Raw genomic sequence first — 107,847 nt, 5'->3', positions numbered from 1 at the left:
CGCCAATGGCGGCTTCGGTACGGTTGCCTTTCTTCGCAGCTACAGCACTACCGGCTGCACCGCCGACACCGGCGCCGATGGCTGCGCCAGTGCGGCCGCCCATTTGCTGGCCGACAACGTTGCCCAGCACACCACCCAGGCCGCCGCCGATGGCGGCAGTGCCGTCACCGGCGAACGCGCCCTGGCACAGCAGCAGGCCCAGGGCAATGGAAGGCAGAGTCAGACGCATGATTTGAACCTCAAAGGAATCATCAGGTTAAGGTGCCGCACGGTTGGGCGGCGGGTCAGGGTAGGGGAGACGCTTCAGCGGTAGTAACGGTCACCGCGCCATTGGCGGTCGTCGTCATCGTCGCGGTCGTGCCGATGGTGGTGTCGGTGGCCGCGATCGTCGTCGCGCCAGCCGCCGTCATCACGGTAGTGGTCGTGATAGCAGCCCGACAGCAGCAGGAAGGCAGCGATCAGCGAAAAGCTTGCAAGGCGGGTCATCTCGATATAGGTCCTTGATCCGCATAGGTTTACGGGACACTGAATGAGACTGGGATCGATCCATTTGGTTTCCCCGGCGGGCAAAAAAATGCCGTGCGAGCGATGAGTGGCATGCTTGCACGGCGGCGGTTGGATCAGCTCAGATCAAGCGGCGGGTAGCTTCAGGACGCGGGATGGATCGCCAGCACCACGCCATTGGTGATCTGGATCAGCACATAATGCTCACCCATTCGCACCCAGTGGCTTTCCTTTTCCGGGGCGGGCAGCCCCTTGGCCTTCCAGTCGCTGATGGCCTGGTCATCGCGTTTGTACTGGTCGGGGGCCTTGTCGCCGACCTTGAGTTCACGGTTGTGGGTTTCCGGCGCTTTGATGCTCTCTTCTGCCGAGGGGGCAGCGAAGCTCAGTGCGGGCAGGCTGGCAATCAGCAGTGCAGGCAACAGGTGTCTGGCTTGCATGGGGCTCTCCTTGGTTGCATTCCCTATTTGCGACAGCGGCCCGCTTGGGACAATTCATTCGCAATGCTAGAGTCGCTTTCTTTTTGCCCCGAGGATGGAACATGCGAGCAATTCTGCCGATGGCTGCGGCGCTGGTGTTGGTCGGTTGCGCGAGCGCGACCATGGATGCGGCGCGCGGTGGCAAGCCGACGGCCCGGCTCGATTCGCGCAAGGCGCCGGAGCTGGTGGCCCAGTGCATCCAGTTCAGCTGGCAGAAAGAGGATGTGTTCGGCGATGACGCCAGTGGCTACCTGGAGCCGCGCAAGCAGGGCGGGTTGACGGTGTATACCCGCGAGGCGGAGTCGTTCGTGGATGTGTATCCGCAGGCGGGCGGTACACGGGTGGATTACTACGCGCAGAAGAATGATGGCGTGGCCCTGCAGCGTCGGGCAGCGGCAGCGACCTGCCTGTAACGTTTCTGCGCTACCGGCCTCTTCGCGGGTAAACCCGCTCCTACAGGACCTCACTGAACCTGTGGGAGCGGGCGAGCCCGCGAAGGGGCCGGCAAGCCATGATCAGGACAGGAAACCACCGTCGACATTCAGCGCGGTGCCGGTGGTGTAGCTGGAGGCATCGCTGGCCAGGTACAGCACGGCGCCGGCCATTTCCTTGGGGTCGGCCACGCGCTTGAGCGGGATCTGCTGTAGCGCGGCATTGAGGATGGCGTCGTTCTTCACCAGTGCCGAGGCGAACTTGGTGTCGGTCAGGCCGGGCAGCAGGGCGTTGCAACGAATGCCGAATTGTGCGCATTCCTTGGCGAACACCTTGGTCATGTTGATCACCGCAGCCTTGGTCACCGAGTAGATGCCCTGGAACAGGCCCGGCGACACACCGTTGATCGACGCCACGTTGATGATGCTGCCGCCGCCGTTTTCGCGCATCAGCTTGCCGGCTTCCACCGACATGAAGAAGTACCCGCGGATATTCACATCGACGGTCTTCTGGAAGGCATTCGGGTCGGTGTCGAGCACGTTGCAGAACTGCGGGTTGGTGGCCGCGTTGTTGACCAGGATATCCAGGCGCCCGAACTGTTCGCGGATGCCGGCGAACACCTGCTGGATCTGCTCCATTTCACCGATATGGCAGGCGACCGGGGTGGCCTTGCCGCCCGCCGCGATGATGGCGTCGGCCACCTGCTGGCAGCCGTCGAGCTTGCGGCTGGAGACGATCACGTGGGCACCCTGTTGGGCCAGCAGATGGGCAATGGCTTCGCCGATGCCACGGCTGGCGCCGGAGACGAAGGCGATCTTGCCGTCGAGGTCGAACAGTGGGGTCTTGGACATGCTGTTTTCCTTGTTGTCTGGCGTCAGAGCGTGGACTTGCCGATGACCTGCAGGCTCATCTGCTCCAGCAGCCGGTTCATGTGAATGAACTGGGCGAAGCGTTTGTCCTGGGTCTGGCCGTGGTAGTAGCGGTAGTAGATCTGCTGGACGATGCCGGCCAGTCGGAACAGGCCGTAGCAATAGTAGTAATCGAAGTTGTCCAGCTGGATGCCGGCGCGCTCGGCGTAGTAGTCGACGAACTGGCGGCGGCTGAGCATGCCCGGGGCATTGCTCGGCTGGCGGCGCATCAGTTGCACCGGCGCCGGGTCGCTGGCCTCGATCCAGTAGGCCAGGCTGTTGCCCAGGTCCATCAAGGGGTCACCAATCGTGGCCATCTCCCAGTCGAGCACACCGATGATGCGCATGGGGTTGTCGGCATCGAGGATCACGTTGTCGAAGCGGTAGTCGTTGTGCACGATGCCCGGGCGAGGGTGGTCGGCGGGCATCTTCTCGCGCAGCCAGGCGATCACGGCTTCCCAGCGCGGCGCATCCGGGGTCAGGGCTTTCTCGTAGCGGCTGGTCCAGCCCTCGATCTGGCGTTGCACATAACCTTCCGGCTTGCCCAGGTCGGCCAGGCCGCAGGCGTGGTAATCCACTTGGTGCAGCTCGACCAGGCGGTCGATGAAGCTTTTGCACAGGGCTTCGGTGCGGTTGGCATCCAGGCCCAGTTCGGCCGGGATGTCCGAGCGCAGAATCACCCCCTTGACCCGTTCCATCACGTAGAACTCACCGCCGATCAGTGATTCGTCGGTGCAGTGGGCGTAGGCCTTGGGGCAATACGGAAAGCCGCTGTTGAGCTGGTTGAGGATGCGGAATTCGCGGCCCATGTCGTGGGCCGACTTGGCCTTCTGGCCGAACGGTGGGCGGCGCAACACGAATTCACGGCCTGGGTAGCTGACCAGGTAGGTGAGGTTGGACGCGCCGCCAGGGAACTGGCTGATGCCCGGCGTGCCCTCAAGGCCGGCGATGTGGGCCTTCAGGTAAGGATCGATGACGGCCGCGTCGAGTTCTTCGCCGGGGCGTACCTGGGTGGACTGGTCGGTGAGCGTCATGCGTTTTCCTTATTATCTGGCGCAAGGACTATTGGCTAATCTAATGGCCTGGCAGCTGTGGAACAAGCGTGCCAGGTGCCATATAGGCGAGGGTGTTGCTGGTCGATCACTGCACCGAATGCCGGGCAAAAAAAAACCGAAGCCGGTCAGGCTTCGGTTTTCTCATCGTGCGTCGCGCCCGTCACTCAGGAAGGGAACAGCTCGCTGAGTTTCATCGACAGCATCATGTCGCCTTCGACACGCAGCTTGCCGCCCATGAAGGCCTGCATGCCGTCGGTTTCACCACTGACGATGCCCTTGAGGGTTTCGCTGTCCAGCACCAGGGTGCAGTTGGCATCCGGGTTTTCACCTTCCTGGATGTCGCAGGTGCCGTCCTTGACGATCAAGGCGTATTGCTTGTCTTCGTCGGTGATGTTGAAGCCGAACACCAGGTCCAGGCCAGCCGCAGCAGCTGGGTTGAATTTTGCTTTCATCGCCTCGACGGCTTTAGCTACATCGCTCATGGTGTTTTCCTTGTTAAGTGATAGTCGCGTCCGCAGGGACACTATGGGCCGGGCTCAACGGTAGGTGATGAGCTCCGGCGCCCTCAACAGCTGCACATGGGCTTGGCTGTTGAAGGAAGCCAGCGCCACGTCGCGGCCGCGGAACTTAAGCTGGCTGAGCGACGTGTTGATGATCTGCCAGTTCAGCGCAAAGGCCTGACTGGGGGTGATTCGGGTAACCAGGTGGAGCAGGGCGGCGATGGTGCCACCGGAGGTGAACACGGCGATGTTGTCGCCACTGCCCGCGCTGCTCAGCACACGCTGCAGGCCAGCGTCGACCCGGGTGGTGAATGCCTGCCAGGTTTCCAGGCCGTCATCGGCATGTTCACCGGCGTGCCAGCGTTGAACCATCAGGGCGAACAGGCGCTGGAACTCGCTGCGGTTCTGTGCACCGTTGCGCAGGATATCCCGGGCGTTCGGCTCATCGGCCAGCAAGCCGGGCAGCAGGGCGCGAATCACCCCGTCGGCATCGAACTCATTGAAGGCCGCGTCGGTCTCAAGGGCCGGTACCGCGCAACCCGCCGCATTCAATGCCTGCAGCGCGTGCCGGGCAGTGTCCTGCTGGCGCCGCAGATCACCGGCCACGCAGCGGTCCAGGCGCAGGCCGAGCTGGGCGAGGTGTTCGCCGAGGGCCTGGCTCTGGCGCACACCGACGGGCGAGAGGACGTCGTAGTCGTCCGCACCGAAGGAAGCCTGGCCATGTCGGATCAGGTAGAGATTGCCCACTGGGGTATCCGGCGTTGAAGGGTTGCTGCGAGGTTAGGATGCGCCACACAGGCTGTCAACGAAAAAACATACAAGCGTTTGAAAAGGTTGTTTGAACTGTGTTGCCAGCGTTTACCTCGGCTGGCGAGGGCACGGGCGCAACGGTATGCTTGCAACAGTTTCGCGCCGATCTGGCGCAGGTTCATAAGGAGTCAACGTGGAGTTTCTTGCCGAATACGCAAGCTTTCTCGCCAAAACCGCCACCCTGGTGATTGCCATCCTGGTGGTGTTGTCCGCCATTGCCGGTTTGCGCGGCAAGGGGCGGCGCAAGGCCGGTGGGCAGTTGCAGGTCACCCGCCTCAACGAATTCTATAAAGAGCTGCGCGAACGCCTGGAAAGCGGCCTGCTCGACAAGGCCCAGCTCAAGGCCCTGCGCAAGCAGCAGGCCAAGGCGGAAAAACAGCAGAAGAAGGGCAAGGCCGAAGAGAAGGGCCGGGTGTTCGTGCTCGACTTCGACGGTGACATCAAGGCTTCCGCCACCGAAAGCCTGCGTAACGAGATTACTGCACTGCTGACCCTGGCCACCCCCCGCGATGAAGTGGTGTTGCGCCTGGAAAGCGGCGGCGGCCTGGTGCACAGCTATGGCCTGGCGGCCTCGCAGCTGGCGCGTATCCGCCAGGCCGGCATCCCGCTCACCGTGTGCATCGACAAGGTCGCCGCCAGCGGCGGCTACATGATGGCCTGCATCGGCGAGAAGATTGTCAGTGCACCGTTTGCCGTGCTGGGCTCGATCGGTGTGGTGGCGCAGTTGCCCAACGTCAACCGCCTGCTGAAGAAGCACGACATCGACTTCGAAGTGCTGACCGCCGGCGAGTACAAGCGTACCCTGACCGTATTTGGCGAGAACACCGAAAAGGGCCGGGAGAAGTTCCAGGAAGACCTGGACATCACCCACCAGCTGTTCAAGGACTTCGTCTCCCGCTACCGCCCGCAGCTGCACATCGACGAGGTGGCCACCGGTGAAGTCTGGCTCGGTGTGGCTGCGCTGAACCGCAAGCTGGTCGATGAACTGCAGACCAGCGACGAGTACCTCAGTGACCGCGCCCGCACGGCCAATCTCTTCCACCTGCACTACGCCGAGCGCAAGAGCTTGCAGGAGCGTATCGGCATGGCGGCCAGCGGCACGGTCGAGAACGCAGTGGTAGGGTTGTGGAGCAAACTCGGCCGCTTGCGCTAACACCTTGAGCCCGCTGAAATTTTTTTCTGTTCAGGGGGGTTGCAAGGTTGAAGGAATGCAGACATAATGGCGCCCATCGAAACGCAGCAAACTTTGAAAAAGGTGCGGTGTTTCAAGGAGATAGCGAAGCGCAAGCTGCTAGATCCGAACTTTGAGGCCGAGTAGCAAAGTGGTTATGCTCCGGATTGCAAATCCGTCTACGCCGGTTCGATTCCGACCTCGGCCTCCACCATTCGAAAAACCCCGCAGATGAAAGTCTGCGGGGTTTTTCATTTTGCCCAGCATTCAGCCATGACTGAGCGACAGCTCGCTGATGATGCACACCGAACCATCGCTGGCCGGCGTCGCATCGGTGTAGTCGACCTGGTTGTAGATGCCGCCATGGAATTCGAACAGGCGCGTGTCCCAGGTGTCATCCAGTTGCAGGTCGCTCGACGATTTGGAGACGCCGTTGCACCTGGCGGTCACCTTGACCACACCCGCCGAGGTGGCATGAATGATCACGTCGAACTTCGTGCCGAGCGGCACGCCCTGCAGAAGGGTGCTGTTCACCGGCTCGGCCTGGTTGTAGGAGTGGCGGAACCCCATGGTGATGTTGCCCTTGTTCCAGAACACCTTCACTGGCGGGCTGTCATCCCCCCTGACGTGCATCTGGCTGATGACCACCTTTTGCGCCGAATTGACCTTGGTCAGCGCCATGGTCTGGCGATTCCAGTGGGCCGGGGCGCTGCCCAGCGTCCAGTTCTGGGTTTCCGACCACTCGCAACGGGTTCTGTGGGTGCTCTTGCTTGAGGCCCCTTTGGTCGGCGCCGAGAACTGAACCGAGCCGTCGCTGAGCACCTTCACCACGCTCGGAAACTCGGCGATGGCTTCGGCGCCATTGAGCTCCAGCGCCACAGGGTTCGTTGAAGAGACTGCCACCGGGGTAGCGATCGTTAGATTGCTGATGTTTACGGTCATAAAATGCTCCTGACGATAAAATCATTGGCCTGGCACGATTGCCTTCCAACTGTGATGCGTTCCTCCGCATCCGGCTGTGCACTCGTGAATGCACAGCCGGATGCTTTGCCCGGCCTGTCTTTACATCGCTTTCCGACGCCTCAATACCTGTATGCATATACAGTATATGCATTGATGCATATCTGCAAGCAGATGGCAGGCGTGCGGACAAGAAAAAGCCCGGCTCGGGGCCGGGCTGGGTTCAGGCATTCGTGGATGTTTCGCCAACGCCACGGGCGCGCTTGGGTGGGTAAGCGGTGCCCGAAAAAAGAAAACCCGCCAGCAAGGGGCGGGTCAAAGAACGTATGGAGCACGGTCATGGTGCCCAAGGCGTTGTCATGAAAATGTGAAGGGTACGTAGGCGGCTCGTCGCCCGTGACTCAAGCATGGCTCAACTCGAGCGTGCTGATCACGCACACGGAGGCATCGTCCGCCGGCGTGTCGTCGCTGTAGTCCACCTGGTTGTACACCCCGCCATGAAAATTCAGCGTGCGCGTGGCCCACGATGCGCCCAGTTGCAACGTGGCCGTCGTGCCGCTGCGGCCGTTACTGCTGGCGCTTACCGTGCACGCGCCGCTTTCGCTCACCTCGATGGTGACATCGAAACGCGTCCCCAGGGGGACGTCGGCGAGCACATTGCTGCTGAGCGTTGCCGTCTGGTTGAAGTCACTGCGAAAACCCACCGTGATCTTGCCCTTGTTCCAGAACACCTTGATTGGCGGGTTGTCGTCGTCCTTCACATGCAACTGGGATATCACCACCTTTTGCGCAAAATTGACTTTTTCCAGGGTCATGGTCTGGTGGTTGCGATGGTGCGCAGCGCTGCCGAACGCCCAGTACACCGGCTCCTTCCATTCGCAGCGGGTGCGATGGGTGCTCTTGCTGGAGGCTCCCTTGGTCGGGGCGGTCATGCGAATCGAACCGTCGCTCTGGCGTGCGACCACATTGGTCAGCGTGGCAAGCGCCTGGGCGCCGGTAACCTCCAGTGCTACCGGGTTGCTGGGGGATTTGGGCACAGGGGTGGTGATGATGAGGTTGTCTATGTTCACGGCCATTTGCTTTCTCCTTGAAAAGTGAAAGTCCTGCCTCTTTGCAGAGCCTGGCCAGCACGCGTGAAGTTCAAGGGGATCGAGCCCGGCCGGATGAAGGGCGCTTGCCAACAGGCGAAAAAAAGCCCGCCATGAAGGCGGGCAACGAACGTTTTGAAGGGAGAGATTTCAGCCTGAGGTCGGTCGGTTAAGTCAGCATTAACCGTAATCCATTGACCACGACCAACGATGCGCCTATACAGGCGTGCCAGATTTCCAGGAGCCACCATGCGCGACGAAGACGACCTGCACGAGCCCGAACACGATCACCTGCTCGATCACGAATTCCTCTATGAAGACTTCGACCCTGAAGCAGACGCCCAGGGCGCCGAGGACGAGGTGGAGGAAGACGAAGACGAAGAATGGCTGGATGACCTCGATGACGAAGCGCGCGATCACCCAGCCTGGCACGATGACCTGGACGATTGAATCAGCGCCCGTCCACCGAGAAGCGCCCCGGGCCGCTGACTGCCAGCACCAGCAGGCCGCCGCAGATGCTGAGGTTTTTCAGGAACTGGGTCATGTTGGCGGCGCGCTCCGGGTCGACCATGTTCCAGAACGGATGGCCAAGCAGCCCGGTGCCCAGCACGAACAGGGCGAACAGTAAGGCCAGCGGGCGCGTGTAGAAACCGAGGATCAGCAGGATGCCGACGATGAACTCCATGAACACCGCAACCGCTGCCGCCAGCATCGGCGCTGGGGCGCCCAGCGAGGTCATGTAGCCGACCGTGCCTTCGAAGCCGGTGAGCTTGGCCCAGCCGGACAGCACGAAAAGAATCATGAGCAGCACGCGGGCGATCAGGAGAACGAAGTCGCGTTGACCATCGAGCAGGGAATAGCGCATGGCGGCATACCGGTGGACGGAGACAAGCTCCACTCTAGCAGCTGCGCGGAAGATTGCTGGCGGGCAGCAAAAAGGCGCCGCAAGGGCGCCTTTTCAAAGAAGTTTGGTGCGAGTGGCGGGACTCGAACCCGCAAGGCTCACGCCGACAGATTTTAAGTCTGCTGTGTATACCAATTCCACCACACTCGCACGCTTGAAAGGGTCGTGACGACCGGCGCGCTTCTAGGCAGAAGGGCCTGACAATCAAGTGCGCTTTATAACCCATTGTTATAGTTGAGTCAATCGCAGCACCTATGATCAAAGTAATGAGGGGTTGATCAAATGGGCAATTGACACCTTGCTGTCATTAGGCCACTGTTGCCCACTTCATTGGATCCAATGAGTGTGATGCCATGTCCCAGGCCACTCCCTCGACGCCTCCCGGGCGCACGGTTCGCCCTCGGTTGTTCTGGCGCCTGCTGTTCGCCCAGGTGTTGCTGATGGGCGCTTTTCTGTACCTGAGCCTGATCGCCCTCGGTGGCTACCTGCTGATGCTCGGCTTTGATGCCGAACACCCGCAGCCGCAGCGCTGGATGGCGCTGGCAGGTGGCGGCCTGATCGTGCTGGTCGGCCTGTGGCTGCTGAAGGTGGCGATGCCGCGGCGTATCAGCCCGGTACTGGTCGAACCCGAGCGTTGATAATCTGTTACAGCACGCGCTGTTGCAGTAGGGTACGCTTGGCTAAGCTAATCAGGTCCCTCCCGCTGTGCCTGTGGAGTTTGCATGGTTTCAGCCGACTGTATCGATCACCCTGTCATGCCCGCCAGCCGCTATGAGCAGCTGGTGCAGTCGGTGGTGGACTACGCCATCTACATGCTCGACCCCACTGGCCACGTGGTGTCCTGGAACGCAGGCGCGCAACGGATCAAGGGCTACCGCGCCGAAGAAGTCATCGGCCGGCATTTCTCGCTGTTCTTCACCCCGCAGGACTGCGCCGAAGGGCGCCCCGAGCGCCTGCTCAGGCAGGCGCTGGAGCAGGGCGTGGCGCAGGACGAAGGCTGGCGCGTGCGCAAGGATGGCACGCAGTTCTGGGCCTTGGCCGCGCTCGATGTGATCCGCGACGAGCAGGGGCAGATCGTCGGCCTGGCCAAGGTCACCCGTGACATCACCGACCGGCGCGAGTCGGCGCTGCAGCTCGACGCCGTGCGCGCCCAGCTGTTCCAGGCGCAGAAGCTCGAAGCGCTGGGCCAGCTCACCGGTGGCCTGGCACATGACTTCAACAACCTGCTGACCATCATCATCAACTCGGCGCGCCTGGCGCAGGCCAGCCAGGACCCGGTGCGGGTGGCGCGCATGCTCGAGCACATTCTCGATGCCGGGCAGCGCGGTACCGAGCTGACCCAGCAACTGCTCAGCTTCGCCCGCCACCGTCAACTCGATGTCTCGCTCATCGCTCCGGCCAGGCTGCTGGAGTCTACGCGGGGCCTGCTGGAGCATGCGCTGCCGCGTGAAATCGTGTTGAAGGCGTACCTGCAGCCCGACCTGCCACTGATCGAGGTGGATACCGGGCAGTTGCAGATGGTACTGCTCAACCTGCTGTTCAACGCGCGCGATGCGATAGGCGAGCGGGGCACCATCGACCTGGCGGTGCTCACGGTCGACCTGGCGGGCGAGGTGGAGGGGCTGCACGGCGCGTTCGTGTGCTTCGAAGTGAATGACAGTGGTGACGGTATCGACCCGCTGGTACTGCCGCGCATCTTCGAGCCGTTCTTCACCACCAAGCCGTTCGGCAAGGGCACCGGCCTGGGTCTCAGCCAGGTCTACGGCTTCGCCAAGCAGAGCAATGGCGCCATCAGTGTCGAAAGCACGCTCGGCCAAGGCACATGCATGCGCCTGTATCTGCCGGCCTATCAGCCCGTTGCGGGGGCACAAGACAACAGGTAAGCCACCATGGTGCAGGCACTCAAACGGCTGGTCACGGGGATCGAAGGGCTCGATGCGCTGCTCAAGGGCGGCTTGGTGGCGGGCGCTTCCTACATCGTTCAGGGGCCGCCTGGGGCGGGCAAGACCATCCTGGCCAACCAGCTGGCCTGCAGCCATGTGCGTGACGGTGGCAAGGTGCTGGTGGCGACCTTGCTCGCCGAGTCCCATGAGCGATTGTTCCAGTACCTGGCCACCCTCGAGTTCTTCGACCCGGCGCTGGTTGGTGACCAGATCCAGTTCGTCAGTGCATTCGACACCCTGGAGCAGGAGGGGCTCGATGCGGTGGTCAGGTTGCTGCGCCAGGAAATCGGCAAGCAGCAGGCGAGCCTGCTGATCGTCGATGGCGTGCTCAATGCCCGGGTGCGCGCGGAAACGGCGCTGGATACCAAGAAGTTCGTCTCCGAACTGCAGGGGCATGCGGCCTTTGCCGGTTGTACCGTGCTGTTGCTGACCAGTGCCCGGCTGGATGACAACAGCCCGGAACACACCATGGTCGATGGTGTGATCGAGTTGGGTGAGCAACTGGTCGGTAGCCGCGCGGTGCGCCATGTGCAGTTGCGCAAGACGCGAGGCAGCGGGGCGTTGTCCGGGCGCCACGAGTGCCTGATCGATGAGTCGGGGATGCATGTCTACCCGCGGCTGGAAGCGCTATACAGCCACCCCAGCCAGCTGGGTAGCGCGTCCTTGAACCGGGTATCCACGGGCGTTGGGGTATTGGATGAGATGCTCGGCGGGGGCCTGACATTGGGCTCGGTCAGCCTGCTGATCGGCCCCTCGGGGATCGGCAAGACCTCCCTGGGCCTGGCGTTCCTGGCGGCAGCCACTGCCGAACAGCCGGCCTTGCATTTCGGCTTCTACGAAACCCCCGCCAGGCTGCGGCTCAAGGCGGCATCGCTGGGCTACGACTTCGCTGCCCAAGAGCGTGCGGGTGCCTTGCAGCTATGCTGGCAACCGACCACCGAAGGCTTGTTGGACCAGGTGGGCGCGCGCCTGCTCGCCCAGGTCGAGCAGCAGGGCAGCAAGCGTGTGTTGATCGACAGCCTGGGCGCGTTCAGCCGCCTGGCAACCGACCCGGCGCGGCTCAATGCGTTCTTCCGGGCGCTGGCGGGCGAGCTGCGGGCGCGGGATGTCAGCGTCATGCTCACCTGGGAGATGCGTGACATTTTCGGTTCGGAAATCACCGCCCCGGCACCGGACCTGTCGAGCATCGTCGACAACCTCATGCTGATGCGCTTCGTCGAACTGGACTCCCAACTGCGGCGCATGCTGTCGATCCTGAAAGTGCGCGACAGCCATCACGACCCGGCGCTGCATGAGCTGCAGATCGGGCCGCAGGGCATCAGCCTGCACAAGGCGTTCGAGGGCGCCTGTGGTGTGCTTTCGGGTACGCCGGTGCCGCAAGGGGGTGGCTGACGGGGCCTGCCGATGAACACCATTCTGATCGTCGATGACGAATACCTGATCGCCGATATCCTCGGCTTTGCCCTGGAGGACGAAGGCTTTCTGGTGGAAAAGGCGAGCAATGGGCGCAAGGCACTGGAAGCGCTGAGGGAAAAGCGCGTAGAGCTGGTGATCACCGACTACATGATGCCGGTGCTCAATGGCGAGGAACTGGTGCGGGCGATTCGCGACGAACTGGAGCTGCCTGACCTGCCGGTGATCCTCATGAGCGGCGCCCAGGCCAGCCAGGGGCGCCCGGAGCTGTTCGCTGCGGTCTTCGACAAGCCCTTCGACATGGACAGAATGATCGCCAAGGTGCGCGAGCTGCTCGGCACCTGAGGTTCAGGGTGCGGCTTGCGCCGGCCATTCGATCAAGCGCGTCCGTGCGGCTTGAAGCGAGGCGCTCAGGTCAGTGTTGGTCGTCGTGCTTTTCCGGAGCCGGGCTGCCGGCCTGGATGCGTTTGAAGATCTCTTCACGGTGCACCTGGACATCCTTTGGTGCATCGATGCCAATCCTCACCTGCATCCCTTTTACGCCCAGAATGGTGACTTTGATGTCATCGTTGATGACGATGCTTTCGCCAACCTTACGGGTGAGTATCAGCATGTAGTTCTCCTTGGTGATATAGAAATCCGTCGGGCCACTGGGCCGTAACGGTGGGAGCGTGTCCCTCTTCCTTCTCATTAAAGACGCTTTCGGCGGATAGTAATTCCCCGAAAGACAAATTCTGTTGCGTGTCTTTAGTTGCAGGTGCCGAAGTAAATGCTGCTAAGCGGGTCGGCGAAGGTGCTCGGTGGCAAGAATAGGGGGCTTCGGCCTTTATGGGAAATTTCTCTGCATGATGGCCTGAATAGTGCGGCTCAATCATCGGCTGTTGTTTCCAGGGCTTGAAGAAACAGCAGCAAGGCCACCTCTTCGTTGTCCAGCCCCTTGCGCACGCGGCGCCCGGGCAAGTTGGCCAGGCGCCCGAGGGCGTAATGCTCGAGCACGGCTGGGTGGATGTAGCAGCGCCGGCAAACCGCCGGGGTGTTGCCCAGGCGGGTGGCCACCTGCTTGACGATGGCCGCGACCTGGCGCTTGGCTTCGCTCTCCGGTTCCCAGGCCAGCGGCCTGAGCAGGCTCAGGGCCAGGCTGCTGCCAGCCCAGGTACGGTAGTCCTTGGCGGTGAAGTCGGCGCCGGTCAGTTGCTGGAGAAACTGGTTGACCTCGCTGGAACCAATGCTGTGCCGTTGGCCATCTTCGTCCAGGTACTGGAACAGCGCCTGCCCAGGCAGCTCCATGCAGCGTTTGAGCAGGTTGGCCAGGCGCCGGTCACGCAGCGTGACGTTATGCTCCACCCCGCGCTTGCCGCGGAACTGGAAGCGCACGGTGCTGCCCTGTACCTTTACGTGGCGGTTGCGCAAGGTGGTCAAGCCATAGGACTGGTTGTCGCGCAGGTAGCGCTGGTTACCGATGCGGATCAGCGTGTGGTCGAGCAGGCTCACCACCAGCGCCATGACCTTTTCCCGATCCAGGCCAGGGCGGGCCAGGTGCGCTTGCAGTTGCGCGCGCAGTTTCGGCAGGGCCTGGGCAAAGGCCAGCATGCGCCCGTACTTGTGCTGGTCGCGCAGTTCGCGCCACTGGGCGTGGTAGCGGTACTGCTTGCGGCCACGGGCATCGCGACCGGTGGCTTGCAGGTGGCCCTGCGGATCGCTGCAGATCCACACATCGGTGTAGGCCGGCGGGATCACCAGCGCGGCGATGCGCGCCAGGGTTTCCTTGTCGCGAACGCGCTGCCCGTGGGCGTCGAGGTAGATGAAGCGGTCGCGCCAACGGCGCCGGGTCAGGCCCGGCTGGCTGTCGTCGACATAGTGCAGGCTGGGTGGCAGAGGGCAGTCAAGCATCGGCGGCAGGCCTCGATCAGGTCACTGATCAATGGACAACGTCCGCTTCGATGATGCTCAGCCCAACAGCGCCACCGACTTGATCTGCGCGAACAGTGCCTGGCCCGGGTGCAGGCCGAGTTGGTCCGCCGAGAACCGGGTGATGCGCGCCAGCAGGGCGTTACCGCCCGCATCCAGGCTCACCAGCACATGCGCCGGGTTGTCTGCCGGGCGTGTTTCGCGCACGCGCACCGGCAGGCGGTTGAGAATGCTCGAGGTGCTGTCGGCGCGCAGGGCCAGGCTTACATCCCGGGCCTGGACCTTGACCCGCAAGGTACTGCCCATGCTGTGTGCCGGGTGGGCGATGCGCAGCACCGGTGCGTCGCCGCCGGGCAGGCGCAGGTCGAGCAGGTCGTAGTGCGGATCGTGGCCGATGACCATGCCCTCGAACACCACCCCGGCGTCCTCGCCCTGGGCCAGCGACAGGTCGAGGCGGGCCAGGGTCTCGCCGATCGGCCCGCTGGCCATGGCCCGGCCTTGCTCCAGCAGCACCAAATGGTCGGCCAGCCGCGCCACTTCGTCCTGGGCATGGCTGACGTACACCAGCGGGATGTCCAGTTCGTCGTGCAGGCGTTCGAGATAGGGCAGGATCTCGCGCTTGCGTGGCCCGTCCAGTGCGGCCAGCGGTTCGTCCATCAACAACAGCCGCGGGCTGCTGAGCAATGCGCGGGCGATGCCGACCCGTTGCGCCTCGCCGCCCGACAAAGTGGCGGGCTTGCGTTCGAGCAGGTGGCCGATGCCCAACAGCTGGCAGGCCTGATCGAGGCTGACCTTGCGCTCGGCCGCGGCGATGCGCCGCCAGCCGAATTCCAGATTGCCGCGCACCGACAGGTGCGGGAACAGGCTGGCTTCCTGGAACACGTAGCCCACCGGGCGCAGGTGCGGTGCCAGGAAGTGGCCGCGGGCGCTGTCTTCCCAGACCTCGCCATTGACCTCGATATAGGCGCTGGCTGCACGCTCCAGCCCGGCCAGGCAGCGCAGGCACGACGTCTTGCCCGAGCCCGAGTGGCCGAACAGCGCGCTGATGCCGCGGCCGGGCAGGTTCAGGTCGACGTCCAGGGTGAAGTCGTCGCGCGCCAGTTTCAGGCGCGCCACAATCGATCCGCTCATTTCAGCTCCAGCCAGTCTTGCCGCGGCGCCCGGCATACAGCAGGAGCAGCACCAGGAACGAGAACACCAGCATGGCACCGGCCAGCCAGTGGGCTTGCGAATACTCCATGGCCTCGACGTGATCGAAGATCTGCACCGAGACCACACGGGTCTTGTCAGGAATGTTGCCACCGATCATCAGCACCACGCCGAACTCACCCACGGTATGGGCAAAGCCGAGGATGCTGGCGGTGACGAAACCGGGCCGGGCCAGCGGCAGCACCACATGGACGAAGGTGTCCCAGGGGCTGGCGCGCAGGGTGGCGGCGACTTCCAGTGGGCGCTGGCCGATGGCGCCAAAGGCGTTCTGCAAAGGCTGCACCACGAACGGCATGGAATACACGGTCGAGCCGATCACCAGGCCGGTGAAGCTGAACACCACCGTACCCAGGCCCATCGCCTGGGTCGCCTGGCCAAGCCAGCCGTGCGGGCCGAGGGCGATCAGCAGGTAGAAGCCGATCACTGTCGGCGGCAGCACCAGTGGCAACGCCACCACCGCGCCCACCGGCCCGCGCAGCCACGAGCGCGTGCGCGCCAGCCACCAGGCGATGGGGGTGCCGACGATCAGCAGGATCAGCGTGGTCAGGCTGGCCAGTTTGATGGTCAGCCAGACCGCGCCGAAGTCACTGGCGTCCAGTGGCATCAGATTTCATAACCGTAGGACTTGATCACCGCAGCGGCTTTCGGGCCTTTCAGGTAGTCGACCAGGGCCTTGGCGGCAGGGTTGTCCTTGCCTTTGTTGAGGATGACTGCATCCTGCTTGATCGGCTCGTGCAGGTTGGCAGGCACGATCCAGGCCGAACCTTCAGTCACCTTGCCGTCCTTGTAGACCTGCGACAGGGCGACGAAGCCCAGTTCGGCGTTGCCGGTGGAGACGAACTGGTAGGCCTGGGTGATGTTCTGGCCTTCGACGATCTTGCCCTTGGTGGCTTCGGTCAGCTTCAGCTTGTCCAGCACCTGGGTGGCGGCCAGGCCGTAAGGCGCGGCTTTCGGGTTGGCGATGGACAGGTGCTGGAACTGGTTCTTCTTCAGCACCTCACCCTTGGCATCGACATAACCCGGCTTGGCCGACCACAGGGCCAGGGTGCCGGTGGCGTAGGTGAAGCGCGAGCCCGGGACGATGTCCTTTTCCTCTTCCAGCTTCTTCGGGGTGCTGTCGTCGGCAGCGAGGAACACTTCGAACGGCGCGCCGTTCTTGATCTGTGCGTAGAACTGCCCGGTGGCGCCATAGGCGGCGACCAGCTTGTGGCCGGTGTCTTTCTCGAAGTCCTTGGCAATGGCCTGGATCGGCGCGGTGAAGTTCGCGGCGACCGCAACCTGCACCTCATCGGCCCAGGCGCTGTTGAGGGAGATCAGGCTGGCCAGGGTGGTGGCGGCCAGGTGGGACAGGCGGATACGCATGAAGACAGCTCCTTGAGGTGGTTATCGTTATGGTGCGAACTATATAGCGATAGGCCATTTGTCGGGAAGGGGCTGGAGGCAGGGTTATAGCTTGGCAGTCATGGGGTGTCAGTGCCGGCCCTTTCGCGGGCAAGCCCGCTCCCACAGGTACTGCACGGGCCCTGAGCCTTGTGCAGCCTGCGGGGCACCTGTCTTGCTCAATTTCCAGAATCTGGCGCGATCCCTGTGGGAGCGGGCGTGCCCGCGAAGAGGCAGGCGCAGTTTCAAAGCCTTACCGAGCCATCAGCGCCAACGCCCTGTCAGCCAACTCCCGGGTCAGCTGCTCAGCCGGCATGTGCCGGCCCAGGCGCAACGCCTGCCCTGACCACAGGTTGCTGAAATCGCTGTTGCCCTGCGCATCGGTAATCGCCCGCAGTGGCAACAGTGCGCCGCCGGCCAACGGGAAGCGCGGGGCCAGGTCGCTCATTGGCCCCAGCTCGCGCATGATGCGGTTGTTGATGCCACGCGCCGGGCGCCCGGTGAACAGGTTGGTGAGCGCTGTGTCGCTGGCCGCTGCGCTGTCTAGTGCATGGCGGTGGGAGGGGGAGACCTTGGCCTCGGGGCAGAACAGGTAGGCCGTACCGATCTGCACCGCGCTGGCACCCAGGGCCAGGGCCGCCACCAGGCCACGGTGGTCGCCAATGCCACCCGCGGCAATCACCGGCAGGCGCACGGCATCGGCGACCTGCGGCACCAGGGCGAAGGTGCCGATCTGGCTGGTGATGTCGTCGCTGAGGAACATGCCGCGATGGCCGCCGGCTTCATAGCCCATGGCGATGATCGCATCGCAGCCGTTGGCTTCGAGCCACTGCGCTTCTTCCACGGTGGTGGCGCTGGAGAGCACCTTGGCGCCGGTGGCCTTGACCCGCTGCAGCAGTGCGGCCTGTGGCAAACCGAAGTGGAAACTCACCACCTCCGGGCGCAATTGCTCGACCAACACGCAGGCCTGTTCATCGAACGGCGCCCGGTTGGACACCGGCGTGGGCGCATCGAAGTCGGCGCCGACTTCGGCGTAGTACGCTTTCAGGGCCTGCTTCCAGCGGGCGTCGCGCGCAGGGTCGGGCGCTGGCGGCTGGTGGCAGAAGAAATTCAGGTTAAGCGGTTGGCCAGGGCAGGCCGAGCGGAAGGCTTCGATCTCGCCACGCACCTGATCGCCCGTGAGCATGGCGCAGGGCAGGGCGCCCAGGCCACCCGCCTTGGCCACGGCAATCGCCATGGCCGAGCCGCTGGCGCCGGCCATCGGCGCCTGGAGAATGGGCAACTCGATGCCCAGCAGATCGAGGATACGACGGTCGGGCCAGTTGCTCATGCGCTTCTCCTTGTCGCGGCTGCCTTACAGCGCTTTGCTCACCTGGATGTCGCTGATCTTCTCGGCGTCTTCGCCGTGGATCTTGCGCAGCGCTTCGATGGCCTGTTCGTGCGAGGCGTCGGCCATGACCGCGAAGTCCCAGCGGCGCTGGCCGTCGAGCTTGTACTTGATGACGTATTTGATGTTCTGAGTCATGGTGGGCCTTATCCGAGTTTCGACGACGAGCGGCGGATGATCTTGATCTTGTGGGTCAGGGTCGGTTTGCGCGTTACCGAGATCGGGCGGCTGGTCACGGTATCGATGGTGATGTTCCAGAAACCGGTGCTGGGCACGGTGATCCTGGCCGGGAAGCGCTCGAAGTGGCCACCGTGGTAGGTGTGCCGGCCGCCGTTCTTGAAGCTGCGGAAATTGGCGTCGTTCATCAGGCGGATGTTGCAGCGCTGGGAGCACTCGATGACGACGATATCGTCCTCGTTGAGGTGCTCGCGCTGGTGTACGAATTTCATGGGGTGCTCCGCAAGGATTGGTTCTGCAAAGGCGAAAGATACCACGATGTCGGCTAGCGCTGCCGCGCCTGATGGCACGTGCCAGATAAATCGGCCAAAGCACGGAGCAAAACCGCCTGGCTGTGGTCCTACGCTCTCTTGTCATTCGAGGTGCGGCAAATGAAGTGGATGGTGGCGGCGTTGTTCCTGGCGCTGGGTGGTTGTGTCAGTGTTTCGGAACTTGAGCAATCCCATGAAACCCTGGATGTGATGTCTGGCAAGACGCCCCGCGAATATGCCGATTGCATCAAGACGCACCTGGCCGAGACCCGTGGCGCCTTGGTCGAGGAAGCGCGCGATGACGGCTTGCGCCTTGTCGTGCCGCAAAGGTACACGGCCGGCACCGGCCCGGCAGCGTTGGTCGACATCAGCAAGCGCGGCAGCGGCAGCAGCATCAAGCTGCATGAGCGGCTGAACAACTTCCCGCTGCGCCTGGGGGATGTGCGCACGGCAGCTACCGAGTGCATCTCCGGCAGTTGATCTGGCTCAACGGATCCACAGTTAACAGGCCAATTGTCCTCTTCAGGTCGGCTTGAGCGTTGTTGCGAATTCCCTGACGGGACTAGTATCCATTTGCTTATGTTTTTTAAGCCTAAGCTTATAACAAAAGAAATGGAGATTCGTGATGACACCGTTGAGTCGCGTCGTGATCGGCGGCCTGCTGATCCTCGCCTGGCCGGCGGCGCATGCCGCCGATGGCCAGAAAATCTTTACCCAGGGCGGGGCCAACCCCGCCGCCATGGCCTGCCTGGGCTGCCATGGTGCAGACGGCAAGGGGCTTGCCGCTGCAGGGTTTCCCCGCCTGGCTGGCCTGCCAGCCGGTTACCTGAGCAAGCAGTTGCATGACTGGCGCAATGGAAGCCGCCAACAGCCGGTCATGGCGCCGCTGGCCAAAGCCCTGAGCGAGGACGAGATCGAGGCCGTCAGCCAGTACCTGGCCGGCCTGCCGGCCGACCCTGCCCCAGGCCTGCGCCGCCAGCAGATAGCAGGCAACCCCACCGAGCGTCTGGCCCTCTACGGCGACTGGAGCCGGCAGATCCCTGGTTGCGTGCAGTGCCACGGCCCTGGTGGCAGTGGGGTCGGCGAGCACTTCCCGCCGCTGGCCGGGCAGCCCGCTGCCTACCTGATGGCTCAGCTCAACGGCTGGCGCGAGGGTAGCCGCAGCAATGACCCCAACCAGTTGATGGTGGGCGTGGCCAAGGCCATGACCGACGCCGAAGTCAAGGCGATTGCCGAGTACTTCGCCCAGCCCGCCAGCCCGGAGGTCAAGCCATGAAAGCCCTGATACCGACGTTGATGTTGCTGGCCATGGGCAATGCCTTGGCCAAGCAGGCGCCCATCGCCATGGAAGACCAGTCGCAACTCAAGGTCCCCGATGCCCAGGCCGCGCCACAGTTCGCACCGCCGGCCGAAAGCGCACTGCCGGACAATGCCTTCGGCAAAATGGTCCGCGAGGGCCACGCGCTGTTTGTCGATACCCGTCGGCTGATGCCCGAGGCCGTGGGCAACGGCATGAACTGCAGCAACTGCCACCTCGACCAGGGGCGCCTGGCGCATTCAGCACCGCTATGGGGCGCCTATCCGATGTACCCGGCCTACCGCAAGAAGAACGACAAGGTGAACACTTTTGCCGAGCGCATCCAGGGCTGCTTCCAGTTCAGCATGAACGGCAAGCCGCCGGCCGCCGACAGCCCGCAGATGACGGCGCTTGCCGTGTATGCGTACTGGCTTTCGACCAAAGCGCCCACGGGCGTGGAAATCGCCGGTCGCGGCTACCCCGAGGTGCCACAGCCCAAGGGCGGCTACGACTTCAAGCGCGGCGAGCAGGTCTACCGCGAGCAGTGCGCCATGTGCCACGGTGACAAAGGCGAGGGGCAGAAGGTGGCCGGTGAATATGTGATGCCGCCCCTGTGGGGCAAGGACTCCTACAACTGGGGCGCCGGCATGCACCGGATCAATACCGCAGCCTCGTTCATCAAGCACAACATGCCACTGGGCAAGCCGGGCAGCCTGAGCGATCAGCAGGCCTGGGACGTGGCCGCTTTCGTCAACCGCCACGAGCGCCCCCAGGACCCGCGGCTGGTGGACGGTTCGGTCGAGAAGACGCGGCTGAAGTTCCATGCCAACGATGGCGTCAACCTGTATGGCCAGCAGGTCGACGGGGTATTGATCGGGCAGGGCAGCGGCCGTTGAAACCCCATCTTGCCGGCCCTTTCGTGGCTGCCGCGCAGGGGCCGGATGACGGGTTTTTCACGAACCATTTGGAACTATCTACACTGGGTTATCTCTATGATGGCAGCGGTCGTCGCAGGTGGGGCATTGTAAGCTGCATCTCGCCTGATTAGACTGCGCCGAATTCCACAGGCCTCGCCTATGTTTAAGGATGTTTATGATCAAGAAATGCTTGTTCCCGGCAGCCGGCTACGGCACTCGCTTCCTGCCTGCTACCAAAGCCATGCCCAAGGAAATGCTGCCGGTGGTCAACAAGCCACTGATCCAGTATGGCGTTGAAGAAGCATTGGATGCTGGTCTGAACGAGATTTCCATCGTCACCGGTCGCGGCAAACGCGCCCTGGAAGACCACTTCGACATCAGCTACGAGCTGGAAAACCAGATCAAGGGCACCGACAAGGAAAAATACCTGGTCGGTATCCGTCGCCTGCTCGATGAGTGCTCGTTCTCCTACACCCGCCAGACCGAAATGAAAGGCCTGGGCCACGCCATCCTGACCGGCCGCCCGCTGATCGGTGACGAGCCGTTCGCCGTGGTGCTGGCGGACGACCTGTGCGTCAACCTCGATGGCGAAGGCGTGCTCGCGCAGATGGTTGCGCTGTACAAGAAGTACCGCTGCTCGATCGTCGCCATCCAGGAAGTCGACCCGCAGGAAACCAACAAGTACGGCGTCATCGCCGGTGAAGAGATCAAGGACGGCATCTTCCGCGTCGACGCCATGGTCGAGAAGCCGAAGCCGGAAGACGCACCTTCCAACCTGGCAATCATCGGTCGCTACATCCTGACCCCGGACATCTTCGAGAAGATCGAACAGACCGAGCCGGGCAAAGGTGGCGAGATCCAGATCACCGACGCGCTGATGAAGCAAGCGGCTGAAGGCAACGTGATCGCCTACAAGTTCAAGGGCAAGCGTTTCGACTGCGGTGGCGCCGAAGGCTACATCGAGGCGACCAACTTCTGCTTCGAAAACTTCTACAAGGCCGGCAAGGCTTACTGATTCAAGTTGCTGTTGACTGGGGCCGCTTCGCGGCCCTTCGCGGGCACGCCCGCTCCCACAGGGCCTGTGCAATACCTGTGGGGGCGGGCGTGCCCGCGAAGGGTCGCAAAGCGGCCCCAGTGCGTTATGCTGGGCGCCTGCCTAGGAGAGTGAATACATGGCCTACGATTTTGATCTGTTCGTGATTGGCGCCGGTTCCGGCGGTGTGCGCGCGGCGCGCTTCGCTGCGGGCTTCGGTGCAAAAGTGGCAGTGGCCGAGAGCCGCTACCTGGGTGGCACCTGCGTCAACGTCGGTTGCGTGCCGAAAAAACTGCTGGTGTACGGCGCCCACGTCGCCGATGAGCTGGAACAGGCCGCGGGCTTCGGCTGGACCCTGGAAGAGGGCCACTTCGACTGGGGCACGCTGATCGCCAACAAGAACCGCGAGATCGAGCGCCTCAACGGCATCTACCGCAACCTCTTGGTGAACAGCGGCGTGACCTTGCTGCAGGGCCATGCACGCATCACCGGCGCCAACGAAGTGGAAGTGGACGGCCAGCGCTACAGCGCCGAGCACATCCTGATTGCCACGGGCGGCTGGCCGCAGGTGCCGGACATTCCGGGCAAGGAACTGGCCATCACCTCCAACGAGGCGTTCTACCTCAAGGGCCTGCCGCGCCGCGTGCTGGTGGTCGGCGGTGGCTACATCGCCGTCGAGTTCGCCGGCATCTTCCAGGGCTTGGGTGCCGACACCACCTTGCTGTATCGCGGTGACCTGTTCCTGCGCGGCTTCGATGGCTCGGTGCGTACCCACCTCAAGGAAGAGCTGGAAAAGCGCGGCCTGAACCTGCAGTTCAATGCCGACATCCAGCGCATCGACAAGCTTGACGACGGCAGCCTGAAAGCCACCCTCAAGGATGGCCGCGAGCTGCTCGCCGATTGCGTGTTCTACGCCACCGGCCGCCGCCCGATGCTCGACAACCTGGGCCTGGAAAACACCGGCGTGGAGCTGGACGCCCGCGGTTTCATTCGCGTCGACGAGCAGTACCAGACCACCGCCCCGTCGATTCTCGCCATTGGCGACGTGATCGGCCGCGTGCAGCTCACCCCGGTGGCCCTGGCCGAAGGCATGGCCGTGGCCCGCCGCCTGTTCAAGCCGGAGCAATACCGCCCGGTGGATTACCAGAACATCCCGACCGCCGTGTTCAGCCAGCCACCGATCGGTACCGTCGGCCTGACCGAAGAGCAGGCGCTGGAAGCCGGGCACAAGGTGCAGATCTTCGAAAGCCGCTTCCGCGCCATGAAGCTGACCCTCACCGACATCCAGGAAAAGACCCTGATGAAGCTGGTGGTGGACGCCGAGACCGACAAGGTACTGGGCTGCCACATGGTCGGCCCGGATGCCGGCGAGATCATCCAGGGCTTGGGCGTGGCCCTGAAGGCCGGTGCGACCAAGCAGCAGTTCGATGAAACCATCGGCGTGCACCCGACTGCCGCTGAAGAGTTCGTCACCATGCGCACCGTGACCCGCTGATCAAGCCTGGCGCCGCTCCTACAAAGGAGCGGCGCCATCCTCGAAATCGTTTGCTCAGCCCATTCCCTTCTATTAATTAACTGCGGTTATAGCCAAAACCAATCGCAAGCATGAGCTTTGCCAATGAGCCTTTATCGGGACCAGCGGTTAGGATTCTCTCCATCAACTGATTCCAACCCCATGAAGGAGCGTCTCTCATGCCAATCATCAACAGCCAGGTCAAACCGTTCAACGCCACCGCCTACCACAAAGGCGAGTTCGTTCAGGTCAGCGAAGCCGACCTGAAAGGCAAGTGGTCCGTCGTGTTCTTCTACCCGGCCGACTTCACGTTCGTCTGCCCGACCGAGCTGGGTGACCTCGCCGACAACTACGCCGAGTTCCAGAAGCTGGGCGTGGAAATCTACGGCGTGTCGACCGACACCCACTTCACCCACAAAGCCTGGCACGACACCTCGGACACCATCGGCAAGATCCAGTACCCGCTGATCGGTGACCCGACCCACGTCATCTCGCGCAACTTCGACGTGCTGATCGAAGAAGCCGGCCTGGCCGATCGCGGTACCTTCGTGATCAACCCGGAAGGCCAGATCAAGATCGTCGAACTGAACGACGGTGGTGTTGGCCGTGACGCAGCCGAGCTGCTGCGCAAGGTGAAAGCTGCCCAGTACGTTGCCGCTCACCCAGGTGAAGTCTGCCCGGCCAAGTGGAAAGAAGGCGAAGCCACCCTGGCTCCATCGCTGGACCTGGTTGGCAAGATCTAAGGTCATGCATCAATCGCGGGCGGTGAGCAGCCGCCAAAGCTGAAGTACCCACCGCCCCGTAAAAACGCCCGGGCGACCTCGCCTGGGCGTTTTTGTATCCGAGTTTTGAAAAAGGAATCGCCCGTATGTTGGACGCCACGCTTAAATCGCAACTGAAAACCTACCTGGAGCGGGTCACCCAGCCGATCGAGATCGTTGCTTCCCTCGACGACGGCGCGAAGTCCCGCGAATTGCACGACCTGCTGGTGGAAATTGCCAGCCTGTCGAACCTTATCACCTTCAGCGCGGACGGCAGCGACGCCCGTCGTCCCTCGTTCTCGCTGAACCGCCCGGGTGCCGACATAGGCCTGCGCTTCGCCGGCATCCCCATGGGCCACGAATTCACCTCGCTGGTGCTGGCGCTGCTGCAAGTCGGCGGCCACCCGTCCAAGGCCAGTAGCGAGGTGATCGAACAGATCCAGGCGCTGGAAGGCGAATTCACCTTCGAAACCTACTTCTCGCTGTCGTGCCAGAACTGCCCGGACGTGGTCCAGGCGCTGAACCTGATGGCGGTGCTCAACCCCAACGTGCGCCACGTGGCCATCGACGGTGCGCTGTTCCAGGATGAAGTCGAGGCGCGCAAGATCATGGCCGTGCCGAGCATCTACCTGAACGGCGAACTGTTTGGCCAGGGCCGCATGGGCCTGGAAGAAATCCTCGGCAAGATCGACACCAATGCCGGTGCACGCCAGGCCGAGAAGATCAACGCCAAGGATGCCTTCGACGTGCTGGTGGTCGGCGGTGGCCCCGCCGGTGCCGCTGCGGCCATCTATGCCGCACGTAAAGGCATCCGCACCGGTGTCGCGGCCGAGCGCTTCGGCGGCCAGGTGCTCGACACCCTGGCCATCGAGAACTTCATCTCGGTGCAGGAAACCGAAGGGCCGAAGCTGGCCACGGCGCTGGAAGAGCACGTCAAGCAGTACGACGTCGACATCATGAACCTGCAGCGCGGCGAAGCGCTGATCCCGGCCACCGATGGCGGCCTGCATGAAGTGCGCCTGGCCGGCGGTGCCTCGCTCAAGGCCAAGACCGTGATCCTCGCCACCGGCGCCCGCTGGCGTGAAATGAACGTACCGGGCGAACAGGAATACCGCGCCCGTGGCGTGGCCTACTGCCCGCACTGCGATGGCCCGCTGTTCAAGGGCAAGCGCGTGGCGGTGATTGGCGGTGGCAACTCGGGTGTGGAAGCGGCCATCGACCTGGCCGGTATCGTCGCCCAGGTGACGCTGATCGAGTTCGACAGCCAGCTGCGTGCTGACGCGGTGCTGCAGCGCAAGCTGCACAGCCTGCCGAACGTCAAGGTGATCACCAGCGCGCTGACCACCGAAGTGGTTGGCAATGGCGAGAAAGTGACCGGCTTGCGTTACAAGGATCGCAGCACCGAACAGGTGCATGACCTGGCGCTGGAAGGCATCTTCGTGCAGATCGGCCTGCTGCCGAATACCGATTGGCTCAAGGGCACGGTCGAGTTGTCGCCGCGTGGCGAGATCATCGTCGACGCCAAGGGCCAGACCAGTGTGCCGGGTGTGTTTGCCGCGGGTGACGTGACCACGGTGCCGTACAAGCAGATCGTCATCGCGGTGGGTGAGGGCGCCAAGGCTTCGCTGGCAGCGTTCGATCACCTGATCCGCACTTCCGCGCCGGCGTAAGCCTGCACCGGCCTCTTCGCGGGCAAGTCGGGGCGCCGAACCGCCGCTCCCACAGGGATATCACAGCCTTCGAAGCCTGCGCTGTACCTGTGGGAGCGGCGGTTCGGCGCCCCGACTTGCCCGCGAAGAGGCCGGTGCTCGCAGCGCAAAAACTGGGGGTGTCTATGATTACAAGACACCCTCAGGAACCTGACCCATGACCCTGATCAGCCGCGAACCCTGGTGGCTAGTCCCCCCCAAGCCAGGGCAGAAAGAGCAGGACCTGCACTGGGGCTACCTCGAGATCTACGCCGACGGCCGCACCGTGTTCGTCGACCAGCGCCCCAGTGACCGGGAGCTGGCCGAGCGCAAGAGCTGTCGCAACTTCCCCGACCCTGAACAATAGGCGGCTCAGCCTTCCAGTTCGGCCAGTCGCGCCTCCAGCGCCGCGATCCGCGCTTCCAGGGCTTCGATACGTTCTTCCGACACGCTGCTACCACTGCTGCGAACACCACCTTCCTGCTGGCGCGCCGCCAGAATCGCCTCGATTTCCGCCGGGTCGCCGAGGGCATGGGTATAGCGGTCTTCCCGCTGCCCGGCCTGGCGTGGCAGGTGCAGGGCCAGGTCGCGCGAAATCAGGCGTTCGAGCTGATGCTGGATCTGTTCGGTGTCGTCGAAGTCGTGCAGGCGGTTGCTGCGGGTGAGCAGTTCGTTGAGGGTCTGCGGACCGCGCAGGAACATCAGGCCCATCAGCACCAGCTGCGCCGGTACCAGTTCCAGCGCCTTGTCCACCCGCTGTTCCCAGCGGTCGGCGCGGCTGCCCATCTGCAGGCGGGCCATGCCCTGGCCCTCGAGGGCGCGCAGGGCCTGGCCGACCTGGCCTTGGGTGAGGTTCATGACCGGTTCCCGGCTGGTCTTCTGGTTACAGGCCAGGACCAGGGCGTTGAGGGTCAGCGGGTAGCTTTCCGGGCTGGTGGCCTGCTTCTCGATCAGCGCGCCGAGAATGCGGATCTCGATGCTGCTGAAGCGGCCTTCGCCGGCGGTTTCGTGTTCTGACATGGCCCTGTCTCATTGCTGGGGAAAGGCCACTAGCGTAGGTAAAGCGCCTGGCTTAAGCAATCACCGCTCTCGCGGCCTCTGCAGTACCTGTGGGAGCTGGCTTGCCTGCGATAGGGCCGCAGAGCGGCCCCGGCAATCTCAAATGCTGCGCCGTTCTTCAGCCAGGCAAGCCGCCGCGGTAAACAGCACATCGGTCGACGAATTCAGCGCCGTCTCTGCCGAATCCTGCAGTACGCCAATGATGAAGCCCACCGCCACCACCTGCATGGCAATTTCGCTAGGGATGCCGAACAGGCTGCACGCCAGCGGAATCAGCAGCAGCGACCCGCCCGCCACACCCGAAGCACCACAGGCACAGATCGCCGCCACCACGCTGAGCAGCACCGCTGTCGGCAGGTCGACCGGAATGCCCAAGGTATGCACTGCCGCCAGGGTCAGCACGGTGATGGTAATCGCCGCACCGGCCATGTTGATGGTCGCGCCCAGCGGGATCGACACCGAATAGGTGTCCTCATGCAGCCCCAGGCGTTCGGACAGCGCCAGGTTGACCGGAATGTTGGCCGCCGAACTGCGGGTGAAGAACGCCGTGATGCCGCTTTCGCGCAGGCACAGCAAGGTCAGTGGATAAGGGTTGCGGCGGATCTTCCAGAACACGATCAGCGGGTTCATCACCAGCGCCACGAACAGCATGCAGCCGATCAGCACGCCCAGCAGGTGCAGGTAGCCGAGCAGGGCGCTCAGGCCGGACTGGGCCAGGGTCGAGCTGACCAGGCCGAAGATGCCCAGCGGGGCGAAGCGGATGACCACGCGCACGATCAGGGTCACGCCATTGGACAGGTCCTCGACCACGGTGCGGGTGGTCTCGCCGGCATGGCGCAGGGCCACACCCAGGCCGATGGCCCAGGTCAGCACGCCGATGAAGTTGGCGTTGAGCAGGGCATTGACCGGGTTGTCGACCGCGCTCAGCAGCAGGTTCTGCATCACCTCGCCGATGCCGCCCGGTGCGCTCAGGCTGGCCTCGCCGGTGCTCAGGACCAGTTGCGACGGGAACAGCATGCTGGCGACCACCGCCACCACGGCGGCGGCGAAGGTGCCCAGCAGGTAAAGCCAGAGGATCGGGCGGATGTGGGTTTCCTGGCCGTGGCGGTGGTTGGCGATCGACGCCATGACCAGGATGAACACCAGCACCGGCGCGACGGCCTTGAGGGCGCTGACGAACACTTTGCCAAGGAAGGCCAGGTCACGGGCGATGGCAGGCGCCAGCAGGGCCAGGGCGATGCCGGCGACCAGGCCGATGACGATCTGGGTCACCAGGCTGGTGCGGTTCAAGAGGTGGAAAACAGGCGTCATGTGCAGCGGTTTCTCGACATTTGCATAAAGGGCGCGATTTTACCATAGACCCTTGTTGGGCAGGTCTGGCCTCTTCGCGGGCAAGCCCGCTCCCACAAGATCTTCGCTAAATCAAAGAGTTATGTGTTGTTCTATGAGAGCGGGCTCGCCCGCGAAAAGGCCGCCACCACTACCAGTGAAACAGCTCCCGCCGCGCCCCCTCGGTAATCGCCACGATCCCCGGATGCTTGACCTTGCGCTCCACCGAAATGGCATAGAACGACTCATGCACCGCCTCGGTCTGGCCAATCAGCTCGACGCCATACTGCCGGCACACTTCCTCGGCAATCACGCTGGGCGCAACGAAAACCCCGCTGCCCGACTGCCCGAACGCTTGCATCAGCGCACTGTCGTCGAACTCGCCAACAATCCGCGGCTGTACCTGCTGCTCGCCCAGCCAGCGCAACAGGCGGCTGCGTACCACGGTTTCGGGGCCTGGGATCAGCAGCGGGGCGTCCTGCAGGCAGGCGGGGAAGGGGCCGGCATGCTGCCTGGCCAAGGCCGGGGTGGCGAAGAAGCTCAGGCCACATTCGCCCAGCTTCTGGCTATAACCCTTGATGTCCAGGTGGCTGGGCATCGGGCTGTCGGAAATCACCAGGTCCAGGCGCTGGATCGCCAGGTCTGCCAGCAGCCGTTCGAGTTTGTCTTCGCGGCAGTTGATGCGCAGCACCTCGTCCAGCTCCATGGTCGGTGCCAGCAGGCGGTAGACGATCGACTTCGGCACCACGTCGGCCACCCCCACGCGAAACAGGATCTGCTCCTGCGGGCCGGCCCTGAGCATGGCCTCCAGCTCGCTGCCGATCTGGAACATCTGCTCGGCGTACACCAGCGTCTGACGGCCGGTCTCGGTCAGCTCCAGTTGCCGGCCGACGCGCTGGAACAGCTCCAGCCCGTAGGTCTGTTCGAACAGGCTGATCTGCCCGCTGATGGTCTGCGGTGTCAGGTTCAGCTGTTCGCTGGCGCGGGCGATGCTGCCGGTTTTGGCCACGGCCCAGAAGTAGTGGAGCTGGCGGTAGTTGAGCACGCACGCGGGTCCCGATTCGTAAAAACCGAAGTATACACACTGGAAATACGAATTTTCCTGAACTATTGGCGTCTTTAGAATGCGACCCCATCAGGCGCTTTGCGCCGCCGGGATTTTTCAAGCGAGGACACCATGCTGCAACTCAAATCCATTGGCACTCCGCTGGTGCTGGCCCTGGCGCTGTTCACCCTGGCCGGTTGCGACCAGGCCGAGAAGTCCGCCCAGCAGATGCTCGACCAGGCTGCCAAGTCGGCCAAGCAGGCCATCGACGACACCAACAAGGCCGCCCAGCAGGCGTTGAGCGATGCCATCGGTCACGAGGGCCAAAAGCCCAAGGACGCCGACAAGAAAGCACACACCCAGGAAATCTGACCCCAACCACCGCTTCAGGATCTGAACAATGGAATACTTGCTGGAACTCGCCGCTAGCCCTACCGCCTGGGTCGCCCTGGCCACACTGGTGGCCATGGAAGTGGTACTGGGCATCGACAACCTGATCTTCATCTCGATCCTGACCAACAAACTGCCCGTGGAGTACCGCTCCAAGGCTCGCCGTATCGGTATCAGCATGGCCCTGGTCATGCGCCTGGCCCTGCTCAGCACCGTGGCCTGGATCGTGCAGTTGACCGATCCGGTGTTCGAGGTGTTCGGCAACGCCTTCTCGTGGAAGGACGTGATCCTGATTGCCGGCGGCCTGTTCCTGCTGTGGAAGGCCACCAAGGAGATCCACGAGAACGTCGACCCGCACGGCGCCAAGGAAGAAGCCAAGGTCTCTTCCACGGTCACCCTGGGCTTTGCGGCGGCGATCTTCCAGATCCTGCTGCTGGACATCGTGTTCTCGGTCGACAGCATCATCACCGCCGTGGGCATGACCGAGCACCTGCCGATCATGATCATTGCCGTGATCACCGCAGTCATCGTCATGATGGTGGCCGCCGACCCGCTGGCCAACTTCATCAACGACAACCCGACCGTGGTGATGCTGGCCCTGGGCTTCCTGATCATGATCGGCATGACGCTGATCGCCGAAGGTTTCGGCGCCCATGTGCCGAAGGGTTATGTGTATGCGGCGATGGCCTTCTCGACGGTGATCGAGATCCTCAACATCCTGGCTCGCCGGGCGCGGCTCAAGCGGGAAGCCGCTGAAGGCTGATGAAAAACAACGGGGCGCCTGGCGCCCCGTTCGCATTCAGGTGAAGTCGCCTCAGTGTACCCCGGCATGCCGCCGCGCCCTGCGCACGGGCTGCGCCTTGGCCGGGGCCGTTGGTGGCAGGTGGTGATGGGGGGAATGACGCCGCACGATACGCAGAACGCCCCACAGCATGGCGGCCGCGACGCTCAGCCACATACCCACCAGCATGAGGATTGCCATTGTCAGGCTCATGTGTGCCTCCTTCTCTTGGGCCAACCTGCGGTGAGCCCTCCAGACACTGCTTTAGTCTAGCTGCCCGGCCGTGACGTTCCATTGACCTAAGGTCGATTGCTTAAGCCGATTGGTTCCGTTCTCTTGTCGGACTATACCCGCGCAGCGCGGCGCCCTATGATCGCAGCCAGAGCCGGGCGCTGCCCGCCTGGCATCGGAACAAGCGAGTGTCCATGGAGCAACATTCCTGCAAGCGCTGGGCGAGCGTCCCACGTCAGCTGTTGGCCGCCTGCCTGGTGGCTGCGACTCTGGGCGGCTGCGCCGGCGCCCCCCCTGCAAGCCTCAAGGGCATGCCCCAGCGGGTCGAGATCAGCAGCGTGCCGTTCTACCGCGGCAATGCCAACCACAGCGGCGCGATGGCCCTGGCCGCACTGCTCTCGCAGCAAGGTGCGCCGATCACCCCGGGGCTGCTCGACAAACCGCTGAATCTGCCGAAGGGCGCCGATGCGCTTGAAACCAGCATCCCGCGCGTGGCCCGCGAGTACGGCATGGTCGTGTATCCGCTGGACAAGCAACTGGATGCCTTGCTGACCCAGGTGGCCGCTGGCAACCCGGTGCTGCTGCGTTACGAGGAAGGTTCGGCGTGGTGGAGCGAGCCGCGTTATGCGGTGCTGATCGGCTATGACAGCTTCAAGAAGCGCGTGCTGCTGCGTTCAGGGATGCATCGGCGCCAGTTGATGGCGTTCGACGACTTTGCCTCGGCGTGGGCGAAGGAGGGGAGTTGGGCGGTGCTGGTGCAGCCCCCGCGCCAGCTGCCGGCCCAGGTGGACCGCCAGCGCTGGCTGCAGGCTGCCGACGAACTGGCCCGGGCGGGCCAGGAGGTAGCGGCAAAACAGGCTGTGCGAAGCCTGAATAAGTAGTTTTACCTGCGCCGGCCCTTTCGCGGGCAAGCCCGCTCCCACACGATTTGTGCCGTGGCACAGTACCTTGTGGGAGCGGGCTTGCCCGCGAAGAGGCCGGGCCTGCTTAGATCAGAAGCCCAGACGATCGCGCAGGCTGTAGTACCAGGCACCCAGGGCGCTGAACGGTACACGCAGCATCTGGCCACCCGGGAACGGGTAGTGCGGCAGGCCGGCGAACGCGTCGAAACGCTCGGCCTGGCCACGCAGGGCCTCGGCCAGCACCTTGCCCGCCAGGTGGGTGTAGGTCACGCCGTGGCCCGAACAACCCTGCGAGTAGTAGATGTTGTCGCCGATACGGCCGACCTGTGGCAGGCGCGACAGGGTCAGCAGGAAGTTGCCGGTCCAGGCGTAGTCGATCTTGACGTTCTTCAGCTGCGGGAAGGCCTTGAGCATCTTCGGGCGAATGATCGCTTCGATGTTGGCCGGGTCGCGCGCACCGTACACCACGCCACCGCCGAAGATCAGGCGCTTGTCGCTGGTCAGGCGGTAGTAGTCGAGCAGGTAGTTGCAGTCTTCCACGCAGTAGTCCTGCGGCAGCAGGGTGCGGGCCAGTTCTTCGCCCAGCGGCTCGGTGGTGATCACCTGGGTGCCGCACGGCATCGACTTGGCAGCCAGCTCCGGTACCAGGTTGCCCAGGTAGGCGTTGCCGGCAACGATGATGAACTTGGCGCGGATCTTACCTTGCGGGGTGTGTACCACCGGGTTGGCACCACGCTCGATGCGGATGGCCGGGGTCTGCTCATAAATGATGCCGCCCAGCGATTCGACCGCGGCCGCTTCGCCCAGCGCCAGGTTCAGCGGGTGGATGTGGCCGCCGCTCATGTCCAGCATGCCGCCGACGTAGCTGTCGCAGGCGACCACTTCACGAATGCGCTTCTGGTCCATCAGCTCCAGCTGGGTGTGGCCGAAGCGTTCCCACAGGCGCTTTTGCGATTCCAGGTGGCCCATCTGCTTGGCGGTCAGCGCAGCGAACACGCCGCCGTCCTTCAGGTCGCACTGGATGTTGTACTTGGCCACGCGCTCACGGATGATGCGGCCGCCTTCGAAGGCCATCTTGCCCAGCAGCTGTGCTTCCTTGGGGCCGACGGTGCGTTCGATGACGTCGATGTCGCGGCTGTAGCTGTTGACGATCTGGCCACCGTTGCGGCCCGATGCGCCGAAGCCGACCTTGGCCGCTTCGACGATGCTCACCTTGAAGCCGTTTTCCAGCAGGAACAGCGCGCTGGACAGGCCGGTGTAGCCGGCGCCGATGATACAGATATCGGTTTCCACCTCACCCTGCAGCGCCGGACGTGGCGGCACCGGGTTGGCCGAGGCGGCGTAGTAGGACTGGGGGTAGGGGGTGTTAGCCATGCTGCAGGAACCTCGTGTTTTATATTTTTAACGAATGTACCGATGCTATCAATAATAATAAACACCCGCTAGTCGTCCGTTGAAAATCCTTTACTGACCTGCAGCCGGCCCTTCTCTATAAACAGTTTAAGATTCAGTGAGTTAGCGCGAAAAAAACTGTTGACAGGGTTTTTGGATTGCGTAGAATGCGCACCACACGACAGGCACATAGCTCAGTTGGTTAGAGCACCACCTTGACATGGTGGGGGTCGTTGGTTCGAGTCCAATTGTGCCTACCAAACAAAGTCCCGGTCTCCGGGCAGCGAAAAGGGCGATCCGCAAGGGTCGCCCTTTTTGCATTATGGGCGCATCCGGGGTTGCCGTTGCTGGCGCCCGTAGGTTTCTGAAAATTTTAGATTTTTTTAAAAAAACGCTTTACAGGTACGCATTTGATCACTAATATGCGCACCACACGACAGGCACATAGCTCAGTTGGTTAGAGCACCACCTTGACATGGTGGGGGTCGTTGGTTCGAGTCCAATTGTGCCTACCAAACAAAGTCCCGGTATCCGGGCATCAGAAAGGGCGATCCGCAAGGGTCGCCCTTTTTGCATTCCATGCCCCTCTCGAAAAAGCCCCCTCGAAGCAGCGTGTAACCTTTGGTCGCGGGCGGTGCCCCAGGCGGCCGTGGTAGAATCCGCCCCTTCGAATCTGGAGGTACACGCGTGCGCAAACTGGCAGTGGTATTGGCAGTGCTGGCCCTGGCGGGCTGTGAGAACGAGGTCGAAGGTGTGCACAAGCAGGTTGCCGAGCACCTGCACAACCCCAAGACCGCCAAGTTCGGCAACGTGCGGATCGACACCAAGGGCACCATCTGCGGCCAGGTGCGCGGCAAGGACGATGCCGGCCAGTACGAGGCTTACCGCAGCTACGTGGCGGTCAAGGGGGCCGACGGCCAATACGAGATCATCGTCGATGACGGCGGCAGCAACCTGCGTATCCGCGAATACTGTGGCGGCGCCGACCTGCAGCGTCGCGCCGAGGCGCTGGCCGACCAGCCGGCCCCTGAAGGTTGGGATGTCGAAGTGATCCAGGGCGCCAACATGGGGGCGCTGACCGACATGACCGCACGCCTGATCGAGAAGGGCATTCCGTCCTCGGTCGAATACCGCGACGGCAAACCGGTGGTGCTGATGGGCCCGTTCCCGAGCAAGGCTGAAGCCGATGCGCGCAAGGCCGAGGTGATGGCCAAGCTGGGTACCGATTCGATCGTCATCCAGCACGGTGCGCAGCGTTAACTGTAATCTGTAGTCTTCCCCGGCTATGCTTGGCCTGAGACAAGCCAAACGGGGAGGGCCTCATGTCTACACTGGAGCGGGCCATTGCCGTGGCCGCCAGGGCGCATGAAGGGCAATATGACAAGGGTGGGGCGGCTTATATCCTCCACCCGTTGCGGGTGATGATGCGGGTCAGTACACCAGAGCAGCGGATTGTCGCCGTGCTGCATGACGTGATCGAAGACACGTCGCTGACCCTTTCCGATCTGGCCCGAGAGGGCTTCCCCCTGAAGATTCTCGCCGCCTTGCTGGCTCTGAGCCGGAACAAGGGCGAAAGCTATCACGACTTCGTCGTGCGCCTGGGCAGTGACCCGCTGGCGCGTACCGTCAAGCTGGCCGACCTGGCCGACAACAGCGACCTCTCGCGTATCCCCGTTCCTGGCCCTGCCGACCTGGCGCGGCTGGCCCGTTACCGTGAGGCCAGTGCCTACCTGCAGGCGCTGGCCTGAGTTTCAGTCTTCCTTCGGCACGGTCCAGAAGATCTGCACGCCGCCGTCGTCGCGGTGGGCGAGGGTGACGTTGTCGTTCTCGGCGATTTCTTCGAGCAGGGTTTCCCAGTCATCGGGCGACTCGTGTTCCAGGCGAAAGATCAGCGCGGCGCGGCTGCGCTGGGCGAGGGGGTTGTTGATGATCTTCTGGATGCGCAGGCCCAGTTGTTGGTAGCTGCTTGCGGTTGCTTCGGCGGTGTTGGCCACGGAGGCGATTCCTTGTTGTGCTGTATGTGCGTACAGTATTTCAAGGCAACGTATTTCGCAACTGCATCGGTGCTGGATTTTTCGCGCCGGTTCGGCGCCCCGACAAGCCCGCTCTTACAGGTACTGCGCAAGATTTGCAATTGGCGCGATCCCTGTGGGAGCGGGCTTGCCCGCGAAAGGGCCAGAACAGGCAGCGCATCAGCCCCACGTCATACCAGTATCAGTATTCCCAGAAAATCCGCTGCAACTCCTTGCTGTCCTGGGTCTTGGTCATCGCCACCATCGCCAGGATCCGCGCCTTCTGCGGGTTCAGGTCGTGCGCCACCACCCAGTCATACTTGTCATCCGGCTGCTCGGCATTGCGCAGCACGAAACCACCCTGGTTGACGTGGGAAGAGCGAATGATCTGCACGCCGTTCTTGTGCAGTTCCTGCAGCGTCGGCACCACCCGTGACGACACCGAACCATTGCCGGTACCGGCATGGATGATCGCTTTCGCGCCGTTCTGTGCCAGCGCCTTGTACGCCGTATCGCTCACGTTGCCGTAGCTGTAGGCAATGTCCACCTGCGGCAGGCTGCTGATCTGCTTGATGTCGAACTCCGACTGGGTGGTGTGGCGCTTGGCAGGCAGGCGGAACCAGTACGACTTGCCTTCCACCACCATGCCCATCGGGCCCCAGGCGCTCTTGAACGCTTCGGTCTTGATGTTGACCGACTTGCTCACGTCGCGGCCGGACTGGATTTCGTCATTCATGGTGACCAGCACGCCCTTGCCACGCGACTGCTTGTCGCTGGCCACCGCCACGGCGTTGTACAGGTTGAGCATGCCGTCGGCGGACATCGCCGTGCCCGGGCGCATCGAGCCAACCACCACGATCGGCTTGTCGGTCTTCTCCACCAGGTTGAGGAAGTAGGCAGTTTCTTCCAGGGTATCGGTGCCATGGGTGATGACGATGCCGTCGACGTCCTTGCTGTCGGCCAGCTCGGCGACGCGCTTGGCCAGTTTCAGCAAATCGTCGTTGGTGATGCTCTCGGAGGCGATCTGCATCACCTGCTCGCCGCGCACGTTGGCAAGGTCCGCCAGTTCCGGTACGCCGGCAATCAGCTTGTCGACGCCAAGCTTGGCGGCCTGGTAGGTGGCGCTGTTGGCCGCGCTGGCGCCGGCGCCGGCAATGGTGCCGCCGGTGGCGAGGATGACGACGTTGGCCAGCTTCTGCTGGGTTTCGGCTTCCTTCGCCGAGGCAGTGGCGGGCAGGATCAGCAGCAAGGCGAGGGCGCTGGGGGCGAAGGACTTAAGTGCAGCATTCATGATTATTGTTCTCTCTCTTCCTAATGAGATGGTTGCTGTGTCGCACACAGGCCAACGCAGGTTTCGTACCAACCGCGTTGAAGGCCGGTGCGCGGGCCCCGCAGGGCCTATTCCATTCGGAACCCCGAACAAGCATAGGAAAAGGTGTTCGGTTTTTCGGAAAAATTCCGGATAATCTGCGCCAGCAGCGTCTTGACCCCGCCAGCGAAACGGATTTGACAAAACCAGGTCTTGTTTCCATAGTTACTCAACGCAAACGTTTGCGATCCGACAAAAAAACAAGATTCGGAGTCATCTCCCATGAAGCTGCCGTTCCCCGGTCGTCTGCTGGCGCTCGCCGTCATGTCCTCGCTGGCCCTCGCCATGCCACTGTCTGCCGCCCACGCAGAGGAAAAACCCAAGGTCGCGCTGGTGATGAAGTCACTGGCCAACGAGTTCTTCCGCACCATGGAAGACGGCGCCAAGGACTACCAGAAAGCCCACCCTGGCGATTTCGAGCTGGTTGCCAACGGCATCAAGAACGAAACCGACACCGGTGAACAGATCCGCATCGTCGAGCAGATGGTCAATGCCGGCGCCAAGGCCCTGGTGATCGCGCCGGCCGACTCCAAGGCGCTGGTCTCGGCGGTGAAGAAGGCCATGGACCAGGGCGTCATCGTCATCAACATCGACAACCGCCTGGACCCTGAACTGCTCAAGAGCAAAGGCATCAGCGTGCCCTTCGTCGGCCCCGACAATCGCAAGGGTGCCCGCCTGGTCGGCGATTACTTGGCTAAGGAGAAGCTCAAGGCCGGTGACCAGGTCGGCATCATCGAAGGCGTGCCGACCACCACCAACGCCCAGCAGCGTACCGCCGGCTTCAAGGACGCCATGGAAGCCGCGCAGATGAAGATCGTCTCGGTGCAATCCGGCAACTGGGAAATCGACAAGGGCAACGCCGTCGCCGCCTCCATGCTCAACGAATACCCTGACCTCAAGGCGCTGCTGGCCGGCAACGACAGCATGGCCCTGGGCGCGGTCTCGGCCGTGCGCGCCGCCGGCAAGACCGGCCAGGTGCAGGTGGTAGGCTACGACAACATCAACGCCATCAAGCCGATGCTCAAGGATGGCCGCGTGCTCGCCACCCTCGACCAGGCTGCCAGCCAGCAGGCGGTGTTCGGCATCCAGGCGGCGTTGAAAATGGTCAAGGGCGAGAAGCCGGACGTGGACGCCGACAACGTCATCCAGACCCCGGTCGAACTGATCACCCAGCCCTGACCCCAGCAGGAGACATGGCCATGACTGCATCGGCCAATGAAGTGGTGCTTGCCGCCAGCGCGCTGGGCAAAAGCTACGCCCAGCCGGTGCTGGCCGAGGTCAGCCTGGCCCTGCGCGCCGGTGAAGTGCTGGCGCTGACCGGCGAGAACGGCGCGGGCAAGAGCACCCTGTCCAAGCTCATCTGCGGCCTGGAAACACCGACCACCGGGCACATGACCTACCGCGGCCAGGCCTACGCCCCGGCCAGCCGCAGCGAGGCCGAGCGCCTTGGCGTGCGCATGGTCATGCAGGAGCTCAACCTGCTGCCGACCCTGACCGTGGCGGAAAACCTGTTCCTCGACAACCTGCCCAGCCGCTTCGGCTGGATCAGCCACAAGCGCCTGCGCCAGCTGGCCACGGCCGCCATGGCCCAGGTGGGCCTGGATGCCATCGACCCGGACACCCCGGTCGGCGAGCTGGGTATCGGCCATCAGCAGATGGTCGAGATCGCCCGCAACCTGATCGGCGACTGCCACGTGCTGATCTTCGACGAACCTACGGCGATGCTCACCGCCCGCGAAGTGGAGCTGTTGTTCACCCAGATCGAGCGCCTGCGCCAGCGCGGCGTGGCCATCGTCTACATCTCCCACCGCCTGGAGGAACTGCAACGGGTGGCCCAGCGCATCGTCGTGCTGCGCGACGGCCAGCTGGTGTGTGACGAGCCGATCCAGCGCTACACCAGTGCCGAACTGGTCAACCTGATGGTCGGCCGCGAACTGGGCGAGCATATCGACCTGGGCCGGCGCACGATCGGCGCGCCGTTGCTCAAGGTCGACAAGCTGTGCCGCGGCGACAAGGTGCGCGATGTGTCGCTGCAGGTCAGGGCAGGGGAGATCTTCGGCATCTCTGGGCTGATCGGCGCCGGGCGCACCGAGCTGTTGAGGCTGATCTACGGCGCCGACCGCGCCGACAGCGGCAGCATCGAGATCGGCCAACCGCTCAAGGCGGTGACCATCGACTCGCCCAAGGCGGCGGTAAAAGCCGGTATTGCCCTGATTACCGAGGACCGCAAAGGTGAGGGCCTGCTGCTGACGCAGTCGATCAGCGCCAACATCGCCCTCGGCAACCTGCCCGCCGTATCCCGCGCCGGGGTGCTCGACCGCGAGGCAGAGCAGGCCCTGGCCGAACGCCAGATCAGCGCCATGCGCATCCGCAGCGCAAGCCCTGCGCAGGCGGTCGGCGAGTTGTCGGGCGGTAACCAGCAGAAGGTGGTGATCGGCCGCTGGCTGGAGCGCGACTGCCAGGTGCTGCTGTTCGACGAGCCCACCCGCGGCATCGACGTCGGTGCCAAGTTCGACATCTATGGCCTGCTGGCCGAGCTGGCGCGCCAGGGCAAGGCCTTGGTGGTGGTGTCCAGCGACCTGCGCGAGCTGATGCTGATCTGCGACCGCATCGCCGTGCTCTCTGCCGGCCGCCTGATCGATACCTTCGACCGCGAACACTGGAGCCAGGACCAGCTCCTTGCCGCCGCCTTTGCCGGCTATCAAAAACGTGATGCCCTGCTGCACGAAGCAGCGCCCAGGATGGATGCATGAAGACCACACCCCTCGACACCCCGAGCGGCGCGCCTGTGCGCCGCAGCGGCAGCTATTTTGGCCTGGGCACCTACCTGGGCCTGGCCGGCGCCTTGCTGGCGATGATCGTGCTGTTCTCGTTCCTGAGCAGCCACTTCTGGTCGTACGCCACCTTCAGCACCCTGGCCAACCAGATCCCCGACCTGATGGTGCTGGCCGTGGGCATGACCTTCGTGCTGATCATCGGCGGCATCGACCTGTCGGTCGGCTCGGTGCTGGCCCTGGCGGCCTCCACGGTCAGCGTGGCGATCCTCGGCTGGGGCTGGGGCGTGCTGCCCGCGGCGCTGCTCGGCATGGCCGTCGCCGCCCTGGCCGGCAGCATTACCGGTGGCGTCACCGTGGCCTGGCGCATCCCCTCGTTCATCGTTTCGCTCGGTGTGCTGGAGATGGCCCGTGGCCTGGCCTACCAGTTCACCGACTCGCGCACCGCCTACATCGGCGATGCCTACGCCTGGTTTTCCAACCCGGTCGCCTTTGGCATCTCGCCGGCCTTCGTCATCGCCTTGCTGGTGATCGTGCTGGCCCAGCTGGTGCTGACCCGCACGGTGTTCGGCCGCTACCTGATCGGCATCGGCACCAACGAAGAGGCCGTGCGCCTGGCCGGCATCGACCCGCGCCCTTACAAGGTGCTGGTGTTCGCCCTGATGGGGCTGCTCGCCGGCCTGGCCGCGCTGTTCCAGATTTCGCGCCTGGAAGCCGCCGACCCCAACGCCGGGTCTGGCCTTGAGCTGCAGGTGATCGCCGCCGTGGTGATCGGCGGCACCAGCCTGATGGGCGGGCGCGGCTCGGTCATCAGTACCTTCTTCGGCGTGCTGATCATATCCGTGCTGGCCGCAGGCCTTGCCCAGATCGGCGCATCGGAACCCACCAAACGCATCATCACCGGGGCGGTGATCGTCATCGCCGTGGTGCTCGACACTTATCGCAGCCGGCGTGCAGGCCGGCGGAACTGACAACATGGCAACCATCAAAGACGTCGCAGCCCTCGCGGGCATTTCCTACACCACGGTATCCCATGTCCTGAACAAGACCCGCCCGGTCAGCGAGCAGGTACGGCTCAAGGTCGAGGCAGCCATCCTCGAGCTCGACTACGTGCCCAGCGCCGTGGCGCGTTCGCTCAAGGCGCGCAGCACGGCCACCATCGGCCTGCTGGTACCCAGCAGCGTCAACCCGTACTTCGCCGAGCTGGCCCGGGGCATCGAGGATGCCTGCGAGCGCAACGGCTATTGCGTGATCCTGTGCAACTCCGATGACAACCCGCAGAAGCAGCGCAGCTACCTGCGCGTGCTGCTGGAAAAACGCATCGACGGCCTGGTGGTGGCGTCGGTGGGCGAGGACGCCGACCTGCTGCAGAGCCTGACCAACGTGCGCACGCCGATGGTCATCGTCGACCGTGAACTGGAAGGCGTCGATGCCGACCTGGTGCGCATCGACCACGAGCACGGTGCCTACCTGGCGACCCGCCACCTGCTGGAGCTGGGCCATCGCGACGTCGCCTATATCGGCGGCCCGGCCGAAACCGGCGTCACTCAATTGCGCCTGAGCGGCTTCCGCCGGGCAATGGCCGAAGCCGAGGCCGAGGTGCTGGCTGGCCGTGTGCTGCATTGCGATTTCACCAGCCCGGGTGGCCATGCCGCCGCCGTGCAGCTGCTCGATGGCAAGCGGCCGACGGCCATCTTCGCCGGCAACGACATGATCGGTTTCGGCGTGTTGCGCGCCGCGGCCGAGCGCAACATCAACGTGCCGGGCGAGCTGTCGGTGATCGGCTTCGACGACATCGAGCTGAGCCGCTATGTATACCCGTCGCTGACCACGGTCGGCCAATCGATTCGCGAGCTGGGCGAGAATGCCGCCGCCTTGCTGCTGTCGCGTATCGCCACGCCGCGTCGCGAGGCGGCCGAGCAGCGCATCGTCGCCCCGCGCATCGTGCTGCGCGAATCCACCGGGCCGCGCCCGGACCTGTTCAACGATTACCGCTAAGGAATGCCCCATGAATGCCAAGGTAGTGGTGGTCGGCAGCCTCAACATGGACCTGGTGGCCCGCGCCCAGCGCCTGCCACGGGCCGGCGAAACACTGGCCGGGGAAAGCTTTTTCACCGTGCCCGGCGGCAAGGGTGCCAACCAGGCGGTGGCGGTGGCGCGCCTGGGGGGCAGCGTGGCGATGGTGGGCAATGTCGGGGATGACGCCTACGGCCAGCAGTTGCGCCAGGCGTTGGAAGTGGAAGGCATCGATTGCCAGGCGGTGAGCGTGTGCCCGGGCGTGTCCAGCGGCGTGGCGCTGATTACCGTGGACGCTGCCAGCCAGAACTGCATCGTCATCATCCCGGGCGGCAACGGGCTGCTGACGCCCGAGTCGGTGCAGCGTTTCGATGCCTTGCTGCAGGCGGCCGAGGTGATCATCTGCCAGCTCGAAGTGCCGGCCGAGACCGTGGCCTGGACCTTGGCCCGGGGCCACGCGCTGGGCAAGCAGGTGATCCTCAACCCGGCGCCGGCCACTGGCCCGTTGCCGGCGGACTGGTTTGCCCACATCGATTACCTCACGCCCAATGAAAGCGAGGCCGAGGCACTGACCGGCGAGCCGGTCAACGACCTGGACAGCGCCCGCCGTGCTGGCGAACGCTTGCTGCAACTGGGCGCCGGCAAGGTGATCGTCACCTTGGGCGCGCAAGGGGCCTTGTTCGTCAGCCGCGACGGCAGCCAGCATTTTCCGGCGCCCCAGGTGCAGCCGCTGGACACCACGGCGGCGGGCGACACCTTCATCGGCGGTTTTGCCGCTGCGCTGGTGCAGGGCAAGGAGGAGGGCGAGGCCATCGCGTTCGGCCAGCGTGCCGCCGCGTTGTCCGTCACCCGTGCCGGTGCCCAGCCGTCGATCCCTTATCTGGCGGAGCTGACGCCATGAAAAAGACTGCGCTGCTCAACGTCGCCCTGTCGCGCACCATCGCTGGGATGGGCCATGGCGACATCCTGGTGATCGGCGATGCCGGGTTGCCGGTGCCGCCGGGTGTCGAGCTGATCGACCTGGCGCTGACGGCGGGGATACCGGATTTTGCCAGCGTGCTGCGCGCGGTGTTGAGCGAGCTGCAGGTGGAGCGGCATGTGCTGGCCGAAGAGATGCAGAAGGTGGTGCCGCCGGCGCTGGTCGAGATCGAACGCCTGAAGGGCAAGCTGGGCAAGCGCGAGTGGCTGAGCCATGAGGCTTTCAAAGAGCTGTCGCGCAGTGCCCGGGCGATCGTGCGCACCGGCGAGTGCCAGCCCTACAGCAACATCGCCCTGGTTTCCGGCGTGACCTTCTAATCGTTCAATTTCTAAAGGCTGGCGAGGTCCTTGTGGGAGCAACTGTCTTGCTCAATTTCTAGAATCTGGCGCGATCCCTGTGGGAGCGGGTTTACCCGCGAACACGGGCGAAGCCCGTGCCATCCAGCGCGGTGGATTCTTCGCGGGTAAACCCGCTCCCACAGGGGCCAGTAATACTTTGGAAACATGTATCCAAGGCAACAGGAGTGCCCCCATGCTCAAACCCCTGCTACAAGGACTCACCCTCATGGCCGCAGCCGCTACCACCACCCTCCAGGCCGCCCCGCGTGACCTGATCATCGACACCGACCCCGGCGCCGACGATGTGGTCGCACTGTTCCTGGCCATGGCCTCACCTGAAGAGTTGAACATCCGCGCCATCACCACCGTCGCCGGCAACGTGCGCCTGGAAAAGACCTCGCGCAACGCCCGCCTGGCCCGCGAATGGGCCAACCGCGAAGACATCCCGGTCTACGCCGGGGCAGGGCGCCCACTGGTGCGCGCGCCCATCTACGCCGCCGACGTCCACGGCGAAGAAGGCCTGACCGGCATCCAGGTGCATGAGCCGAAAAAGCCATTGGCCGAAGGCAATGCCGTGCAGTACCTGGTCGACACCCTGGGTAGCGCCAAGCCCCACAGCATCACCCTCGCCATGCTCGGCCCACAGACCAACCTGGCCCTGGCGCTGATCCAGCGGCCAGAGATCGCCCAAGGCATCAAGGAAGTGGTGGTCATGGGTGGCGCCCACTTCAATGGTGGCAACATGACCCCGGTGGCGGAATTCAACCTCTACGCCGACCCGCATGCCGCCGAAGTAGTGCTGGCCAGTGGGGTGCAGCTCACTTATCTGCCACTGGACGTCACGCACAAAATCATCACCAGCGACGCCCGCCTCAAGCAGCTGGCTGCCGTGAACAACCAGGCCAGCCAGCGGGTGGTCGACATTCTGCAGGCTTACGTCAAGCACGACATGGACGTGTACGGCATGCCCGGTGGCCCGGTGCATGACGCCAGTGTCATCGCCTATCTGCTCAAGCCCGAACTGTTCAGCGGCCGGCGCATCCACATGAGCGTCGACAGCCGCGAAGGCCCGACCTTCGGCCAGACCATCGCCGACTGGTACGGCGTGCTCAAGCAGCCGGCCAATGTGCTGTGGGTCAACGAGGGTGACGCCCAGGGCTTTTTCGACCTGCTCAGCGCGCGCCTGGCTCGATTGCAATAGCCGCGTGCGGCGCGTAGCGCTCGAACACCTGGTCGATGAAACTGCGCGCCGCCTCGCCGCCGCGGTCGCGCACCAGCAGGTCGATGGCGATCAGCAGCAACTCTTCGGGCGTGCTGGGGCTGTAGGCGCTCTGGCCTTCGGCCCATTTGACCTTGATATCGGCGTCGATGCTGTGGCTGCTCATGAAAGGCTCTCGCTGGGGACCCAGGGCGGAGGGGCGAACACCGGATCCTGGCGTTCGAAGAAGGCACTATGCCTTCACTTCCTAAAGTAAATCATGACTTTGCGGCGCGCACCAAGCGCCTCGTCGGTTGAGCGGTAAAATTCGGTCACGATTGCCTTTGGCCTCGGTGCGCCGAGTTCAGGCAGACTTGCGCGGTTTTGCAACGAATTATTGAAAGAGCTGTCGGATCAGGCAGTTCCCAGATCGATTTTAGGAGGATTCATGTTCCGTACCCGTGCTTTCCTGGCAACCCTGGCGGTGGCTGCTGTGCTGGCTGGTTGCAGCACTGGCGGTAACAGCGGGGGTAGCAAGGCACCTGAGGCGTCGGCGGGCAATGATGGCCGCTGCGAGGCCAGCGGCGCCGATTTCGCCATCGGCAAGCCGGGCAGCGCCGAGCTGCTGGAGCAGGCGCGCAAGGCCAGTGGTTCGCAGATGGCGCGCATGCTCAAGCCGCACGACGTGGTGACCCTGGAGTACCGCTCCGAGCGCCTGAACCTGAACGTGGATGAGCAAGGTGTGGTGACCCGCGTCAACTGCGGCTGACCGGTACCTCTGTGGGAGCGGGCATGCCCGCGAACACCGGCAGAGCCGGTGCCAAACACCGCGGTGCCTGCTTCGCGGGCAAGTCGGGGCGCCGAACCGCCGCTCCCACAGGAATCGCGGCAGATGCTAGAAATTGAGCAAGACAGTTGCCCCCACTGGGCCGCAACAAAGGCCCATAAAAAAACCCGCCACAAGTGGCGGGTTTTTTTACAGCTGCCCGAATTACTCCGGACGAACCTGCGCAGCCTGCATGCCCTTCTGGCCGCGCTCGGCGACGAAGGAAACAGTCTGGCCTTCTTTCAGGCTCTTGAAGCCGTCGGATTCGATGGCTTTGAAGTGTACGAACAGGTCGTCGCCGCCGCCTGCTGGGGTGATGAAGCCGTAGCCTTTCTCATCATTGAACCATTTGACGGTGCCTTGTTGGCGATTGGACATGAGGTGAATCTCCAGAACATTTAGATTTTTCAGTGGTGCAATGTGGCCGAGGCTACGGAGCACGGGCAACATCATAGTCTAATTCTGCGCATCTAGCGCCTTTTACCTTCGCAGGATATTGATCCAGGGCAAATAATGCGTGGATCAGCCCCTGCACACGGCTCATTTCGGCTTGCAGGCAGCCTGCACGGTCATCTGTGCCTTCTTCATCAGGTTGGCATCCACGCCGTCGGTGCTGTCCAGGTCTGCGATCTCCTTATCGGTGAAATTCTTTTTGATGGCCTGGGCACCGCATTCGCAGTGCTTTTTCGCGGTTGCGGCGTCAACGCCCTGGCCGCTGGCCACCTGTTGGCACTGGGTCATGTAGTGGCCCTCCTTCCCGGCAGGGAAGTTGCCAGCATTGGCAGCCACGGGCAGCAGCAGGGCGCCGGCGGCCGCCAGGGCCAGAAGAGACGGTACTCGCATAACCAGTTACTCCTTGGGTTAAGGTCTCATCAAGAGTAGGTTGCTTCCCAAGGTCTGATAGGAAATTTTCCGCGTTAGTTCACCGCAGCCGCTTAATTTCCAAATATTTCTGCGTAGCGCGCAACCCCGCGTGCTAGCATGCCCGGCTTGCAGCTGACAACGCGCAGCTTGCAGCTATCTTTATTTCTTTCCAGTCACTCTGGTTCGTCCCTGGCAAGCCGAAAGGCTTCTGCCACTGTGAGGCAGGCTTCCCCCAAGGGAAGGCAGGTCGGATCTTGTACTGGCTCATCCCAACCCACGTGACCTTTGGTAGGGGTCACCACTAGGAGAGGAGGCGCCATGCCCGTTATTACTCTTCCCGATGGCAGTCAACGTTCGTTTGATCACGCCGTATCCGTTGCCGACGTCGCCGCTTCCATCGGCGCCGGCCTGGCCAAGGCCACCGTGGCCGGCAAGGTCGACGGCAAGCTGGTCGATGCTTGCGACCTGATCAACCACGACGCCACCCTGCAGATCATCACCCCTAAAGATGCAGAGGGACTGGAGATCATCCGCCACTCGTGCGCCCACCTGGTCGGCCACGCGGTGAAGCAGCTGTACCCGACCGCCAAGATGGTGATCGGCCCGGTGATCGACGAAGGCTTCTATTACGACATCGCCTACGAGCGCCCCTTCACCCCTGAAGACATGGCCGCCATCGAAAAGCGCATGATGGAGCTGATCGAAAAAGACTACGACGTGGTCAAGAAGATGACCCCGCGCGCCGAAGTCATCGACGTGTTCACCGCCCGTGGCGAAGACTACAAGCTGCGCCTGGTCGAAGACATGCCGGACGAGCAGGCCATGGGCCTGTACTACCACGAAGAATACGTCGACATGTGCCGTGGCCCGCACGTGCCGAACACGCGTTTCCTCAAGGCCTTCAAGCTGACCAAGCTGTCCGGCGCCTACTGGCGCGGCGATGCCAAGAACGAGCAGCTGCAGCGTGTGTACGGCACCGCCTGGGCTGACAAGAAGCAGCTGGCCGCCTACATCCAGCGCATCGAAGAAGCCGAAAAACGCGACCACCGCAAGATCGGCAAGCAGCTCGACCTCTTCCACCTGCAGGAAGAAGCCCCGGGCATGGTGTTCTGGCACGCCAACGGCTGGACCGTGTACCAGGTGCTCGAGCAGTACATGCGCCAGGTTCAGCGCGTCAACGGCTACCAGGAAATCAAGACCCCGCAGGTCGTCGACCGCATCCTCTGGGAGCGTTCCGGCCACTGGTCGAACTACGCTGAAAACATGTTCACCACCTCGTCGGAAAGCCGTGATTACGCGGTCAAGCCGATGAACTGCCCGTGCCACGTGCAGGTGTTCAACCAGGGCCTGAAGAGCTACCGCGACCTGCCGCTGCGCCTGGCCGAGTTCGGTGCCTGCCACCGTAACGAGCCATCCGGCGCCCTGCACGGCATCATGCGCGTGCGTGGCTTCGTGCAGGACGACGCGCACATCTTCTGCACCGAAGAACAGGTGAAGAAAGAAGCCGCCGACTTCATCAAGCTGACCCTGGACGTGTACAAGGACTTCGGCTTCACCGACATCGCCATGAAGCTGTCCACCCGTCCGGCCAAGCGTGTCGGCTCCGAAGAGCTGTGGGACCGTGCCGAAGGCGCACTGGCCGACGCCCTGAACGAGTCGGGCCTGGAGTGGGAATACCAGCCGGGCGAGGGCGCGTTCTACGGCCCGAAGATCGAGTTCACCCTGCGCGACTGCCTCGGCCGTAACTGGCAGTGCGGTACCCTGCAGTACGACCCGAACCTGCCAGAACGCCTGGATGCCAGCTATATCGCCGAAGATAACAGCCGGGTTCGCCCTGTCATGCTGCACCGTGCGATCCTCGGTTCGTTCGAGCGCTTCATCGGCATGCTGATCGAGCACTACGCTGGCGTGTTCCCCGCGTGGCTGGCACCGACCCAGGCGGTGATCATGAACATCACCGACAAACAGGCCGATTTCGCCCTCGAGGTGGAAAATGCCCTGAACGGTAGCGGTTTCCGTGCCAAGTCGGACTTGAGAAATGAGAAGATCGGCTTTAAAATCCGCGAGCATACTTTGCTCAAGGTCCCGTACCTTTTGGTTATAGGGGACCGTGAAGTCGAAACACGAACCGTCGCTGTGCGTACTCGCGAAGGCGCAGACCTGGGCTCCATGCCCGTCGCCCAGTTCGTTGAGCTTCTGACACAAGCGGTTTCCCGGCGTGGACGCCAAGAATCGGAGTAATGACTATTAAGCGTGAAATGAGAAACGATAAGCGTGCTGTACCGAAGGCCCCGATCAACGAGAATATCTCGGCCCGCGAGGTTCGGTTAATTGGCGCTGATGGCGAGCAGGTTGGCATCGTCTCGATTGATGAAGCGCTTCGTATCGCTGAAGAAGCGAAGCTGGATCTGGTGGAAATCTCTGCAGACGCGGTACCGCCTGTCTGCAAGGTGATGGACTACGGCAAGCACCTCTTCGAGAAGAAGAAGCAGGCCAACGAAGCCAAGAAAAACCAGAAGCAGATCCAGATCAAAGAAATCAAGTTTCGTCCAGGGACGGAAGAAGGGGATTACCAGGTAAAACTACGCAACCTGGTACGTTTCCTTACCGATGGGGACAAGGCCAAGATCTCTCTGAGATTCCGCGGCCGTGAGATGGCCCACCAGGAGCTGGGCATGGAGCTGTTGAAGCGGGTCGAAACCGACCTCGCCGAATACGGCACCGTTGAGCAGCATCCGAAGATGGAAGGACGCCAGCTTATGATGGTCATCGCCCCCAAAAAGAAGAAGTAATCTCCCGGGCACGGCAGGCCTGATGATTATTGTGTAATTTTATCGAATGCGGAGTTCCAACATGCCAAAAATGAAAACCAAGAGCGGTGCTGCGAAGCGCTTCCTGAAGACCGCTTCCGGCTTCAAGCACAAGCACGCTTTCAAGAGCCACATCCTGACCAAAATGTCGACCAAGCGTAAGCGTCAACTGCGCGGTGCCAGCCTGCTGCACCCGTCTGACGTGGCAAAAGTCGAGCGCATGCTGCGCGTACGTTAATTCTGGTTTAGATAGAGGAAGTTACTCATGGCTCGTGTTAAGCGTGGCGTCATCGCTCGTAAGCGTCACAAGAAAATTCTGAAACTGGCTAAAGGCTACTACGGTGCACGCTCGCGCGTATTCCGCGTTGCCAAGCAGGCTGTCATCAAGGCTGGTCAATATGCCTACCGTGACCGTCGTCAGAAGAAGCGTCAGTTCCGCGCACTGTGGATCGCTCGTATCAACGCCGGTGCCCGCACCAACGGTCTGTCCTACAGCCGTCTGATTGCTGGCCTGAAAAAGGCTTCGATCGAAATCGACCGTAAGGTTCTGGCCGATCTGGCAGTGAACGAAAAAGCGGCGTTTGCTGCGATTGTCGAGAAAGCTAAAGCCGTTCTGGCTTAAGTACCCGCGACAATCACCCGGCGGCGCTTGCGGCGCCGGGCATTGAACGTCATCGATAGGGGAAGAGCCTTCAAAGCTCTTCCCCTATTTTCGTATCTGGAGTCTGTACATGGAAAACCTGGATGCGCTGGTCTCCCAAGCCCTAGAGGCCGTCGAGCGCGCTGAAGACATCACTACCCTGGAACAGATCCGGGTTCAGTACCTCGGCAAGAAGGGCGAACTGACCCAGGTGATGAAGACCCTGGGCAACCTGCCAGCCGACGAGCGCCCGAAAGTCGGCGCGCTGATCAACGACGCCAAAGAACGCGTCACCGTCGTGCTCAACGCACGCAAGGCCGCCTTCGAAGAAGCCGAGCTCAGCGCTCGCCTGGCCGCCGAATGCATCGACGTCACCCTGCCAGGCCGTGGCCAGACCACCGGCGGGCTGCACCCGATCACCCGTACCCTCGAGCGCATCGAGCAGTTCTTCACCCACATCGGCTACGGCATCGCCGAAGGCCCTGAGGTCGAAGACGACTACCACAACTTCGAAGCGCTCAACATCCCCGGCCACCACCCGGCCCGGGCGATGCACGACACCTTCTACTTCAATGCCAACATGCTGCTGCGCACCCACACCTCGCCGGTGCAGGTGCGGACCATGGAGTCCACCCAGCCGCCTATCCGCATTGTATGCCCGGGCCGCGTGTACCGCTGCGACTCGGATATCACCCACTCGCCGATGTTCCACCAGGTCGAAGGCCTGCTGATCGACCGCGGCATCAACTTCGCCGACCTCAAGGGCACCATCGAAGAGTTCCTGCGCGTCTTCTTCGAGAAAGAACTGGCCGTGCGCTTCCGCCCGTCGTTCTTCCCGTTCACCGAGCCGTCCGCCGAAGTCGACATCCAGTGCGTGATGTGTTCCGGCAAGGGCTGCCGCGTGTGCAAGCAGACCGGCTGGCTGGAAGTCATGGGCTGCGGCATGGTGCACCCGAACGTGCTGCGCATGTCTGGCATCGACCCTGAAGAATTCCAGGGCTTCGCCTTCGGCATGGGCGCCGAGCGCCTGGCCATGCTGCGCTATGGCGTCAACGATTTGCGTCTGTTCTTCGACAACGACCTGCGCTTCCTCGCGCAATTCCGCTAGGTCAATGCCCGACGCAACTTTCAGGAGAACAGCATGAAATTCAGTGAACAGTGGCTGCGCGGTTGGGTAAACCCGCAAGTCTCCCGTGACGAACTGGTCGCCCGCCTGTCCATGGCCGGCCTCGAAGTCGACAGCGTGACCCCCGCTGCCGGCCAGTTCAGCGGCATCGTCGTGGGCGAGATCCTCGCCACCGAACAACACCCGGACGCCGACAAGCTGCGCGTGTGCCAGGTGAGCAACGGCCAGGAAACCTTCCAGGTCGTGTGCGGCGCGCCTAACGCCCGCCCAGGCATCAAGATCCCGTTCGCCATGATCGGCGCCGAACTGCCAGGCGACTTCAAGATCAAGAAGGCCAAGCTGCGCGGCGTCGAGTCGTTCGGCATGCTCTGCTCGGCCGCCGAGCTGCAGATCAGCGAAGAAAACGACGGCCTGCTGGAACTGGCAGCCGACGCCCCGGTGGGCGAAGACATCCGCCAGTACCTGAGCCTGGACGACGCCAGCATCGAGATCGGCCTGACCCCGAACCGCGGTGACTGCCTGTCCATCGCGGGCCTCGCCCGCGACGTCAGCGCCCTGTACGACGTGCCGGTCACCCGCCCGGTGGTGCCAGCCGTAGCCGCCGCCCACGACGAAGTGCGCCCGGTCGAAGTCAGCGCCCCGGCGGCCTGCCCACGCTACCTGGGCCGCGTCATCCGCAATGTCGACCTGAGCAAGCCGACCCCGCTGTGGATGGTCGAGCGCCTGCGCCGCAGCGACGTGCGCAGCATCGACGCCGCCGTCGACATCACCAACTACGTGATGCTCGAGCTCGGCCAGCCGATGCACGCCTTCGACCTCGCCGAAATCAACGGCGGCATCCGCGTGCGCATGGCTGAAGAGGGCGAGAAGCTGGTCCTGCTCGACGGCCAGGAAGTGGCCCTGCGTGCCGACACCCTGGTGATCGCCGACCACACCCGCGCCCTGGCCATCGCCGGCGTCATGGGTGGCGAGCACAGCGGTGTGAACACCGAAAAAACCCGCGACCTGTTCCTCGAAAGCGCCTTCTTCGAGCCGATTTCCGTCGCCGGTAAAGCCCGTTCCTACGGCCTGCACACCGACGCCTCGCACCGCTACGAGCGCGGCGTCGACTCGCAGCTGGCCCGCGAAGCCATCGAGCGCGCCACCCAGCTGATCCTCGACATCGTCGGCGGCGAAGCCGGCCCGGTGGTCGAAGCCGTCAGCGAGCAGCACCTGCCCAGCGTCGCCCCGGTCACCCTGCGCGCCGACCGCATCACCCAGATGCTCGGCATGGAGATGGACCCGGCCCAGGTCGAGCAGCTGCTCAACAACCTTGGCCTGGCGACTAAAGCTGAAGGGGCAGGGCAGTGGACCGTCAACGTCCCAAGCCACCGCTTCGACATCAGCCTGGAAGTCGACCTGATCGAAGAGCTGGCCCGCCTGTACGGTTACAACAACCTGCCAGTGCGCTACCCGCAAGCCCGCCTCGCGCCGCAAGCCCGCCCGGAAACCCGCGGCGAGCTGCCAAACCTGCGCCGCCTGCTGGTCGCCCGCGGCTACCAGGAAGCCATCACCTACAGCTTCATCGACCCGAAACTGTTCGAGCTGTTCAGCCCAGGCGTCGAGCCGCTGCTGCTGGCCAACCCGATCTCCAACGACATGGCCGCCATGCGCGCCTCGTTGTGGCCGGGCCTGGTCAAGGCACTGCAGCACAACCTCAACCGCCAGCAAGACCGCGTGCGCCTGTTCGAAAGCGGCCTGCGCTTCGTCGGCCAGCTCGGTAACCTGCAGCAGCAGCCAATGATCGCCGGCGTCGTCACCGGCAGCCGCCTGCCAGAGGGCTGGGCCAACGGTCGCGACACCATCGACTTCTTCGACGTCAAGGCCGACGTGGAAGCCCTGCTGGGCTACAGCGGCGCCCTGAGCGACTTCACCTTCGCTGCCGGCAAGCACCCAGCCCTGCACCCTGGCCAGACCGCTGTGATCCAGCGCGACGGCAAGGACGTCGGTTACCTCGGCGCCCTCCACCCAGAGCTTGCCAAAGCCCTGGACCTGGACCGCCCGGTGTTCGTCTTCGAGCTGGTGTTGGGTGATGTGGTCGAAGGCCGCCTGCCGAAATTCAGCGAACTCTCCAAGTTCCCGGAAACCCGTCGCGACCTGGCCTTGATCGCAGGACGTGATGTGGCTTCTCAAGACGTGCTTGAAGTAATTCGTGACAATGCAGGCGAATGGCTCACAGACCTCAGGCTGTTTGATGTCTACCAAGGTAAAGGCATTGATCCTGATAGAAAAAGCCTTGCCGTCGGCTTGACCTGGCAGCATCCATCGCGCACTCTTAACGACGATGAGGTGAACACTACCCTGCAAAACATCCTCACCTCGCTCGAACAAAGGTTGAACACCACGTTAAGGAAATAACGGCATGGGTGCTCTGACGAAAGCTGAGATGGCCGAAAGGCTGTACGAGGAGCTGGGGCTTAACAAGCGTGAGGCCAAGGAGCTGGTCGAGCTGTTTTTTGAAGAAATTCGGCACGCACTTGAAGAGAACGAGCAGGTCAAGTTGTCCGGTTTCGGCAACTTCGACCTTCGCGACAAACGCCAGCGGCCGGGCCGCAACCCCAAGACAGGGGAAGAGATCCCGATCACTGCACGGCGCGTCGTCACCTTTCGTCCAGGGCAGAAGTTGAAGGCCCGGGTTGAGGCCTATGCTGGAACCAAGCCATAACGACGAACTGCCCCCCATACCGGGCAAACGCTACTTCACCATTGGTGAAGTGAGCGAGTTGTGCGCCGTGAAGCCACACGTGCTGCGGTATTGGGAGCAGGAGTTTCCTCAGCTCAACCCTGTGAAGCGGCGGGGGAACCGGCGGTATTATCAGCGGCAGGATGTGCTGATGATCCGCCAGATCCGCGCCCTGCTGTATGACCAGGGGTTTACCATTGGCGGGGCGCGGTTGCGGCTCTCCAGTGATGAGGTGAAGGATGAATCGAGCCAGTACAAGCAGCTGATTCGGCAGATGATTGTCGAGTTGGAGGATGTGTTGGTGGTGTTGAAGAAGTAGGCTGATTTCTGATGAGTGGAAAATTTTTTGAGAAAAAGGTTTCATTTATCAGGAGGTTAGGGTACATTCTTCAACGTTCTCGGCAAGATTGAGAACATGCTTCAAGCCCAGTCGGGGCGTAGCGCAGCCCGGTAGCGCACTTGCATGGGGTGCAAGGGGTCGAGTGTTCGAATCACTCCGTCCCGACCATTATTGAAACGAAAAAGCCCAGTCGGTGACGACTGGGCTTTTTTGTTTTCAAGATTTACAGCCAGCATTAATTCAGAGAAGCTCTGATTCACTAGCTTTCGTTCTATGCTAGTGTCGGTGTGCTATCATGATTTTTTCCTTTTGGGGGTGAAGGGGCTTCGCATGTTTGATGATTATGCATTCAAGAATACTGAAACTCGTATTCGCTTCAAATTTGTACAAAAGAGAGATGAGCCTCTCTACCCTTGGGAAATTGCTAGTTTTCTTAAAGGCTTTAACACGGTTTACTATAAATTTGAGTTGTTGAACTCTATCTGTTCAGCGCTCAATCATGGTGTATCGCCTGAAGATATTATAATTTTTGATCATTCCCTGCCGCTCTATGAGCGGTACGCTGAGATGAATTTGCTGTCCGAGGCATCTGCAGCAAAGTTATTCTATCCCATAGGTCTTCCTGTGGCGCTCTCTCCAAGTGAATGGTCTGTTAACTACCATTTTCTGTATCTTGCCTTCAAAGCTATTAATTCGCTTCTTAAAATTAAGCATGTACAGCCTTTGAGATTGGAACAGATCGTCGGGCTGTACGAATCGTTAAGCGCAGAAGGGGTGGAGTGGGTACAGTCTCGGCTTGTAGATTTGGCTCTTGAACAGGCAGAAAAAAGTTATAGACTAGCAGTCGAGAAGGGCGAAAAGAAAGAAGAGTTGGTTGGAGAGGATTTTGAACGAGCTCTTACTAAAGCCATTAAGTATAAAGAGCAGTCTCGAAAAGATCTCGAATTCATTGGTGGCTTGGATGATGACGAAAAAGTTGAGCTGTTGACTTCCGATGGCCGAAATAATCTACGGCTAGCCGCGTTCTTAACATCTTTTTTTGATAAATTCGACAAGACGGTTAGGCCGCTAGTATGCGCACGAGTAGGCGGTGGAAAATTTAGAGTCCTCGGCCGATCGTTGGTGAATAAGCAAGAGCGCACAGGTTTAGAACTCAAAGAAATCAAGAAAAATAGCCCTCTTGGCGCGCTCTTCGAGGCTGGTGTCACCGCTTATCAGGCTATTCAGCAGGAGAAAAGAGCGAAAGAATTACATGAAATCGATAAGCAGATTAAGGCTAAAGAAATTGAGCTATTAGACGCAAGGATCCAGGGGGAGAAAATTAAGAATTTCGAACTCGAATTGCAAGCTGTTGGTCGCTATGCGGAAATTTCGCGAGAGTCAGATCTCAGCGCTTTAAGTGGGTTGCCTCCTTCCTTTGTTCGGCTGCAAATAAGTAAGGCTTATGGTGTCGAAATAGGTAATGCTATTGGTGTCCTCAATAAACAAGATTTGAAGCTAGATTACAGTTCAGTAACGGCGATAGATCTAAACGCTTGAACTCGCTTTTTATTTCAGGCATGTCTAATGTTTAATCTGAGGCGTGGGGGTGGCGAGGGTTTGGCGGCCACATCCCATGCCTACCCCGAGAGTTCATATAGTTTTGCCATGACAGAATTCCTTTCCGGTGATGGCGATGACCCTACAAAATTTCAGAGTTGGAGGTCTAGGAGGTTGGTGCAAAGTAGATAGCTCCACGCTTCTTGTTTTCGAGACGCGGTGCTCACAAAGCGAATGAGTTCGCCGGAGAGCTATGGGTGATAAATTTTGGCCGGCTGCAAAATTCTTCTATAAATATTTAGTTCAAATTCTTCGCTATGTGTTGATTTAAGCAAGCCAGAAGTTCTCTGCCTCGACCGATCGTGCAGTATGGATAGATAGCTTTCAGTAGTTATCGAAAGCTAGTCACTCGATCGTCAGGGATTCAATTGCTATCAGTCGTTGCTTCAACTGGGCGTTAAGCCATGCACCGTGCACACCAGAGTGAATTTCGCGATGACAGGTTGGGCAAACTGCCCCTACATAACGAGGGTGGTCGAGACCACCGTCAGAAAGTCGATTTACATGATGTGGTTCAAGGTAAGGGGTGCCATCCTTCTTAATAAAGGGCGCTGGCTTTTCGCAGCTTTCACATAGGCCTTGAGCACGCATGAGTACGTAGTGAGCGACCTTTCTGCTTCGTTGGTAAACTTTGCGAGGCGCCGATTGGCTTGTTTCATTTGTTACCGCCTTACAGGCAGCGAGTGCTGCTAGCCGAGCTGCGGCCAACGAATCTGGCAGTTCTATCTTTGTCTCTAGCTCTCCTTCGGCTTCTTGCGCAAAGCTTCCCACAGGGACCAATCGGAAAATAAGAGCAATGCGATCCTCATCATCAACGTCCTGCTGAGCTCGCTCGAATATGTCTGCGCAGCAGAATTCACCTATATAGCGGTTACCTTTTCCTTTGCCAAGCGATTGAAACAGGTGAAGTGCACGACCTGTTTCAGCATGTTCTGCGATAGCTTTGTTGCCGCGGGTCAGGGTCATAGGTCCGCGTTGCCCTTCACCGGTGTAAAGAAACGCACCACCGTCCCATCGGTCGGCATAGCCGTACTGTTCTCCGCTGTCGCCCGTGAACAGAAAAATTGCTGGATGGGTGGCGGATGCCGCTATGCCACTCTGTCGGCTGCCCCCGAATGGTCCGTTGATTTCAGTCACGCGGTCGTAAACAGTGCCTGGGGTGAAGTGTATGGCATGCTCTGGCTCAGTACTTTGGAGCTCGACTACTGTAAAGCCACGCTTTTCTAAGTAACGGTTTGTGGGATTTCCACCTGAAAACTGACTGACTGCGATGCCAGTTGCGATGGAAATGATTTTCTTTGCTGGATACGAAGTTCCTCCAGCATCAATCGCGTAGCGGTGGGCCAGGTTCGTTTCCCAGCCCAGCCACTCTCGTCTCCCTCTGAAGTCGCGATCAAATTCCTGCATAGCCTCATCAATCCGCTCCTTCGGTACCGATTTGATCGCCACGTTCTCTGCCCTTTGTCGCCAACGTGCGTAGGAAATTTCGTATCTTCACCAAATTGATCAAATAGTTCAAGGAAAACCGGCCAAACCCGACTGTGGTGGGGGGCTAGATGGGCATGCGCATTCACTCACGCGTGTGGCTAGTGTTTGACTGTGCTAGTGCATCGGAGGGAGACGTTTTGGGGCGATGTGACGAGTATGTAACTATTAGACGAGGTTTAGGATGCACATCTAGGCTGGCTGTCGGGTACCGTTCGTGGCTTAAGGCTTTTCATAGAGACTTCATGGCTGAGGTCGGCGCAAACGAGAGCGGCAGAGATGTTGAATCTTTCGACGAGCTGGCAGGGGTAAACGGGCAGTGCTCAGCTTTTGGCAAACCTGCCCTTATATCCTCTATTTAAGATACGGAATCCAGTAAATCTGGTTGCGGCGTAGATGGATCCAGGTCAACCAAGAAAGACCGTCTGCGGAAGTACTGCGAAGTCTGTTCATCGCTGGAGTAGATGTAGCAGCCCTTCATCCCTCGTGTCATCAAGGTTCTATAGGTGTTCTTGATGATGAGGTCTACCAGTTCACGGGTTGCTTCGGGTTCTGATTTCATACGAGTTTTGTACCCTCGAATGGATCGGTCCTGTCTGTCTCGCTTTCCAGGATCGGTAAACACCTGCTTGTCGCGAATCACCAGGTCTGGGCCGATGATCACGCCGATGTAATCAACCTCCAGCCCTTGGCAGGTATGAATACAGCCGACCTGCTCGATAGAGTTCTCCGCGATGATCCACAAGCTTCCATCCTGGTCAAGGTTCCACTTACGACGGTAGTGTTCGCCAATGATGATGTCATCGGCCGAAGGTTGTTTCTTGCTGGTCCAGGGCCAGCAATAGCCGGCGACGACGCGGGCCTTGTTGTGGTTGTTTTTCTGTTCAATGGCCGCGTGAAGGGCTTCGGGGGTGTCGAATACCTTGAACTCGTAGAGACTGCTGTCCAGGTGCCGGTTGGCGGTCGGACGCACTTGCAGCACGTCGTCCAGCCAAGCCAGGTAACCGTCCGAGCCGTTGCAGCGAAACTGGGAGGCGAGGGTGTACTCCTCGACCTGCGCGCCTTTAGCTTCGGCAAAGGCGCGGATTGCTTCTCGGCTGCCGATGTCGCTCAGGGTAACGCGCTGATCTTCGTCGATGAAGAAGATGGTGCAGGCCGAAGCATTGATCAGCTCTTTGATCTGGTTCTCGCCCAGGTTGCCGTAGAGGCCACTTTTCTCGTTGAGGCGATGAGCTTCGTCGACGACAAGGAAGTCATTGATATTCGCGGCGGTATCGACAAAGGCGCCCGACCCAACGAACAGGTTGGAGAAGTGGCTGCGGGTGATCGAGCCTGCCAGTTTGCTTTCGTAGACTTTGCGAGGTGCGGCGTTCTTAGAGACGTACCGTCCGTACAGGCCTTGGCCGATGAGCTTCACCAGCAGGTTGAGTGCGACCACTGTCTTCCCGGTGCCAGGGCCACCTTGAATGATCACTACCCTCGGCTTTTCAGTAGATGCGGCAGTGGCTGCGGCCATCGCTGCTTCGAAGATCTCTTTCTGATCGTCGATCAGAATGAATTCAGGTTGCGCTTTGAGCAGGCCTTTCAGAGAATCTGCCAGCGCTTTGGACGGACGGATGGGGCTGTTTACCAGTTCATGCATCGTGCTGTTCTCATCGCCGCTGGCGATGTGTTGCTTGATGAACGTGCGCAGCTGTTCCAGCTGCTCCTTGCCTCGCATGAACAGCGGAGCCTTGCTGGTGTAATCCTGATAATGCTTTGCGTTGAGTACGCCATCAGCTACGTAGTTATGCAGATAGGCGCATGCCTGCACCTGGATGCCACCGGTATGCACGGCTTCGTTGAAACCGTGCAACAGGCTGGCGTAAGACCACGCTTGATACGATGGATGAACGGTCTCGCGTTCTTTGCCACCCAGTACAGTGCGGACAATCGCATCTTTGCTGGTGGCTTTCGCTTGGCTCCATTGTTTGAGTTCAACCAATAGAACGCTGCGCTGGCCCTCGGCGTTGAAGCCGGTGAGGGTTATATCGATTCGCTTGGAGGTCTGGGGGATGTGCAGCTCAATCGCTACGCCCATTGAGTCGGGCAGCCCGGGGGCTTGAAGCACATTGGCCATTTTGCCGAGGGAATTCTTCCACGAATTGATCTCTGAGGCGGCGACCCGTTTGCCGGTCGTGGACTGGTAACTATCCAGAATCACGTCTTCGATATCGTCGTTGATGCAGTCGTGCAGAAACTGCGATTTGGTCGCTTGATAAACGATCAAGGTCCTTCTTCCTTACTCAAGCTGGCAATCAGAGTTGGTCGTACTTCTTGGCGGTATTGCGGGCTTTTTCGACCGGGTACTTTTCGCCGTTCAGGCGCAATTTGCGTTTAGCCGCTGCGTCCAGGTCCACGCCCAGGACCGAGGCCAGGCGTACCAGGTACATGAGCACGTCGGCGAGTTCTTCCTCGACGGCCTGCGCTGTATCCGGGTTATGGGCGGCGGACTTGGAGGCGTCCTCGCTGAGCCATTGGAAGATCTCGTTGAGTTCACCAACTTCGCCGCTCAGGGCCATGACCAGGTTCTTGGGCGAGTGGAACTGGGCCCAGTTGCGGTCGGCGGCAAATTGCTCGAGCGCCTGGGCCAGGCGGGTGGTGTCGACGAGCTGGGGTGAAGCGGTGGGGGTTGTCACGAGAGCGTCCTGTGTTGGCGGGCGAACTGGGCTGATGGGAGCCACCGTTTAGCCTTCATTGCAGATGCTCGACACCATACGTCCTACAGACGAAATGAGAAAGTGTGTAGGAGAATTCGGAGTAACCTGTAAGTAGATCTAGGTCAAAGCGTAGCTGTGTGCCGAGATCGGGTGGACTGCTATCACTCGTAGCGAAGGGAGAGCGACTGGAGTTCGTCGAGGGCCGCCATAGCGGCTTTCCGTGACTGGTGAAGCTCGCTGGCATGGGGCTCGGGAAGATGGGGGCCAGGGGTTGGAATGGCAGACACCGTGGCGTTGCGCCAAGCGTCATAAACAGGGTTGTTAACGAAACCAGATTCATGCTGACCTCGTAAAAGTGCCTCCTCGATCTGTTTGGCAATAGCTGGCTTTACAGTGCTGTAGGCAAACCGCGACGAGGGATGATTTACCACTGCTACCGGGATCCCTGTCGAAAGCGAGGTGATCCGTTTGCCGTTGCGGATGCTGAAACAGACAATCAACTGAGGTGCCAACACCTTCACTACCTGCGAGAAGGCAGATCTGCTCCGCTCCCACGCGCCGTCTTGCGGAGCCTGACGATTGGCACTGACGAATTCCTGCAAGTAGTTGTAGTAGGCGACGCTTTCCCAAAATGCCTGCCTGTCCAGGCTAGCAACACCAGGCTTGGCTTTCGTGACCGAGGTCCTGATCTTCGCAAAGTGCGCATGCTTGCGCAGCTTGCGAGTCGCCTGGGGATGCACCTGCCTCAGTGCAAGCGCCTTTATGATTTCCGGGGTAACGGTCGGGCGCTCATGTTCTTTGTTTCCATAGTGCGATTCGCATACCAACAGCACGCGCAATCCGTGGATGCCTTCGGTGTATCGGGCGCCCACCCAGGGTGCGAATCGAACGGGATGCTGAGGTGCTGTCATCTGCTGGTCAACCGAAGGCAGCTTATGGAATTTTGATCCCCAACGCATTCAGCGTTGGCGTATCCATCCGGCCATTCACGGTCAGTGCCCTGTCCATCTGGAAGGCCATCAACGCCCCACGTGTCGCTTTGCCCATTACCCCATCGACCGCGCCCTGATAATACTGGCGCACCATCAGCGCAGTCTGCACACGCGTGACCAGATTACTTTTCTGCTCATTGGTTGCACGTGCGGTGGACTTGCTTGCACTTGTACCGCTGGTAGTGCCAGACGATTGATATAGGCTATTGCTGCTTGAGGTAATCGGCGCGGTGTAACTGCGGGTAGTGGTAGCAGGTGGGCTGTAATAACGAGGCGAGCTGTAGCCCCCTGAGCTGCTGTAGTGAGAACTGTGCGAACTATGGGAGCTATGTGAACTGTGCGAGCGATGTGCTGCATAAATGTTCACGGCGTCTGAAGCGTTGAGCGTGTTGGTAAATACTGGGGGCTGCAGTTTGTCAGCAGGTTTCCAGTTCGCATCGGCGAGCGGCGTGTGGCCTGCCTGTGCCAAGGTGGCACCTGCCATTGGCAGCAGGCTTAACCCACTGATCAGGATTTTCCAGCGGTCTAGCAGTTTCACTGTGCACTCCTTGCGTAGGCGCTAAAGGCCTCGGGCGATAGTTGTTTTACGCCGCGGCTTTGCCAGCGGTCGGTGTGGGATTTGAAGAAGCCGGAGCAATGTTTCACGGCGGCGCATTGCTGGCAGGCATCGATGAACAGGTTCTTCCAGTCCGAGATGCTCTGGCGGGCGAAGCGCGATAGGTGGGCCGGGATCAGGCACAGGGGCAGGTTGTAGATCGAGACCGGCACACCGCGGTTGAACAGGAAGAACGTGGCCTGGCTCAACGATTCCTGATAGTCCAGTGGATCGATCCACAGCGCTTCATAGTGCTTTCTGGCAAGGCCCGTACTTTCGATACCCATCAGCGCAACATGCCGCACGAAGGGCAGGTTCCTGAACACGTAGTGGGCCAGCTCAGGTAAGCGTGGAGTGGTCAGGCGGTTCAGCACCACGCGTATCTCGATGATCTGCTTGGCGCGGGCGAGGTTGTAAAGGCCTTGCAGGGTTTCGCTGAACGCGCCTGGCGCCTGCACCACATGGTCATGGTCCTCGGCATTGTCGGCATACAGCGGGATGCCCCAGCTCAACTGCGGGTGGCCGATGGCAGCGAGTGCTTCGATCCAGCTCGGGTCCTTGAACAGGCGCCCATTGCTGAGAACATGAACGGACTTCCGCGGCAAAACGGCTTTGCACTTGGCAAGGATTTCGAGCAGGCCGTCGCGATAAAGCGTTGGTTCACCGCCGCTGATGCCCAGGTTCTCCTCAATCGGGTCCATCAGGTCGATCAACCGAAGGTTTTCCTCGATGTGCCAGCGGTCATCGATATCCTTGGGCGGCTGCGAGCACATCAAGCAGAGGCTGTTGCAGCGATCGGTCATGAACAGCAGATTGCTGTCCGAACCTCGTCGATAGAGCACGCGCGCCATTGTGTTGCCTGGTGTGATGGCGATGACATCGCCCGGCTGCACGACCTCTGCATCTTTGGGGCTGTGAAGGTGCAGCCTCTCGCTTTCGAAGTCGCCAACCAGCGGCTTCGGTGTCAGAAATCCACCCACTGGCAATGAAAGCAGGTGCGGGTTCCTTAGGCGTTCTTCGTTCGGCAGCCAAAGTAGCAGGTCATTGAAGTCGGCACTGCCGGCACACACTGCCAGGCCCTGTTCGATGAACTCGTCCAGAGTGATGACCTTTAGTAGTCTGGGTTCATGCAGGTGCTGGATTTCAAAGTGGGTATCTTTGCGCAGCATCGCCATCAGCCCCTGTAACCCGGAAGGCGAACATCGCTGTAGGCGCGCCTGTTCAACCAGGACAGCAGCACCCGCTGCACGTTGTCGTCGCCATCGCGAAGCAGGCCGAACAAATGCTTCAGCAGCCCCATGTTCTTCTTGCAGAAGCTGCTGAACGCTCTGTGCCCGATCGGGTCACCTTGGCGTGCGAAGTGCTCGACGGGGTCTGCGCCGCAGTAAGGGACCAGCGCACAATCCGAGCAGCCGGGTAATGCTTCCGCAACACCACTGCTAAGCAACGCCTCCATGACGGGCGATGCCAGCAGTTCCGGTAAAGGTTGCTGGACCCGACCAAGCCTCAAGCCATCTTCGCCCATCTCCAGCAACATGCGGGCTTCGTCCGACGGATAGACGTAACCGTCATAGTTGTAGACCAGCGCAGCAGTACCCGCGCCGGCAGGAGAGCGGAGGTCTACGTAGCCAGAGGAGAAGGGTGTGAGGATATTCTTGAGTAACAGGCTCGTGTAACTCTCCGACAAATATACGCCTTGCTGGTTGATGTCCAGCAAATAGGCCAGTGCTTTCTGGTAGAAGGCCAGATATCGCTCGATCGGGTAGTCAAGGCGATGGGCACTCTTGGTGGCGAACCCATAAGGGCTCAGTGGCCGGAGTGAGATGCTGGAGAAACCTTGGTTCACATACTCGTCGATGATCGCTTCAGGCTGTTCGAGGCTTCTTGAAGTTAGTGTGGTCAATGCCGAAACCGCCTCATGCCCTAGGCGTTCACGGACCCATTGGATGCCTTTTACAGTGCGCTCGTAGGAATCTCGCGATGGTGTTGGGCGGTTGGCATTGTGCAAAGGCGCCGGCCCATCGAGCGACGTCGAAAACTGGATGCGATGTTGCTGTGCGAAGTTGAGGATTTCTTCAGTCAGGTGATGCAGCGTCGTAGTGATGACGAACTGGATGTCCCGCTGCTCGAGCACGTTTCGCTCAACTATCCATTCGACAATCTGGCGTACGCGCTCGAAGGCCAGAAGCGGCTCGCCACCCTGAAACTCCACAGTCAGGGCGGGGGCGTTCGATTCGAAAAGGCGATCAACCGCAGCTCTGGCATCTGCCTCCGAGAGGTCGTGACCCGAGCCGCCCAGAGGAGCCCGCGACACTTGGCAGTACTGACAGGTATGGTTGCAGCGCAATGTGACCACGAACAAGTGCAGTGCCGGGCCTTGGAATAGAAAGTCCTTGCGGCTGCGATACTGCGCGGCTATTTCCGGAAACGGATCGTGGTGGCCTGGTTCGTAGATGAAGTGACGGGCCAGCAGGTCTTTGTAAAACGGTGTGCCCGCTTCAACGTCGAAGTAGCTGAGGGCCTGTAACTGCGCGTCGTTCACGTGCAAGTACTCCCCGGTATCGGCGGTGAGCAGAATGTCACGTTCATTTCCCGTGTTCATGCGCATGAATCGGAAGGGCAGCAAGCGGTAGTGCTTGGCATCGGTTGCAATCAGTGTCACTGCTAAATCCCACATCCAGCGAGTGCGGCTCGGGCTAGCACTTCGCGTAACCCCGTCGTTTCGCGGTTGATGTGGTCGCGCAGGGCGAAGTCATTCAGATGCTGGAGGATCAGCGAATGCGCCTGCTGCGGGGAAAGTGCCAGTTTTGCATTAGTGGGGAAAGCCGTGAGGCAGATCTTGCTGGCTTCAATACCGATCTGGATCGCGACGGTGTCGGCCAAGGCGTAAGCAGCGCGTTGCACCACGCCCAGCGGGTAGGCGGCGCTGTCGATTTGCAGCGTGACTGGCCATGTCATCGAAACCGGTCCTTCAAGTCCGTTGGGAACGTGTGGATTTTGCCGGTTAACGAGGCATAGTGCCATCACAATTTTTACATTTGCACACATCTAACTGACGGAGCGGATGCCGCACGCCGTGTGCACCGGCAACTGAAACGGGATAGGCCGAGGGTTGTCGCACCCTCAGTCCACCCACCGCCACAGCGGCTCATCCAGCAACCCAACCCCCCGCAACTGCGTCTGCCCCTGGTGCTTCTCCAGCTCCAGCACATTGCACCCCTCACACGCCGTCAACGCCTCAATTAGCGGCCTGCTGTGCGACACCACCCACACCTGGCTACGCTGCGAAGCGCGGATGATCAGCCGCGCCAGGGCCGGGAGCAGGTCGGCATGCAGGCTGGTTTCCGGTTCGTTGAGCACCATCAGCGATGGCGGTCGAGGCGTCAGCAGCGCGGCCATCAGCAACAGGTAGCGCAGGGTTCTGTCCGACAACTCGGCGCCGCCCAGTGGACGCAGTAGCCCGTGCTGGTGCAGCCGCACGCTGAACAGGCCGCCCGGTGGCGCGTCGATCTCCAGGCGGCTGCCGGGGAATGCATCCTCCAGCGCGGCCACGAGGTCTTCCACCTCACCAATCTCAATGATGGTCTGCAGCGCCGAAGCGAGGTTGCGGCCATCGTGATGCAGCACTGGCGAGCGGGTGCCCAGCTGGGGCTGACGGCAGGGCGCATCGCGGTCGATGCGGAAATGATCGTAGAACCTCCAGCTGTTGATGAACGCGCGTAGCTCGCCGATCTCTGGCGCCTGCCGAGGGCGTCCGACGATGTTGAAGAAGCTCTCACAACTATCGGCATGCTGATCGAGCACCGTCCAGCTGTTGCCCTCCCGGGCGCGCACCATGGCGTTCTTGCGTTCTACCAACAAAGAGGAGGGACGGTAGGCTCCTGCACCCCAGATGGCTTCAGACTTGATCTCGGGGTCGAGCATGAATGCAGTTGGATAGGGCAGGGGAATCGGCAGGCCGAGCGAGATGGCAAAGCCGAAATCCTCGGTGGCAAAGCCCAAGCGAAGGCGTTTGACGTCGCTCGGATGCTGGCCTTGGATGGGCACCTCACCGCGCTTCATGCGCGCACTCATCTCTGGCCCGGCCCACCAGGTCGAATCCAGTCCACCTTCACGGGCAAGTGCTTCGATCACGCCGCCCTGGGCGGTTTCGGCGAGCAGGCGCAGGGCTTTGTAGAGATTGGATTTACCGCTGCCATTGGCACCAGTCACCAGATTGAGTTGGCCTAGTGGCAACACAAGGTGATTGATGGAGCGGTAGTTGCCGATGGCGAGGGTGGTGAGCATCCGATGCATCTCAGCTTGTACTGAGTGGCCGATTGTGGCCGAACTGGGGCGGCGTTACTACCGATCAGCTTGGCTTCGAGAGTGGGGGAAACCGTTTTCTAGTACATCAAAAAGGGCACGAACCATCATGTTGAGGTAGTGGGAGGCAGCGACCCTTCGGTGGTCACCTAACATGACGCCGGTATGGTTGAGGTAGCGGGCGCAGTCCAACAGTTTCGTGGCTTGTTCTTTGGCTTGGGTGGTGGGTAATCCAGGGATGGCGGAGAGCAGTTGTTGTGAAGGGCCGAAGCGATGGTGCGGATGTGGGTAGCTCGAACTGCTCGGGGTGTTGATTTGGAGCATTGGGGAATTCTCCTGGTTGTTGGAGCAGGGCTTGGATTGTTGGGGCCGCTTTGCGGCCCATCGCCGGCAAGCGCGGCTCCCACAGGTACAGCGCATGCCTGGAATTTGGTGATAATCCTGCGATTCAAGGCGTCTTCATCATGCCCAGTTCGGCATCATCGAGCAGGGCCTTGGCCAGGGCGCTGAGGTAGTGCGAGGCCCAGAGCAATTGGGGTTTGTCTTCCATCAGGCCGTCGATGGTCAGGTCGCGGACGTAGCCCATTAGTTCAGAGGCCTGTTCGCGGGCGCTTTGGCAAGGGATGCCGGGTTCGATGCGGAAGAGGGGATGGGTCTGGTTCTCACCCTGGTAGAAGGTGGTTTTGCCGACTGTGAATTTGGTTTCTTCGGTGGCCATTAGTTGATCTCCCTGAAGTTGAAACTGCCTGGGCTGGCCCTATCGCCGGCAAGCCGGGATCCCACAGGTTCACCACTCGCCTAAGGGTCGTCTACAACCTCAGGGGTGGTGCTGTGCGAGGGCGTTAGCCTGCGAAAGCGTCAGGCCAGGCAAATCATGATGTGGATTAATGCAGCGTCTGCGGGTCCGCTGGTTTTTGGATTTGAACCAGCGCTGATTCGAGCAGTTTGCGCAGGGTGTCGAGCTCGTGCATTGACGTCATTATCAACAGCGACACGGGTGACTTGGGCTGCATCAACATCGCCTGCTGGGCAACGACCTCGGCACAGAGTGCGTAGTCGGCGGCCATCATCAGTGTGTCTTCAAGGGAGTGGGGATTGTAGGGCGGATCGGGAACGATCTTCAGCATGCTTACGCTCCAGCAATGGTTGAGCCGCACACCGATCAGCCGTCAAGCAGGAAAGGTGGCAGCTGTACGCAGGTTGACGGACCGAGATCGCTGGCACTCGGCGCACACAATGTGCCCGCACGTACAGCCGCCATAGGCGTATGCACACGAACAGCAATCAACGGCCCGTCAAGGTCGGTCGCTGAATTGGCAGCGACTGGGCGAGACTAGGTTCCACGTTGACCATGTGCAACGAAAAATGGACGTCGGCAGTATCTTTGGGAAAGGTCCTACAAGGAAGGGGCTAAATCTGATTTCATTAGCCAAAGGGCGTAACAATATGTGACTGCTCAGCCCCATAAACCGGCTCGAACAATCGCGGCGCTGGCCCACCCATCAAGGGTGAGCCAGCTCAGAATCAGGCCCGCTTGCGCTTGAACAGCTTGCCAATGAAGCCAGCAATGGCCACCAACCCCAGGACGATAAACTTCTTGAACGCCAGCAAGGCAACACCGATCTTGGCGAACAGGCCCGCCTTGGCGGCGATCCCTCCGGCGACCAGGGCGGCCAGGCCGTATGGCGCCAGCTTGTCGGTCTTGGCGTCGTAGTCGGCGTAGCGGTTGCCGTCGGTGAAGTTGGTGAAGGCGAGGATCTTCGGCGTTTCCTGCTTGATGGTCTGCAGGTCGGCCATCGCCGCCACGGCGTTGAGCTCCAGCACGCCTTCGCGGCCCAGCACGCGGATGCTGTAGTTCAGCGTGGTCTGGTCGGCGTCTTCGGCCTTCAACTCGCGCGCCCAGTACATCTTGTGGGTCGCCTGATCGTAGCTCGGTGGCTCGGCCCAGCCCAACAGTGTCAGGCCGGCATAGCCTTGCTCGCGACGCGCCTTGTTGTCTTCCTCGTCATCGGCCTTCATCTGCTCGAGCAGGTCGGCGTAGTCGATCTTGGCTGCGTCATCGTCGGAAATGTGGCCGTCGTTCTTGTAGCTGATGATCACGCCCCAGCCGTTGTCGGCCAGTGGGTTGACGGCGGTCGGGATGATCATGCCGAGGGTCTTGAAGCCCGGTGGGTTGCCCCAGCCTTCGGTCAGCAGGCGCTCGGTGTCGTCCGGCGACAGGTAGTAGAACTCATTGTTGAGTTGCAGGCTGGCGATGCCGCTGGGCAGGGTGATGTTGCCGTGCTGTGGCTTGAGCGTGGCCAGCCACTGTTCGGCGGTCTGTTGCGGTTGTTCGCTGCTGGTTGGCGCAGACGCGGGGGTGCTGGCGGCAATGGCGGGCAAAGTGGTTGCGCAAAGCAACACTGCCGCCAATAGTTGGCGCAGGTGTTTCATTGTAGTCCCTTACAATTTGAATCAATTTGGCCGCGCAGGATAACTGAAAGAACTGGCCAATCGCCAGAATTTCATGTTCGTGCCAAAGCGTCAGGTTTTACTGCGAGCACTGGCGCAGCTGCTGCCAATACACCGTGTTGGATTGTTCGCGAGTGAAATCGCTCCTGCAGGGCTGCGTTCCATATGCGATCCGGCCGTAGCCTTCCGCCTGCCAGTAACAGTACTCTCGGTCTACACACCTACTACCGCAAGGACCGACCAAATGACTCAACCACCGGATGGATTACCGATTTATCGGGTGCTGACCGGCCCCGATGACGCTTCCTTTTGCCACCGGGTCAGTGATGCCTTGAAGCTCGGGTATCAACTCCATGGCGGGCCTGCACTCACGTTCAATGGAAAGGATGTGATCGTAGCGCAGGCTGTGACTTGGCCAGGTGCCGTCGCAGCTTCGTCTTCATAAGTGGTCGACACTTGGCGGGAAGAAGGAGGAATCCTCAAATGGAACAGTCTTGCACCACGTATTACCTGGAAATGACCTCGGCATCCGAGCTTAACGCAAAGCCTCAGCCTCACGACCTCCAGATCATCGAATGTGAAGTGCCTCAGCCGGAACTTAATCGGTTTCTCTACCAGCTGGTTGGCACGCCTTGGGAGTGGGGCGATCTTGACGTCTGGACGCTGTCTGACTGGCAGGCACTCGTTGAGCAGGATTGCCACCGTACCTGGGTTGCCTATCACCGTGGTGCGATAGCCGGCTATTACGAGCTTTACCGCCCAGATGGGCGTAACAGCGAAATCCGCTACTTTGGGCTGGCACCTCAATTTCTGGGGTGTGGCTTTGGCGGAGCGCTGTTGAGTCACGCTGTGCGATCGGCGTGGGAGTGGCACGGGACTGAGCGGGTTTGGGTACATACCTGCACATTCGACCATCCTGCTGCACTGCAAAACTATCAGGCGCGTGGATTCCGTATTTTCAAGCAGGAGGAGGCGGAGGCCAATGGGTGAGCCGGGGGCCGCTTTGCGGCCCATCGCCACGGTTCGTCGCCACGACAAGCGCGGCTCCCACAGGGGGATGAGGGCCGCTATGCGGCCCACCGCAGCGGCTTAGAACCGAACCGTAATCCCCGCATTTACCGAATGGTAGCGGGCATCCGACCCAAACTGCCCCTGATACGACAACCCGACCTCAGTCTGGCGGTTCACCTTCACCGTCGCCCCCAATTCAGTCATCGCCACATCACGCGTCTGGGCAATGCCCCGCACCGCGAAGTCCGGCCCACCGGCAAAGGCCTGCGTACTACTAGGGTCCAGGTCACCATAAGCACGCCGCCAGCCCAACGACCCGTAGAACTGGGTGTCATGGTCAGCCACGCGGGTGCGGGTTGAAGCGCGCATGCCCACGGTCGAGAACCAGGTATCCTGCTGCTCACTGGACACATCCAGCGCCGCCGCCCCACCTTTCTCATGGAAGCTGTCGGCATCGTATTTCACGTACGACACCCCCACGAACGGCTCCAGCGCCACCGAGCCCAAGCCGATGCGGTAGGCCGCTTCGCCACTGGCCTGCAGGGTGTTGGCGTCGCGCTTGCTCTTCAGGTGGTCGCTGAAACCGGCAAAGGCCACGTTGCGTTTGCTGTCCAGCTTGTGCCAGGTGTAGCCCACGTCTGCGCTCAGGCGCAGGGCATCGAGTTGGGCGCCGGTGTACAGGCCCAGGTGGTAGTTGTCGCTGTGGCCCTTGGCATCGGTGTCGTCGGCATCGAACTTGGTGCGGCTGTAGCCACCGTAGAGGCCGGCGCGCCAGTCGGGGGTGAGGCTGCCGTCGGCGCCAATCAGCACGCCGCCGGTCCGCTGGTGCAAACCGCCGGCGCCGTTGTTGCCGTCCAGCTTCGACCAGTTGCCGAAGGCTTGCGCCCAGGCCCCGCCTTCCAGTTCAGGGGCGGTGGGCATGAAGCTCGATGCCCCCAGCGGCATGCGCACGGTGCTGCTGTCGAACAGGTTGCGCAGGCGGGTGCCCAGCACGCCGGAGACCACTTGGCTGTTGGCGATCAGCGCGGTGCCGGTGCTGCCGTGGTAGTCGCCGGCGAGCTGATCGATGGCGTTGCGGGCGCTGTCGGCATCCAGCACCAGCAGGTTGTTGTACAGGCGCAGCGGCTCGCCGCTTTGTTGCAGCTCGCTCAGGGCGCCTGCGGTGTTCCACTGGTTCTCCGTCAGCGCCACGGTCTGGAAGATGCCGGGGGTGGCTGGCCCGCCGGTTTCTGGCGGCTGGACCGGGGGTTGTACGGGGGGCTGAACCGGTGGCTCGACCGGTGGCTGTACCGGCGGTTCAACCGGTGGCTCGACCGGTGGTTGAACCGGGGGTTCCACAGGCGGCTGCACCGGGGGTTCTACGGGCGGCTCCACGGGCGGCTCGACCGGTGGTTCGACAGGTGGTTCTGGGGTGGTGGTCTTCTGCGCGATGGTCAGGTTCAGTTCATTGGCCGTGCGCTGCAGGCTGACGTTGAGGAACGCCGAGTTGGTAAATGCCTGGGCATAGGCGGTGCCGGCCGCAGCGCCGTCCACCACGCCGCCCTGGGCGGCGAGCAGGGTGTAGGTCTGCCCGGTCTGGTAGCTTTGCGCGTCGTTGAGCGTGGTGACATCGACCCGGGTGCCCCGCAGGGTCGCGGTGCCGCTGACGTTGACGCGGTCCGAGCCGCCGTCGCCGGCAATGTCGGCGGCGTAACGCGAGCCGGCCGCCATGTCCAGGTCGCCGTTGATCGCCAGGGTGCCCAACGCGCCTTCACCCGGCGACAGGCTACCGCCCGAGGCGACTTGGGTGCTGCCGACCTGGCCGGTACCGGCCAGCACGCCGCCGTCCAATACCTGGGCGCGGTTGCTGTAGTTGCCGGTGCTGTCGGTGTGGCCGACGGTGCCGTTGACCACCAGGGTGCCGTTGCCAACGCTCAGCAGCGAGGTGCCGCGTGGGTTGGTCTGGTCGACATCGCCGGCCAGCACCAGGCGCCCGCCACGTACCACCGTGCTGCCGCTCATGCCGGTCAGGTCGCCGCTCAGGGTGGTGTTGCCACTGAAGGCATACACCCGGCCCGCACCGCTGATGCTGTTGCTCACTTGCAGGTCGCTGTCGGTGTGGTTGAAGGCCAATGCCCCGCTGCCGGCGCCGAAGCGGATCGCCGTTTGCGGGTCGAGGCGCCCGGCGGCTTGTGCGGCGCCGGCGGTGATTGCGTCGATATCGGTGCGGCTGTCGTCCCTGACCACTGCGCCACCGATGCTCAGGGCGCCACGTGCGGCCGAGTTGATGCTGGTCAGCTCGCTGATGTCGATGCCGTCGGTGCTGCTCAGCTCGGCGCCGTTGGCCAGCACCAGGGTGGTGCTGGAGGTGGTGGTGCCCAAGGTCAGCGCACGCGTAGCCAGGCGCGTGCCTGCGCCGGATACGCTGACCACGGTGTTGCGGCTGAGGTTGGCCGAGCCCAGCCTCATCGTGTCGCTGGTCAGTACCGCGCCATCGCTCAGGCTGAGGTCGTTGCGGTTGGTGAAGCTGCCGGTGTTGTCCCAGCGGGTGTTGGTGCCGGACAGGTCGCTGATCGAGTTGATGGCCACGCGCTCGCTGGCAAGCTGCCCGCCATTTTGCAAGGTAATGCGCGAGTCGTAGAGGAAGGTGCCGCCAGAGGTCACGTTCACGGCATCCACCTTAGAGCCCGGGCCGCTGACCATCAGGTTCGCCCGCGACAGGGCATTGCCGGCATTGCCGTTGTCGCTGAGCTGCAGGTCGCGCACAAACACTTCGCCGCCGTCCAGCACGTTGAGGGTGCCTTGGCCGGCGCCGCCGATGACGATGGTGTTACCCAAAACGGCCGTGGTGCGCGGCACCACCCAGTGGGTGCCTGGGCCCTGGACCGTGACAGTGGCCATGGCCGTGCTGGCTTCGTTGTTGGTGGCCGAGCCACCGATCCGCCCACCTTTGCTGGTGAGTTCGGCGCCGTTGTTGACGGTCAGGGTGGCGGGCACGCCGTTGCCGGGGCGCAGCGACACCGTGCCATCGTAGGCGCGATCGCTGTTGAAAGTGTCCTCGCCGCTGTCGAGGATGTAGTCCGCGGCATGGGCGTTCGGCAACAGGGCAAGGGTGATCGAGAGTGCGAGCGGGGAGAGTCTGAATAGGGGATTCATGGCGATTCCAGATATTCCATTAGAGGCCACGCAAGTGGCTGCCAGCCCCGAGGGCGCTGGCGTTCCTTGGCTGCAACGGATAGGCGCTGGGAGTATCGGGAGGGGGCATCGCGATGAGAATAGTACGCATGTACTAGCGGCTTTCGGAACGTGACGCCGCGCACACCGTGGGCTGGGGCGACTGGCCGATGCCTTTGAATTATTGCCTGGCCGCCCGGTCAGGTAATGAGTCCCTTGCCTTTGGAGTTACGCATGCATGCCTATACCGTGCACTATCAGCTCAACGGCCAGCCTGCCTCGCATCGCTTCGAACTCAAGCAGCCCAGCTTGGCCCGGCATGAGGCCGCGCTTCATTTGATGCTGCTGCACTTCGGTGACGGCGAGAACAGCCTGGTCATGCCGCCAGCCGATGCCACGCCTGCCGAGATACTGGCCCAGGCCGAGGTCCTGGGCTTGTCGGACATCGATATCGCCTGAGGTTTCAGGCCTCAGGCTGTGCGTAGGTGGCGCATCGGCAAGTCATTCCCTGTCACGAAATCAGCGGCAATTCATCCTTTTCTGCTGCTCCCAAGCGCTGCATGGCTTATCCTTGCGCCACGCAATCAACGTAGAAGCAGTGAATTAACGATGGGTTTTGAACAACTAGCTGAGTTACGTGACCGCCTGCGGTCTGAAAAAGAGCAGCAGGCCAAGGCCGATAACCCGCGCCCTCCCAAGCGCAAGCCCGCCCCGCAGGCGAAGGCGCGTGAGGTGGACCCGGCGGTGGAAGCGATCTGGCCACTGCAAAAGCATTTCCCCTTGGCGTTCCCTGTAAACCCGGCCCCCAAGGTGCCGCTCAAAGAGGGCATCTTCAAGGATGCCGAGCAACACCTGGAGCTGCTGGGCATCACCAGCGAACAGCTCAAGCTGGGCATCTCGACCTGGTGCCGGGGCAACCGCTACTGGGCCAGCATGGTAGAGAATGCACCGCGCCTGGACTTGAACGGTCAGCCTGCAGGCATCGTCACCGCCGGCCAGGCGCTGTATGCCAAGCAGCAAGCTTCGCGCCAGCGCGGCAAAGGCCGTAAAGACCGTGCCAAGGCCAAAGCGGCTGCTCCGGCACCCGTTGCCGATACCGCTGCGGAACAGGCGGCGGACTGAGTCAGTCGCACTCGGCCCGGCGCCTGGCAGTTGGCTGGCGCTTGGGCCGAGTGGTCCGCCCATGGCGGGCAATTTGCGCAGCGTTCATCAGGGCAGGGCGCGGATGCAGGCCCGATTCGCCACGCAGCCCATCACCTGATGATGTTCAATCCTCCCTCCATTACGCATTCTCTGTGGTCCCCTCCCATGTCCTCCGGCAAGAAAGCCGAAAGGTCGTAAGGCAACAACAGCGTGTCCAGCGCAAACGAGAATGGCGTGTCGATCAGAAATGGCCAGCCACTCAGCGTATCGGGATGATTCGCCCAGGCCCAGGACGCGCGGGTGCCGTGATACACGCAACGCTCTCCGGTCATGTGGCCAATAATGCTGAAACAGCCTGTCAGCGATAGCGCGATTGCAAACAGCAGAGTTCGTGCGGGCATACATTCCCTTGTTGATGTCATCCATGGATTGGTGACTCGATCAGGTCGAGCCAAGCGCATTTGTCTGGAAGGGGTATCGGATCAAAGCAACGGCAGCAGCCCAATTACTGCCACTGCCCCCTGAACCGCAATCGCCACCAGCAGCCATTTCGGCCACCTGCGGATAAACCAGTAAATCGTGTTCATCAGCAAGGTGATCAGGTTGGTGAGCCACAATACGCCCAGCGCAAGAGCGCCTGAGATATTGACGGGCGAGGAGGTGGGTGATCGCAGTACGTACAACGCCAGTAGCACACCGAGGATCACGGTGGCGATAGAGAAACCGGCGACCCAGCGGGTAAATCGTAAAGCGTCATGTGGCATCATGCCGGATAACTTCCTTGAACGAACTGGCTTGGGATTCTGCCTGCGAACCTTGAGTTCGACGAGCATTTTGACGGGTTCGACTATGAGGGTGGAAATGGAATTCAAGACATGGAAGGTCGAACAATGAAAGGTGTACGCAAATCCTTACTGCAGCATCTTGTAGCCGGCGTCAAAAAGCATCGCTTGATGACTGTTTTGCTCTGCTTAGCCTGCTTTTCCATCTTTGCATACCTGATAAAACCGCAATTCCCGTCTGAGATTGTCCTGGAGCAAGCCTTCATTCCGGGGCAGTCGATCTACATCGTTCAGGCTGCCAGGGATCCCGATGAATCCAAGAAGCTGAGGTTCTACGTCTACGACGGCGGCGGTAGGAGTAAAGAGGCGATCAAGGTGCTTGTTGCCAAGACCCCGCCCTTTTTGGTCTCGGACACCGATTTGAAAGACGTGGTAATCCAGCGTGTCGCCAACGGCCTGCACATCAAGCTCAAAGGCGCAGTCTCGGATTACCGCAGCAACCTTTATCTGCAAGACGGCGATACCTACACCACCTACCGTGTAAGCCTTGAACAAGTCGAAACACGACCGCCCTTGCCGAGCGGTCGGTGAGCTTGTTCCAGTAAGGCAATCAATGCGCAGATGACCGCTGCCGACCCAGAGGTGCCAGTGAAGTTGGCAGTGATTCTGTGGGAGCGGGCTTGTCCCGCGAAGAGGCCGGCCCACGCAATGGCGTTACCTGGCACGGGCTACGCCCGTGTTCGCGGGGCAAGCCCGCTCCCACAAATATCGCCTCTGAGTTCATCGGCAGCAACGGGTCGATTGCGGTCAGTCGCGACCGGCTGCTTTCGACCCATAGCAGCCCTTGAGCAATCTATGACGAAGCAGTAGCGTTGGCAGCAAGGTTGACGAGTAATACTCTGGTAAAAGAATGTCCTTCAATTCGCATAAGAAAAAGCTGCTGGATGAAACCGAGCCACTCCCGCACCGTGCGTCACATGCGCGCTCATGCGCCCTGCTGGTAGCTCAAAAAATAGGATTGCCTCGTGATGCTGTAATTGAGCTGGTGGCGCGTCAAACTGGCGTCAATCTCCATAAGCCACAGTCTGTTGCCGAACTGCTGATCGCTTTAGCGGAGCTGGAGAAAATACGCCTGGATCAATAGTGGCTATCCCAGCCTGCAATCTTCGTCTGAGGCTGTCATAGGAACTGGCCGCTATGGGTCGAAAGCAGTCATCCACGACCAGCAGCTTTAGACCCAGAGCGGCCGCTCGACGAACTCTATCTTCAGCCTCCCAGCAGGCGTTTGAGCCACGAGTTGTCGTAAACTGCTCAAAGCCTTGGGCTGCCTGCACATAAGGAAAAGTGAATTTTATGACAACACTTCTTGAATGCTCAAATGAGGTTTTCAGTCGTGGAACCGTATTCAGAGCCAAGGGTTCCTACCCGTATGAAGATGTTGTCGATTTCATGGTTTTTGAAACACTGGACGAGGATCGTCGCTTTGGGCTGATGGTTACCACTGGCTATAAGGCCGGCCTGCCGTTGGTTTGGCTACCTAGGGAGAGCAATGCCGAATGCCTTGGCCTCAGCAAGGAGTGGGTTTTGGCCAACTGGGGCAAGTGGATCTATCCGGACTGTGAAGTCTCACAAGTCCTTGTGATTGAAGGCTATAAACCTGGCTCGCACCCCTCCAGATGCTGAGCGGTTGGTGTCGCACTGAATCGACTCTGGTTTTCGTAGTTACCTCGAACGACTGCTCTGGGTCGAAAGCGGTCAGCCGCTAACGTCTCTAATCGACCCATGGCAGATGCTGAAATAACGGGGTTCGTGAGCGCGACGCGCACACTGTGGGAGCGGGTTTACCCGCGAAACCGACAACGCGGTGAATGGCACGGGCTTCGCCCGTGTTCGCGGGTAAACCCACTCCCACTGAGTGCGCATAGCACTCACGACATCAGTTTTCTCAGCGTCTGCTTTGGGTCGAAAGCGGTCAGCCGCTAACGGCTCTAATCGACCCATGGCAGATGCTGAAATAACGGGTTTCGTGAGCGCGACGCGCACTCTGTGGGAGCGGGTTTACCCGCGAAGCAAGCGCTGCGGTGGATGGCACCGGCTGTGCCGGTGTTCGCGGGTAAACCCGCTCCCACAGAGATCACCTCTGGCATGACAGGCAGCAACGGGTCGATGGCTGCTATTCGCTATTGGCCGTGGTTCGCATTCCAAGCATCGAAAGCCTGCATCATCCTTTGTCTGGTCGACAAATCGGCAGGTATCAAATGCTCGATTCGCAGTGACTCTACAGTGATGTCCAGGGGGAGCCCGAAGGTCGTGAAGGTAGAGAGAAAGCTCAACTCGCCATCTGCAATGCGCACTCGTGTCAGCAGCACGGGGCTCACAGTCTCTGCGTGCAAGGCCATACCCGGTGGCGGGAGGCTGTTCAGGCGCTCTGCGAGCGCAGGGTTGCTGACTGACTCCCTGGCCGCGCGTTGCCACGCGGCAGCACGGATCTCCTGGGCATTGGCCAGGCGATCACCGAGGCCGCCGGGGCGTAACAGTGTCTCCAGCAGGTTGAGGCCCGATGACAGGTCCTGCGCCACACCCGCCAGCGCCAACAGCAGACCTGTGCTCACGTTGGCGGCAGTGATATCCCAGTTGCTGTCTATGACGATGGCAGGCGCTGGATTGTTTGCATGCAGGATATGTTCGAGGGCCGTGTGTACCACACCCATAGCGGGCGCATCGAGTGGCGTCGCGGCGTAGCGCGGCGCGTAGCCAGCGGCAAGAAACACTTCGTTGCAGTGATCCAGGGGCGCTCCAAGGGTCGTCAGTAAGGCATGCAAAGTGCCGGGGCTGGCTTTGGCACGCCCGGTTTCCACACAACTGAGGTGGCGCTGTGAAACCCCGGCCATCAGTGCCAGGTCAAGCTGGCTGAGCCCCGCCTGCCGACGCAGGTGGCGCACATGCTGGCCCGCGGAAGTGGCCGGTGCGGGGGATTTTTGATGCAACAATGGGTAACTCATGCTTCGTCTCTAGCCCGTCCTTGCGCTCGGGCTCAATGACCTCACAGGTCATTGAGCGTCAACAATCCTACCCCTACTGTGCCAGGAAAAGTTATCAGGGACATGATCATGGCACTTCGTTTTTTTGCGCTGACATCGTTGGTGCTCTTTTCGATATACAGCGGCTGGACGATGTTGACTGCCGAACAATCGCTGCTGGCCTTTGGGCGCGAGCTTGTTTCGCGGCCGGACACAGCCCAGGTGGTCATCGACTTGTACTTGATGGCGGCGCTGGCCTGCGTCTGGATGGTGAAAGACAACCGCTCTCGGGGCAGGTCGCTCATCGCAATGCTTCCCTACTTGCTGCTGACGGCGGTATTCGTGTCTGTCGGGCCGCTGCTCTATCTGGCGGTCAATGGCCTTGATCGGGGGCGCCAGGTGTGAACGATGCCTTGAACGTCTACGCGCTGTGCGTGGTTGTGCTGTTCCTCAAGATGTTTGCGGTCTCCTGTTACCAAGGTTGGTTCCGACTGCGACACAGGGCATTTACCAACGCCGAAGACGCCGCTGTTTTCAATCGGGTTGCCCGTGAAGCAGAGCTTGCACAAGTGAATCGGGCGAGCAGGGCCTGGGCAAACGACCTGGAGAACATCCCGGCTTTTTTCGCGCTCGGTGGGTTGGCCATTGCCATGAATGCACCTGCAACCGTCACGGCAGTGTTGAGCATTCTGTTCACCGCCGCCAGGGTCCTGCATACCTTGGCTTACTTGAGGGGTATTCAGCCATGGCGCACGGTTTTCTATGGTATCGGGATACTCTGCCTCTTGGGGTTCTGCACGTCGCTCACAATGACGATATGGGTGCGCTGATCATGGGTTCCTGCCAGAAGCTCGAGGCAGAATTTGCTCCGAGATTCAGTTTTGCAAGTGCGGCCCCAACATCCAGATGTCGCCCATTGGCTGCTAGCTGCCCGTGGTGAACGGTCAGCTTCTGGGCGATAGCTGCCCGTCGCAGGTGGCAGCGTTCGACCCAGAGGTGCCAGTGAAGTTGGCAGTGATTCTGTGGGAGCGGGCTTGTCCCGCGAAGAGGCCAGCCCATGCAATGGAGTTACCTGGCACGGGCTACGCCCGTGTTCGCGGGGCAAGCCCGCTCCCACAAAGTTCGCCTCTGAGTTCACCGGCGGCTCTGGGTCGATAGCAGCCGTTCGCGTAAGCGCTTCAGGTCAGTACCCGCTACCATTCGATCGGCAGCTCTCGACCCGCAGACAGCCCCTCGGCCCGTCAAGCAGCCCCCTTGGCCTGCTGCTCCAGATGCACCTGCAACGCCGGGTCGATCTGCAATGCACCGGCCAGCTCATCAAGGTAAGCCCGCTCCGCATCCTGCTGGTCATCCACCAGCATCACGCTGGCCAGGTACATTTCCGCCGCCATGGCCGGGTCCTTCGCCGACCGCGCCACCTCGGCAGCATCGAGCGGCTTGCTGACTTCTTCATCCAGCCATTGCTGCAGTTGCGGGTCGTCGGTCTGCCGTTTGATTTCCGCGTAGATCAGCTGTTCTTCCTGCTCGTCGATGCGGCCATCAGCCTTGGCGGCGGCAATCAGCGCACGCAGGATCGCGTGGCTATGATCTTCCGCCTCGGGCCCGGCCAATTGATCGACAGTGCGCACCGCCTGTTGCGGCGCTGCCGCCTGGCTACGCTGCCAGCTCTGGTAGGCCTGGAACGCCATCATGCCCAACGACGCCAGGGCCGCGTAGTTGATGCCACCTGCCGGGCGCCCCTGCGCAGAGCCGCCAGCGCTGCTGCCACCCAGCAGCCCGCCGAGCAAACCACCCAGGCCGTTGCTTCCTCCAGCTGAACTTCCGCCGCCAAGCAGCCCGCCCAGCAAGCCGCCCAGGCCGTCTTGCGATGCCAGGCCGCCGCTGCCTGATTGCGCTTGCGAACCTTGGCCGGCCCGGAGTAACTGTTCGAGCAAATCACTGGTGTTCATGGCTCTACCCTCGATCGGTAGTCGTTGCCCAGACAAGCAACGATAGCCCCCATGAGGCGAAGCGCCATGACCGTCTGGCTGACGGCAATCGGCTCAGAACACCGACCACCCGATGCGCGAACTCAGCAACTCGAGCGCCGCCATCCCCGCGTAGGAGTTGCCCGCCGCGTTCAGCTCCGGCGACCACACGCACACGGTGAATTGCCCCGGCACGATCGCCACGATCCCGCCGCCCACGCCACTCTTGCCCGGCAGGCCCACGCGGTAGGCGAAGTTCCCTGCTTCGTCATACAGGCCGCTGGTGGCCATGATCGAGTTCACCTGCTGGGTCTGGCGCCGGCTCAGGATCTGCTCGCCGCTGTGCTTGCAGAACCCGTCGTTGGCCAGGAAGCAGAAGGCCCGGGCCAGGTCCAGGCAGCTCATCTGCAGCGCGCAGTAACTGAAGTAGCTGCGCAGCACCGTCTCGACCTCGTTGTGGAAGTTGCCGAAGGACTGCATCAGGTAAGCCATGGCCGCGTTGCGCGCGCGGAACTGGTATTCCGAATCCGCGACGCGGGCATCGATGGCAATGTGCGGGTTGCCCGAGAGCCGTCGCACGAAATCGCGCATCGACAAGGTGGGGGCGGCGAAGCGCGACTGGTTGATGTCGCAGATCACCAGCGCGCCCGCATTGATGAAGGGATTGCGCGGGCGGCCGCGCTCGAACTCCAGCTGCACCAGCGAGTTGAACGGCTGGCCCGAGGGCTCGTGGCCAAGCCGTTCCCAGATGGCTTCACCGGAATGGCCGATCGCCTGGACCAGGCTGAACACCTTGGAAATGCTCTGCACCGAGAACGGTACCTGGGCGTCGCCTGCGCAGTGGTAACTGCCATCGTTGCCATACACGGCGATGCCCAGCTGCTGCGCCGGCACGTCGGCCAGCGCAGGAATGTAGTCAGCCACTTTGCCCTTGCCGATCAAGGGGCGCACTTCGTCGAGAATCTCGTTCAACAGCGTTTGCATGGAAGGCCCTGTCCTCACTCCCCCAGGCGACGGCGAGGGGTAGCGTTTCAGACGCAGGCTCAGCAAAAGAGATCACACTTTTGCACCCATATGGCGCAGCCGAATCATTCGGGTCAGGCGTGTTCGGCCATCAGTTCCATGACCCAGTCGATGAAGATCCGCAGCTTGGCGCTGACATGGCGATTGGGTGGGAAGGCCAGGTACAGCGGCATCGGCGCCAGGTGCCAGTCTTCGAACAACGGCACGAGTTCGCCGCTGGCCAGGTGCGGCTTGGCCATGTAGTGCGGTAGCCAGAGCACACCCAGCCCGGCAAGGCCGGCGGCGAGGTAGGCGTTGCCGTCGTCGACCGTCAGCGCCGAACGCCCCTGGACTTCGATACGGTCTTCGCCGTGTTGCAGCACCAGCGGCAGTGCCTTGCCCGTGCGGAACCAGAGATAGCCGATGGTGCGGTGCGGGCCTTCTTCCAGTTCCCGTGGGTGCAGCGGCGTTCCGGCACGCTGCAAATAGCCTGGGGTGGCATAGACGCCGAGCTCGAGGTCGCCCACATGCCGCGCCACCAGCGACTGGTCGGTGATCTCGCCACCACGCACCACGCAGTCGACGTTTTCCTCGATGATATCGACGATGCGATCGCTCACGCCCAGGGTCAGCTGAATGTCCGGGTAGCGGGCATAGAAGCCGGGCAGGGCGGGTATCAGCAGAAGGCGCGCCAGGGGGCTGGGCACATCGACCCGAAGGCGCCCGCGCGGTGCCGTCGCGGCGCTGGACAGGCTGGTCTCGGCGTCGTCGATGTCCGCCAGCAGGCGGATGACGCGCTCGTAGTAGGCCGCGCCATCGGCGGTGACGTTGACCTTGCGCGTGGTGCGGTTGAGCAGGCGCACGCGCAGCCTGGCCTCCAGCTGCTGGACCAGCTGGGTCACGCTGGTCTTGCTCATGTTCAGGGTGTCGGCGGCCTTGGTGAAGCTGCCGGTTTCCACCACGCGGGCAAAGGCCTGCATCGCACTGAAACGGTCCATGTCGGGCCTCGCTCGGGTCGGGATTGTTTGGATTATACAAACAGTCATGACCAGCATTGCGCGTTTATCCGGGCGGGCGGGTTTTCTACAGTGGCCTCACCGTAAACGAAGGGCCGCGACCGGCCCCACTGGAGATTTGCCATGACCCGCCAACGTGATGTGGTTTTCCCCCCTGGCCGCCATGCCTTGTATGAGCTGCACCGCTACTCGCCGGCGGTTCGCTCCAACGGCTTTCTGTTCGTATCCGGGCAGGTAGGCAGCCGCAAGGATGGCTCGGCCGAGCCCGACCTCGCGGCGCAGGTGCGCCTGGCCTTCGCCAACCTCAATGCGATCTTGGCCGAGGCGGGCAGCAGCTTCGCCGATGTGGTCGATACGACCATCTTCATGGTCGACCCCGCTTCCAGGTTCGAGACCATCTGGGAAGTTGCCGCCGAGTTCTGGGGCGAAGCGCCTTACCCGACGGCCACGGCTATCGGCGTGACGTGGTTGTCCGGCTTCGACTTCGAGATCAAGGTGATCGCCCGGTTACCGTGACGGGGCCGCTGCTTTCACGGGGTGATGATTTTGCGACTGACTCGCTCAGGGCGTGGAGTTTCCTACATGGGCTGCCAAATTGCGCTCGATACGACATGGGGGCCAGCCCCACAGCCTTGCGAAATGCCGCCCTGAAACTTTCCGCCGAGGCGAACCCACAACGTTCGGCGACTTGCTCGTTGCTCAATGGGCTGCTTTCCAGCAACTCTCGCGCCCGGCTCATGCGAACCTGAAGCAGCCAGGCTTTCGGCGCCATGCCTGTCGCTTCGCTGAAGCGTCGCAAGAAGGTTCGCTCGCTCATCAATGCCTTGGCTGCCAGTTGCTTCACGGTAAGAGGGTTACCACTATGCAGGGTCGCCCACTCCAGTACCGCTGCCAGGTCATCGCGAGGCTTCTGGGCAACGGGCGCGGGAATGAACTGCGTCTGGCCCCCTGAACGCTGGGGTGCCATTACCAAGCGACGCGCAACGGTATTGGCGACATGCGTGCCGAAATCCCGGCTCACCAGGTGCAGGCAGGCGTCGATACCGGCAGCACTGCCCGCCGAGGTAATCAGCTGGCCGCTGTCTACGTAAAGCACGCCGGGGTCTACTTCAATGCGCGGATAGCGAGCCGCGAGTTCGTCCGTGTAGCGCCAATGGGTGGTGGCTCGCTTGCCGTCCAGAAGCCCCGCTGCGGCGAGTACGAAAACGCCCGAACAGATCGACAGCAACCGGGCGCCGCGCTGATGCGCGTTGTACAAGGCGTCCAGCAGCGCCTGCGGCGGGCGTTCATCACGGCTGCGCCAACCGGGGATGATGATGGTCTGGGCTTCGACGAGCGACTCCAGCCCGAACTCGGCTACCACCTGCATGCCACCTGCTGCACGCATCGGCGCGGGGTCCACGGCGACGATGCGGTGGCTGTACCAGGCAAACTCGAACTCCGGGCGCGGCAGCCCGAAGATCTCGACGGCAATGCCGAACTCGAACGTGCACAGCCCGTCATAGGCCAGAACGGCAACCAAACCAGGGTTGAGGTGCATTGGCGGAAAACTACCGTTCGCTGTCGAGTGCGCCACTGTAGCGGTACAGGCCGGCTTTCTACAATGGGCGCACTTTCAACCGAGGAGTGAAACCCATGCCCAGCCTGGTGAGCGATTACCCTGCAGCAAACCCAGCCGATGCACTGCTGCATTTCAGCCGTCGTCTGGCGTTCGAGACGGATTGTTCGGATGTTCAACGTAGCCAACAGTTGGGCGATGTCGACTATGTACTGGTCGACGTGAGAGGCAGCGAGGCCTTTACCTCGGGGCATGTGCCGGGTGCGGTCAATATTCCGGGCCGCACGATCACCGCAGCACGCATGGCCGAATATCCGCGCCACACACTGTTCGTTGTTTATTGCGCAGGGCCCCATTGCAATGGTGTACATCGGGCGGCAGTTCGTTTGGCTGAGCTGGGTTATCCGGTCAAGGAAATGATCGGCGGGGTTACCGGTTGGCTGGATGAAGGGTTTTCGTTGGTTGGGGCGGATGTCGCTGTGTTGGCCAATGGCGTTACCTGCGCGTGTTGACTGGCAGGGGCGCGGTTAGAGCGGCACGGCCCGAGGATGTACCCCGGCTCATCCAGCTGATGCTTGCGCGTGTGTTTGGCGAATGCCTTGAGCGCCATGTCGGCTTTGGCCAGAGCAACTTCAAGCAAATCGGCGTAGGCTGTGGATTTGAAGGCCGACGTCTACAGTAGCGCTGTAAGTGGAAAGCCAAAGCTCTGTAGCGCCCTATGTAAATCTCATCAAGAAGATGTCGAGTTTAGCAGCGGTTTGGACGCTAGCTTTCTGATTTGCGAGAGATTCAAGGATTATCCAACGTGCAGTCATCAAGGGTATTCGTCATAAGCCGCGCTTTATTTATGGGCTTTCTGATCAGCGGCACTGCGCTGGGTGAAACGTCGCAGATCGTGTTGCCGGTATCTACGCAAGTCAGTCCGGCGGCTGCAGCGCCTGACGACATCGTTGGGCAAGGGATCCAGGCCGCGCTTGAACCCCTGATATCGCAATTTCCTCCCTTGATTACCTCTCGCAAGCATCAACGCGCGGATATTGATCGCGTTGTTCTCGATTTCTACTCCCATCGCAACTATCGCGCTGCCTGGGCAGACGGGCGCGATATCACCCAGTTGCTCAAGAGCCTGAATGACATACAAGCTGACGGCCTGAACCCTGCAGACTTCCGGGGCGACGAGTTGGCCGAGGCTCAATCGTTTTTGCAGGCCTCCGCGCCGACGCCCGCGCAAACGGCGGCTTTTGATATTGCGCTGACCCGCACCTACATCACCGCGCTCCTGCAATTGCGGCGCGGCAAGGTCAATCCGTCGCGGCTGGATTTTCATTGGAACTTCGACCCGGTCGGTGTTGATCCCCGTGAAGAGGTGAACAGTTTCTTTGCTGCCCTGGATGCTCACGATGTGGCGCGTGCGTTCGCCCAGGCGCCGCCGCAAGAGGCGGTTTATAGCCACATGCGTGAGGCATTGGCGCAGTTGCGTCAGGTTCGCGATGCCGGTGGTTGGCCAAAAGTCGCCGAAGGGCAGTCACTCAAGCCGGGGATGGACGGCGCTGTGGTCGCACAGTTGCGTGCCCGCCTGGTGGCCGGTGGTTATCTGGAGCCGCATAAGGGCAAGCGCAGTGCTTACGACGATAAAGTCATTGCTGCGGTGAAGAAGTATCAGGCCGATCAGTATCTTGGCGTGGATGGCGTGGCTGGGGCGGCGACCCTGGCGGCGCTGAATGTGCCCGTCGAGGCACGGATTGATCAGGTCCGGGTGAACATGGAACGGGCGCGCTGGCTGCTCTATAAACTCCATGGCACATTTGTCGTTGTCGATATCGCCGGCTACAAAGTGGCGTTCTACCGCGACGGCGAACCCATCTGGCGTTCCCGGGTGCAAGTCGGCAAGCCTGTGCGCAGCACCCCGGTGTTTCAGTCCGAGATCACCTACATCACCTTCAACCCCACCTGGACGGTGCCGCCGACGATTCTGGCCAAGGATATGCTACCCAAGATTCAGCAGAACCCGGGTTACCTTGCGGCCAGCCGGATCAGGGTCCTTGATCGTGCTGGCAACGAACTCGATCCGGCGAACGTCGACTGGAACAACGCGCGCGGCCTCACGCTGCGCCAGGACGCCGGCCCTACCAACTCGTTAGGGCAGGTGGTCATTCGTTTCCCCAACGACTATGCCATTTACCTGCACGACACGCCGCATCGCGAGTTGTTCGCCAAGCCCGTGCGCACCACCAGCTCCGGATGTATTCGGGTGGAGAATCCACTGCAGTTGGTCGAGTTGTTGTTCAACGACCCGGTGCGCTGGAACAGCGAAGGGATTCAAAAGCAGTTGGCCAATGGCAGGACCCAGAACATCAAGCTTCCGGTCAAGGTACCGGTGTTGTTGGCCTATTGGACGGTCGACTTGAGCACCGAGGGGCGGGTGACGTTCAAGCCCGACATTTATGGCTACGACACGCCGCTATTGCGGCAGTTGAATTTGCCTTCAGTACTGCCCGCCTTGGCGTTGCCGCAGGCAGAAACGACCATGGTTGTCACAGGGCAAAGCCAGATTTAGGCAGCGCATTAGCAACCAGCAATTGCGACGCCCCCGATTAGAATGTCCACTTGCGCTGCGCTCGAATACGCTAGCCTGGCGGCAATACCAGATGGTTGATCGAGCGGTAGTTGCCGATGGCGAGAGTGGTGAACATGCGGTGCGTCCCAGCTTGAACTGAGTGATCGATGGTGGCCGAACAGGGTCTGTCTTACCACCGATCAGCACGGCTTCTGACCGGGTCGATAGCAGCCGTTCGCGTATGGCCGCTGTCGACCCATGGCAGTCGCTAAATAACGGGTTTCGTGAGCGCGACGCGCACTCTGTGGGAGCGGGCGTGCCCGCGAACACCGGCGCAGCCGGTGCCAGTCTGCGCGTTTGATTCTTCGCGGGCGCGCCCGCTCCCACAAAGATTGCTGTTCGGCTCACCGGCAGCAACGGGTCGAAAGTTGCCGGTCACTACTGACCACTGCCGACCCATCGCGGCGTCCACAGTATCCCGCACACCACGCACAGGAAAATGGAGCAAGCGTCCCCATCCGCGCATGGGCCACGCTTGATTCCCTGTTCCGATTCTTGCTCTACAGCGCGTATTTCTTGGCCCCGGCAACACAAATGACAGCCCCCAGCGTCACCACCAGCATCATCCAGCTGACCTGCTCGTGCAGCAGCAACGCTGCCAGCCCAAGCCCCATGAACGGCTGAAACAGTTGCAACTGGCCCACCGCTGCAATGCCACCCTGGACCAGCCCTCGGTACCAGAACACAAACCCGATCAGCATGCTGAACAGTGAAACGTAGCCAAGGCTGAACCACGCCGGAGCGCTTACCTTGGCGAAGGCATCTGGCGCCGGAAGATTGGTGATGGTCAGCAGCAGCATCAGCGGCAACGCCACCAGCAACGCCCAGCTGATCACTTGCCAGCCCCCCAATGTCCGCGACAGACGCGCCCCTTCCGCATAACCCAAGCCACAGACGACTACCGCTGCCATCATCAGCAGATCGCCCACCGCCGAGGCCTCACCGCCATTCATCAACGCATAGCCCGCGACGATCCCGGCGCCCATCAACGAGAACAACCAGAACAGTGGCCGGGGCCGCTCGCCGCCCCGCAGCACGGCAAACCCTGCGGTACACAGTGGCAGCAGCCCGACGAAGACAATGGAGTGCGCAGAGGTGACGTGCTGCAGGGCCAGGGCCGTCAGCAGCGGAAACCCGATAACCACGCCCAGCGCGGTTACAGCCAATGGCCACAAGTCACGCCGTTCAGGTCGAGGCTGGCGCAGCACCAGCAAGAAAAGCGCACCCAGCAGGGCGGCAATCGTTGCCCTGGCACAGGTCAGGAACGTTGGTTCGAAGGCCGTCACTGCCACACGGGTTGCCGGCAGCGAGCCCGCAAAGATGGCGACGCCTATGAAACCGTTGATCCACCCGCTTGTTGATCTTTCCATTGCCCAGTCCTCTTTAAGTGCGGGCTCAGTACATCACTGACGGGCGCAACCGGGCCATGTACAATCCAGTACAGTTTGACCGAACTGTTATGCACATCAATCCAGCACAGTTGAGGGTGAGATGAAACGCAGTGCAACGCTGATCCGGACAGTCATGGGCGAGGTCCAGTCCAGGATTGCCTCTCGAACCTATACGCCAGGTGCGCGCATTCCGTCGGTGCGGGCAATGGCGCAGGCCATGCAAGTCTCGGTTTCCACCGTCCTCGAGGCCTACGAGAGGTTGATGGCAGAGGGTGTGCTCAGCTCACGCCCTGGCTCGGGCTACTACGTAACGGGGCCCGTGGCGCCCTTGGCACTGACCGAACTCGGCCCCAGGCTCGATCGTGAAGTCGACCCGCTGTGGATTTCGCGCCAGTCGCTTGAAAGCTCCAGCGAAGCGCTGAAACCGGGGTGCGGGTGGCTACCTGCGTCCTGGATGCACGAAGCCGGCGTGCGCAAGGCGCTTCGAATAGCGGCCCGTTCCGACACGCTGCAACTCACCGAGTACGCGTCACCGCTGGGGCATCCGCCGCTCAGGCAATTCCTGTCCAGGCGCCTGGCGGGGAGCGGCATCGAAGTGCCTCTGGAGCAGATCATGCTCACTGACTCCGGCACCCACGCCATCGACCTGATTTGCCGCTTTCTCCTGGAGCCGGGGGACACCGTGCTGGTCGACGACCCCTGCTATTTCAACTTTCACGCGCTGCTCAAAGCACACAGGGTGAACATCGTAGGCGTCCCCTACACGCAGAATGGCCCAGACATCGATGCGTTCGGCGCGGCCCTGCTCAAGCACGTGCCCAGGTTGTACATGACCAATTCCGGCATCCACAACCCGACCGGGGCCACCTTGTCTCCGGTCACGGCGCACCGGCTGCTGAAGCTGGCCGACACTTCCAACCTGGTGATCGTGGAGGACGACATCTTCGCGGATTTCGAGCATACGCCCGCGCCACGGCTGTCGGCCTTCGATGGCCTCAATCGTGTCATCCAGATAGGCAGCTTCTCCAAGACCATCTCCGCTTCCATCCGCTGTGGCTACATCGCCGCCCGTGGCGAATGGATCGAGAGCCTGGTCGACCTCAAGATCGCCACCACCTTCGGGGCTGGGCGCTTGGCCGCAGGCATCATCCATCAGGCGATTACCGATAGCGGCTACCGAAAGCACGTGGAGAGCGTTCGCCTCAGGTTGGCCGAGGCCATGGACAGAACGGTCGCAAGGCTTCAGGCCATCGGTATCAAACCCTGGATAATTCCCCAGGCAGGCATGTACGTCTGGTGCCAGCTGCCTGAAGGCAAGGATGCCGCAACGCTGGCCCGGGCCTGCCTGAAGGAAGGTGTATTGCTGGCGCCCGGAAATGCGTTCAGCCAGTCCATGACGGCGGGGGATTACCTGCGGTTCAACGTTGCCCAAGCGGAAGACGCCAGGATCTACGAAGTGTTGAAACGGGCGCTGAGTGCATAGTCGCGCGACCAATCCTCATCGCCGGTGCAGTGACATCGAAGGCATATTTTGGCCTACAACCCTCGCAGCATTTCCCAGAACGACGCCGCCACCCCCATGATGCTTTCCCCGGCAATCAACCCTGCCGCCGCCGTGATCGCAAACCGCTCGGTAACGCTCGGCCACCGGCAACTGACCAGCCAGGTAACCACCGCCCCCAGCCCCATCATCAGGCTGATCGACGCCGGCAGGATGAACGCCAGCCCCAACGCCGCGGTACTCGGCAGCCAGCGCGCTGCCCGCTGAGGCAGCAGGCTGTCCAGCGCCCCCAGCAGCACGCCAACCCCGCTGCCGAGCACAATCGCCCAACGCAACTCCAGCGACAGCGCCCCCAGCCCCTGGGTCAATGTCTGCGCCACCGCTTTCCAGGTCGCCACGGCCGGTGCCGGCCACTGCTCGGTGAGCAGCAAGGCCTGCGGGTCGGGAATCAGCACCCGATACACCAGCACCCCGACCACGCTGCCGATGAAGATCCCGATGCACTGCGCAATCAGCTGCTTGTGCGCCGTTGCGCCGATCGCCAGGCCAACCTTGAAGTCGTTCATCAGGTCGGTGGATTGCCCGGCCGCGCCACCTGCCGTGTTGGCGCTCATCAGGTTGATCGGCACCTGGCCCGGGGCGATCAGGCCGAAGCTGAGCTGCGACAGCTTGCCGATGGCGCCAATCGGCGCGATGCCAGTGGCGCCGACCACGCGCGCGGCGACCACGGCCAGGCACACTGCCAACGGGATGCTCAGCAGCGCCATCCACCAGTCGATGCCGAACAACAGCGCTTGCAGGGTCACGATCAGCGCGATGGACAGCAGCAGGCCCGCCGCAGGCCAAGGGGTAATGCGCACTCTGGCGCGCGGCGCACGCGGGTTGGCGGGCGATCCCCGGGGCACCTGGAACAGGCGAACCAGCAATGAAGTCAGGGTCGCGCACACCATCAGGCTCACGCCCGGCCACAACAGCCATTCCACCAGTGCGGCAAACTGGGGGCCGCTGGCGTTCGGGGCGAGTACCACCAGGGCATGCTCGATCAGCCACGGCGCCAGCCCGCCCCAGGCCAGTGCGGCGCCGATCAGCAAGGTCAGGCCCACGCGGATGCCGATGATGCTGCCGAAGCCGACCAGCATCAGCGACGGGTCGAGCGTGAAGGTCAGGCGCTCGAGCGCAGGCGCAGGTGCCCAGCGCGGTATCGCCCAGACGAAGCCGTCGAGCCACTTCACCAGCCCCGACAACAGCGCAGCGCTGCACAGCACCTTGATCCGCGCCATGGCTTCCTGCCCGTGGTTGTAGATCTGTTGCAGCGTTTCCAGGGTCGCCATGCCCTCGGGGAATTTCAGGCCATGGTCGTTGAGCAGGGCAGGGCGCAGGTACCAGGCAATCCAGATGCCCAGAAAACTCACCGAGAACACCCAGGCCATCAGCGGCAGCGGGTCCAGCTGGTGACCGGTCAGCAGGGTATAGGCGGGGATCGGCGCCACCAGCCCGCCGGAGACGATGGAGGCGGCGGCCGAGGCCACGGTCTGGTTGATGTTGCTTTCGTGCAAGGTCCACGCAGGCTGATTGTTCCTGCGCCCCGCCAGCCCCTGCCACAGGGCGAAGCCGACCAGCAGGGCGATGATCGACATGTTGAAGGACCAGCCGATCTTCAGCCCCGCATACACGTTCGAGGGCGTGAGCAGGATGCCCAGCCCCGCGCCGGTGAGCACCGCCCGCAGGCTCAGTTCACGTTCGACGCGCACCGTGGGGAGGGGGATGGAGGGGGCATCTGTCATGGCAATCCTTTGTCGACGTCGCAAGCGAGCTCTGGACAACTGAGCCCCGGCCGCCACGAAGGTTCACTGTGGGAGCGGGCGTGCCCGCGAAGAATCAAACACGGAGACTGGCACCGGCTGCGCCGGTGTTCGCGGGCACGCCCGCTCCCACATAGTGCGCATAGCACTCACGACATCAGTTTATTTCAGCGACTGCTGTGGGTCGAAAGCTACCGGTCACTCCTGACCGCTTCCGACCCAAAGCGGACCTCCATCCGAGCTTCTTTTCCCGTTACGGGTACACAAGGTGCCAGCAGGTGATGGGTCATGAAAATCCGGCCGATGGTGCCGGCCGGCAATCAGTATCAACCACGCAACATGTGGACTGCCAGGCCTGCCAGGGCGCAAGCGAACAGAACCTGGATCACACCCCGCTTGAAGCGGAACAGGGCAATTGCTGCAGCGACCGCGATCACCGCTGAAGGCCAGTCAAACGCCCCACTGAAACCCTTTGGCCATAGCACGTGGTAGCCGAAGAACATGGCGAGGTTCAGGATCACCCCCACCACAGCGGCGGTGATGCCCGTCAGCGGTGCGGTGAATTTCATCTCGTTGTGAGTCGACTCCACCAACGGCCCACCGGCAAGAATGAAAATGAACGAAGGCAGGAAGGTGAACCAGGTGACGAGGCTCGCCGCGATGGCGCCAGCAAGGAACGGGTGTTGCGCACCGAACATTGGATACATATAGCCACCGACGAAGCCGACAAAGGCCACCACCATGATCAGCGGCCCAGGCGTGGTTTCTCCCAAGGCGAGGCCATCGATCATCTGGGTCGGAGACAGCCAGCCATAGTGCCCGACAGCGCCCTGGTAGACATAGGGCAGCACAGCGTATGCACCGCCAAATGTCATCAGGGCGGCCTTGGTGAAGAACCAGCCCATTTGCGTCAGGGTTGCGTTCCAGCCAAACGACAGCGTCAACAGCCCCATGGGCAGGATCCAGAGCGCGGCGCCTATCAGCAGCAGGCGTAGCAGACGCCCCAAGCTGAAACGGGCATGTTCAGGTGTTGGCGTGTCGTCATCGATCAGGGCAGGGCCATAGCTGTTCTTCGCGCCTCCATGACCGCCACCGATCACGAATTTGCCTGGGGCGAAGCGACCCCCTGCATAGCCGATGGTGGCGGCCATCAGCACGATCAGCGGGAACGGCACGTTGAGGGCGAAGATGGCCACGAACGAAGCACCAGCCATGGCCCACAGCCAACCATTCTTCAAGGCTCGCGAGCCAATCCGATGGGCTGCGTGGACGACAATGGCCGTGACCGCCGGCTTGATGCCATAGAAGATTCCCGCGACTATCGGTACCTCGCCAAAGGCGATGTAGACCCAGGACAAACCAATCAGGATGAACAGCGAAGGCAGCACGAACAATGCGCCGGCAATCAGCCCGCCCCACGTGCGGTGCATGAGCCAGCCGATGTAGGTGGCTAGCTGCTGAGCCTCAGGGCCTGGCAACAACATGCAGTAATTGAGCGCGTGCAGGAACCGCTTCTCGCTGATCCAGCGACGACGCTCGACCAGCTCCTGGTGCATGATCGAGATCTGCCCGGCGGGCCCGCCAAAGCTGATGAAGCCCAATTTGAGCCAGAACAGGAAGGCTTCACGGAGGCCAATCGGATGCTGGGCCGCTTGCGATGGCGGCTGCTCGCTCACTGCGCAGGGGGTGTCAGCCATTTTGGGCTTCCTCACTCGCGAAAGCCGTCAGCAGACCATCGAAGATGCCCCCGGCGACTGCTGTCAGTTGATCGTCATCGCCGATGCTCTCTCTGAGGCCGGCGAGGACACGCTCGATACCGGGTGCCTCGGCAGGTTGGTTGCCTCCCACATCCAGGTAGTGGATGACGCCTGCCAGGCGTGTCAGACCTGGCTGCTGAACGGCAAAACTCTCGATGAGGGTTTCGAGAGAAACCCGCTGGCCAACGTGGCTGAACCTGGCCCCATCAAAATCAAAGCCAAGGGCATCGCTTGGGCAGTCGCTGGGGCTGTCCAGCCAAATGAATTGGGCGTCGGCATCGATGAAGCGACGGATCAGCCAGGCACAGGCCAACCGATCCACCCACGGGCGCTTGCGCGTTGCCCATCGGCGACCTTGGTATTCGCTGCGCTCCAGCGGGTTGATGGCCTCATCGTGCGCACTCGGCTCATCGGAGGACAGTGCACGGCTAATCGCGGTCTCAAGCCCCTGCAGGGCCGAGTCGGCTTGGTTCTTGAGCACGCCTGGGAAGAAGTCGATCGCTGCCAACTGGGCGAAGGCCTTCCTGAGCTTGCGCACTTGCCGGGCTGTCTGCAGTGCATTCTCCGGCAACAGGTCAGCTTGGCAGCGTGCAATTTCATCTATCAGCCTGGCGTACTCATTGCTTCTGTCGAACAAGCCGCTGAAGCGCTCCTCACGTTCAGGCAGCGACAACAAAAATGCCGTGCCGTTGATCGCCAGCACATCTCGCTCCACGGCTTCGAACGTTTCGCGGCCCGCGTTGTGTTCAGGCATCAGGTACACACCATCCCGCAACACAGCTGCGCCAGAGGCCTTGAGGGTTCTCCAGGCGCGCATACGCTCGGTGGCGTTGGCCGTCGGTAGCCCAAGGATCAGTAGCGACCAATCAATCATGTAGCGATCTCAACGAAAAATGTATCTGTCTCTACATTAGGCGAAATCCAGCCAAATGCAACGGGTAGTCATCAAACGCGCTGAACAACATGGAATCGCGTTGACCGTATCCCCCAGGGGGGATGAGCTGTTGTCCCGGCGCGTTCGCTGAACACTTCCCCAGAAATGCCATGCTGGTCTGTCTCGACCTGGTCAGCGCAGCGGTGGCGCTGTTGCTACCCTTCGTCGCGGAAATCTGGCAGGTCTACTTACGCAGCAGGTCGTGGCCGAACTGGCCGATGCCCCTGGCCAGGCTCATGCCGCCGGTGTCCACCAGCTTGCGCAGCGCCGCCGGTTGGTCAGCGGTGAGTTGCTCGGTGCCAGGGCATCGGCCAGCAGGGCTGCAACGAACCGGGCGCGGCTCTTTTCCTGCGGGGCACCAGCGGGTTGGCCGCCGGGGCCTGATGGGTCGCGTTGCCGATCAGCGCTTGCTGCTGAGTGTCGTGCGCAAGGTCGGCTGCTTGCGCGTGCGCCGCTTGCGGCCCTAAGGCAGCAGTGGCGGTGGCCACTTCTCATCGCACGTCAGCGAATTTTCATTTCATGACGGCGGAGCTTTGATTTAGCGAAGATCTTGTGGGAGCGGGCGTGCCCGCGAACACCGGCGAAGCCGGTGCCATGTACCGCGTCGCATGCTTCGCGGGCACGCCCGCTCCCACAGGGTAAAGCGGCGCTTGCTGAGGCTTTGTTCTCTGCGCGACCGCAGCCCAAAGGGCTGGGTGATCTCCCACGGGGACGGTGTACGTCAGATCAGGCCTTCAGCCTGCAGGGTCTTGTGCACGGCCGGCCGGCTGGCGACGCGCTGCTGGAACTGCGTCACGGTCGGCCAGGGTGAAAGGTCGATGCCCAACATGGGCGCCCAGTTGACGATGGTGAACAGGTAGGCATCGGCCACGCTGAAGGCCTTGCCGGTGAGGTAATCCTTGCCTTGCAAGGCTTTCTCCACGAAGCCCAGGCGTTTGCCGAAGGTGTCGAGGGTCTTGCTCTTGGCCTCTGCGCTGATGCTGGCGTTGAACAGGGCGCCGAGGGTCTTGTGCAGTTCGGTGCCAATGAAGTTCAGCCATTCCTGCACCCGCGCGCGCTCCAGCGAGCCTGCCGCAGGCAGCAGGTTGGCCTGGGGTTTCTGTTCGGCGAGGTACTGGATGATGGCCGGGCCTTCGGTAAGGACTTCGCCGTTATCCAGTTGCAGGGCCGGCACATAGCCCTTGGCATTGACCGAGTAGAAGTCCGCGCCGCTGGCAGTGGTGTGGGTCTTCAGGTCGACTTTTTCGGCGGTGTAGGGCAGGTCCAGTTCGTTGAGTACGATGTGTGGCGAGAGTGAACAGGCACCTGGCGTATAAAAGAGCTTCATTGTCTTCTCCCATGGGTGGGGCAGCCGCGGGGCGGCTGCGAGGTGAGGCACTGTGCAGCCTTCAGGTTATGACACCTGAGCGGGATCTCAAGCCAGGCAGTGACCAGCGGCAAGTGACCGCCACCGCAATCACTGTTCAACCGGCATTTCCCGGGCCAGGGTCAGGCGGCGGGTGTGGAAGTCGTATGCATAGAGCTCGGCATAGCGCCCCCACTCGATGGCCACCTTCAGCACGCGCTCGGCTTCCTCGGCGTCCATGTATTCGGTCAGGCGGTCGAGCACGGTCTTTTCCTGCAGGCCGGCAGGTTCCAGGTGCAGGCTGTCGAGGATGTAGCTGATCAGTGATACACGCCCCTTGCACTGGCGCGCGAACAGGTCCTGGCGCCGCGCCTGGCGGGCGGCGACGTAGTGGCGGCCCTGGCGCGTGAGGCGGATGTCGCCCTCGATCACCTGGGCGAAACCGAGCAGGCCGAGGGCCTCGTAGAGCGGGAACAGCACCTCGTCGGGCAGTTCGGTTTCCTCGGCCAGGTGCGGCAGGTCGGCCTCGCCATTGAAGGGCTCGCCGGCGATCAGTTCGAGCACGCTCTCCATCCGCGCGATGTCGGCGTCGGGCAGCCGGTAGCCCAGCTCCACGGCCGGCGGCGCGCCCGCTGCCGCGAGGGCTTCGGGGCTCTGGGTCATGAGGGCGTAGACCTCGTCGACCAGCGCGCGGACCTCGGCAGAATCGGCGTTGCGCGGGCGTGGCAGGTCGATGTGCAGTTCCGCGCGCACCCGGCCCGGGTCGCTGGAGAGGATCAGGATGCGGTCGGCCATCATCACCGTCTCCTCGATGTTGTGCGACACCACCAGGATGCTGCGGGTGGTGATGCGGTGCTCCTCCCAGAGCTCGAGCATGTCGTCGCGCAGGGTTTCGCCGGTGAGCACGTCGAGCGCCGAAAAGGCCTCGTCCATCAGCAGCACTTCGGGGTTCATCACCAGGGCGCGGGCAATGCCCACGCGCTGGCGCATGCCGCCGGACAGTTCACGCGGCAGCGCGCCGCCGAAGCCGGACAGGCCGATCAGCTCCAGCGCCGCGCCGGCCAAACGCTCGCGCTCGGCCGGGGTCACGCCCTGGGCTTCCAGGCCGAGCTCGACGTTCTGTTGCACGGTCAGCCAGGGGAACAGCGCGAAAGTCTGGAACACCATGGCCACGCCGCCCACCGGCCCGTGGATCGGCCGGCCATGGTACTTGACGGTGCCACGGTCGGCGCCGACCAGGCCGGCGATGATCCGCAGCAGGGTCGACTTGCCCGAACCGGAACGGCCCAGCAGGGCGACGATCTCACGCTCGCGCAGGTGAAAGTCGACGCCTTCGAGCACGGTACGCGCGGTGCCGTCCGAGGCCTGGAAGGCCTTGCTCACGCCCTTGAGTTCGATCAGCAGTGGTTTCATGGCAGGTCCTCAACGACGGCTTTCGGCGAGCAGGTACAGGCGGCGCCAGAAGAAGCGGTTCAACAGCATCACGTAGATGCACATCACGCCGATGCCCAGGGCGATGCGGTGGAAGTCGCCGGCGTCGGTCATCTGCTTGATGTAGCTGCCCAGGCCGTCGGCCACCAGCGAGGTATCACCCCAGCTGACGTACTCGGCGACGATGCTGGCGTTCCACGAGCCACCGCTGGCGGTGATGGCGCCGGTGACGAAGCTGGGGAACACCGCCGGCAGGTACACGCGCTTCCATTTCAGCCAGCCGCGCAGGCCGAGGTTGTCGGCGGCCAGGCGCAGTTCGTAGGGAATGCTCGCGGCGCCCGCGACCACGTTGAACAGGATGTACCACTGGGTGCCGAAGACCATCAGCGGGCTCAGCCAGAGGTTCGGGTTGAGCTGGAAGTGCACCAGCAGCAACACCACCAACGGGAACAGCAGGTTGACCGGGAAGGCGGCAAGAAACTGCGCCAGCGCCTGGACCTTCTGCGAGTAGCGAGGGCGCAGGCCGATCCAGATCGACAGCGGCACCCACACCAGCGAAGCAAGGCCGATCAGCAGCATCACCCGGCACAGGGTGATCAGGCCCAGGCCCAGCACATGCAGGGCTTCGCCCCAGCCGACGTCCTGGTGCACGAACAGCCCCAGGCGCAAGAAGGCGAAGGCGCAGGCCAGCACCAGGATGGCGTCCCAGGCGCGCGGCCACCAGGCGGGCAGGCGCAGCCACGGGCGCCGTGCCACGGTGTCGTCGCGGCGCCCGGGGAACCCGCCCATGGCGCTCTGCAAACCCTTCGCCAGCCACCGGCTGAAGGTGCTCAGCCAGCGGCTGCGGCGGGCCACGTCAAGCAGCCAGGAGCGCTGTGCGGTGTCGCCCTGGGTGTCTTCGAAGCGGAAACGGTCGGCCCAGGCCAGCAGTGGGCGGAAAAACAGCTGGTCGTAAAGCAGGATGCCGGTGAGCATCGCGCCGATGGCCCAGGCAATGGCGCCGAGGTTGCGCTGGTCGATGGCCACGGCGATATAGGAGCCGATGCCGGGCAGCTTGATGTCCTGCCCGGCCACCGAGATGGCCTCGGCAGCGACCAGGAAGAACCAGCCACCGGACATCGACATCATCATGTTCCACAGCAGGCCGGGCATGGCGAACGGCAGCTCCAGGCGCCAGAAGCGCTGCCAGGCCGAGAGGCGGAAGACCCGCGCGGCCTCGTTCAGCTCGGGCGGCACGGTGCGAAACGACTGGTACAGGCTCAGCGCCATGTTCCACGCCTGCGAGGTGAAGATGGCGAAGATCGCCGCGCATTCCACGCCCAGCAGGTTGCCCGGGAACAGCGCGATGAAGGGCGCGATGGCGATGGCCTGGAAGCCCAGGATGGGCACCGACTGGAGCACGTCCAGCAGCGGGATCATGGCCTTTTCGGCGGCGCGGTACTTGGCCGCCAGCGCGGCGAACACAAAGGCGAACAGCAGCGAGAAGCCCAGCGCGATGAACATCCGCAGGATGGTGCGCATCAGGTAGTAGGGCAGGTTGACCGGGTCGAGGGCAATCGGCAGCGCCTCGCCGACCACGAACGGCCGGCTCATCTGCATGGCGCCGTAGGCGGCGAGCACCAGCAACACCAGCACCAGCGGCAGGAGGATCCAGTCCCAGCGATTGGGCGCGGCATCACGCAGGCCTGGCGACGGGTTGAACAGGCGGGCCATGAACAGGTCTCGATCGTCAGGAGGTGGAAGGCGGATGCCGCCACGTGAGCCAGTATGGTTCAGCTGGCGGGCAGGTCAATGTGTCGAACGCGGACGGTCAGATGGATGTACCCCACCTGATCGGATAAGGTTCGGTTGTCTGAAATGGAATGTCACGTGAAGGCACGAGGGTCATGGATAACTTTTTTGATATGTACGCGCGTTTGCACAACCGCCGATTCACGGTCGCCAGCAATAGCCAGGGGCTATCGGGTAGCGGCACGGTGTTCCGTTACTTTGTGGACGGGGAAGCCATCACCGGCACTTACCAGGGCGGCCGCATCCGCGTTGGCAATCAGGTAGGGCGAATAACGGGCAGCAACACCTTGGAACTGCTTTTTCAGTGCGTCACCACCGAGGGTCAGCTGCTCGCTGGATGGTCGCGCGGCGAGGTAGGCCTGGACCACAGCGGGCGTACAACGCTGCGCTTCGTCTGGGGCTGGTTGTCCGGTGCAGAGGGCGGGGGCGAGTCCAGTTACGTCGAGTGCGTCGACTAGCACGATCATGACTGAACGGACGACTGTCTATAACATTCACGGATGACAACCATGCACATACGCGAACTGACCCACGCAGACCTGCCCCGCGCCAGCGCCCTCTGTCTTGAGGCATTCACACTGGCGGTGGCACCATCACTGTCCGAGCATGGCGTGGAAACGTTCGCCAAAGTGGCTAGCGAGCAAGCGTTCGCCGAGCGCATGGAAGGCGATAACCTGATCCTGGTTTGTGAAGTGGATGGCCTCATCTGCGGCCTGATCGAGCTCAAGGAAGGCCGTCATGTAGCGATGCTGTTTGTGGCGTCTGCATGGCAACGGCGGGGCGTGGGCACGCGTCTGGTACATGCGGCGTTGGGCCACGCCAGAACCAAGATCGTGACCGTCAGGGCTTCCTTGTCCTCCGTGGCCGCATACCTGCGCTACGGCTTCGTATTGGCCGGGGATGTGGGTGAGCATGCCGGGCTGGTCTATCAGCCGATGGAGAAGCAGAGATGACTGTCGAAGTGTTTGCTCCTTTCCAGGCTTTCGCCGCCAAGTTACTGAAAAGCCTGCCGGCTGGCCTGCAAGACGGCTCCCATGATCTGTCCCATATCCATCGCGTGTGGGTCAACGCGCAGCGGATCCAGCGGGTGGAAGGCGGCGATCTGGAGGTACTGCTCGCTGCGACGGTGCTGCATGACTGCGTCGCCGTGGAAAAGAACTCGCCACTGCGTGACCAGGCATCGACGCTGTCCGCGGACAAGGCTGCGTCGATCCTGGCTGGCGTGGGCTGGCCTGAGCAGCGCATCGAGCAGGTGGCACATGCCGTCAAGGCCCACAGCTACTCGGCCGGTTTCGAACCTGAGACGCTTGAGGCCAAAATCCTTCAGGACAGTGATCGGCTGGATGCCTTGGGTGCGTTGGGTATTGCCCGGTGTTTCTACACGGCTGGGCGAATGGGCTCGGCGTTATACGACTTCGAGAACCCCGGTGCGCAGGGCAGGGCGTATCGAGATACGGCCTATGCGATCGAGCACTTTCAAACCAAGCTGCTGAAACTTGCCTCAGGTTTCACAACCGGCGAAGGGGCTCGGCTGGCTGCCGAGCGCCATGGGCGGCTCGAGGCATTTCTTGCAGATTTCATGGAAGAGGTGGGCGCGAGCCAGGGCAACGCTGTGTGCGCTGACGGTTGCCGATAATCTCACCATTCAATCGCTCGCCCGTCCCACGCCCAGAACCCTCCGCTGTCCGTGGGCCCCAACCGGCCCACCTGCTCGATGACGCATTGCGCCGCGAACGCAGGATCAAACAGCTTGCCCGCTGGCACATTTCCTTGAAACGGCCGCGACAGCTGCGTGTCGGTGGTCCCGGGATGCAGCGCCAGCACCGTGGCCGCCGGGTTCAGCCGCCTCAGCTCGATACTTGCCGTGTGCAGCAGCTGATTGAGCGCTGCCTTGCTGGCCCGATAGCTGTACCAACCCCCCAGGCGGTTATCGCCGATCGATCCAACTCTGGCTGACAGCGCGGCAAAGGTGGCGGGCTCCTTGCGCAGCAAGGGCAACAGGTGTTTGAGCAGCAGTATCGGTGCGAAGGCATTGGTCGCGAAACTCGTCTGCAGGCCGGCAAGATCCAGTTGCGCCAATGATTTTTCTGCCTTGGCGCCGTCCTGCTGGAGGATGCCCAAGGTGCTGATGACCAGGTGAAGGTGGTCGCAGGCATGCCCAAGCTCAGCTGCCAGTGCCGCGAGCGCTTGTTCGTCTCGCGCGTCGCAATCCACCAGCACCAGGCGCTCGCCGTGTTGGCTGGCGAGTTCTGCAAGCGCCTCATTGCCCTTGGCGTTGCGTGAGACGGCCCAGAGCCTGGCCACCTCATCATTGGCCAGTAATGCCGTACACAGCGCCAAGCCTATGCCTCGGCTTGCGCCGCCTATCAGGACATTGGCTTGGCCATTCAGGTTGGGTATCAGGCTCATGCAGTACCTCACGCGGCAGTGGGCAAAATCAGCTCGATCCTTTGTTGGATCAATGTCAGTCTGGCATTGAACTCGGCCTGTGACGCGCTACGCTTTGGGCAAGAATCCTTTCTTTGCCAAACCTCCGCCTTTCAATGGAGTGAGCAAATGATTCGCAAACCCCTGCTTGTGATTGTCATCGCTGTCCTGCTGGCGGGCTGTGGCGATGATTCTTCCCACTACGCGGTGTCCGATGAACACTGCCAGCCCGATCGTTTGAAGACCCTCCCCAACAATCCCAACCGGGATACGCTGGTCGAGAAGTGCATGCCTCGGCAATCCCCCTGAGGCTGCAGCCAGGGTTTTGCGGCCCATCGTCGGTCCGCTCTCATAGCACTGCACGCATTGAATTAGCAGGGACACTGTGAGAGCTACTGTCTTGCTCAATTTCTAAAAGCTGGCGCGGTCCCTGTGGGAGCGGGCTTGCCCGCGAACACCGGCGCAGCCGGTGCCATGCACCGCGTTGGATTCTTCGCGGCTAAAGCCGCTCTCACAGGGTATGCGGACCGCTTGCGAACCCAGTTCTCTACGCGACAGCGCAGCCCCAATGGCCTCCCTGTTCAATGGCCTTTCAGTATCGATGCCGAGTCGCTACTGGCAATGAGTAAGCCTTCAAAAACGCCATTTTCATTTTGTGGATCCACAAAAATGGTTATCCAATGATTTTAATTGACTTTAAATCGATTTATGCCTTTCAATGGATCCACAAAAACAAAATCCATGGAGAGCCTCATGTACCCGAAAAACGCCTGGTATGTCGCCTGCACACCTGACGAAATCGCCGAAAAGCCCTTGGGTCGGCAGATCTGTGGCGAAAAAATGGTGTTCTACCGTGGCCTTGAGAACCAGGTCCACGCGGTCGAGGATTTCTGCCCGCACCGTGGCGCGCCGCTGTCCCTGGGCTATGTCGAAAATGGCCAGCTGGTTTGTGGCTACCACGGCCTGGTGATGGGGTGTGACGGCAAGACCGTGTCGATGCCCGGCCAGCGCGTTCGCGGTTTCCCGTGCAACAAGACCTACGCCGCCGTCGAGCGGCATGGCTTCATCTGGGTATGGCCGGGCGACCAGGACAAGGCCGATCCCGCCACCATCTGCCACCTGGAATGGGCCGAGAACGAGCAGTGGGCCTACGGCGGCGGCTTGTTCCACATCAAGTGCGACTATCGCCTGATGATCGACAACCTCATGGACTTGACCCACGAAACCTACGTTCACGCTTCCAGCATCGGCCAGAAAGAGATCGATGAAGCCCCGCCGGTGACCACGGTCAATGGCGATGAGGTGGTCACTGCCCGGCACATGGAGAACATCATGGCCCCGCCGTTCTGGCGCATGGCCTTGCGTGGCAACAACCTGCCAGACGATCAGCCGGTCGACCGCTGGCAGATCTGCCGTTTTACCCCGCCCAGCCACGTGCTGATCGAAGTGGGCGTGGCCCTGGCCGGCAAGGGCGGTTACGACGCAGCGCCCGAGCACAAGGCATCGAGCATCGTGGTCGACTTCATCACCCCGGAGACTGAAACCTCCATCCACTACTTCTGGGGCATGGCGCGCAGCTTCAACCCACAGGATAAGGCCTTGACGGCCAGCATCCGCGAAGGGCAGGGGAAGATCTTCAGCGAAGACCTCGACATGCTCGAACAGCAGCAGGCGAACCTGCTGGCCAACCCGCAGCGCAATCTGCTCAAGCTCAACATCGACGCCGGTGGCGTGCAGTCGCGCAAGGTCCTGGAGCGGCTGCTCGCCGAGGAGCAGGCGCAGGTGACGCCGCAGTTGATCGCAACTGCCCAGTAACCCCCTGTCGATGTCGCGCACGGCCACCGCAGTGGCCGTCTACGGAAGGTGCACCATGATTGAAGTTGTCGTTAATTCCCGAAACCACGAAGCCGAAGGCATCTGCAGCTACGAATTGACCTGCGCCCAGGGCAACCCCTTGCCCGCGTTCAGCGCCGGCGCGCATATCGACGTGCACCTGCCCGGTGGGCTGGTGCGCCAGTACTCACTGTGCAACCCCCCCCAGGAACGCCACCGCTACCTGATCGGCGTGCTCAACGACGCCGCTTCACGCGGTGGTTCGCGCTGCCTGCACGAGCAGGTCCAGGCCGGGCAACGGCTGCGCATCAGTGCGCCGCGCAACCTCTTCGAGCTGGTGCCAGGTGCCACGCGCAGCCTGCTGTTCGCCGGAGGTATCGGCATTACGCCGATACTCTCCATGGCCGAGCAGCTGTGGCTGCAGGGCGACCTGTTCGAACTGCACTACTGCGCGCGCTCAAGCGAGCGGGCGGCGTTTCTCGAGCGTTTGGCCGGCGCGCCATTCGCCAGCCAGGTGCACCTGCACTTCGACGAAAACCCCGAGTCACGTCTGGATGCGGCGCAGGTGCTGGCGCGGCCAGGGGCTGATGATCATCTGTATGTGTGCGGCCCGGCCGGGTTCATGCAGCATGTGCTGGACACTGCCCGCGACCAGGGTTGGCCCCAGGCGCAACTGCACCGGGAGTACTTCGCCGCCACACCGGTCGACACCGGCAACGATGGTGCGTTCTCGGTCAGGCTCGGCAGCACCGGGCAAGTGTTCGAAATCCCGGCGGACAAGACGGTGGTCCAGGTGCTGGAAAGCCACGGGGTGTCGATTGCCGTTTCCTGCGAGCAAGGGGTGTGCGGCACCTGCCTGACACGGGTGCTGGACGGGGTGCCGGAGCACCGCGACCTGTACCTGACCGAGGACGAGCAGGCGGCCAACGACCAGTTCACCCCATGCTGCTCCCGCGCCAAGTCCGCAGTGCTGGTGCTGGACCTGTAAGCCAGCAGACTAGTCGCTTCTGGAAATCACCTGTACCCCGCCCGCTGCGCTGGCTGCACCAAACACTTCGGCGTAGCGCAGCGTGGCGTTGGCGTGTTCACGCATGATGCCTTCGGCGCGCGCGCCCTGGCGGCTGCGCAGTGCATCCACCAGCGAGTGGTGCTGCATGTGGGCGAAGTTGAAGCGGCGATACTCGCGCGCCATGTCGTGGCGGTCGAAGGCCAGCGCCGACACGGAAGCGAAAGGGCGATGGTCATTGCGTGCCAGGGCCTCGGCAATGGCAGGGTTGCCGCTGCTTTCGACGATCACCTGGTGAAAGCGCAGGTTCAGGTCGTGGAAGCGCTCGAGGTCTTGCTCGGTGATGTAGCCCTTGTCGAACAGCGCGTCACCCTGATCCAGGCATTGCTGCAGTGTGGCCAGGGCCTCAGGTGCCAGGCCGCGCTCGGCGCACTGCCGCGCCGCCAGGCCCTCCAGCACACCGCGCACTTCCACGGCCCCGGTGATGTCCTCGACGCTCAAGGCCCTGACTTGAAAACCCTTGCCACCGTGGCGCACCAGCAGGCCTTCCTGCTCGAGAGTGCGAAACGCCATGCGCACCGGCATCCGTGAGACGCCGAAGCGCTCGGCAGTAGGGACCTCCATCAAGCGCTCGCCACCAGCCAGTTCGCCGGAAGCGATCATCTTGCGCAGGGCGACCAGGATGGTCTGGCCGTGTTTGCTCATTGCAGGCGACCTCGGAAAAGAGGCCGCCATGTTAGCGCAACGAATCAAGGCTGTGCAGGTAGGGCAGCGCGGGTTGCATGCCGCCCCAGGGCCGCCAGGTTCAGGCGTTGGACAGTGCGCTGGGTTGACGCGCCTCGGGCCGAGGGTTGAACAGCAGCAACGCCGCTGCGGCGATCACGAACACCACGGCGAACACGCCATACAGGTGCAAGGGTTGCCAGCCATCGTCAAGCAGCAGCCCGGCAATACTGGGCGAGAGGATCGCACCGATGCGGCCGATGCCAATCCCCCAGCCCACGCCAGTGGCGCGCACCGACGGGCCGTAGAGCATCGGTGACAGCGCATACAGCCCTGCAACGCATCCATTGGCGGCCAGGCCGATCAGCAAACCCAGGGCCAGGGCGAATGTCACCGAAGTGGCCGTGCAGGCAAACAGCACCAGCAGCCCGGCGGTGACCAGCATGAACAGCGAGAGTACCGTTGCCAATCGCCAGCGCGATGCCAGCAGGCCGATCAGGGCCGCGCCGACGATACCGCCGACACTGAGCAGCACCCCGCCGCTGACGCCCTGTTGGGCGGACAGCCCGGCGGACGCCAGCAATTTCGGTGTCCAGCTCATGACGAAGTAGAAGCCGGACATCACCAGGAAGAACAAGCCCCATAGCAGCAGGGTGGTGCCCCGTGCCTCGGCGCTGAGCAGCTGCAGCAGGGCGCTGCGCTGGGCTGCCGGTGAGGCCGCTGCGGCAGGCGGAAAGGCGCCTGGGGCAGGCTGGCCGAGCTGGATGGCCAGGCGGTCGAGCTTTGCCACGCCCTTGGCCGGGCGTTTGGCCAGCAGAAAGTCCAGCGACTCGGGCAGGCACAGCATGACGACCGGCAGCGTCGCCAGGGTAGCCCAGCCGCCGACGGTGAACACCGAGCGCCAGCCGAAGTGGGTCAGCAGCCACACCGACAATAGCCCACCGAAGGTTGCGCCCAGGGCATAGCCGGTTGACTGCAGGCTTACCGCCAGGCCGCGCCAGCGCTTGTTGGCGTATTCGCCGGCGATGACGTTGCTGCTGGCCAGAATGCCGCCGATCCCCAGCCCGGTCAGCCCGCGCAACAGCGCCAGCTGCAAGGGCGTCTGGGTGTGTGCGGACAGCAGCATGCCGATGCCGGAAAGGGCCAGGCAGCACAGGATCAGCGGTCGCCGACCGAAGCGGTCGGCCCAGGGCGCGATGAACAGCGAGCCTGCTGCCATGCCAAACAACCCGGCGCTCAGCAACAAGCCGACCTGCGCGCCATTGAGGTTCCATTCGCTGGCGACCGACGAAGCGGTAAATGCCATCACCAGGACATCGAAGCCATCGATCATGTTGAGCACGATGCACACACCGATGGCCAGGTACTGGAAGGGGCGCATGGGGTGTTCGTTGATCACCTCTCTCAGGCACTGATTCATGGCTGCACCTCGGTGGCAGGGGCAGCAGGGCAGAAAGGCGAAGGCAGCCACCCAGGGGCGGCTTGGGACGGTTCGTACATGGAAGCACCTTTGTTCTTGTGATCGGTACTGGCTCGAGTGCCAGCACGTCAGGTGCAAATCAAAGCTTTTTGTGGATCCCTACATCAATAGGTCGGCCAAGCGACTTTGCCGTTCTAGAGACTCGATTTCATTTTTATTATAAAAAATGATTTTAAATCAATGAGTTGCATTCGTTTTCCTGGCGATAATTCAGTTCGATTATCGAACGGAGAATGATTGCTGATTTATGGATCCATTTTGAGGGGGTCAACCCCTGTGGCAGGGGAGGCGTGGCGCTTCTGGGGGCCGTTATTCGCCACCCCGAATGGCACATGCACCATGGGCAGATCCCCCGCCGCCGAATACAGGTGACTGCGCTGGTCATCAAAGAACATATGCGGCTTGAGAATCTGCAGCACTCGCTCTTTTTCCATCCCTCCGAGGAAGAATGACTCGTCCGGCGAAACCCCCCAGTTCTTCAAGGTGGTCACCACTCGCTCATGGGCCGGCGCATTGCGCGCGGTGACGATGGCGATGCGCAGGATGCGCTTGTACGCGGGGTCCTGCGCCAGCTTGCGGTCTTCGAGCTGGCGGATCAGCGACAGCTTCTTGTAGAGGTCCGCCAAGGGGCCTGGTTGATGCGGAATCGCCTTGCGCTCACGTTCATGGGCCTGGAACTCATCCAGGTTCAGGCGCTGCTTGTAAACGCTTTCCGCCTCGTCATCGGCAATCACGCCATCGAAGTCGAAGGCCACCCGCAGCTCGGTGTCGATCTCGTCATCGTAGATCTTGCTCGGCAGCACCAGGCCCGCCGGGTAGTCGGCATCGATCGCTCGCTGCACGTCGCCTTCATGGGCGCTGAGGAACAGCGAGGCGTTGAACGCGGGGATGTATTCGTACGGCGAACGACCGGACATGAACGCCGCGCGGGTGATGTCCAGGTTGTAATGGTTGATCGAACGGAACACCCGCAGACCGGTTTCCGGCGAGTTGCGCGAGAGCAGCACCACTTCCACCGGCAGTTGCTCGGGAAAGGCCTTGTTGATGCTCAGGAAGCGGCGGATGAACGGGAAGGCCACGCCCTTGGGGAAAGGCACGTCGAGGTTTTCTTCCTGGTGCAGGCGATACGCTTCGACGCCCTCGGACTGGTAGATGCTGTCGGAGACGGTCAGGTCGAACAAGGCGCTGGAAGCGACGCCGACGACGAGTTTCTGTTCGATGGGGTAGGGCATGGGCTGTCCAGAGAAAGGCGGGGGCCAGCCACCATGATAGGCCAACGCCATGCTAATCTGCGCCAGCGTTCCTCCAAGGCCAGATCCCGCATGCCCATCGTCGACAACCTGATCGCCTTTACCCTGGCAGCCACGCTGCTGACCCTTACCCCAGGCCTGGACACTGCCCTGATTCTCAGGACGGCCACGGTAGAGGGGCGCAAGCAGGGCATGCGCGCTGCCCTGGGCATCAATGCAGGCTGCCTGCTGTGGGGCGCAGCCGTTGCGTTCGGCCTGGGTGCATTGATTGCGGTATCAGAGCTTGCCTACAACATCCTCAAGTACTGCGGGGCTGCCTACCTGGCCTGGCTTGGCGTCAACATGCTCCTGCGCCCAAGGCGATCGTTGGCACCCGCCGGGGAGGACGGCCAGCGCACTGCCAACTGGTTCCTCAAGGGCATGCTGGGTAACTTGCTCAACCCCAAGGTCGGGATCTTCTACGTGTCGTTCCTGCCCCAGTTCATCCCGCAAGGCCAGCCCCTGGTGGCCTGGACCTTCGGCCTGGTCAGCATCCACGTGGTGCTCGGCCTGCTGTGGGCGATGGCGCTGATTGGTGCGACTCAGCCGTTGGCGGGGCTGTTGCGGCGGGGCAAGGTCATCCAGTGGATGGACCGTGCGACCGGCCTGGTATTCGTGCTGTTCGCGGCTCGGTTGGCGTTGGGCAAGCGATAGGCGCCCAGCGCAGAGACCTACATGACGTTGATCGAACCATCCAGATCGCATTCGCGGTGTTCACCACCCATGTCCTCTGGAAGAAACGCGGTCAGGTCATAAGGCAGCAGCACCGTGTCCAGCGCAAAAGAGAAGGGCACGTCGATCAGGCCAACCCAGCCGCCAGCGCCATTCTGAGTAGCAAAGTTCCAGCCCAATCGTGTGCCCGGATACACGCAGCGCTCGCCATCGAGGTGAATGAGCGTACTCCAGCAGCCACTCAACAACAGCGGCAGGGTGAGCACCAGGCATTTGGCAATCCTTTTCATAAGCTCTGTCATACCTTCCGTGTCGATCATCAACGCGCTTCAACCAGGCGCAGTTCACCATCCCGGTACTGCACCTCGCGCCCCAGCCATTCACTGCTCACTTGCGGCAGCACCGCCGAGGGCTTGCGCAGTTCGCGCAGCAAGGTCGAACCGTGGGACAACCGCCCACCCATGCGCGCAATCACTGCCCGCGCAGCTTGATACTGAGCATGGCGGCCAGGGTCGAGGCTGTCTTCGAGGAGGATGTCCTGGCCCAGGATGCCTTGCACCTGGCCGGGATAGATCATGAAACCGCTGGCCTGTTCGCTGCCCTGGCTGCCGTCCTGCCAGAAGCTGCCATCGCGGCTGCGCACGTCTGGATGTGGGGCGAACCAATACGCACGCTCTGCTTCAGGCATGGCGTGGTGCACGCGGAAAAATATCCGCATCAGGTTGTCGCGGTACCACTCGCGCACTTGCAGGTAGTAACCACGCAAGCCGGGCAGGCCAACGCGGTGCGCAAGTGTCACGGCATGCGGCCAGGCCGGCATCGGCTGCAGGGGCAGTTCGGTCGACGCCGGGCGCGGGGTGCCGGGGTCGGTCTCCCAGGGCAGGCGGTGGGGGCTGTGCTGCAGGTCTTCGTAAGCGGTCGGTGGCCGGCCCAGCCAGGCCCCACCGCTGCTGGCCAGGGCCGTGGCGATGCACAGGTTGCCTTGCACCACGAAGACGTAGAAGCGGCTGAACCAGTCCGCCAGTTGCTGGCCGTCGGCAGTGGCCGCCTGCAGCTGCGCCAGTTCCTCGTCGAAGCGTTGCAGGCCTGGGGCCAGCGCTTGCAGATGGCTGCGCGCGGCGTGCTGCATGCGCCACAGGCGCGGCAGTGAGCGCAGCAGGCGTGCCGGGCGCCAGGGCAGCGCGGGGGTGGCGCCGCCGACTTCGCCGGCGTAACTGGCGGCGCTGATGCCCCAGTCTGCCAGCCGGGCCAGGAACAGGTCGTTGTTGATGTACGAGGCGCCGTCGAACACGGCGGTGAAGGGTTCGTTGTCCTGCAGCACGCGGCTGTCCCAGCGCGCCATGATCGCCGGGATGCTGGCGGCGGCGCGGCGCTGGGCATACTCCACGAAGCGGCTGGGCTGGGGTGGCAGGATCTCGGCGATGTTCGCCGAGGTCAGGTGGCGGCGCCAGCCGTGCTCGCTGATCGGGCGGTACTGCAGCAGCCACAGTTGCTGGCCGTCCCAGGCCCATTCGATGTCGCCGGGCACGTAGTGGAACACCTTCAGCACGCCTTGCAGGAAGTTCCACAGCGCCGTGGCTGTCAGCCCCTGCAGGTCGGCGAACTGGCCGCTTTGCCAGGCGGGGCCTAGGCGCGACAGCGTCGCGCGCTGGGGTGTGGCCTGGCCGTCGGCCAGGGCTTCCAGGTGGCCTTCGAGCCACTCCAGTTCCACCGAGAGGTGGCGCACGAAGGCGATGCCGGACACCGTCGGCGTGATGAAGCGCTGCACCACCACTTCCTCGACGCCAGATTCACGCAGCTCGCTGACGCGGCCGGCGACGGCGTCGGCGGGCACGCGCAGGTAGGTGGTGCTCAGCCCGGCGTTGGCGGCATCGGCCTGGTCCTCACCGTAGCTGGAGGAACGCACCGCCCACAGGGCGTGCGGGGCCGAGGCGAGTAGCTGGGCCAGGCGCGGGTCGTTGCCATCGTCGAGGCTCAGGGTCTCGGGCACGGCCTGTCCAGCAAGTGCAGCCAGTTGCAGGCGGCCGCCTTTGGTGTGGGCGACAAAGCCTTGCGCGCCAGACTCAAGCCAGGCAGCGAATTCGGCGGGGGCGTCGATCCAGGGGTAGTGACCCCAACCGGGTTGCAGGCTGACGCGAAGGTCGGCGCGAGCGAGGATCGCCGACCAGGCGGCCGCCTGGGC

General features: G+C 62.0%; 120 protein-coding genes and 5 tRNA genes (2 of these 125 running past the window's edge). 62 read left to right on the top strand and 63 right to left on the bottom strand.

The annotated features are described in order from the left end of the window. The 3 genes from CAF78_RS13165 to CAF78_RS13155 form a co-directional block, all read right to left on the bottom strand. A protein-coding gene (locus CAF78_RS13165) for a glycine zipper domain-containing protein (RefSeq protein ID WP_085676120.1) crosses the window boundary here: on the bottom strand, positions 1-229 show its 5' portion. 164 nt of this gene lie to the left of the window's left edge; only the first 229 of its 393 coding nucleotides appear in the window; its start codon is at positions 227-229; its stop codon lies off the left edge, out of view. 74 nt (positions 230-303) lie between these two features. Continuing rightward, positions 304-486 carry a hypothetical protein gene (locus CAF78_RS13160; RefSeq protein WP_085676119.1) on the bottom strand — a complete coding sequence of 61 codons (183 nt, stop codon included), beginning with the start codon at positions 484-486 and terminating at the stop codon, positions 304-306. Positions 487-647: 161 nt separating this feature from the next. Next, positions 648-941 (bottom strand): RcnB family protein, encoded by a 294-nt coding sequence (locus CAF78_RS13155; protein WP_085676118.1) that lies wholly within the window; start codon positions 939-941, stop codon positions 648-650. 101 nt (positions 942-1,042) lie between these two features. On the opposite strand from CAF78_RS13155, the gene CAF78_RS13150 reads away from it, so the two are divergent. After that, positions 1,043-1,393 carry a hypothetical protein gene (locus tag CAF78_RS13150; protein ID WP_085676117.1) on the top strand — a complete coding sequence of 117 codons (351 nt, stop codon included), beginning with the start codon at positions 1,043-1,045 and terminating at the stop codon, positions 1,391-1,393. 102 nt (positions 1,394-1,495) lie between these two features. Here the strand turns inward: CAF78_RS13150 and CAF78_RS13145 are convergent, their stop codons facing one another. From CAF78_RS13145 to CAF78_RS13130, 4 genes are all read right to left on the bottom strand, one after another. Beyond that, the gene (locus tag CAF78_RS13145) at positions 1,496-2,263 is read right to left on the bottom strand and encodes an SDR family oxidoreductase (protein WP_085676116.1); all 768 of its coding nucleotides are present in this window, start codon (positions 2,261-2,263) and stop codon (positions 1,496-1,498) included. Between the two features lie 23 nt (positions 2,264-2,286). Beyond that, positions 2,287-3,354 carry a phosphotransferase family protein gene (locus CAF78_RS13140; protein WP_085676115.1) on the bottom strand — a complete coding sequence of 356 codons (1,068 nt, stop codon included), beginning with the start codon at positions 3,352-3,354 and terminating at the stop codon, positions 2,287-2,289. Positions 3,355-3,539: 185 nt separating this feature from the next. Further along, positions 3,540-3,857 (bottom strand): SCP2 sterol-binding domain-containing protein, encoded by a 318-nt coding sequence (locus CAF78_RS13135; RefSeq protein ID WP_085676114.1) that lies wholly within the window; start codon positions 3,855-3,857, stop codon positions 3,540-3,542. 54 nt (positions 3,858-3,911) lie between these two features. After that, on the bottom strand, positions 3,912-4,622 hold the full coding sequence (locus CAF78_RS13130; protein ID WP_085676113.1) for a histidine phosphatase family protein: 711 nt from the start codon (positions 4,620-4,622) through the stop codon (positions 3,912-3,914). 196 nt (positions 4,623-4,818) lie between these two features. Between CAF78_RS13130 and sohB the strand changes: the two genes are divergently transcribed. Then, the gene (sohB, locus tag CAF78_RS13125; RefSeq protein WP_085676112.1) at positions 4,819-5,838 is read left to right on the top strand and encodes a protease SohB; all 1,020 of its coding nucleotides are present in this window, start codon (positions 4,819-4,821) and stop codon (positions 5,836-5,838) included. 155 nt (positions 5,839-5,993) lie between these two features. After that, a tRNA-Cys gene (locus tag CAF78_RS13120) sits at positions 5,994-6,067 on the top strand. A 56-nt stretch (positions 6,068-6,123) separates the two neighbouring features. Here CAF78_RS13120 and CAF78_RS13115 read toward each other — a convergent pair. Both CAF78_RS13115 and CAF78_RS13110 read right to left on the bottom strand, forming a co-directional pair. Continuing rightward, positions 6,124-6,798 carry a polysaccharide lyase family 7 protein gene (locus CAF78_RS13115; RefSeq protein WP_085676111.1) on the bottom strand — a complete coding sequence of 225 codons (675 nt, stop codon included), beginning with the start codon at positions 6,796-6,798 and terminating at the stop codon, positions 6,124-6,126. A gap of 419 nt (positions 6,799-7,217) precedes the next feature. Next, on the bottom strand, positions 7,218-7,892 hold the full coding sequence (locus CAF78_RS13110) for a polysaccharide lyase family 7 protein (protein ID WP_085676110.1): 675 nt from the start codon (positions 7,890-7,892) through the stop codon (positions 7,218-7,220). A gap of 261 nt (positions 7,893-8,153) precedes the next feature. Between CAF78_RS13110 and CAF78_RS13105 the strand changes: the two genes are divergently transcribed. Continuing rightward, the gene (locus CAF78_RS13105) at positions 8,154-8,354 is read left to right on the top strand and encodes a hypothetical protein (RefSeq protein ID WP_085676109.1); all 201 of its coding nucleotides are present in this window, start codon (positions 8,154-8,156) and stop codon (positions 8,352-8,354) included. Position 8,355: 1 nt separating this feature from the next. Here the strand turns inward: CAF78_RS13105 and CAF78_RS13100 are convergent, their stop codons facing one another. Both CAF78_RS13100 and CAF78_RS13095 read right to left on the bottom strand, forming a co-directional pair. After that, entirely contained in the window at positions 8,356-8,769 is a 414-nt protein-coding gene (locus CAF78_RS13100; RefSeq protein WP_085676108.1) for a DoxX family protein, read from the bottom strand. Positions 8,770-8,873: 104 nt separating this feature from the next. Then, a tRNA-Leu gene (locus tag CAF78_RS13095) sits at positions 8,874-8,958 on the bottom strand. A 203-nt stretch (positions 8,959-9,161) separates the two neighbouring features. Between CAF78_RS13095 and CAF78_RS13090 the strand changes: the two genes are divergently transcribed. The 4 genes from CAF78_RS13090 (at position 9,162) to CAF78_RS13075 (ending at position 12,509) form a co-directional block, all read left to right on the top strand. After that, positions 9,162-9,446 carry a hypothetical protein gene (locus tag CAF78_RS13090; RefSeq protein ID WP_085676107.1) on the top strand — a complete coding sequence of 95 codons (285 nt, stop codon included), beginning with the start codon at positions 9,162-9,164 and terminating at the stop codon, positions 9,444-9,446. Between the two features lie 84 nt (positions 9,447-9,530). Continuing rightward, positions 9,531-10,691: a nitrogen regulation protein NR(II) gene (locus CAF78_RS13085; RefSeq protein ID WP_085676106.1), complete on the top strand. Its 1,161-nt coding sequence runs from the start codon at positions 9,531-9,533 to the stop codon at positions 10,689-10,691. Positions 10,692-10,697: 6 nt separating this feature from the next. Continuing rightward, positions 10,698-12,143: an ATPase domain-containing protein gene (locus CAF78_RS13080; RefSeq protein ID WP_085676105.1), complete on the top strand. Its 1,446-nt coding sequence runs from the start codon at positions 10,698-10,700 to the stop codon at positions 12,141-12,143. A gap of 12 nt (positions 12,144-12,155) precedes the next feature. Then, positions 12,156-12,509 carry a response regulator gene (locus tag CAF78_RS13075; protein ID WP_085676104.1) on the top strand — a complete coding sequence of 118 codons (354 nt, stop codon included), beginning with the start codon at positions 12,156-12,158 and terminating at the stop codon, positions 12,507-12,509. A gap of 70 nt (positions 12,510-12,579) precedes the next feature. Here CAF78_RS13075 and csrA read toward each other — a convergent pair whose 3' ends face one another. The 8 genes from csrA to CAF78_RS13040 form a co-directional block, all read right to left on the bottom strand. Continuing rightward, positions 12,580-12,777: a carbon storage regulator CsrA gene (gene csrA, locus CAF78_RS13070; RefSeq protein ID WP_012315047.1), complete on the bottom strand. Its 198-nt coding sequence runs from the start codon at positions 12,775-12,777 to the stop codon at positions 12,580-12,582. Positions 12,778-13,031: 254 nt separating this feature from the next. Further along, on the bottom strand, positions 13,032-14,054 hold the full coding sequence (locus CAF78_RS13065) for a DNA topoisomerase IB (RefSeq protein WP_085676103.1): 1,023 nt from the start codon (positions 14,052-14,054) through the stop codon (positions 13,032-13,034). 57 nt (positions 14,055-14,111) lie between these two features. Continuing rightward, positions 14,112-15,203, bottom strand: a complete 1,092-nt coding sequence (gene modC / locus CAF78_RS13060; protein ID WP_085676102.1) for a molybdenum ABC transporter ATP-binding protein — start codon at positions 15,201-15,203, stop codon at positions 14,112-14,114. 1 nt (position 15,204) lies between these two features. Continuing rightward, positions 15,205-15,885, bottom strand: a complete 681-nt coding sequence (modB, locus tag CAF78_RS13055; protein ID WP_085676101.1) for a molybdate ABC transporter permease subunit — start codon at positions 15,883-15,885, stop codon at positions 15,205-15,207. Beyond that, complete coding sequence (gene modA, locus CAF78_RS13050) at positions 15,885-16,643, bottom strand: molybdate ABC transporter substrate-binding protein (RefSeq protein WP_085676100.1); 759 nt, start codon at positions 16,641-16,643, stop codon at positions 15,885-15,887. The genes modB and modA overlap by 1 nt, the downstream gene beginning before the upstream one ends. 271 nt (positions 16,644-16,914) lie before the next feature. After that, the gene (locus CAF78_RS13045) at positions 16,915-17,991 is read right to left on the bottom strand and encodes a nitronate monooxygenase family protein (protein WP_085676099.1); all 1,077 of its coding nucleotides are present in this window, start codon (positions 17,989-17,991) and stop codon (positions 16,915-16,917) included. Positions 17,992-18,015: 24 nt separating this feature from the next. Beyond that, positions 18,016-18,186, bottom strand: coding sequence for a hypothetical protein (locus tag CAF78_RS28570; protein WP_177408533.1), 171 nt, complete (start codon positions 18,184-18,186; stop codon positions 18,016-18,018). Between the two features lie 8 nt (positions 18,187-18,194). After that, positions 18,195-18,497 carry a DUF1883 domain-containing protein gene (locus CAF78_RS13040; protein ID WP_085676098.1) on the bottom strand — a complete coding sequence of 101 codons (303 nt, stop codon included), beginning with the start codon at positions 18,495-18,497 and terminating at the stop codon, positions 18,195-18,197. A gap of 159 nt (positions 18,498-18,656) precedes the next feature. Between CAF78_RS13040 and CAF78_RS13035 the strand changes: the two genes are divergently transcribed. The 8 genes from CAF78_RS13035 (at position 18,657) to CAF78_RS13000 (ending at position 26,112) form a co-directional block, all read left to right on the top strand. Then, positions 18,657-19,016 carry a hypothetical protein gene (locus CAF78_RS13035; RefSeq protein WP_085676097.1) on the top strand — a complete coding sequence of 120 codons (360 nt, stop codon included), beginning with the start codon at positions 18,657-18,659 and terminating at the stop codon, positions 19,014-19,016. Positions 19,017-19,161: 145 nt separating this feature from the next. Beyond that, on the top strand, positions 19,162-19,812 hold the full coding sequence (locus CAF78_RS13030) for a cytochrome c (protein ID WP_085676096.1): 651 nt from the start codon (positions 19,162-19,164) through the stop codon (positions 19,810-19,812). Then, positions 19,809-20,729, top strand: coding sequence for a c-type cytochrome (locus CAF78_RS13025; RefSeq protein WP_085676095.1), 921 nt, complete (start codon positions 19,809-19,811; stop codon positions 20,727-20,729). Before CAF78_RS13030 ends, CAF78_RS13025 begins: the two co-directional genes overlap by 4 nt. Before the next feature lie 196 nt (positions 20,730-20,925). Beyond that, positions 20,926-21,765 (top strand): UTP--glucose-1-phosphate uridylyltransferase GalU, encoded by an 840-nt coding sequence (galU, locus tag CAF78_RS13020; RefSeq protein ID WP_085676094.1) that lies wholly within the window; start codon positions 20,926-20,928, stop codon positions 21,763-21,765. Positions 21,766-21,922: 157 nt separating this feature from the next. Continuing rightward, entirely contained in the window at positions 21,923-23,278 is a 1,356-nt protein-coding gene (gorA, locus tag CAF78_RS13015) for a glutathione-disulfide reductase (RefSeq protein WP_085676093.1), read from the top strand. Between the two features lie 197 nt (positions 23,279-23,475). Continuing rightward, positions 23,476-24,039, top strand: a complete 564-nt coding sequence (gene ahpC / locus CAF78_RS13010) for an alkyl hydroperoxide reductase subunit C (protein ID WP_004375926.1) — start codon at positions 23,476-23,478, stop codon at positions 24,037-24,039. A gap of 125 nt (positions 24,040-24,164) precedes the next feature. Further along, entirely contained in the window at positions 24,165-25,727 is a 1,563-nt protein-coding gene (ahpF, locus tag CAF78_RS13005) for an alkyl hydroperoxide reductase subunit F (RefSeq protein ID WP_085676092.1), read from the top strand. A gap of 196 nt (positions 25,728-25,923) precedes the next feature. Beyond that, on the top strand, positions 25,924-26,112 hold the full coding sequence (locus tag CAF78_RS13000) for a hypothetical protein (RefSeq protein WP_085676091.1): 189 nt from the start codon (positions 25,924-25,926) through the stop codon (positions 26,110-26,112). Between the two features lie 5 nt (positions 26,113-26,117). Here CAF78_RS13000 and CAF78_RS12995 read toward each other — a convergent pair whose 3' ends face one another. From CAF78_RS12995 to nhaR, 3 genes are all read right to left on the bottom strand, one after another. Continuing rightward, entirely contained in the window at positions 26,118-26,765 is a 648-nt protein-coding gene (locus tag CAF78_RS12995; RefSeq protein ID WP_085676090.1) for a YceH family protein, read from the bottom strand. 138 nt (positions 26,766-26,903) lie between these two features. Further along, positions 26,904-28,115 carry a serine/threonine transporter SstT gene (gene sstT, locus CAF78_RS12990; RefSeq protein WP_085676089.1) on the bottom strand — a complete coding sequence of 404 codons (1,212 nt, stop codon included), beginning with the start codon at positions 28,113-28,115 and terminating at the stop codon, positions 26,904-26,906. A gap of 169 nt (positions 28,116-28,284) precedes the next feature. Next, on the bottom strand, positions 28,285-29,178 hold the full coding sequence (gene nhaR / locus CAF78_RS12985) for a transcriptional activator NhaR (protein ID WP_085676088.1): 894 nt from the start codon (positions 29,176-29,178) through the stop codon (positions 28,285-28,287). 132 nt (positions 29,179-29,310) lie between these two features. Between nhaR and CAF78_RS12980 the strand changes: the two genes are divergently transcribed. Continuing rightward, entirely contained in the window at positions 29,311-29,550 is a 240-nt protein-coding gene (locus tag CAF78_RS12980; protein ID WP_085676087.1) for a hypothetical protein, read from the top strand. Between the two features lie 28 nt (positions 29,551-29,578). Next, positions 29,579-30,331, top strand: coding sequence for a TerC family protein (locus CAF78_RS12975; RefSeq protein WP_016391529.1), 753 nt, complete (start codon positions 29,579-29,581; stop codon positions 30,329-30,331). 51 nt (positions 30,332-30,382) lie between these two features. Here CAF78_RS12975 and CAF78_RS12970 read toward each other — a convergent pair whose 3' ends face one another. Beyond that, positions 30,383-30,562, bottom strand: coding sequence for a hypothetical protein (locus CAF78_RS12970; protein WP_085676086.1), 180 nt, complete (start codon positions 30,560-30,562; stop codon positions 30,383-30,385). 212 nt (positions 30,563-30,774) lie between these two features. Here CAF78_RS12970 and CAF78_RS12965 point away from each other — a divergent pair, with 212 nt between their 5' ends. Further along, entirely contained in the window at positions 30,775-31,461 is a 687-nt protein-coding gene (locus CAF78_RS12965) for a peptidase C39 family protein (protein ID WP_085676085.1), read from the top strand. Positions 31,462-31,572: 111 nt separating this feature from the next. Here CAF78_RS12965 and CAF78_RS12960 read toward each other — a convergent pair whose 3' ends face one another. After that, a complete protein-coding gene (locus tag CAF78_RS12960; protein WP_085676084.1) occupies positions 31,573-32,856 on the bottom strand; it encodes an FAD-binding oxidoreductase in 1,284 nt (427 codons plus the stop codon). Between the two features lie 201 nt (positions 32,857-33,057). On the opposite strand from CAF78_RS12960, the gene CAF78_RS12955 reads away from it, so the two are divergent. From CAF78_RS12955 to CAF78_RS12940, 4 genes are all read left to right on the top strand, one after another. Next, positions 33,058-33,134: transfer RNA gene (locus CAF78_RS12955), tRNA-Val, on the top strand. Between the two features lie 178 nt (positions 33,135-33,312). Further along, positions 33,313-33,389, top strand: a tRNA-Val gene (locus CAF78_RS12950). A gap of 172 nt (positions 33,390-33,561) precedes the next feature. Beyond that, positions 33,562-34,134, top strand: coding sequence for an SPOR domain-containing protein (locus CAF78_RS12945; RefSeq protein WP_085676083.1), 573 nt, complete (start codon positions 33,562-33,564; stop codon positions 34,132-34,134). A gap of 62 nt (positions 34,135-34,196) precedes the next feature. Then, complete coding sequence (locus tag CAF78_RS12940; protein WP_085676082.1) at positions 34,197-34,622, top strand: GTP pyrophosphokinase; 426 nt, start codon at positions 34,197-34,199, stop codon at positions 34,620-34,622. Positions 34,623-34,625: 3 nt separating this feature from the next. On the opposite strand, the gene CAF78_RS12935 is transcribed toward CAF78_RS12940, so the two are convergent. Further along, complete coding sequence (locus CAF78_RS12935) at positions 34,626-34,868, bottom strand: DUF1654 domain-containing protein (protein WP_054884963.1); 243 nt, start codon at positions 34,866-34,868, stop codon at positions 34,626-34,628. A gap of 220 nt (positions 34,869-35,088) precedes the next feature. Next, on the bottom strand, positions 35,089-36,177 hold the full coding sequence (locus CAF78_RS12930; RefSeq protein WP_085676081.1) for an asparaginase: 1,089 nt from the start codon (positions 36,175-36,177) through the stop codon (positions 35,089-35,091). Positions 36,178-36,477: 300 nt separating this feature from the next. Here CAF78_RS12930 and CAF78_RS12925 point away from each other — a divergent pair, with 300 nt between their 5' ends. The 7 genes from CAF78_RS12925 (at position 36,478) to CAF78_RS12895 (ending at position 43,563) form a co-directional block, all read left to right on the top strand. Then, positions 36,478-37,434, top strand: a complete 957-nt coding sequence (locus tag CAF78_RS12925; RefSeq protein ID WP_085676080.1) for a sugar ABC transporter substrate-binding protein — start codon at positions 36,478-36,480, stop codon at positions 37,432-37,434. 20 nt (positions 37,435-37,454) lie between these two features. Then, positions 37,455-39,008 (top strand): sugar ABC transporter ATP-binding protein, encoded by a 1,554-nt coding sequence (locus CAF78_RS12920; RefSeq protein ID WP_085676079.1) that lies wholly within the window; start codon positions 37,455-37,457, stop codon positions 39,006-39,008. After that, positions 39,005-40,000 (top strand): ABC transporter permease, encoded by a 996-nt coding sequence (locus CAF78_RS12915; RefSeq protein ID WP_085676078.1) that lies wholly within the window; start codon positions 39,005-39,007, stop codon positions 39,998-40,000. Before CAF78_RS12920 ends, CAF78_RS12915 begins: the two co-directional genes overlap by 4 nt. Positions 40,001-40,004: 4 nt before the next feature. Further along, positions 40,005-41,027 (top strand): LacI family DNA-binding transcriptional regulator, encoded by a 1,023-nt coding sequence (locus CAF78_RS12910; RefSeq protein ID WP_085676077.1) that lies wholly within the window; start codon positions 40,005-40,007, stop codon positions 41,025-41,027. A gap of 10 nt (positions 41,028-41,037) precedes the next feature. Beyond that, complete coding sequence (rbsK, locus tag CAF78_RS12905; protein ID WP_085676076.1) at positions 41,038-41,946, top strand: ribokinase; 909 nt, start codon at positions 41,038-41,040, stop codon at positions 41,944-41,946. Beyond that, positions 41,943-42,341, top strand: a complete 399-nt coding sequence (gene rbsD / locus CAF78_RS12900) for a D-ribose pyranase (protein WP_085676075.1) — start codon at positions 41,943-41,945, stop codon at positions 42,339-42,341. Before rbsK ends, rbsD begins: the two co-directional genes overlap by 4 nt. Before the next feature lie 214 nt (positions 42,342-42,555). Then, entirely contained in the window at positions 42,556-43,563 is a 1,008-nt protein-coding gene (locus tag CAF78_RS12895; protein ID WP_085676074.1) for a nucleoside hydrolase, read from the top strand. On the opposite strand, the gene CAF78_RS12890 is transcribed toward CAF78_RS12895, so the two are convergent. Further along, positions 43,535-43,747, bottom strand: a complete 213-nt coding sequence (locus CAF78_RS12890) for a hypothetical protein (protein ID WP_027920507.1) — start codon at positions 43,745-43,747, stop codon at positions 43,535-43,537. The genes CAF78_RS12895 and CAF78_RS12890 overlap by 29 nt on opposite strands. 261 nt (positions 43,748-44,008) lie before the next feature. Between CAF78_RS12890 and CAF78_RS12885 the strand changes: the two genes are divergently transcribed. After that, entirely contained in the window at positions 44,009-44,329 is a 321-nt protein-coding gene (locus tag CAF78_RS12885; RefSeq protein WP_085676073.1) for an I78 family peptidase inhibitor, read from the top strand. 222 nt (positions 44,330-44,551) lie between these two features. On the opposite strand, the gene CAF78_RS12880 is transcribed toward CAF78_RS12885, so the two are convergent. After that, positions 44,552-44,764, bottom strand: a complete 213-nt coding sequence (locus CAF78_RS12880) for a cold-shock protein (RefSeq protein ID WP_003250656.1) — start codon at positions 44,762-44,764, stop codon at positions 44,552-44,554. 162 nt (positions 44,765-44,926) lie between these two features. Further along, complete coding sequence (locus CAF78_RS12875) at positions 44,927-45,229, bottom strand: hypothetical protein (RefSeq protein ID WP_085676072.1); 303 nt, start codon at positions 45,227-45,229, stop codon at positions 44,927-44,929. 339 nt (positions 45,230-45,568) lie between these two features. Here CAF78_RS12875 and thrS point away from each other — a divergent pair, with 339 nt between their 5' ends. From thrS to CAF78_RS12820, 10 genes are all read left to right on the top strand, one after another. Continuing rightward, the gene (thrS, locus tag CAF78_RS12865; protein ID WP_085676071.1) at positions 45,569-47,491 is read left to right on the top strand and encodes a threonine--tRNA ligase; all 1,923 of its coding nucleotides are present in this window, start codon (positions 45,569-45,571) and stop codon (positions 47,489-47,491) included. Continuing rightward, positions 47,491-48,042, top strand: coding sequence for a translation initiation factor IF-3 (gene infC, locus CAF78_RS12860; RefSeq protein ID WP_176509498.1), 552 nt, complete (start codon positions 47,491-47,493; stop codon positions 48,040-48,042). The genes thrS and infC overlap by 1 nt, the downstream gene beginning before the upstream one ends. A 61-nt stretch (positions 48,043-48,103) precedes the next feature. Next, positions 48,104-48,298: a 50S ribosomal protein L35 gene (gene rpmI / locus CAF78_RS12855; RefSeq protein ID WP_003250667.1), complete on the top strand. Its 195-nt coding sequence runs from the start codon at positions 48,104-48,106 to the stop codon at positions 48,296-48,298. 27 nt (positions 48,299-48,325) lie between these two features. Next, positions 48,326-48,682, top strand: coding sequence for a 50S ribosomal protein L20 (gene rplT / locus CAF78_RS12850; RefSeq protein WP_003250671.1), 357 nt, complete (start codon positions 48,326-48,328; stop codon positions 48,680-48,682). A 109-nt stretch (positions 48,683-48,791) separates the two neighbouring features. Continuing rightward, on the top strand, positions 48,792-49,808 hold the full coding sequence (gene pheS / locus CAF78_RS12845; protein ID WP_027920503.1) for a phenylalanine--tRNA ligase subunit alpha: 1,017 nt from the start codon (positions 48,792-48,794) through the stop codon (positions 49,806-49,808). 33 nt (positions 49,809-49,841) lie between these two features. Continuing rightward, the gene (gene pheT / locus CAF78_RS12840; protein ID WP_085676070.1) at positions 49,842-52,223 is read left to right on the top strand and encodes a phenylalanine--tRNA ligase subunit beta; all 2,382 of its coding nucleotides are present in this window, start codon (positions 49,842-49,844) and stop codon (positions 52,221-52,223) included. Positions 52,224-52,227: 4 nt separating this feature from the next. Beyond that, positions 52,228-52,530: an integration host factor subunit alpha gene (ihfA, locus tag CAF78_RS12835; RefSeq protein ID WP_003250679.1), complete on the top strand. Its 303-nt coding sequence runs from the start codon at positions 52,228-52,230 to the stop codon at positions 52,528-52,530. After that, positions 52,511-52,867, top strand: a complete 357-nt coding sequence (locus CAF78_RS12830) for a MerR family transcriptional regulator (protein ID WP_008100384.1) — start codon at positions 52,511-52,513, stop codon at positions 52,865-52,867. The genes ihfA and CAF78_RS12830 overlap by 20 nt, the downstream gene beginning before the upstream one ends. A 112-nt stretch (positions 52,868-52,979) precedes the next feature. Further along, positions 52,980-53,056 (top strand) — tRNA-Pro (locus CAF78_RS12825). Between the two features lie 162 nt (positions 53,057-53,218). Beyond that, a complete protein-coding gene (locus CAF78_RS12820) occupies positions 53,219-54,427 on the top strand; it encodes a hypothetical protein (protein WP_143515050.1) in 1,209 nt (402 codons plus the stop codon). Positions 54,428-54,832: 405 nt separating this feature from the next. On the opposite strand, the gene CAF78_RS12815 is transcribed toward CAF78_RS12820, so the two are convergent. From CAF78_RS12815 to CAF78_RS12755, 13 genes are all read right to left on the bottom strand, one after another. Then, entirely contained in the window at positions 54,833-55,936 is a 1,104-nt protein-coding gene (locus CAF78_RS12815) for an HNH endonuclease signature motif containing protein (RefSeq protein WP_085676068.1), read from the bottom strand. A 394-nt stretch (positions 55,937-56,330) separates the two neighbouring features. Continuing rightward, positions 56,331-58,241, bottom strand: a complete 1,911-nt coding sequence (locus CAF78_RS12810; RefSeq protein WP_085676067.1) for a DUF2075 domain-containing protein — start codon at positions 58,239-58,241, stop codon at positions 56,331-56,333. Positions 58,242-58,269: 28 nt separating this feature from the next. Further along, positions 58,270-58,650 carry a nucleotide pyrophosphohydrolase gene (locus CAF78_RS12805; RefSeq protein ID WP_085676066.1) on the bottom strand — a complete coding sequence of 127 codons (381 nt, stop codon included), beginning with the start codon at positions 58,648-58,650 and terminating at the stop codon, positions 58,270-58,272. Between the two features lie 182 nt (positions 58,651-58,832). Further along, on the bottom strand, positions 58,833-59,582 hold the full coding sequence (locus CAF78_RS12800; protein ID WP_085676065.1) for a hypothetical protein: 750 nt from the start codon (positions 59,580-59,582) through the stop codon (positions 58,833-58,835). 22 nt (positions 59,583-59,604) lie between these two features. Next, the gene (gene hxsA / locus CAF78_RS12795) at positions 59,605-60,201 is read right to left on the bottom strand and encodes a His-Xaa-Ser repeat protein HxsA (protein ID WP_085676064.1); all 597 of its coding nucleotides are present in this window, start codon (positions 60,199-60,201) and stop codon (positions 59,605-59,607) included. Beyond that, entirely contained in the window at positions 60,198-61,433 is a 1,236-nt protein-coding gene (gene hxsC, locus CAF78_RS12790; protein WP_085676063.1) for a His-Xaa-Ser system radical SAM maturase HxsC, read from the bottom strand. The genes hxsA and hxsC overlap by 4 nt, the downstream gene beginning before the upstream one ends. Then, the gene (hxsB, locus tag CAF78_RS12785) at positions 61,433-62,920 is read right to left on the bottom strand and encodes a His-Xaa-Ser system radical SAM maturase HxsB (RefSeq protein ID WP_085676062.1); all 1,488 of its coding nucleotides are present in this window, start codon (positions 62,918-62,920) and stop codon (positions 61,433-61,435) included. Before hxsB ends, hxsC begins: the two co-directional genes overlap by 1 nt. A 2-nt stretch (positions 62,921-62,922) precedes the next feature. Next, the gene (hxsD, locus tag CAF78_RS12780; RefSeq protein WP_085676061.1) at positions 62,923-63,216 is read right to left on the bottom strand and encodes a His-Xaa-Ser system protein HxsD; all 294 of its coding nucleotides are present in this window, start codon (positions 63,214-63,216) and stop codon (positions 62,923-62,925) included. 165 nt (positions 63,217-63,381) lie between these two features. Further along, the gene (locus tag CAF78_RS12775) at positions 63,382-64,545 is read right to left on the bottom strand and encodes an AAA family ATPase (RefSeq protein WP_085676060.1); all 1,164 of its coding nucleotides are present in this window, start codon (positions 64,543-64,545) and stop codon (positions 63,382-63,384) included. Between the two features lie 57 nt (positions 64,546-64,602). Then, entirely contained in the window at positions 64,603-64,887 is a 285-nt protein-coding gene (locus tag CAF78_RS12770) for a DUF3077 domain-containing protein (protein WP_158090045.1), read from the bottom strand. A gap of 124 nt (positions 64,888-65,011) precedes the next feature. After that, positions 65,012-65,281 carry a DUF3077 domain-containing protein gene (locus CAF78_RS12765; protein WP_085676058.1) on the bottom strand — a complete coding sequence of 90 codons (270 nt, stop codon included), beginning with the start codon at positions 65,279-65,281 and terminating at the stop codon, positions 65,012-65,014. Positions 65,282-65,447: 166 nt separating this feature from the next. Continuing rightward, positions 65,448-65,690 carry a hypothetical protein gene (locus CAF78_RS12760; RefSeq protein ID WP_085676057.1) on the bottom strand — a complete coding sequence of 81 codons (243 nt, stop codon included), beginning with the start codon at positions 65,688-65,690 and terminating at the stop codon, positions 65,448-65,450. 397 nt (positions 65,691-66,087) lie between these two features. After that, positions 66,088-66,996 (bottom strand): DUF2167 domain-containing protein, encoded by a 909-nt coding sequence (locus tag CAF78_RS12755; protein ID WP_085676056.1) that lies wholly within the window; start codon positions 66,994-66,996, stop codon positions 66,088-66,090. Positions 66,997-67,258: 262 nt separating this feature from the next. Here CAF78_RS12755 and CAF78_RS12750 point away from each other — a divergent pair, with 262 nt between their 5' ends. Together CAF78_RS12750 and CAF78_RS12745 are read left to right on the top strand one after the other, a co-directional pair. After that, the gene (locus tag CAF78_RS12750; protein WP_085676055.1) at positions 67,259-67,459 is read left to right on the top strand and encodes a DUF1737 domain-containing protein; all 201 of its coding nucleotides are present in this window, start codon (positions 67,259-67,261) and stop codon (positions 67,457-67,459) included. Positions 67,460-67,497: 38 nt separating this feature from the next. Then, entirely contained in the window at positions 67,498-68,004 is a 507-nt protein-coding gene (locus CAF78_RS12745) for a GNAT family N-acetyltransferase (protein WP_085676054.1), read from the top strand. Positions 68,005-68,103: 99 nt separating this feature from the next. On the opposite strand, the gene CAF78_RS12740 is transcribed toward CAF78_RS12745, so the two are convergent. After that, positions 68,104-71,160, bottom strand: a complete 3,057-nt coding sequence (locus CAF78_RS12740) for an autotransporter domain-containing protein (RefSeq protein ID WP_085676053.1) — start codon at positions 71,158-71,160, stop codon at positions 68,104-68,106. A 252-nt stretch (positions 71,161-71,412) separates the two neighbouring features. Between CAF78_RS12740 and CAF78_RS12735 the strand changes: the two genes are divergently transcribed. Further along, positions 71,413-71,637: a hypothetical protein gene (locus CAF78_RS12735; protein WP_085676052.1), complete on the top strand. Its 225-nt coding sequence runs from the start codon at positions 71,413-71,415 to the stop codon at positions 71,635-71,637. Positions 71,638-71,787: 150 nt separating this feature from the next. After that, on the top strand, positions 71,788-72,300 hold the full coding sequence (locus CAF78_RS12730; RefSeq protein ID WP_085676051.1) for a ProQ/FinO family protein: 513 nt from the start codon (positions 71,788-71,790) through the stop codon (positions 72,298-72,300). A gap of 131 nt (positions 72,301-72,431) precedes the next feature. Here CAF78_RS12730 and CAF78_RS12725 read toward each other — a convergent pair whose 3' ends face one another. Both CAF78_RS12725 and CAF78_RS12720 read right to left on the bottom strand, forming a co-directional pair. Continuing rightward, positions 72,432-72,722, bottom strand: a complete 291-nt coding sequence (locus CAF78_RS12725) for a YceK/YidQ family lipoprotein (RefSeq protein WP_085676050.1) — start codon at positions 72,720-72,722, stop codon at positions 72,432-72,434. Positions 72,723-72,803: 81 nt separating this feature from the next. After that, the gene (locus CAF78_RS12720) at positions 72,804-73,154 is read right to left on the bottom strand and encodes a hypothetical protein (RefSeq protein ID WP_143515049.1); all 351 of its coding nucleotides are present in this window, start codon (positions 73,152-73,154) and stop codon (positions 72,804-72,806) included. A 57-nt stretch (positions 73,155-73,211) separates the two neighbouring features. On the opposite strand from CAF78_RS12720, the gene CAF78_RS12715 reads away from it, so the two are divergent. The 3 genes from CAF78_RS12715 (at position 73,212) to imm45 (ending at position 74,786) form a co-directional block, all read left to right on the top strand. Beyond that, positions 73,212-73,694 (top strand): hypothetical protein, encoded by a 483-nt coding sequence (locus CAF78_RS12715; protein WP_085676048.1) that lies wholly within the window; start codon positions 73,212-73,214, stop codon positions 73,692-73,694. 319 nt (positions 73,695-74,013) lie between these two features. Further along, on the top strand, positions 74,014-74,247 hold the full coding sequence (locus CAF78_RS27955; protein WP_143515048.1) for a hypothetical protein: 234 nt from the start codon (positions 74,014-74,016) through the stop codon (positions 74,245-74,247). 209 nt (positions 74,248-74,456) lie between these two features. Next, positions 74,457-74,786: an Imm45 family immunity protein gene (gene imm45, locus CAF78_RS12710; protein ID WP_085588167.1), complete on the top strand. Its 330-nt coding sequence runs from the start codon at positions 74,457-74,459 to the stop codon at positions 74,784-74,786. A 497-nt stretch (positions 74,787-75,283) separates the two neighbouring features. Here the strand turns inward: imm45 and CAF78_RS12705 are convergent, their stop codons facing one another. After that, complete coding sequence (locus tag CAF78_RS12705; protein ID WP_085676047.1) at positions 75,284-76,105, bottom strand: helix-turn-helix domain-containing protein; 822 nt, start codon at positions 76,103-76,105, stop codon at positions 75,284-75,286. A 108-nt stretch (positions 76,106-76,213) separates the two neighbouring features. Between CAF78_RS12705 and CAF78_RS12700 the strand changes: the two genes are divergently transcribed. Continuing rightward, on the top strand, positions 76,214-76,528 hold the full coding sequence (locus tag CAF78_RS12700; RefSeq protein ID WP_085676199.1) for a DUF2834 domain-containing protein: 315 nt from the start codon (positions 76,214-76,216) through the stop codon (positions 76,526-76,528). Continuing rightward, positions 76,525-76,953, top strand: coding sequence for an MAPEG family protein (locus CAF78_RS12695; protein ID WP_085676046.1), 429 nt, complete (start codon positions 76,525-76,527; stop codon positions 76,951-76,953). The genes CAF78_RS12700 and CAF78_RS12695 overlap by 4 nt, the downstream gene beginning before the upstream one ends. 411 nt (positions 76,954-77,364) lie before the next feature. On the opposite strand, the gene CAF78_RS12685 is transcribed toward CAF78_RS12695, so the two are convergent. The 3 genes from CAF78_RS12685 to CAF78_RS12675 form a co-directional block, all read right to left on the bottom strand. Next, entirely contained in the window at positions 77,365-78,072 is a 708-nt protein-coding gene (locus tag CAF78_RS12685) for a tellurite resistance TerB family protein (protein WP_085676044.1), read from the bottom strand. 93 nt (positions 78,073-78,165) lie between these two features. Beyond that, positions 78,166-79,074: a glutaminase B gene (gene glsB, locus CAF78_RS12680; protein ID WP_085676043.1), complete on the bottom strand. Its 909-nt coding sequence runs from the start codon at positions 79,072-79,074 to the stop codon at positions 78,166-78,168. A gap of 113 nt (positions 79,075-79,187) precedes the next feature. Then, positions 79,188-80,090: a LysR family transcriptional regulator gene (locus CAF78_RS12675; RefSeq protein ID WP_085676042.1), complete on the bottom strand. Its 903-nt coding sequence runs from the start codon at positions 80,088-80,090 to the stop codon at positions 79,188-79,190. 141 nt (positions 80,091-80,231) lie between these two features. On the opposite strand from CAF78_RS12675, the gene CAF78_RS12670 reads away from it, so the two are divergent. Beyond that, positions 80,232-80,624, top strand: coding sequence for a RidA family protein (locus tag CAF78_RS12670; RefSeq protein ID WP_085676041.1), 393 nt, complete (start codon positions 80,232-80,234; stop codon positions 80,622-80,624). Here CAF78_RS12670 and ftrA read toward each other — a convergent pair. Then, a complete protein-coding gene (ftrA, locus tag CAF78_RS12665; protein ID WP_256573895.1) occupies positions 80,599-81,648 on the bottom strand; it encodes a transcriptional regulator FtrA in 1,050 nt (349 codons plus the stop codon). The genes CAF78_RS12670 and ftrA overlap by 26 nt on opposite strands. Before the next feature lie 95 nt (positions 81,649-81,743). Here ftrA and CAF78_RS12660 point away from each other — a divergent pair, with 95 nt between their 5' ends. Both CAF78_RS12660 and CAF78_RS12655 read left to right on the top strand, forming a co-directional pair. Next, positions 81,744-82,178, top strand: a complete 435-nt coding sequence (locus tag CAF78_RS12660) for a rhodanese-like domain-containing protein (protein ID WP_085676040.1) — start codon at positions 81,744-81,746, stop codon at positions 82,176-82,178. Between the two features lie 335 nt (positions 82,179-82,513). After that, on the top strand, positions 82,514-84,223 hold the full coding sequence (locus tag CAF78_RS12655) for a murein L,D-transpeptidase (protein WP_085676039.1): 1,710 nt from the start codon (positions 82,514-82,516) through the stop codon (positions 84,221-84,223). Positions 84,224-84,783: 560 nt separating this feature from the next. On the opposite strand, the gene CAF78_RS12645 is transcribed toward CAF78_RS12655, so the two are convergent. Next, complete coding sequence (locus CAF78_RS12645; protein ID WP_085676037.1) at positions 84,784-85,653, bottom strand: DMT family transporter; 870 nt, start codon at positions 85,651-85,653, stop codon at positions 84,784-84,786. Positions 85,654-85,774: 121 nt separating this feature from the next. On the opposite strand from CAF78_RS12645, the gene CAF78_RS12640 reads away from it, so the two are divergent. Next, the gene (locus tag CAF78_RS12640) at positions 85,775-87,157 is read left to right on the top strand and encodes a PLP-dependent aminotransferase family protein (protein ID WP_085676036.1); all 1,383 of its coding nucleotides are present in this window, start codon (positions 85,775-85,777) and stop codon (positions 87,155-87,157) included. 53 nt (positions 87,158-87,210) lie between these two features. Here the strand turns inward: CAF78_RS12640 and CAF78_RS12635 are convergent, their stop codons facing one another. From CAF78_RS12635 to CAF78_RS12625, 3 genes are all read right to left on the bottom strand, one after another. After that, positions 87,211-88,959 carry an OPT family oligopeptide transporter gene (locus CAF78_RS12635; protein ID WP_085676035.1) on the bottom strand — a complete coding sequence of 583 codons (1,749 nt, stop codon included), beginning with the start codon at positions 88,957-88,959 and terminating at the stop codon, positions 87,211-87,213. 344 nt (positions 88,960-89,303) lie between these two features. After that, positions 89,304-90,674 carry a chromate efflux transporter gene (gene chrA, locus CAF78_RS12630; RefSeq protein ID WP_085676034.1) on the bottom strand — a complete coding sequence of 457 codons (1,371 nt, stop codon included), beginning with the start codon at positions 90,672-90,674 and terminating at the stop codon, positions 89,304-89,306. Beyond that, positions 90,667-91,608 (bottom strand): chromate resistance protein ChrB domain-containing protein, encoded by a 942-nt coding sequence (locus tag CAF78_RS12625; RefSeq protein WP_143515045.1) that lies wholly within the window; start codon positions 91,606-91,608, stop codon positions 90,667-90,669. The genes chrA and CAF78_RS12625 overlap by 8 nt, the downstream gene beginning before the upstream one ends. Before the next feature lie 170 nt (positions 91,609-91,778). Between CAF78_RS12625 and CAF78_RS28475 the strand changes: the two genes are divergently transcribed. Next, on the top strand, positions 91,779-92,135 hold the full coding sequence (locus CAF78_RS28475) for a hypothetical protein (protein ID WP_177408530.1): 357 nt from the start codon (positions 91,779-91,781) through the stop codon (positions 92,133-92,135). A 254-nt stretch (positions 92,136-92,389) separates the two neighbouring features. Here CAF78_RS28475 and gstA read toward each other — a convergent pair whose 3' ends face one another. From gstA to CAF78_RS12605, 3 genes are all read right to left on the bottom strand, one after another. Continuing rightward, the gene (gstA, locus tag CAF78_RS12615; protein WP_085676032.1) at positions 92,390-92,995 is read right to left on the bottom strand and encodes a glutathione transferase GstA; all 606 of its coding nucleotides are present in this window, start codon (positions 92,993-92,995) and stop codon (positions 92,390-92,392) included. A 129-nt stretch (positions 92,996-93,124) separates the two neighbouring features. After that, positions 93,125-94,426 carry a nitrate/sulfonate/bicarbonate ABC transporter ATP-binding protein gene (locus CAF78_RS12610; RefSeq protein ID WP_085676031.1) on the bottom strand — a complete coding sequence of 434 codons (1,302 nt, stop codon included), beginning with the start codon at positions 94,424-94,426 and terminating at the stop codon, positions 93,125-93,127. A 9-nt stretch (positions 94,427-94,435) separates the two neighbouring features. Next, complete coding sequence (locus CAF78_RS12605) at positions 94,436-96,157, bottom strand: ABC transporter permease subunit (RefSeq protein ID WP_085676030.1); 1,722 nt, start codon at positions 96,155-96,157, stop codon at positions 94,436-94,438. Between the two features lie 173 nt (positions 96,158-96,330). Between CAF78_RS12605 and CAF78_RS12600 the strand changes: the two genes are divergently transcribed. Genes CAF78_RS12600 through CAF78_RS12590 form a run of 3 tightly spaced genes read left to right on the top strand, consistent with a single transcriptional unit; the run spans position 96,331 to position 97,871 of the window. Further along, positions 96,331-96,693 (top strand): hypothetical protein, encoded by a 363-nt coding sequence (locus CAF78_RS12600; RefSeq protein ID WP_085676029.1) that lies wholly within the window; start codon positions 96,331-96,333, stop codon positions 96,691-96,693. Positions 96,694-96,744: 51 nt separating this feature from the next. Next, positions 96,745-97,188: a GNAT family N-acetyltransferase gene (locus CAF78_RS12595; RefSeq protein WP_085676028.1), complete on the top strand. Its 444-nt coding sequence runs from the start codon at positions 96,745-96,747 to the stop codon at positions 97,186-97,188. Continuing rightward, positions 97,185-97,871 (top strand): HD domain-containing protein, encoded by a 687-nt coding sequence (locus CAF78_RS12590; RefSeq protein WP_085676027.1) that lies wholly within the window; start codon positions 97,185-97,187, stop codon positions 97,869-97,871. The genes CAF78_RS12595 and CAF78_RS12590 overlap by 4 nt, the downstream gene beginning before the upstream one ends. 2 nt (positions 97,872-97,873) lie before the next feature. On the opposite strand, the gene CAF78_RS12585 is transcribed toward CAF78_RS12590, so the two are convergent. Further along, the gene (locus CAF78_RS12585; RefSeq protein ID WP_085676026.1) at positions 97,874-98,644 is read right to left on the bottom strand and encodes an SDR family NAD(P)-dependent oxidoreductase; all 771 of its coding nucleotides are present in this window, start codon (positions 98,642-98,644) and stop codon (positions 97,874-97,876) included. A gap of 147 nt (positions 98,645-98,791) precedes the next feature. Between CAF78_RS12585 and trbK the strand changes: the two genes are divergently transcribed. The 3 genes from trbK (at position 98,792) to CAF78_RS12570 (ending at position 101,483) form a co-directional block, all read left to right on the top strand. Beyond that, positions 98,792-98,971 carry an entry exclusion lipoprotein TrbK gene (gene trbK, locus CAF78_RS12580; protein ID WP_085676025.1) on the top strand — a complete coding sequence of 60 codons (180 nt, stop codon included), beginning with the start codon at positions 98,792-98,794 and terminating at the stop codon, positions 98,969-98,971. Between the two features lie 444 nt (positions 98,972-99,415). Continuing rightward, positions 99,416-100,477 carry an aromatic ring-hydroxylating dioxygenase subunit alpha gene (locus CAF78_RS12575; RefSeq protein ID WP_085676024.1) on the top strand — a complete coding sequence of 354 codons (1,062 nt, stop codon included), beginning with the start codon at positions 99,416-99,418 and terminating at the stop codon, positions 100,475-100,477. Between the two features lie 55 nt (positions 100,478-100,532). Further along, on the top strand, positions 100,533-101,483 hold the full coding sequence (locus tag CAF78_RS12570) for a PDR/VanB family oxidoreductase (protein WP_085676023.1): 951 nt from the start codon (positions 100,533-100,535) through the stop codon (positions 101,481-101,483). A gap of 9 nt (positions 101,484-101,492) precedes the next feature. Here the strand turns inward: CAF78_RS12570 and CAF78_RS12565 are convergent, their stop codons facing one another. The 3 genes from CAF78_RS12565 to CAF78_RS12555 all read right to left on the bottom strand — a co-directional run bounded on the left by CAF78_RS12565 (position 101,493) and on the right by CAF78_RS12555 (position 104,936). After that, a complete protein-coding gene (locus CAF78_RS12565; RefSeq protein WP_085676022.1) occupies positions 101,493-102,206 on the bottom strand; it encodes a GntR family transcriptional regulator in 714 nt (237 codons plus the stop codon). A gap of 100 nt (positions 102,207-102,306) precedes the next feature. Further along, complete coding sequence (locus tag CAF78_RS12560; RefSeq protein ID WP_085676021.1) at positions 102,307-103,644, bottom strand: MFS transporter; 1,338 nt, start codon at positions 103,642-103,644, stop codon at positions 102,307-102,309. A 305-nt stretch (positions 103,645-103,949) separates the two neighbouring features. Next, positions 103,950-104,936 carry a 5'-nucleotidase gene (locus tag CAF78_RS12555; protein ID WP_085676020.1) on the bottom strand — a complete coding sequence of 329 codons (987 nt, stop codon included), beginning with the start codon at positions 104,934-104,936 and terminating at the stop codon, positions 103,950-103,952. 90 nt (positions 104,937-105,026) lie between these two features. On the opposite strand from CAF78_RS12555, the gene CAF78_RS12550 reads away from it, so the two are divergent. After that, positions 105,027-105,647, top strand: a complete 621-nt coding sequence (locus tag CAF78_RS12550) for a LysE family translocator (RefSeq protein WP_085676019.1) — start codon at positions 105,027-105,029, stop codon at positions 105,645-105,647. A gap of 17 nt (positions 105,648-105,664) precedes the next feature. Here CAF78_RS12550 and CAF78_RS12545 read toward each other — a convergent pair whose 3' ends face one another. Next, the gene (locus CAF78_RS12545) at positions 105,665-105,985 is read right to left on the bottom strand and encodes a YceK/YidQ family lipoprotein (protein ID WP_256573893.1); all 321 of its coding nucleotides are present in this window, start codon (positions 105,983-105,985) and stop codon (positions 105,665-105,667) included. Beyond that, positions 105,985-107,847: the 3' portion of a PEP-utilizing enzyme gene (locus CAF78_RS12540; protein ID WP_085676017.1), read on the bottom strand. Its footprint extends 579 nt past the window's final position; the window shows 1,863 of its 2,442 coding nt (coding positions 580-2,442); its start codon lies beyond the right edge, outside the window — the gene reads right to left on this strand; its stop codon occupies positions 105,985-105,987. The genes CAF78_RS12545 and CAF78_RS12540 overlap by 1 nt, the downstream gene beginning before the upstream one ends.

The organism is Pseudomonas sp. R28(2017) (assembly GCF_002112505.1).
In the GTDB taxonomy this organism is placed as follows: domain Bacteria; phylum Pseudomonadota; class Gammaproteobacteria; order Pseudomonadales; family Pseudomonadaceae; genus Aquipseudomonas.
Note: the sequence above shows the minus strand (reverse complement) of the source record. Positions and strands in the feature narration are given on the sequence as shown.

Bases quoted from the DNA above. Each gene is read 5' to 3' on its own strand.
- rbsD (WP_085676075.1), top strand. From the start codon at position 41,943: ATGAAAAAGACTGCGCTGCTCAACGTCGCCCTGTCGCGCACCATCGCT.
- gstA (WP_085676032.1), bottom strand. From the start codon at position 92,995: ATGAAGCTCTTTTATACGCCAGGTGCCTGTTCACTCTCGCCACACATC.
- CAF78_RS12830 (WP_008100384.1), top strand. From the start codon at position 52,511: ATGCTGGAACCAAGCCATAACGACGAACTGCCCCCCATACCGGGCAAA.
- CAF78_RS13135 (WP_085676114.1), bottom strand. From the start codon at position 3,857: ATGAGCGATGTAGCTAAAGCCGTCGAGGCGATGAAAGCAAAATTCAAC.
- sstT (WP_085676089.1), bottom strand. From the start codon at position 28,115: ATGACGCCTGTTTTCCACCTCTTGAACCGCACCAGCCTGGTGACCCAG.
- CAF78_RS12930 (WP_085676081.1), bottom strand. From the start codon at position 36,177: ATGAATGCTGCACTTAAGTCCTTCGCCCCCAGCGCCCTCGCCTTGCTG.
- CAF78_RS12560 (WP_085676021.1), bottom strand. From the start codon at position 103,644: ATGAATCAGTGCCTGAGAGAGGTGATCAACGAACACCCCATGCGCCCC.
- CAF78_RS12770 (WP_158090045.1), bottom strand. From the start codon at position 64,887: ATGCTCCAAATCAACACCCCGAGCAGTTCGAGCTACCCACATCCGCAC.
- CAF78_RS12700 (WP_085676199.1), top strand. From the start codon at position 76,214: ATGGCACTTCGTTTTTTTGCGCTGACATCGTTGGTGCTCTTTTCGATA.
- CAF78_RS13155 (WP_085676118.1), bottom strand. From the start codon at position 941: ATGCAAGCCAGACACCTGTTGCCTGCACTGCTGATTGCCAGCCTGCCC.
- CAF78_RS27955 (WP_143515048.1), top strand. From the start codon at position 74,014: ATGTCCTTCAATTCGCATAAGAAAAAGCTGCTGGATGAAACCGAGCCA.
- gorA (WP_085676093.1), top strand. From the start codon at position 21,923: ATGGCCTACGATTTTGATCTGTTCGTGATTGGCGCCGGTTCCGGCGGT.
- CAF78_RS12715 (WP_085676048.1), top strand. From the start codon at position 73,212: ATGAAAGGTGTACGCAAATCCTTACTGCAGCATCTTGTAGCCGGCGTC.
- CAF78_RS12625 (WP_143515045.1), bottom strand. From the start codon at position 91,608: ATGATTGATTGGTCGCTACTGATCCTTGGGCTACCGACGGCCAACGCC.
- modB (WP_085676101.1), bottom strand. From the start codon at position 15,885: ATGCCACTGGACGCCAGTGACTTCGGCGCGGTCTGGCTGACCATCAAA.
- CAF78_RS12730 (WP_085676051.1), top strand. From the start codon at position 71,788: ATGGGTTTTGAACAACTAGCTGAGTTACGTGACCGCCTGCGGTCTGAA.
- CAF78_RS12735 (WP_085676052.1), top strand. From the start codon at position 71,413: ATGCATGCCTATACCGTGCACTATCAGCTCAACGGCCAGCCTGCCTCG.
- CAF78_RS12745 (WP_085676054.1), top strand. From the start codon at position 67,498: ATGGAACAGTCTTGCACCACGTATTACCTGGAAATGACCTCGGCATCC.
- CAF78_RS28570 (WP_177408533.1), bottom strand. From the start codon at position 18,186: ATGACTCAGAACATCAAATACGTCATCAAGTACAAGCTCGACGGCCAG.
- chrA (WP_085676034.1), bottom strand. From the start codon at position 90,674: ATGGCTGACACCCCCTGCGCAGTGAGCGAGCAGCCGCCATCGCAAGCG.
- CAF78_RS12970 (WP_085676086.1), bottom strand. From the start codon at position 30,562: ATGAGCCTGACAATGGCAATCCTCATGCTGGTGGGTATGTGGCTGAGC.
- CAF78_RS12915 (WP_085676078.1), top strand. From the start codon at position 39,005: ATGAAGACCACACCCCTCGACACCCCGAGCGGCGCGCCTGTGCGCCGC.
- rbsK (WP_085676076.1), top strand. From the start codon at position 41,038: ATGAATGCCAAGGTAGTGGTGGTCGGCAGCCTCAACATGGACCTGGTG.
- csrA (WP_012315047.1), bottom strand. From the start codon at position 12,777: ATGCTGATACTCACCCGTAAGGTTGGCGAAAGCATCGTCATCAACGAT.
- CAF78_RS12555 (WP_085676020.1), bottom strand. From the start codon at position 104,936: ATGCCCTACCCCATCGAACAGAAACTCGTCGTCGGCGTCGCTTCCAGC.
- CAF78_RS12880 (WP_003250656.1), bottom strand. From the start codon at position 44,764: ATGTCCAATCGCCAACAAGGCACCGTCAAATGGTTCAATGATGAGAAA.
- CAF78_RS13040 (WP_085676098.1), bottom strand. From the start codon at position 18,497: ATGAAATTCGTACACCAGCGCGAGCACCTCAACGAGGACGATATCGTC.
- CAF78_RS12760 (WP_085676057.1), bottom strand. From the start codon at position 65,690: ATGCTGAAGATCGTTCCCGATCCGCCCTACAATCCCCACTCCCTTGAA.
- CAF78_RS12775 (WP_085676060.1), bottom strand. From the start codon at position 64,545: ATGCTCACCACCCTCGCCATCGGCAACTACCGCTCCATCAATCACCTT.
- glsB (WP_085676043.1), bottom strand. From the start codon at position 79,074: ATGCAAACGCTGTTGAACGAGATTCTCGACGAAGTGCGCCCCTTGATC.
- CAF78_RS12550 (WP_085676019.1), top strand. From the start codon at position 105,027: ATGCCCATCGTCGACAACCTGATCGCCTTTACCCTGGCAGCCACGCTG.
- CAF78_RS12635 (WP_085676035.1), bottom strand. From the start codon at position 88,959: ATGACAGATGCCCCCTCCATCCCCCTCCCCACGGTGCGCGTCGAACGT.
- CAF78_RS28475 (WP_177408530.1), top strand. From the start codon at position 91,779: ATGCTGGTCTGTCTCGACCTGGTCAGCGCAGCGGTGGCGCTGTTGCTA.
- thrS (WP_085676071.1), top strand. From the start codon at position 45,569: ATGCCCGTTATTACTCTTCCCGATGGCAGTCAACGTTCGTTTGATCAC.
- CAF78_RS12720 (WP_143515049.1), bottom strand. From the start codon at position 73,154: ATGCTCGTCGAACTCAAGGTTCGCAGGCAGAATCCCAAGCCAGTTCGT.
- CAF78_RS13085 (WP_085676106.1), top strand. From the start codon at position 9,531: ATGGTTTCAGCCGACTGTATCGATCACCCTGTCATGCCCGCCAGCCGC.
- ihfA (WP_003250679.1), top strand. From the start codon at position 52,228: ATGGGTGCTCTGACGAAAGCTGAGATGGCCGAAAGGCTGTACGAGGAG.
- CAF78_RS13035 (WP_085676097.1), top strand. From the start codon at position 18,657: ATGAAGTGGATGGTGGCGGCGTTGTTCCTGGCGCTGGGTGGTTGTGTC.
- CAF78_RS12575 (WP_085676024.1), top strand. From the start codon at position 99,416: ATGTACCCGAAAAACGCCTGGTATGTCGCCTGCACACCTGACGAAATC.
- CAF78_RS12890 (WP_027920507.1), bottom strand. From the start codon at position 43,747: ATGAGCAGCCACAGCATCGACGCCGATATCAAGGTCAAATGGGCCGAA.
- CAF78_RS12705 (WP_085676047.1), bottom strand. From the start codon at position 76,105: ATGAGTTACCCATTGTTGCATCAAAAATCCCCCGCACCGGCCACTTCC.
- CAF78_RS12725 (WP_085676050.1), bottom strand. From the start codon at position 72,722: ATGCCCGCACGAACTCTGCTGTTTGCAATCGCGCTATCGCTGACAGGC.
- CAF78_RS12995 (WP_085676090.1), bottom strand. From the start codon at position 26,765: ATGTCAGAACACGAAACCGCCGGCGAAGGCCGCTTCAGCAGCATCGAG.
- ahpC (WP_004375926.1), top strand. From the start codon at position 23,476: ATGCCAATCATCAACAGCCAGGTCAAACCGTTCAACGCCACCGCCTAC.
- CAF78_RS12585 (WP_085676026.1), bottom strand. From the start codon at position 98,644: ATGAGCCTGATACCCAACCTGAATGGCCAAGCCAATGTCCTGATAGGC.
- CAF78_RS12610 (WP_085676031.1), bottom strand. From the start codon at position 94,426: ATGAAACCACTGCTGATCGAACTCAAGGGCGTGAGCAAGGCCTTCCAG.
- CAF78_RS13150 (WP_085676117.1), top strand. From the start codon at position 1,043: ATGCGAGCAATTCTGCCGATGGCTGCGGCGCTGGTGTTGGTCGGTTGC.
- CAF78_RS12755 (WP_085676056.1), bottom strand. From the start codon at position 66,996: ATGAAACACCTGCGCCAACTATTGGCGGCAGTGTTGCTTTGCGCAACC.
- CAF78_RS13025 (WP_085676095.1), top strand. From the start codon at position 19,809: ATGAAAGCCCTGATACCGACGTTGATGTTGCTGGCCATGGGCAATGCC.
- CAF78_RS12910 (WP_085676077.1), top strand. From the start codon at position 40,005: ATGGCAACCATCAAAGACGTCGCAGCCCTCGCGGGCATTTCCTACACC.
- CAF78_RS12895 (WP_085676074.1), top strand. From the start codon at position 42,556: ATGCTCAAACCCCTGCTACAAGGACTCACCCTCATGGCCGCAGCCGCT.
- CAF78_RS12605 (WP_085676030.1), bottom strand. From the start codon at position 96,157: ATGGCCCGCCTGTTCAACCCGTCGCCAGGCCTGCGTGATGCCGCGCCC.
- CAF78_RS12570 (WP_085676023.1), top strand. From the start codon at position 100,533: ATGATTGAAGTTGTCGTTAATTCCCGAAACCACGAAGCCGAAGGCATC.
- CAF78_RS12975 (WP_016391529.1), top strand. From the start codon at position 29,579: ATGGAATACTTGCTGGAACTCGCCGCTAGCCCTACCGCCTGGGTCGCC.
- CAF78_RS12600 (WP_085676029.1), top strand. From the start codon at position 96,331: ATGGATAACTTTTTTGATATGTACGCGCGTTTGCACAACCGCCGATTC.
- CAF78_RS12750 (WP_085676055.1), top strand. From the start codon at position 67,259: ATGACTCAACCACCGGATGGATTACCGATTTATCGGGTGCTGACCGGC.
- modA (WP_085676100.1), bottom strand. From the start codon at position 16,643: ATGCGTATCCGCCTGTCCCACCTGGCCGCCACCACCCTGGCCAGCCTG.
- infC (WP_176509498.1), top strand. From the start codon at position 47,491: ATGACTATTAAGCGTGAAATGAGAAACGATAAGCGTGCTGTACCGAAG.
- CAF78_RS12960 (WP_085676084.1), bottom strand. From the start codon at position 32,856: ATGGCTAACACCCCCTACCCCCAGTCCTACTACGCCGCCTCGGCCAAC.
- CAF78_RS12740 (WP_085676053.1), bottom strand. From the start codon at position 71,160: ATGAATCCCCTATTCAGACTCTCCCCGCTCGCACTCTCGATCACCCTT.
- CAF78_RS12655 (WP_085676039.1), top strand. From the start codon at position 82,514: ATGGGCTTTCTGATCAGCGGCACTGCGCTGGGTGAAACGTCGCAGATC.
- CAF78_RS13000 (WP_085676091.1), top strand. From the start codon at position 25,924: ATGACCCTGATCAGCCGCGAACCCTGGTGGCTAGTCCCCCCCAAGCCA.
- CAF78_RS12640 (WP_085676036.1), top strand. From the start codon at position 85,775: ATGAAACGCAGTGCAACGCTGATCCGGACAGTCATGGGCGAGGTCCAG.
- modC (WP_085676102.1), bottom strand. From the start codon at position 15,203: ATGAGCGGATCGATTGTGGCGCGCCTGAAACTGGCGCGCGACGACTTC.
- CAF78_RS13065 (WP_085676103.1), bottom strand. From the start codon at position 14,054: ATGCTTGACTGCCCTCTGCCACCCAGCCTGCACTATGTCGACGACAGC.
- CAF78_RS13100 (WP_085676108.1), bottom strand. From the start codon at position 8,769: ATGCGCTATTCCCTGCTCGATGGTCAACGCGACTTCGTTCTCCTGATC.
- CAF78_RS13160 (WP_085676119.1), bottom strand. From the start codon at position 486: ATGACCCGCCTTGCAAGCTTTTCGCTGATCGCTGCCTTCCTGCTGCTG.
- CAF78_RS12675 (WP_085676042.1), bottom strand. From the start codon at position 80,090: ATGGACCGTTTCAGTGCGATGCAGGCCTTTGCCCGCGTGGTGGAAACC.
- CAF78_RS13105 (WP_085676109.1), top strand. From the start codon at position 8,154: ATGCGCGACGAAGACGACCTGCACGAGCCCGAACACGATCACCTGCTC.
- CAF78_RS12965 (WP_085676085.1), top strand. From the start codon at position 30,775: ATGGAGCAACATTCCTGCAAGCGCTGGGCGAGCGTCCCACGTCAGCTG.
- galU (WP_085676094.1), top strand. From the start codon at position 20,926: ATGATCAAGAAATGCTTGTTCCCGGCAGCCGGCTACGGCACTCGCTTC.
- CAF78_RS12875 (WP_085676072.1), bottom strand. From the start codon at position 45,229: ATGCGAGTACCGTCTCTTCTGGCCCTGGCGGCCGCCGGCGCCCTGCTG.
- CAF78_RS12595 (WP_085676028.1), top strand. From the start codon at position 96,745: ATGCACATACGCGAACTGACCCACGCAGACCTGCCCCGCGCCAGCGCC.
- imm45 (WP_085588167.1), top strand. From the start codon at position 74,457: ATGACAACACTTCTTGAATGCTCAAATGAGGTTTTCAGTCGTGGAACC.
- CAF78_RS12670 (WP_085676041.1), top strand. From the start codon at position 80,232: ATGACCCGCCAACGTGATGTGGTTTTCCCCCCTGGCCGCCATGCCTTG.
- ahpF (WP_085676092.1), top strand. From the start codon at position 24,165: ATGTTGGACGCCACGCTTAAATCGCAACTGAAAACCTACCTGGAGCGG.
- CAF78_RS13090 (WP_085676107.1), top strand. From the start codon at position 9,162: ATGTCCCAGGCCACTCCCTCGACGCCTCCCGGGCGCACGGTTCGCCCT.
- CAF78_RS12565 (WP_085676022.1), bottom strand. From the start codon at position 102,206: ATGAGCAAACACGGCCAGACCATCCTGGTCGCCCTGCGCAAGATGATC.
- CAF78_RS13140 (WP_085676115.1), bottom strand. From the start codon at position 3,354: ATGACGCTCACCGACCAGTCCACCCAGGTACGCCCCGGCGAAGAACTC.
- CAF78_RS12645 (WP_085676037.1), bottom strand. From the start codon at position 85,653: ATGGAAAGATCAACAAGCGGGTGGATCAACGGTTTCATAGGCGTCGCC.
- CAF78_RS13110 (WP_085676110.1), bottom strand. From the start codon at position 7,892: ATGGCCGTGAACATAGACAACCTCATCATCACCACCCCTGTGCCCAAA.
- CAF78_RS12980 (WP_085676087.1), top strand. From the start codon at position 29,311: ATGCTGCAACTCAAATCCATTGGCACTCCGCTGGTGCTGGCCCTGGCG.
- CAF78_RS12885 (WP_085676073.1), top strand. From the start codon at position 44,009: ATGTTCCGTACCCGTGCTTTCCTGGCAACCCTGGCGGTGGCTGCTGTG.
- trbK (WP_085676025.1), top strand. From the start codon at position 98,792: ATGATTCGCAAACCCCTGCTTGTGATTGTCATCGCTGTCCTGCTGGCG.
- CAF78_RS12660 (WP_085676040.1), top strand. From the start codon at position 81,744: ATGCCCAGCCTGGTGAGCGATTACCCTGCAGCAAACCCAGCCGATGCA.
- rpmI (WP_003250667.1), top strand. From the start codon at position 48,104: ATGCCAAAAATGAAAACCAAGAGCGGTGCTGCGAAGCGCTTCCTGAAG.
- CAF78_RS12940 (WP_085676082.1), top strand. From the start codon at position 34,197: ATGTCTACACTGGAGCGGGCCATTGCCGTGGCCGCCAGGGCGCATGAA.
- CAF78_RS13045 (WP_085676099.1), bottom strand. From the start codon at position 17,991: ATGAGCAACTGGCCCGACCGTCGTATCCTCGATCTGCTGGGCATCGAG.
- CAF78_RS13145 (WP_085676116.1), bottom strand. From the start codon at position 2,263: ATGTCCAAGACCCCACTGTTCGACCTCGACGGCAAGATCGCCTTCGTC.
- hxsC (WP_085676063.1), bottom strand. From the start codon at position 61,433: ATGGCGATGCTGCGCAAAGATACCCACTTTGAAATCCAGCACCTGCAT.
- CAF78_RS13115 (WP_085676111.1), bottom strand. From the start codon at position 6,798: ATGACCGTAAACATCAGCAATCTAACGATCGCTACCCCGGTGGCAGTC.
- pheS (WP_027920503.1), top strand. From the start codon at position 48,792: ATGGAAAACCTGGATGCGCTGGTCTCCCAAGCCCTAGAGGCCGTCGAG.
- CAF78_RS12920 (WP_085676079.1), top strand. From the start codon at position 37,455: ATGACTGCATCGGCCAATGAAGTGGTGCTTGCCGCCAGCGCGCTGGGC.
- CAF78_RS12765 (WP_085676058.1), bottom strand. From the start codon at position 65,281: ATGGCCACCGAAGAAACCAAATTCACAGTCGGCAAAACCACCTTCTAC.
- CAF78_RS12820 (WP_143515050.1), top strand. From the start codon at position 53,219: ATGTTTGATGATTATGCATTCAAGAATACTGAAACTCGTATTCGCTTC.
- CAF78_RS12685 (WP_085676044.1), bottom strand. From the start codon at position 78,072: ATGAACACCAGTGATTTGCTCGAACAGTTACTCCGGGCCGGCCAAGGT.
- ftrA (WP_256573895.1), bottom strand. From the start codon at position 81,648: ATGCACCTCAACCCTGGTTTGGTTGCCGTTCTGGCCTATGACGGGCTG.
- CAF78_RS13075 (WP_085676104.1), top strand. From the start codon at position 12,156: ATGAACACCATTCTGATCGTCGATGACGAATACCTGATCGCCGATATC.
- CAF78_RS13080 (WP_085676105.1), top strand. From the start codon at position 10,698: ATGGTGCAGGCACTCAAACGGCTGGTCACGGGGATCGAAGGGCTCGAT.
- hxsD (WP_085676061.1), bottom strand. From the start codon at position 63,216: ATGACATGGCCAGTCACGCTGCAAATCGACAGCGCCGCCTACCCGCTG.
- CAF78_RS13030 (WP_085676096.1), top strand. From the start codon at position 19,162: ATGACACCGTTGAGTCGCGTCGTGATCGGCGGCCTGCTGATCCTCGCC.
- pheT (WP_085676070.1), top strand. From the start codon at position 49,842: ATGAAATTCAGTGAACAGTGGCTGCGCGGTTGGGTAAACCCGCAAGTC.
- CAF78_RS12925 (WP_085676080.1), top strand. From the start codon at position 36,478: ATGAAGCTGCCGTTCCCCGGTCGTCTGCTGGCGCTCGCCGTCATGTCC.
- CAF78_RS12545 (WP_256573893.1), bottom strand. From the start codon at position 105,985: ATGATCGACACGGAAGGTATGACAGAGCTTATGAAAAGGATTGCCAAA.
- CAF78_RS12590 (WP_085676027.1), top strand. From the start codon at position 97,185: ATGACTGTCGAAGTGTTTGCTCCTTTCCAGGCTTTCGCCGCCAAGTTA.
- CAF78_RS12800 (WP_085676065.1), bottom strand. From the start codon at position 59,582: ATGACAGCACCTCAGCATCCCGTTCGATTCGCACCCTGGGTGGGCGCC.
- rplT (WP_003250671.1), top strand. From the start codon at position 48,326: ATGGCTCGTGTTAAGCGTGGCGTCATCGCTCGTAAGCGTCACAAGAAA.